We start from the raw sequence: 115,343 nt of genomic DNA, 5'->3' as shown, positions 1-115,343 counted from the left end.
TGCACTCGTTGTCTTCGCTGTGCGTGATGATGAGGACTGTCACGGGTTCTCCGTCGGAGCGAGCAGCGCCTCCGCCAGCGCATCGGCGATCGGCAGGCCGAGATCCCGCTCCAGCATGCCCCACTCGCCGGCGGGGTTGACCTCGAGAAAGACGTGCTCCCCGTCCGGCGTCCGGATGAGATCGACGGCCCCGAAGACCAGCCCGAGGGCGCGCAAGACCGCGCCGAGCTGCGCTTCGACGTCGCGCGGGAGAGCGTCCTGCTCCCACGCGATGCCGGTCTCGTTGACGTCCGGGTGGCGCCAGTCGACGGCGATCGACTCGTAGAGGGAGGCGTCGAGCGCGCCGGGGAAGCACCGGCCATCGACGCAGGCGACGCGCAGCTCGCGCGCCTTGGGGATGCGCTCCTGGAAGACCATGGGGCTCTGGCGCAGGCCGGAGAGGGCGTCGAGATCGGCCTCCGCGACGGCGTGCGTGAAGACGAAGGGCGCGCCGCCCGAGAGGCTCGTCGAGAAGGGCGTGAGCATCTTGGCGACGACGTTGCCGCCGAGGCGCGCGAAGAAGCCGCGGGCCTCGGCCGGGTCGTTCGTCACAAGCGTCTCGGGGATGCGCAGGCCGACCGACGCGGCCGCCGCGAGCTGGCGCAGCTTGTCCTGGGCGCGCTCCTCGGCCGCCGGCTCGTTGATCCAACGCCGCGCGGGGAGCCCGCGCAGCCAGCCGGTCAGCGCCGCCATCGACTCGCGCACGCAGGCGGCGCGGTACGCCTCGGGGATGCCCTCGCCGAGGCTGGGCGCCCAGAGGCGCCGGAGCCAGACGGCGGAGATCTCGTCTCCGCCGATCGCGACCCCGGCGTCCTCCAGGCGGCGGCGCGCGCCGCCGGCCCCGAGCGCCGTCGAGAGGGTGATGCTGCGAGGAAACCGGTCGACGTTCAGGCGAACGGGGCGAGCGCCGCGCCGTCGCAGCGCGTCCGCCACGCGCTCGATCCCGAAGTCGTCCTGCGCATGCGAGACCAGGAGGACATTTGCGCCCGCGGTGGTCACGTCAGGAGGCCTCTCTCGCACGGCGCCGGCGGCTCATGCGACGCTCAGGCCTCGTCGCCGTCCGACGGGTACTTCAGCGTGGTGAAGATGGGGCCATCCTCTTGGTCGGACGGGTACTTCAGCGTCTGGGCGGTGGGCTTGCCGGCTTTGACGCCGGTCCGGACGCGCTTCTGATCCTCCAGGAAGCGAGCGAAGAAGGGCACCGCCTCGGCGTCATTCTTCTGCTCTTGCTGCTCGGGCTCACGGAAATCGGTATCAGCCATGGGAAACCTCCAGGTTGCTGTGGCGGCGACGCCGCCGAGGACAAGAGAGCCAATTTAAAGAGCAACCAGGCGGGGAGGCAAGCCCGCGGATACCCTGGGCACGATTTGGGCACGATTGCGGCGATCTGATTCCGCTGCTGCGGTTGTCTTGCAGCCGAGAGCGCTCAGTTGTGTTGAATAGTGTTAAGATTGGTTGCGTTTGGTTACGCGTGACCAAGCGCCGCTCTGAGCCGGCGACTCCAGCGACGCCTCGCGCGTCGCTCGCGGCCTACTTCGAGGGCAAGTCGTCGTCGCCGTCCGACGGGTACTTCATCGTGGTGACTTCATCGCTGTCCGAGGGGTACTTCTTCGTCGCGAAGCCACCGCCGGCCTTGACGCCGGTGCGGATGCGCTTCTGATCTTCCAGGAAACGAGCGAAGAAGGGCACCTGCTCGGATTGCTCGGTCTGCTCGGGATCACGATCGATATCAGCCATGGGAAACCTCCAATAAGGATGTACTGCCTTGCGGCGGAGCCGCCGAGGACAGGATTCACCCGATCGACCCGTCGCGCACGTTAAGTTTTTGCTATGTTCATCGCCTCACCCGGGCGATGGGCGTGACTTCCTGAGCCTGCTCCGCTCGTGTATCTTTACGCAATCACCGATGCCCGCCGGGTTCTCACGCTCGATCCACGCGATCGCCACCGACGGCCACCGCGGCTCGATCGCCGGCGTCGCGATCGGCGCGCTCCTGCTCGGCGCCTGGCTCGCGTGGTTCTTCCTCGCGCGCGTCGGACGGTACGAGGCGAGCGTGAGCGCGCGCCTCGAGGTGGGGCAGGCGGCGCACCGCGTCGAGGCGCCGCTCGACGGGAAGGTCGCCGCGGTCCACCTCGACCTCGGGGCCGAGGTCGCCGCGGGCGACGTCCTGATCGCGCTCGACGTGGAGCCGCTCCGCCGCGAGATCGACGACAAGCAGGCCCGGCTCGCGGCGATCGCAGGGCAGGTGGGGCCGCTCCGGGCCGAGATCGCGGCGCGGACGCGGGCGCTGCGCGACGGGGAGGAGGCGGCGCGCGCGCACGTCGGCGAGGCGAAGGCGCGCCTGCGGGAGTCCGAGGCGGGCGCGCGCTTCCAGGAGCTCGAGGCGGAGCGGGCCGTGCGCCTGCGCCAGGACGGGCTCGTGTCGGAGGCCGAAGCGGCGCGGCTCGCGGCCGACGCGCAGTCGAGGCGCTCGGCGACCGAGGCGCTGGACCGCGCCGCCGCGCGGGCCTACGTCGAGCGGCGCGCCGGGCAGAGCGAGCAGCAGGCTGAGCTCGCGCGGCTCGACCGCGAGGCGGCCACGCTCGAGGGGGAGCGGCTCGTGCTGGAGGCGACGATCAAGGCGCTGCTCGCCGAGATCGAGCGGCGCAAGATCCGCTCGCCGATCGCCGGGCGGGTCGGCGACATCGCGGTGCTGCGGGCCGGCTCCTTCGTGCGCGAAGGCGACGTCGTGGCCGCCGTCGTGCCGCCCGGCGAGCTCAGGGTGATCGCGGAGTTCCCGCCGTCGTCCGTCGGACGGATCCGCGCGGGGCAGGAGGGACGCCTGCGGCTCGATGCGTTCCCGTGGACCGAGTACGGCACCCTGTCCACCACCGTCGACCGCGTCGCCAGCGAGACGCAGGAGGGCCGCATCCGCGTGGAGCTCGGCGTGCGCCCCGATCCGGCGTCGCCGATCCCGATGCAGCACGGGCTCCCGGGCAGCGTCGTCATCGAGATGGAGCGCGTCTCGCCGGCCTCGCTCGTGCTGCGCGCCGCGGGTCAGATCGTGAGGGTCCGCGGCGGAGCGGGCGGGTGAAGGAGGGGACGACGAACGCCGATCCCCGATCCGCGCCGGACCGACAAGCGAACGCCGAGCTCCGTCGCCGAGCGTCGAGCCCGCGGCGGAGGCTCCTCGCCCCCGAGGTCGTGCAGACCTCGGCGATGGATTGCGGGCCGGCCACGCTCAAGTGCGTGCTCGAGGGCTTCGGCATCGGCGTGAGCTACGGGCGCCTGCGCGAGGCCTGCCAGACCGACGTGGACGGCACCTCCATCGACACGCTGGAGGACCTCGCCGGGCAGCTCGGGCTCGTGGCCCAGCAGATCCTCGTCCCGCTCGAGCACGTGCTGCTCGACGAGGCCCAGGCGCTGCCCGCCCTGGCGATCGTGCGGCAGTCGACCGGGCCGCTCCACATCGTCGTGCTCTGGCGCCGGCACGGCGGCCTCGTGCAGGTCATGGACCCGGGCACCGGGCGCCGCTGGGTCACGCGACGGCAGCTCGAGGGCGAGCTCTACCAGCACGAGCTGCCCCTCTCCGCGGCCGACTTCCGCGCCTGGGCGACGAGCGACGGGTTCACGCGGCCGCTCGGGCGCCGGCTCGCGTGGCTCGGCGCGGGGACGCAGCCGCTCGAGGCGGCGCTCTCGGATCCGGGGTGGCGCGCGATCGCGGCGCTCGACGCCGGCGCGCGCCTTGTCACGTCGCTCGTGCGCTCCGGCGGCCTCGGCCGCGGTCGCGAGGCCGCGCGCGTGCTGGGCGCGTTGCTCGAGCAGGGCCCCGAGGCCGCGCAGGAGGAGAGGATCCCGCCCACCTTCTGGACGGCGCGCCCCGAGCCGGCCGGCCCGCGCGGGGAGGGTCGGGTCGTCGCGCGGGGCGCCGTGCTCGTGCGGATCCGCGGGCGCCGTCCGCCGATTCACGCCCGCGCCCCGGCGGCTCGCGGCGGCGCGTCGCCGGCCGCCGCGTCCGCGTCCCAGGCCCCCGAGGAGGCGCCCCCTCCCGGCGAGGTGCGCCTCCCCCCGGACCTCGCCGCCGCCCTCGCGGAGCGAAAGGTCCGGCCCGGGCGCGAGCTCCTCCGGATGCTCCGCGAGGACGGGCTGCTGACGCCCGCCGTGCTCGCGGGCGCGCTCCTGCTCAGCGTCGCGACGGTGGTGCTGGAGAGCCTCCTCTTTCGTGGGTTGCTCCAGATCTCCAGCGATCTCGCGCTGTTCGAGCAGCGCCTCGCCGCCATCGGCGCCCTCGCCCTGTTCCTCGCGCTGGAGCTCGCCGTCGATCTCTCGCTGACCACGGGGGTGATCCGGCTCGGGCGCCACCTCGAGGTCCGGCTGCGGATGTCGTTCCTCGCGAAGATCCCGCGCATCGGCGATCGCTACTTCCAGAGCCGCCCGGCCTCGGACATGGCGCAGCGCGGCCACAGCCTGCACGTGCTCCGCACCCTGCCGGCGTTCGGCGGCCAGATCGCCCGCTCGACGCTCGACCTCGCGGTCACCACGGCCGCGATCGTCTGGGTCGATCCCGCGAGCGCGCGCCTCGCCGTGCCGTGCGCGCTGCTCGCGCTGGCGCTGCCGTTCGCCGGGAACCGCGTCCTCATCGAGCGGGATCTGCGCGTGCGCACCCACGCCGGCGCGCTCACGAGCTTCTACCTCGACGCCCTCCTCGGCCTCGTGCCGATCCGGGCGCACGCGGCGGAGCGGGCCGTGCGGCGCCAGCACGCGGGCCTGCTCGGGGAGTGGGCGCTCGCCGGCCGCGCGCTGCTCCGCGCGGCCCTCGCGGTCGACGGGGCGCAGGCGCTGCTCGGCTTCGCGCTCGCCGCGTGGATCCTCGGCGACTTCCTCGCCCGCGGGGGCGCCCTCTCGCGGGCGCTCCTGCTCTTCTACTGGGCGCTCGCGCTGCCGGCCATCGGGCAGGCGCTCGCGAGCGCGCTGCTCCAGTACCCGGCGCACCGCAACACGGCGCTGCGCCTGCTCGAGCCGCTCGGCGCGCCGGAGGAGACGCGCGCCGGCGACGCGTCCGCCGCGACCTCGGCGCCGCCGGCGCGGGCCGGAGCCGAGGGCGCGGGCTGCGCGATCGCCTTCGAGCGCGTGCGCATCCAGGCCGCCGGTCACGTGATCCTCGACGGGGTGGATCTCCGGATCGCGGCGGGCAGCCACGTGGCGATCGTGGGGGCCTCGGGCGCGGGGAAGTCGAGCCTCGTCGGGGTCCTGCTCGGGTGGCACCGGGCGAGCGAGGGCCGGGTGCTCGTCGACGGCCGCCCGCTCGACGGCGAGCGGGTGCGCGCCTTGCGCGAGGAGACCGCGTGGGTCGACCCGGCGGTCCAGATCTGGAACCGGTCGTTCCTCGACAACCTCCGCTACGGCGCGCCCGACGACGCGGCCGACTTCGGCGCCGTCGTCGACGAGGCCGAGCTGCGCGAGGTGCTGGAGCGGCTGCCCGAAGGGCAGAAGACCCTGCTCGGCGAGGGCGGAGGGCTCGTCTCGGGCGGCGAGGGGCAGCGCGTGCGCCTCGGCCGGGCGATGCTGCGGGGCGAGGCGCGGCTCGCGATCCTCGACGAGCCGTTCCGCGGCCTCGACCGGGAGCGCCGCCGGGCGCTGCTCGCCAGGGCGCGACGGCGCTTTCGTCGCGCGACGCTCCTGTGCGTCACCCACGACGTCGGCGAGACACGCTCGTTCGAGCGCGTGCTCGTCGTGGACGGCGGGCGCGTCGTCGAGGACGGGGCGCCCGCCGAGCTCGCGGCGCGCCCCGGCTCGCGCTACCGCGCGCTGCTGGAGGCCGAGGCGGCCGTGCAGCGAGGGCTCTGGTCGAGCGGCGGGTGGCGCCGGGTGACGGTCGCTCGCGGGCGGCTCGCCGGAGCGCCGGCCGAGGGCGCGGGAGCGCCGGCCGAGGGCGCGGGAGCGCCGATCGAAGGCGAGCGGAGGTGACGGCGGCGGCGGAACACGGGGGGGGAGCTCCGCCGGACGGAGCGGAGGCGCAACGTGGGTGGGGCGCGCGGCCGCGGCCGGGCGAGGCGGTCGACGCGCTCGCGGCCCTCGAGTGGCCGGCGGAACGACTCGGCGACGCGATCGAGGCGCTCGCGCTGCAGGGCGGCCTCAGCCCGCGCGCGGTCGCCGCGCCCATCCCGACCGCCGGACACCTCCGCAGCGCGGACGCGCTCGGCGCGTGGATCGATCAGGCCGCGGGCTACCTCGGCGTCGAGGCGGAGCCGATCGTGGCGCGCTACGACGAGGTCGACGCCGCGCTCCTGCGCGTCGCGCCCGCGCTCGTGTGGCTGCGCGGCGGTGAGACGCCCACTTTCCTCGCCGTCGTGGGGCGCAGGGGGCGGGACCTCTCGGTGCTCCGCGCCGACCGCTCCAGGGCGCGCGTGCCGGTCGAGGCGATCACCCGCCGCATCTCCCGCCCGCTCGAGGCGCAGGCGCTCCCGGAGGTCGATCGCGTCCTCGCGCGCGCAGGGGTGCGGCCGCGGCGGCGCGGCCGCGCGCGGCAGGCCCTGCTCCGCGAGCGCCTCGGGCCCGTGATCCTCGACGGCATCTGGAGCCTGCGCCTGCCGCCGGGCGCCTCGTTCCGGCGGCAGATCGCGGCCGCGCGGATCCCGCGCCGCCTGCTCGGCCTGCTGGCCGCCCACGCCTCGGCCTACGCGCTCTGGATCCTCGTGTGGATGACCGTGGGGCGCAGCATCCTCGACGACCACCTCGACGAGGGGTGGCTCCTCGCCGGCGCGCTGCTGCTCGCGACGGTGGTCCCGCTGCGCCAGCTCATGGCGTGGCTGTCCGGCGTGGTCGCGATCGACGCGAGCGCGCTGATCAAGCAGCGCCTGCTCTCGGGCGCGCTCGCGCTCGACGCCGAGGAGGTGCGCAGCGAGGGCGCAGGCCGCTTCCTCGGCCGCGTGATCGAGTCCGAGGCGATCGAGGCGCTCGCGATGGGCGGCGGCGTCGCGGCCGTCGCGTCGGCCTTCGAGCTCGTCGCGGCGGCGGCCGTGCTCGCCCAGGGCGCGGCGGGCGCGCTCCACGCGGTCCTGCTCGCCGCCTGGGCGGTCCTCGTCGTCGCGCTCTGCGCGCGGTTCTACCGGCGGCGCGCGCGCTGGACCTCCGCGCGGCTCGCGATGACCCACGACCTCATCGAGCGCCTCGTCGGCCACCGGACCCGCCTCGCCCAGGAGCGCCAAGGCCGCTGGCACCACGGCGAGGACGAGGCGCTCGCGCAGTACCTGCTGCGATCGCGCGAGCTCGACAGGAGCCAGATCGAGATCGGCGCGCTGATGCCGCGCGGCTGGCTCATCGCGGGCATCGCCGGCCTCCTGCCGCCGTTCCTCGCGGGCTCCGGCTCCGCCGCGGCGTACGCGGTGGCGCTGGGGGGCGTCCTGCTCGCGAGCCGCGCGCTCCAGGGCCTGTCGGCCGGCCTGTCGAGCCTCGCCAGCGCGGCGATCGCGTGGGAGCAGGTCTCCACGCTCTTCCAGGCGGCCGCCCGCGGCGGGGCACCGCCGCCGCCCTTGCCGCCCGACGCGGGGCGCACGCCGCCCCTCACGCCGGGGGCCGCGGGCCGCCCGGACGTGGAGAGCCGCGCGCCGGTCCTGGAGGCGCACGAGCTGTCCTTCCGTCACAAGGGCAGGGCTCGCCCGGCGGTGAGCGACGTCTCGCTGCGGATCGCGGCGGGCGACCGCATCCTGCTCGAGGGGCCCTCGGGGGGAGGGAAGTCGACGCTGAGCGCCCTGCTCTCGGGGCTGCGCGCGCCCGACGCAGGGCTGCTCCTGCTGAACGGGCTCGACCGCCACATCCTGGGCGCGGCCGCGTGGCGCCGTCGCGTGGCCGCGGCGCCGCAGTTCCACGAGAACTACGTGCTCTCCGGGACGTTCGCGTACAACCTGCTGATGGGCAGGCGCTGGCCGCCGAGGCCCGACGATCTCGCGGAGGCCGAGGCGATCTGCCACGAGCTCGGCCTCGGCGAGCTGCTCGGCCGGATGCCGGGAGGGCTGGAGCAGGTGGTGGGCGAGACGGGCTGGCAGCTCTCGCACGGCGAGCGGAGCCGGCTCTACATCGCGCGCGCGCTGCTCCAGGGCGCCGAGGTCGTCGTGCTCGACGAGAGCTTCGCGGCGCTCGACCCCGAGACGCTGGCGCAAGCGCTGCGCTGCGTGCTCGGGCGCGCGCGCACGCTCGTCGTCATCGCCCACCCCTGATCGCGGAAGCCTGTCAGTCCATTCCTCTCGGCTCCTCTCGGCGCTCGATCGATGAGGCGAATCGGACGCTCTCCTCGGCCCGGAGCCCGCCAGCAGGGGTGAGGCAGGCACGAGCTCCAGAACACATTGCGCTGTGCAAAGCAAAGCTGGCCATTTCGTCTGTGCCGTCTATCATCGTCCGTTGCTCCCCGATCCTCCTCAGGGGACTCCGTAAGGCGCGGTCGCGCTCGCCAGAGGAGCCCGGTGAGCAAGAGCCGCTGCAAAAGGAGGCCGTCGAGCTTATCGGTGCTGGACGTCACGTGTGTTGCGTCTAGAATGCATGTCGATGCCAAATAGGAAGTTGGAGAGACGGTTGCCCGTGGGCGCAGAGATGCTGGCCGGGAGAGAAGTGCACTTCCGGGTCTGGGCGCCGGCCCGGCGCAGGGTCGAGGTCGTCCTGGAGGCTGGGCCCGGGAGCGGCGCGACCGTCCCGCTGCGGCCCGAGGAGGGCGGTTACTTCGCGGCGATCGTCCCGGCCGCTGCGGCCGGGACCCGCTATCGGTTCCGGCTCGACGACGACGAGAAGCTCTATCCCGATCCCGCCTCGCGCTCGCAACCGGAGGGGCCGCACGGGCCCTCCGAGGTGATCGACCCCGCCGCGTTCACGTGGAGCGACGCGGCCTTCCGGGGCGCCCCGCTCAAGGGGCAAGTCGTCTACGAGATGCACATCGGCACCTTCACCCGGGAGGGCACCTGGGCGTCCGCCGCCCGCGAGCTGCCCGAGCTCGCCCGGATCGGCATCTCCTTGATCGAGCTGCTCCCGGTCGCCGAGGTCCCCGGCCGCTTCAACTGGGGGTACGACGGCGTGAACCTCTTCGCGCCGACGCGCCTCTACGGCAGCCCCGACGATTTTCGCCGCTTCGTCGACGCGGCGCACCGCGCCGGGATCGGGGTGATCCTCGATGTCGTCTACAACCACCTCGGCCCGGACGGCAACTACCTCGGCCAGTTCTCCAGGGACTACTTCACCGATCGTCACAAGACGGACTGGGGAGCGGCCATCAACTTCGACGGCCCGCGGTCCGAGGCGGTGAGGGAGTACTTCATCGCCAACGCCGGCTACTGGATCGAGGAGTTCCACCTCGACGGGCTCCGGATCGACGCGACGCAGAACATCTACGACAGCTCGAAGGACCCCATCGTCGCCGCGATCGCGCGCCGCGTCCGGGAGGCCGCGGGGGGCAAGGAGACGTTCATCGTGGCCGAGAACGAGTCCCAGGAAGAGTGGCTGATCCGCCCCGCCGCGCGGGGCGGCTACGGGCTCGACGCCATCTGGAACGACGACTTCCACCACAGCGCCAAGGTGGCGCTCACCGGCCGCAACGAGGCGTATTACACGGATCACGAGGGCTCGCCCCAGGAGCTCATCTCCGCCATCAAGTGGGGGTTTCTCTTCCAGGGGCAGGGCTATCAGTGGCAGAAGCAGCGGCGAGGGACCCCCGCGCTCGACGTGGATCCGGCCCGCTTCGTCCTCTTCCTGGAGAACCACGATCAGGTCGCCAACACCGCCAAGGGCGAGCGGCTCTTCCACATCGCGTCCCCGGGCAAGCTCCGGGCGTTGTCGGCGCTCCTGCTCCTCGCGCCCGGGACGCCCATGCTCTTTCAAGGGCAGGAGTTCGGGTCGTCGGCGCCGTTCCTCTTCTTCGCGGACCACAACCCCGAGCTCGCTCCGCTCGTGCGCAAGGGCAGGGTGAAGTTCCTGGAGCAGTTTCCATCTTACTCGGCGCCCGAGGTGCAAGCGCAGCTCGACCCTCCGGACGACCTGCGGACGTTCGAGCGCTGCAAGCTCGATTTCTCCGAGCGCGAGCGCAACGCCGGCATCTACGCCCTCCACGAGGACCTCATCGCGCTCCGCCGGCGCGATCCGGTGATCCGGGCCCAGCGCCCGCGCGGCGTCGACGGGGCCGTCCTCTCGGCCCAGGCGTTCCTCCTCCGCTACTTCGGCGACGACGGCGACGACCGGCTGCTCCTCGTCAACCTCGGGCGAGATATCCATCGAGGCGCCTTGCCGGAGCCGCTCTTCGCCCCACCTCTGGAGCGCCGCTGGGAGACGTTGTGGTCCAGCGAATCCCCTCGTTACGGGGGGCAAGGCAGTCCACGTGTCATCACCGAGGAGGGCGTGCACATCCCGGGCGACGCGGCGATCCTCCTGCACCCCGTGATCGGGGCGCCGCTGCCCGAGAAGACGAGCGCCACCCCGCGCCCCGAGGAGCCCAAGAAGCATGTACGCTGACGAGATCTGTCGGATGATGGTCTGGTCGCGGGGCACGGCCCCCGCCTCGCACGACGACGCCGAGCACGGCTCGAACCCGCTCGCGCGGGAATGGCTCGTCACGAACGGCCTCGGCGGCTACGCCTCGGGCACCATCTCGGGCGCGGTGACTCGTCGCTTCCATGGATTGCTGATCTCCGCGCTGCCGGCCCCCCTCGGCCGCACCATGATGCTCAGCGATCTGTCGACCCGGATCCGCACCTCGGACGGCAAGGCGTATCAGGTCGGCGGTCAGGAGCCCTGGCTCGACGACAGCGCCGCGCAGGTCATCGATCTCGCCGAGTTCCGCCTCGAGGCCGGGCTCCCGGTGTGGCGCTACGAGGGCGCGGGGATGATGTTCGAGCGGCGCCTGCTCCTTCCCCACGGGCAGAACACGGTCCACGTCACGTACACGCTCCTCAAGGGGGCAGGGCCGGTCCAGATCGAGCTCCAGCCGTGGGTGAACTTCCGCCCTCACGAGGGCGCGCTCGATCGGCCGGTGGCGGGCCCCTATGCGCTCACCGTGATCGAGGATCGCTACGAGCTCGCGTCGCCGAGCGACCTGCCGCCGCTCCGGCTCAAGGTCCAGGGCGCCCGGGCCGAGTTCAGGATCGACAGCGCCCGGCTGCGCAACGTGCGCTACCGGATCGAGCAAAGCCGCGGCTACGACGCCGTCGGCGAGTTCTACAGCCCTGGCCGCTTCAGCCTCGAGCTCCCGGTCTCCGGCAGCGTGACGCTCGTCGCGTCCACCGAGCCCTGGGAGATGATCAACGCCCTCACCACGGGCGAGGTGCAGCGCGCCGAGCGCAAGCGCCGGACCCGGCTCCTGCTCGCCGCGGCGCCCGAGCTGCGCTCCGGGACGCCGGCGGAGCTCATCCTCGGCGCCGATCAGTTCCTCATCACCCCCGCGGGCCGCGTCGAGGACGCCGCGCGCGCCCGGGCCGCCGGGGACGAGGTGCGCACCGTCATCGCGGGCTACCACTGGTTCACCGACTGGGGCCGCGACACCATGATCAGCCTGGAGGGGCTGACGCTCGTCACCGGGCGCCACATCGAGGCGGGCTACATCCTGCGCACGTTCGCCCATTACGTGAAGGACGGGCTCATCCCCAACATGTTCCCGGAGGGCAAGAACGACGGGCTCTACCACACCGCCGACGCCACCCTCTGGTTCTTCCACGCGCTCGATCGCTACCTGACGACCACCGGCGATCGCGAGACGCTTCGGCTCATCCTCCCCACGTTGATCGATATCGTCGAGCACCACACCCACGGGACGCGCTTCGGGATCCGCGTCGACCCGAAGGACGGCCTCGTCCGCCAGGGGGAAGAGGGCTATCAGCTGACCTGGATGGACGCCAAGGTCGGCGATGACGTGATCACGCCCCGCAGGGGGAAGGCCGTGGAGATCAACGCGCTCTGGTACAACGCCCTCCGCCTGATGGAGCGCTGGGTGCGCGAGTCCGAGGGCGACGGCGCGGCGGGGCGCTACGGCGCGGCCGCCGAGCAGGTCAACGCCTCGTTCAACCAGCGCTTCTGGTGCGAGGAGCAGGGCCATCTCTACGACCTCATCGACGGCGAGCAGGGCACCGACGACGCCTTCCGGCCGAACCAGATCTTCGCGATCTCGCTGCCGCACCCGGTCCTCGACCCCGGCCGCTGGAAGGGGATCGTCGATCAGGTCAAGGAGCGGCTCTGGACGCCCGTGGGCCTCCGGTCGCTCGCCCCGGGCCACCCGGACTACAAGCCGAAGTACTCCGGCGACCTCCGCGCGCGGGACATGGCCTATCACCAGGGCACCGTCTGGGGGTGGCTCATGGGCCCCTTCATCGACGCCTGGCTGAAGGTGTACCCCGCCGATCTCGCCGGCGCGCGGAGCCTCCTCGCGGGCTTCACGCCCCACCTCGACGAGGCCTGCGCCGGGTCGATCAGCGAGATCTTCGACGCCGAGCCGCCGTTCACGCCCCGCGGGTGCGTCGCCCAGGCGTGGAGCGTGGCCGAGGTGCTGCGCGCCTACGCCCGGACGGCCCGCTCGGCGGGCTGAGCGCCGGCCCCCGGGAGCGCGACCCCGGGGGCCGGTGGAGCGCTGTTCCTGTCTCCCTCCCTCAGAACACCACGGGCACCGCCGCCGGGCCGCGGAGCAAGGCCCACTCGCCCCAGTCGATCTCGTCCGGCGAGATGTCGAGCGCGAGCCGCGGGAGCCTCCGGAGGAGGGTCGAGAGGGCGATGGCCGCCTCGATGCGAGCGAGCGTGGCGCCCAGGCAGAAGTGGATCCCGCTCCCGAAGGCGATATGCCGGTTCGGCGAGCGGCCGACGTCGAAGCGGTCGGGATCCGGAAAGTGCTCCGGATCCCGGTTCGCCGCCAGGAGCCCCGCCACGATCCCTTCTCCCGCCGGCACGCGGGCGCCGAGCAGCTCGATGTCCTCGAGCGGCCAGCGGATCGACGAGAGCTCGGCCGGCCCCTCGCAGCGCAGCATCTCCTCGACCGCGGCGCCGATGAGCCCGGGATCCCCCTCTATCCGCCGCCGCTCCTCGGGGTGCAAGAACAGGAGCAGCGCGCCGCTCGCGATGAGGTGCACCGTGGTCTCGTGGCCCGCGACGAGCAGCAGGAACACCATGCTCGTGACCTCCGCCGGGCTCAGCTTGTGCTCCTGCTCCTCGGCGAGCAGGAGCGCGCCGATCAGGTCGTCGCGCGGGGCCTTGCGGCGCGCCGCGAGGAGCGCCGTGAGGTACGCCTCGAGCTCCTCCACGGCGGACATCGCGCGCTCCAGGAGGGCGAGATCGGTCGAGGCGGCGAGGATGATCTTGGTCCAGCGGCGGAACTGGCCGCGATCCTCGAGCGGGAGGCCGAGGAGCTCGGCGATCACCGCGATGGGGAGCGGGAACGCGAAGTCGGCCACGAGCTCCATGCGACGCCGGTCTGCCACGGCGTCGATGAGCTCGTCCGCGATCGCCTGGATGCGCGGGCGCAGCCCCTCCATCGTCTTCACGGAGAAGGCACGCTGGACGAGGCCCCGGAGCCGCGTGTGATCCGGCGGATCGGCCTCGAGCATGTGCTGATTCAGCAGCGTCGAGCGCTCGCCCAGCGGGCGGTAACGCGCGCGCACCTCGGCGGGGAGCTTGCGGGAATCCCGGATCAAGCGCGGATCCTTGAGGAGCTCCACGCAGTCGTCGTAGCGCGTGGCCGTCCAGACAGGCACGTTGAGGCGAGGCTGGACGAGGCGATGAATGCGCCCCGCGTCCCTCATGCGCGCGTAGATGGAGTGCGGCTCGGCGCGGCCCCTCGGACGGAACAGCTCCGGAAAAGCGACCTTGTCGACCATGGATCCCCCGTCTCGTCGCGTCCGGCCGTTCGAGACGATGCTCGCGTGCGCAGGCGCGTGTGTCAGCAGGAAGAGTGCATGGTGGAGATCGACGCGCCGTCAAGCCGCGCCGGCGCGGTCGCGCTCGCCCGGGCGGATCTGGCAACAAATAATTGAATTTATTGGGTATTTTCTTCCTGTCCTCTCGCCTTCAGGGTCGGATCCGACCCCGGTCGCCGCGCCGGCGATCACGGCGCGTCGCCGGCGCCGAGCAGCCGCGAGATCAGCGTGTGCTCCACGTCGTCGAGCGCCTCGCGCAGGGACGCCGGGTCGTCGAGGCGGATCGCGTCGTCGCCCTCGCGCGCCTCGGCGGGGAGCTTGTTCCTGAGGCTCGCGAACTCGCGCAGGAGCGAGGAGAGGCCCGCCTCGTCCTCGCGCAGCGCGCGCAGCGACCGCGAGAGCTGGCCGATCGCGTCGTCCCGCTCCTCGAGCGCGCCCACCTCGATCGGGGCCAGCGTCCGGGAGAGCACGCGCTCGATCCAGAGGCCGCCGCCGAGGTCGTTGGCGATCGCGCGGATCTGCCCGGTCCAGCGCTCGAAGTCGGCGCGGAGCGCGGCGTGGGCCGGCGTGGCGCCGCACAGGATCACCCGCGCGGCCAGCGTGCGCCCGTCCGCCTCGGCGAGGCGCTGCTCGAGCTGCTCCCGCGTCAGATCCACGATGTCGTCGGCGCTCGCCGCCGGGGAGAGATCGACCTCGCAGGCGCACCAGCGCACGACGTCGAGGGCGCGGTGGTCGACCGAGGCGATGCGGCCGTCGTCCACCGTGACGAGGAGGGCGCCCTTCGCGCCTGTCTCGCGGGCGTGGCGGCCCTGGAGGTTGCCGGGGAAGGCGATGTACGGATCCTCCGACAGCACCTCTCGCGTGTGCACGTGGCCGAGCGCCCAGTAGTCGTATCGCTTCCCGACGAGGGTGTTCAGGCTGCAAGGAGCGTAGTTGTCGTGGCCCTCGCGGCCGCCCAGGCAGGTGTGGAGCATGCCGATGTTGAAGAGGCCTGTCAGCGCGTCCGGGTAGCCCGCCGCGAGGTCGTCGGTGACCGCCTTTGTCGCGAAGCTCTGCCCGTGGACCACGACCCCGAGCCGCTCGAAGGCGACGGACTCGGGGCGGCGCGGATCCAGCCGGCGGGCGTTCTCGGGGAGCTCCAGGTGACGTGTGATGTTGCTCTCGGCGTCGTGGTTGCCGTAGAGGAGCACCACGTCCACCCGGGCGGCGCGCAGCCGGGAGAGCTGCGCGGCGAAGAACAGGCCTGTGCTGTAGTCCTTCCAGTCGCCGTCGTAGATGTCGCCCGCGAGGAGCAGGAGGTCGACCTCCTCGGTGAGACAGAGGCTCACGAGGTTCTCGAGCGCGCGGCGGGTGGCCCCGCGGATCTGCTCGACCGGGGCGCCCGGGTAGCGGTCGAGCCCGCGGAGCGGGCTGTCGATGTGGAGATCGGCGGCGTGGACGAACTTCATGGCCTGGAGCGGCCCGAGCTTAGCCGCTCCGCGCCGGGGGCGCTGCTCATCCGGTGGTCTCGAAGCTGAGCGGTGCTCTAGCGGACGCACGTGCAGGCGGAGTGCTCGTCGTCGGGCGCGTCCTTGCCCTGCTCGCCCGCCCTGTCGACGACCTTCGCGTCCATGCCGAGCTGCTGCAAGAGCTCGGTCACGAGCGCGATGGCCTCCTGCTTGTCCGCCAGCGTGCGCGGAGAAGACCACGCGCCGCTCTTCGCGACCAGCGTCCTCACCAGGGCGTCGATCGGCGCGCGGAGGGGCACGTCCGCCGGGTCGCCGCTCGCTTCAGGGTTGAAGCCGCTGGTGATGGCGCTCGCTGAGCTCCCTTCCTGGGGCTGCTGCCCGGCGCTCCGCGCGATGCTCTCGCGGATGCGTTGCCATGTCTCGTGCCCCGTGGTGACCCGGTCCGGGAGCTCGTTCTCGAAGAAGTCGCGCACGTCCTGGGTCAGCCGCGTCTTCGGCGCGGGGTCGGGGTCGTAATACGACGCGTAGGCCTCGGCGAACCACTCGGCGGGCGTGGAGAACTGGTAGTTGGAGACGGCGTTGTCGCGGGCGTCGGCGCGGTAGCTGACCCATTGGTTGTAATGGTCGACGTGGTAGATGCGGTCTTCGACCTGCAGCTCCGAGGCGCCGCCGTCGACAAGGGTCCAGGGCTGGGCCATGGCGATCTTGACGGTGCGGACGGCCTTTTCAAGCTTCTTCCTTAGGTCTGCATCCAGGGGGGCAGCGCTCGCGGGAAACTCGACCAGGGGAGCCATGTCCTTGCGTCGCGAGGGCGGATGGAGGACGGAGGCGAAGCGCTGGAGCAGGGAGAAACCGTCGGTCTCGGTGTTCGCCTCGTCGTCGGTGATGCCCGCCTTGGCGAAGATGGCGCGAGCGACGTCCTCGATGTCCCGCGTGTCGGAGTGGACCTTCCAGCCGCCGAACTTGTCGTCCTCGGCGAGGCTCTTCCAGTCGATGAGCTTGTCGATGGAGTGGCCGATCTCGTGGCGCAGGGTCCACTTGACCAGGTTGCCGTTGGCGAGGACGTCGGACACGCCGGCCATGACCTGGCGGCGTCCGGTGATGCCGAGCGCCTTGTCCTGCTCCTTGCTGATGCCTTCGTAGTCCCCCGTGGCGCCGCGATCCATGAGGTATCGCTGCCAGCTGACGCCGCGGTTGAGCCGGCTGTACAGCCAGGAGGGCATGTCCTTGGGATTGACGACGTTGATGGTGTCGGTGAGCTCGTCGTAGGCGCTCGCCGATTGCTCCGAGGAGATGTCGCGGATGATGGTCCGCAGCGTCGGATTGCCGGTGACGTGGTCGGGCGGCAGCTCAGCGAGCACCTTCTCGATGCGGTCGAGCATCTTGTGCGAGAAGTGCTTGCCACCGGCGTCGTTGCCCGGGCCGATCTGCAGGTTGTACTGCTGCGCCAGCGCCTGCTCGCGTGCCGGAGCCCCCTTGTTGGAGACGAGGCCGGCGATTCCGTGTCCTCCGGTGCCGAGCTTGTCGTCGCCTCCCGTGGTGAGCTGGGTCCACGGGTTGTTTTCCGGCGCCTGGCTCTGGGTGGCGTCGTTCGCGCCTGGCGCTCCCGACGGGAGATAATTTCCGTACGTGAAGACCGGGAAGAGCGAGGGCAGGGCGTCCTTCTTCACCTTGATGGAGAAGCTCTGCTGCCAGGTGTGCAGCGGCACGACGTAGTGATCGCCGTCCTCGGTGATCTTGCCGTTGATGACGACCTGGTGCGCGCTCGACGTGCCGATGTTTCCCACCGTGTCGAACGGCCTGGCCTTTGTGGGATCTTTGGCGAACGCGTCGGCGCGCTCGACGAGGCCGTTTCCGTCGAGGAACGTGGCCAGGACGAACGGCGCCTGCTCGGGCCGCGCGAGCACGTCGTTGATGCGGCCCACGTCGTAATTGTCCCCGGCGACCAGGGTCTGGGCGTTGCCGCCGAGGATGTCGGTGAAGAGCGTCACCAGCGAATCGGCCGAAAGCAGCAGATCGCCGAGCTTCTTGGACGGGCCCTTGGCGTCCTTGGCCCGTGTGGCCGTGTTGTCGAGGTAGCCGGGGATGACGCCTGCGGTGTACTTGGCGTCGGCCTGGTACTGCTCGGGGGCGAGCTTGCTCAGCATCTTGCCCAGGCCCCGGGCGAGCAGGTAATCGAGGACGTGCGCGTCGGAGAAGGCGCTCCCCTTGCGCTCCAGGTCGGCGCGCTTTGCCGCGGCCTTCTTGACGCCGTTCTGGAGCAGCTTGTTGCCGATGGGGGCGTCCTGTAGCGGGAGCTCGCCGCGGATGACGCGGTGAATGGGATCGGTCGGCAGGGCGGTCGCCGTCGCGTTGTTTTCGCCCTGCGTGTCGAGCGAGAAGTCGGCGAGCAGCTTGCCATCGCGATCGAAGAGCTTGCCGGTGAACTCCGCCGCGACCACGCGCGCGAAGCCGGCCAGGTCGGACGTGAGCTGCGTGTGGAGCACGCTGTTCAGCGCGCAGATGGCGAACTGGTGCTGGGAGATGGAGTCGGGGTCGTCGATGAGCTCCGCGAGCCTGTCGACGAGCGATCTGTCCACGCCCTGAGAGCGCATGAGATCGCCGAGGAGCCTCTTGGCGTCCTGCTTGTCCGCGTCGGTGGCCGGATGAGACCAGGTGTTGCTGGCGTCGATGAGCGCCTGCAAGGCGGCCTGGGGGTCGCCGAGGTTCTCGTGGGCGTCGTCGGCCTGCTGGGCCGCGCTGTCCTTGGGGGCGCTCGAGGTGTTGTGAGGCGGGCTCGCTGCGGGCGAGCCGCTGGACGGGACCACGGTCGGCGTGTTCTTGGAGAAGCCCACGGTGACCGCGCTCGGGCCCGCTGCGCTCGAGCCCGCAGCGGGCGGCTGCGGCGGCTGGTTCCCGGCGCGCTGCGCGATCCTGTCGCGGCTGCGTTGCCATCGCTCCCGGCCCGTGGTGATCAGGCCCGGGAGCTCGTTCTGGAAGAAGTCGCGCACGTCCTGGGTCAGCTGCGCCCTCGGCCTGGGGTCGGGGTCGTTATAGGAAGCGTAGGTCTCGGCGAACCACTCTTTGGGCGTGGAGAACTGGTAGTTGGAGACGGCGTTGTTGCGGGCGTCGGCGCGGTAGCTGACCCATTTGTCGTAATGGTCGACGTGGTAGATGCGGTCGCCAACCTGCAGCTCCCGGGCCCCGCCGTCGGCCAGCGTCCAGGGCTGGGCCATGGCGATCTTGACGGTGCGGACGACCCGGTCGAGCCTGTCCTTCAGGTCGGGGTCCGTGGCGGTGAATTTCGCGGGAAAGTCCTCCAGGAGAGTCATGTCCTCGCGCCGCTGTTCCGGATCGAGGAGGGAGGCGAAGCGGTCGAGCAGGGGGGCACCGTCGGGATCGCTCTGCCCCTCGTCGTCGATCTTCTGCTGGGCCTTGTCGTCGCTGATACCCGCCTTGGCAAAGAGAGCGCGAGCGACGGCCTGGAGCTCCCGCGAGCTGGAGTGCTCCTTCCAGCCGCCGAACCGGTCCTCACCGGCGAGGCTGCTCCAGTCGACGAGCTTGTCGATGGAGTGGGCGACCTCGTGGCGTATCGTCCACTTGAGCAGGTTGCCGGTGGCGAGCGCGTCGGACACGCCGCCCATGACCTGGCGGCGTCCGGTGATGCCGAGCGCATCGTCCTGCTCCTTGCTGACGCCGGAGTAGCCCTTCATGGCGCCGCGATCCATCCGCTTTCGCTGCCAGTCCCAGCGCCGGTTGAGCCGGCTGTAGATGAAGGTGGGGACCTTCGGGGGATTGACGATGTTGATGGTGTCGGTGTCCTCGTCGTACTCGCTCGCCGCTTGCTCCGAGGAGAGGTTGCGGATGATCTTCCGCAGCGTCGGACTGCCCGTGATGTGCTCGGGGGGCAGCTCACCGAGGGCCTTCTCGATATGGTCGAGCATCTTGTGCGAGAAGTGCGTGTCTTTGGCGGTGTCGCCGTCGGCGGTGTCGCCGTCGGCGGGGTCACCGTCGGCGGTGTCGCCCGGTCCGACCTGCAGCTCGTACTTGTCCGCCAGCGTCTGCTCGCGCTCGGCGGCCCCCTCGTTCTGGCGCATCCCGGCGTAGCCGTGTCCCCCGGTGCCGAGCTTCTTGCCGAGCCACGACGGCGCCTGCATCCCTGTGGTGATGGCCGTGGCCGGGCTCCCGGGGCGCGGCGCGGGCGGCTGCGAGGTCGTCTCCGGCCGCGGCTGGCCGGGTCGCTCCGGCGCCTTCCCTCGAGCGTCCGTCGGTTCCCCGGGCGGATCTCGGCGCTCGTCGCCCGACCGTTGCTGGGCGTCCTGGAGCTCCTGGGGCGGCTGGGTGCGCGGTCCGACGAGCTCGTTGAGGGCGTCTTTGCCCTTCTGCTTCAGGTCTTGCTCGAACCTGTCGGCGCGGTCCCTGAGGGTCTTGGCCCAGTCGTCCCCGAGCTTGCTGAGGTCGACGGTGCGTGCGTTCTTGATCTGGTTGTCACCGATCTTGTCGACCTTGAGGGCACTGACGCTGGAGACGGGATTGGCGGTCTTCTCGGTGGAGCGCCAGTTGTGGATGTAGCCGTCGGTGCTGGGCGCCTTGGGCCCGGTGGTCTCGATGCCGATCTGGAGCGCGCCCTGCCTGCCCGGCCTGGGCGGTCGATAGCCGATGAACATGTGGCCGTGGGCGCCGTCGGGCAGGATGACGTCGCCGTTGTAGTCCTTGAGGCCGAGGCCGCCGACGGCGAGGTTGATGCCGTAGAGCTCTGTGTCGTCGAGCTTGGACTTGATGGCGGCGAGCGGCCCGCCCAGCTCCTTGAACTTGCCGTCTCTGAGCGCGACGTTATGCGTCCCGAAGGAGCGCTTGAACACGCCGGTCGTGGGTTTGCCATCCTTGTCGGTGATGCCGAGCAGCTCGGTCAGCTTGTAGGGAGGGCTGCCGGCGGGGATCTGGATGTTGACGCGGCCGCCGTGCGACAGGAGCTTGGCGACGGGCACGTCCTTTGGCGGGACATGGCTCTTGTCGGTGCCGTCGTAGATCTCGGCGCCTTCCTGGAGCAGGTGGAAGACGTTCTTGAGCACCTCGAGCGACTGCCGGTGCCGCTCGACGACCTCTCTCTTGGAGAGCGTCGTTTGCGGCCGCAAGAACTTCTTCTCCGGGTCGAGGACGGCGCCCTTGTCGATGGCCGTGCTCGCATCGTCGTTGGGCTCGGTGTGCTCGAGGGTCCTGGCCCATTCAGCCACGATACCTTGATTGATGAGCTGCTCGAGCTCGTCTCTCCTCGCCTTGTCGGGCGTGTGCCTCGCCTCCATGGAGATGGCGATCGCGGCTGGAGGGGTGCCCTCGAAGCGCTTGCCGCCTTCGCCGCCGTTCATCTGGCGCGAGATGTAGCTGGCGAGGACGATCTTGCTCGCCTTGTGGAGCTGGTGGAAGCCGCGGAACCTCTCGGGGTTGTCGCTGTCACGGCCTGACAGGTACTTCACGACATCGGCGTGCGTGAGCATGCCGGCGGCGTTGAGCCAGGTCCGTCCCTGCGGGGTCGAGGAGAGCTGCTCGAAGGCGCTCCACTCGGCGTCGCTGAACAGCCGTCCCTCGGGTAAGCGCCCTCCGATCTGCGCCTTGGCCTCCCCGGGATCGCGCGGGAAGCCGCCATTGCGCAGCGGGTCTCCGATCGTGGATAGACCGCGCTTCGCTTGCTCGCGGCTCAGGATGCCGGTGTCGGGCCGCCAGATGGTCTTCTTGACGGCCTTGTCGACGATCCAGGTCACCTCATCGACGGGGGTGGAAGTCGCCGGATCCGGCGCTCTCTCCGACGGCGGCTCTTCCTCGATCTCATCGGTTTGCGGCTGCGGGTCGGCCGCCGCATCACCGCTGCCCGAAGCGGGGTTGTACCCGGCCAGCATGTCCTCCGGCGCGTCCGGAGACGTGCGACCGTCGCCTCTGGAGGAGCCCTCGTTTACGGCGGGAGCGCGGGCGCTTCGTACCGTATCCGGCGGGGCATCACCGGGCGGATCACGACGCTCGTCGTCCCGCGACTCCTGCTCGGGCAGCTCCGATCGCTGCTCGGAGGCACGCTGCTGGGCGTCCAGGAGCTCTTGAGGCGGCTGGGTGCGGGGGCCGACGAGCTCGGTGAGGGCGTCTTTGCCCCGCTGCGCCAGGTCTTGCTCGAACCTCTCCGCGCGGTCCCTGAGGGTCTTGGCCCAGTTGCTGCCGAGCTTGCTCAGGTCGACGGTGCGAGCATTCTTGATCTGGTCGTCGCCGATCTTGTCCTGCTTGAGGCCTCCGACGCTGGAGATGGGGTTGGCGGTCTTCTCGGTGGAAAACAGGTTATGGACGTAGCCGACGGTGCTGGGCGCGCCGGGGCCGGTGGTCTCGATGCCGATCTGGAGCGCGCCCTGCCGCCCCGGCCTGGGCGGGCGGTAGCCGATGAACATGTGGCCGTGGGCGCCGTCGGGCACGATGACGTCGCCGTTGAAGTCCTTGAGGCCGAGTCCGCCGACGGCGAGGTTGATGCCGTAGAGCTCTGTGTCGTCGAGCTTGGACTTGACGGCGGCGAAGTGCCCGCCCTCCTCCTTGAACGTGCCATCGCTGAGCGCGACGTGGTGCGTCCCGAAGGAGCGCTTGAACACGCCGGCCGCGGGGTTACCGTTCTTGTCGGTGATGCCGAGCAGCTCGGTCAGCTCGTAGGGAGCGCCGCCGGCGGGGATCTGGACGTTGACGCGGCCGCCGTGCGAAAGGAGCTTGGCGACGGGCGCGTCCTTCAGCGGGACATGGCTCTTGGCGCTGTCGTCGTAGATCTCGGCGCCTTCCTGGAGCAGGTGGAAGACGTTCTTGAGCACGTCGAGCGACTGCCGGTGCCTGTCGACGACCTGTTCCTTGGAGAGCTTCTTTGGCTGCTGAAGGAGCTTCTTCATCGGGTCGAGCACGGCGCCCTTGTCGATGGCGGTGTTCGCATCGTCGTTGGGCTCTGTGTACTCGAGGGTCTTGGACCATTCTTCGACGATGCCCTTGTCGATGAGCCTCTTGAGCTCCGCTTTCCTGGTCGGGTCGGTGGTGTGCCTGGCCTCCATGGAGATGGCGACGGCGGCTGGAGGGGTGCCCTCGAAGCGTTTGCCGGACTCGCCGCCGTTCATCTGGCGCGAGACGTAGCTTGCGAGCACGACCTTGCTGGCCTTGTGGAGCTGGTGGAAGCCGCGGAACCGCTCGGGGTTTTCGTCGTCGTTACCCGACAGGTACTTCTTGACCTCGTCGAGGGTGAGCATGCCGGAGGCGTTGAGCCAGCTCTGCCCCGCGGGGGTGGAGGAGAGCTGCTCGAAGGCGCTCCACTCGGCGTCGCTGAGCAGCTGTCCCTTGGGGAAGCGCCCTCCGAGCTGCTCCTTCGCCGTGCCAGGATCTCTGGGGAAGCCGCCGCTGCTCAGCTGCGCGGCGATCGCGGGGAGACCGCGCTTCGCCTTCTCGCGGCTCAGGAAGCCCGTGTCGGTGCGCCAGAGGGTGTTCTTGACGGCCTTGTCGACGATCCAGGTCACCTCCTCGACCGGGGTGGAGGTCGCCGGATCCGGCGCTCTCTCCGACGGCGGCTCCGGCTCTTCCTCGATCTCGTCGGATCGCGATTGCGGAGCGGCTGCCTTATCCCCGCTGTCCGAGTCTGGGTTATGCCCTGCCTGCATATCCGCCAGAGTTTGCTCTTGAGCGGGGGCGGTCGGGGATGGCGCTCGCGGCGGGAGAGCGGTGCCGTAGGTGATTGCCGCGAAGACCTTCGGCATGTCCTCCTTGTTCACCCGCACGGGGAAGGTGCGGCCCCAGGACTGGAGCGGCACGAGGAAGGAGTCGCCCTGGTCCGTGATCGAGCCGTCGATCGTCGCATGGTGTGGCGCGGTCGTGGCGGTCCCGCCGAGCCGCGCGACGTTTTCGGAGGCGTCAGGAGTCGTGGAGCTGGCCTCATGCTCCTTCGCTGCGCTCCAGAGCGCCTTGCCGTCCATCACGGTGGCGATCGCAAATCCCGCCTGGTCTGTCTGCTGCAGCGCCCCATTGAGGCGCGCGACGTCGTAGCCCCCGGGGGAGCTGGGGGTCATGACGGTGGTGTTCGCTCCGAGCGCCGAGTTGAAGATGCTCGCGACCGAGTTCGCCGAGGCCAGCAGGTCGCCTTGCGCCGCGGCGACGCCGGGCTGATTGGCGTTGTCGGTCTGCTGCTCGAGGTTGACGAGGGCGTCGGGGCCGAGCAGCTCGACGAGGCCGCGGGCGAGCAGATGGTCGAGGAGGTGGCGATCCAGCTCCTTTCGATCCTTTTCCCTCTTCAGGCTGTCGCCCTTGGCCTTGGCGGTCCGGAGGCCGTTGACGAGGGGCCTGGTAGGAGCCGGGCCGAGCGATTGTGGCACCTCTCCCGTCATCACGCGCCGGACGAGGTCCAGGCTGTCGCTGAGCGCCCCCTTGCTCGAGCCCTGCGGTCGTGAGGAGTCGGCCCGGGGGGAATCCGCGAACTTGCCGAGCGGCTTGCCGGTGAAGATCGCCGCGACCAGGTGGGCGGTGGTGGCGAGATCATTCTTCAGCGTCGGGTAGAGGATGCTGGTGAGCGCGCAGTTGGTGAAGGCAGACTGCGAGAGCGAGGCTGGATTCTCGATGAGCTCGCGCAGCCTGTCGATGATCGAGGGGTTCACGTTCTGCCGCTGGAGCAGCCCGGTCAGGAGCTGGTTGGCATCCCTCTTGTTCTCGGCGGTGGCGGGGTGCGACCAGGCGCGGCTCTGCTCCTCGAGCGAGTCGAGCAGCTCGTCGAGCGTCTTCTCCTGATTGTGAGCGCTCGGCTCGACCTGGGCAGTTCCTCCGGCGGTGGTCGGAGCGGGGGAGGGGCTCGCGTCCGGCGCTGCGGCTCCGGCGAGCGTATCGCCCGAGCGTTGCTGGGCGTCCAGGAGCTCTTGAGGCGGCTGGGTGCGGGGGCCGACGAGCTCGGTGAGGGCGTCTTTGCCCCGCTGCGCCAGGTCTTGCTCGAACCTCTCCGCGCGGTCCCTGAGGGTCTTGGCCCAGTTGCTGCCGAGCTTGCTCAGGTCGACGGTGCGAGCATTCTTGATCTGGTCGTCGCCGATCTTGTCCTGCTTGAGGCCTCCGACGCTGGAGATGGGGTTGGCGGTCTTCTCGGTGGAAAACAGGTTATGGACGTAGCCGACGGTGCTGGGCGCGCCGGGGCCGGTGGTCTCGATGCCGATCTGGAGCGCGCCCTGCCGCCCCGGCCTGGGCGGGCGGTAGCCGATGAACATGTGGCCGTGGGCGCCGTCGGGCACGATGACGTCGCCGTTGAAGTCCTTGAGGCCGAGTCCGCCGACGGCGAGGTTGATGCCGTAGAGCTCTGTGTCGTCGAGCTTGGACTTGACGGCGGCGAAGTGCCCGCCCTCCTCCTTGAACGTGCCATCGCTGAGCGCGACGTGGTGCGTCCCGAAGGAGCGCTTGAACACGCCGGCCGCGGGGTTACCGTTCTTGTCGGTGATGCCGAGCAGCTCGGTCAGCTCGTAGGGAGCGCCGCCGGCGGGGATCTGGACGTTGACGCGGCCGCCGTGCGAAAGGAGCTTGGCGACGGGCGCGTCCTTCAGCGGGACATGGCTCTTGGCGCTGTCGTCGTAGATCTCTGCGCCTTCCTGGAGCAGGTGGAAGACGTTCTTGAGCACGTCGAGCGACTGCCGGTGCCTGTCGACGACCTGTTCCTTGGAGAGCTTCTTTGGCTGCTGAAGGAGCTTCTTCTTCGGGTCGAGCACGGCGCCCTTGTCGATGGCGGTGTTCGCATCGTCGTTGGGCTCTGTGTACTCGAGGGTCTTGGACCATTCTTCGACGATGCCCTTGTCGATGAGCCTCTTGAGCTCCGCTTTCCTGGTCGGGTCGGTCGTGTGCCTGGCCTCCATGGAGATGGCGACGGCGGCTGGAGGGGTGCCCTCGAAGCGTTTGCCGGACTCGCCGCCGTTCATCTGGCGCGAGACGTAGCTTGCGAGCACGACCTTGCTGGCCTTGTGGAGCTGGTGGAAGCCGCGGAACCGCTCGGGGTTTTCATCGTCGTTACCCGACAGGTACTTCTTGACCTCGTCGAGGGTGAGCATGCCGGAGGCGTTGAGCCAGCTCTGCCCCGCGGGGGTGGAGGAGAGCTGCTCGAAGGCGCTCCACTCGGCGTCGCTGAGCAGCTGTCCCTTGGGGAAGCGCCCTCCGAGCTGCTCCTTCGCCGTGCCAGGATCTCTGGGGAAGCCGCCGCTGCTCAGCTGGGCGGCGATCGCGGGGAGACCGCGCTTCGCCTTCTCGCGGCTCATGAGGCCCGTGTCGGTGCGCCAGAGGGTGTTCTTGACGGCCTTGTCGACGATCCAGGTCACCTCCTCGACCGGGGTGGAGGTCGCCGGATCCGGCGCTCTCTCCGACGGCGGCTCCGGCTCTTCCTCGATCTCGTCGGTCTGCGGCTGCGGGTCGGCTGCCTCGTCCCCGCCGTCAGAAGCGGGGTTGTACCCGGCCAGCGTGTCCACCGGCGCGTCACCGGGCGGATCGCGCCGCTCGTTGTCCCGGGGAGCTTGGTCTGGATCTGCCGAGCGCTGTTGGCTGTCCTGGAGCTCTTGCGGCGGCTGGGTGCGGGGGCCGAGGAGCTCGGTGAGGGCGTCTTTCCCTCGTTGTTTCAGCTCTTGCTCGAACCTGTCGGCGCGGTCCTTGAGTGTCTTGCGCCAGTCGCTCCCGAGCTTTCCGAGGTCGACGGTGCGGGCGTTCTTTGTGCTCTCGTCGCCGATCTTGTCCTGTTTGAGGCCGCCGACGCTGGAGATGGGGTTGGCTGTCTTCTCGGTGGAGCCCAAATTGTGGACGTAGCCGACGGTGCTTGGCGCGTTCGGGCCGGTGGTCTCCATGCCGAGCTGGAGCGCGCCGGGCCTGCCCGGCTTGGGCGGGCGGTAGCCGATGAACATGTGTCCGTGGGCGCCGTCGGGGAGGATGACGTCGCCGTTGAAGTCCTTGAGGCCGAGTCCGCCGACGGCGAGGTTGATGCCGTAAAGCTCTGTGTCGTCGAGCTTGGCCTTGATGAAGGCGTCACGGCCGCCCTCCTCCTTGAACTCGCCATCTGCGAACGAGACGTGGTGGGTGCCGGCGAAGCGCTTGAACACGCCGGGCTTTGGCTTGCCTTTGCTGTCGGTGATGCCGAGGTGCTCAGTGAGCGCGTACGGAGAGCTGCTGGGGGGTATCTGGACGTTGACGCGGCCGCCGTGCGACAGGAGCTTGGCGACGGGCACGTCCTGTAGGGGGACATGGCTCTTGGCGTCGGCGTCGTAGATCTCTGCGCCTTCCTGGAGGAGGTGGAAGACGTTCTTGAGCACCTTGAGCGACTGGCCGTGCCGCTTGATGACCTCGGCCTTGGAGAGCTCCTTGCCCTTGGTGAAGGTGAGGGTATTGAGGAGCGACTTGGGAGCGAGCACGGCGCCCTTGTTGATGGCCGTGGTGGCCGCTTCGTTGGGCTGTGTGTACTCGAAGGTCTTGGACCATTCCTCGATGATGCCCTGGTCGATGAGCCGCTTGAGCTCCGCTCTCCTGGCCGGGTCGGTCGTGTGCCTGGCCTCCATGGAGATGGCGACTGCGGCTGGAGGGGTGCCCTCGAAGCGTTTGCCGGACTCGCCGCCGTTCATCTGGCGCGAGACGTAGCTTGCGAGCACGACCTTGCTGGCCTTGTGGAGCTTGTCGAAGCCGCGGAATCGCTCCGGGTTGTCGTCGTCGTTACCCGACAGGTACTGCTCGACCTGGTCGTGGGTGAGCATGCCGGAGGCGTTGAGCCAGGTCTGCCCCTGAGGGGTGGAGGAGAGCTGCACGAAGGCGCTCCACTCGGCGTCGCTGAACAGCGGTCCCCCGGGGAAGCGTCCTCCGAGCTGCTCCTTGGCCGTCGTGGGGTCGGGGGGGAAGCCGCTGGCGCTCAGCGGGCCCTGGATCGCGGAGAGACCTTGCTTGGCCCTGTCGCGGCTGAGGGGGCCCGTGTCGGTGCGCCAGATGGTGTTCTTGACGGCCTTGTCGACGATCCAGGTCACCTCCTCGACCGGGGTGGAGGTCGCCGGATCCGGCGCTCTCTCCGACGGCGGTTCCGGCTCTTCCTCGATCTCGTCGGTCTGCGTCTGCGGGTCGGCTGCCTCGCCCTCGTTGTCCGAAGCGGGGTTGTACCCGGCGAGCAGGTCCGCCGGGTCGTCGCTCGCTTCAGGGTTGAAGCCGCTGGTGATGGCGCTCGCTGAGCTCCCTTCCGGGGGCTGCTGCCCGGCGCTCCGCGCGATGCTCTCGCGGATGCGTTGCCATGTCTCGTGGCCTGTGGTGACCCGGTCCGGGAGCTCGTTTTCGAAGAAGTCACGCACGTCCTGGGTCAGCCGCGTCTTCGGCGCGGGGTCGGGGTCGTAGTAGGACGCGTAGGTCTCGGCGAACCACTCGACGGGCGTGGAGAACTGGTAGTTGGAGACGGCGTTGTCGCGGGCGTCGGCGCGGTAGCTGACCCATTCGTTGTAATGGTCGACCTGGTAGATGCGGTCTTCGACCTGCAGCTCCGAGGCGCCGCCGTCGACCAGGGTCCAGGGCTGGGCCATGGCGATCTTGACGGTGCGGACGGCCTTTTCAAGCTTCTTCCTTAGGTCTGCATCCAGAGGGTCAGCGCTCGCGGGAAACTCCACCAGGGGAGCCATGTCCTTGCGCCGCGAGGGCGGATGGAGGACGGAGGCGAAGCGCTGGAGCAGGGAGAAGCCGTCGGTCTCGGTGTTCGCCTCGTCGTCGGTGATGCCCGCCTTGGCGAGGATGGCGCGAGCGACCTCCTCGAGCTCCCTGCCGTCGGAATGCACCCTCCAGCCGCCGAAGCGGTCCTGCCCGGCGAGGTCGTCCTTCCAGCTGACGAGCTTGTCGATGGAGTGGCCGATCTCGTGGCGCAGGGTCCACTTGACCAGGTTGCCGTTGGCGAGGACGTCGGACACGCCGCCCATGACCTGGCGGCGGGCGGCGATGCCGAGGGCCTTGTCCTGCTTCGTGTCGATGCCCTCGTAGCCGGCCTTGGCGCCGAGGTCCATCAAGTACCGCTGCCAGCCCACGCCCCGGTTGAGCCGGCTGTACAGCCAGGAAGGCATGCCCATCGGATTGACGACGTTGATCGTGTCGGTTGCCTCGTCGTACGCGCTGGCCGCTCCCGCGCGGGCCGCTCCCATCTTGGAGATGTACTGTTTGACCGCCCGCATGACGGGATTGTCGGTGAGCTGCTCCTGCGACGCCTCGTCGAGCTGCTCCGTTTCGATGTCCTCCTTGGGGATGTCCCGGATGATCTTCTGCAGCGTGGGATTGCCGGTGACGTGCTCCAGCGGCAGCTCGCCGAGCACCTTCTCGATGCGGTCGAGCATCTTGTGCGAGAAGTGCTTGCCACCGGCGTCGTTGCCCGGGCCGATCTGCAGGTTGTACTTCGCGGCCAGCGCCTGCTCGCGCGCCGCGACGCCCTTGTTGGCGACGGCGCCGGCGATTCCGTGTCCTCCGGTGCCGAGCTTGTCGTCGCCCCCCGTGGTGAGCTGGGTCCACGGGTTGTTTTCCGGCGCCTGGCTCTGGGTGGCGTCGTTCGCGCCCGGCGCTCCCGACGGGAGATAATTTCCGTACGTGAAGACCGGGAAGAGGGAGGGCAGGGCGTCCTTCTTCACCTTGATGGAGAAGCTCTGCTGCCAGGTGTGCAGCGGCACGACGTAGTGATCGCCGTCCTCGGTGATCTTGCCGTTGATGACGACCTGGTGCGCGCTCGACGTGCCGATGTTTCCCACCGTGTCGAACGGCCTGGCCTTGGCGGGATCCTTGGCGAACGCGTCGGCGCGCTCGACGAGGCCGTTGCCGTCGAGGAACGTAGCCAGGACGAACGGCGCCTGCTCGGGCCGCGCGAGCACGTCGTTGATGCGGCCCACGTCGTAATTGTCCCCGGCGACCAGGGTCTGGGCGTTGCCGCCGAGGATGTCGGTGAAGAGCGTCACCAGGGAATCGGCCGAAAGCAGCAGATCGCCGAGCTTCTTGGACGGGCCCTTGGCGTCCTTGGCCCGTGTGGCCGTGTTGTCGAGGTAGCCGGGGATGACGCCTGCGGTGTACTTGGCGTCGGCCTGGTACTGCTCGGGGGCGAGCTTGCTCAGCATCTTGCCCAGGCCCCGGGCGAGCAGGTAATCGAGGACGTGCGCGTCGGAGAAGGCGCTCCCCTTGCGCTCCAGGTCGGCGCGCTTTGCCGCGGCCTTCTTGACGCCGTTCTGGAGCAGCTTGTTGCCGATGGGGGCGTCCTGTAGCGGGAGCTCGCCGCGGATGACGCGGTGAATGGGATCGGTCGGCAGGGCGGTCGCCGTCGCGTTGTTTTCGCCCTGCGCGTCGAGCGAGAAGTCGGCGAGCAGCTTGCCATCGCGATCGAAGAGCTTGCCGGTGAACTCCGCCGCGACCACGCGCGCGAAGCCGGCCAGGTCGGACGTGAGCTGCGTGTGGAGCACGCTGTTCAGCGCGCAGATGGCGAACTGGTGCTGGGAGATGGAGTCGGGGTCGTCGATGAGCTCCGCGAGCCTGTCGACGAGCGATCTATCCACGCCCTGAGAGCGCATGAGATCGCCGAGGAGCCTCTTGGCGTCCTGCTTGTCCGCGTTCGTGGCCGGATGAGACCAGGTGTTGCTGGCCTCGAGGAGCGCCTGCAAGGCGGCCTGGGGGTCGCCGAGGTTCTCGTGGGCGTCGTCAGCCTGCTGGGCCGCGCTGTCCTTGGGGGCGCTCGAGGCGTCGTGAGGCGGACTGTCCTTGGGGGCGCCCGAGGCGTCGTGAGGCGGGCTCGCTGCGGGCGAGCCGCTGGACGGGGCCACGGTCGGCGTGTTCTTGGAGAAGCCCACGGTGACCGCGCTCGGGCCCGCTGCGCTCGAGCCCGCAGCGGGCGGCTGCGGCGGCTGGTTCCCGGCGCGCTGCGCGATCCTGTCGCGGCTGCGTTGCCATCGCTCCCGACCCGTGGTGATCAGGCCCGGGAGCTCGTTCTGGAAGAAGTCGCGCACGTCCTGGGTCAGCTGCGCCCTCGGCCTGGGGTCGGGGTCGTTATAGGAAGCGTAGGTCTCGGCGAACCACTCTTTGGGCGTGGAGAACTGGTAGTTGGAGACGGCGTTGTTGCGGGCGTCGGCGCGGTAGCTGACCCATTTGTCGTAATGGTCGACGTGATAGATGCGGTCGCCAACCTGCAGCTCCCGGGCCCCGCCGTCGGCCAGCGTCCAGGGCTGGGCCATGGCGATCTTGACGGTGCGGACGACCCGGTCGAGCCTGTCCTTCAGGTCGGGGTCCGTGGCGGTGAATTTCGCGGGAAAGTCCTCCAGGAGAGCCATGTCCTCGCGCCGCTGTTCCGGATCGAGGAGGGAGGCGAAGCGGTCGAGCAGGGGGGCACCGTCGGGATCGCGCTGCCCCTCGTCGTCGATCTTCTGCTGGGCCTTGTCGTCGCTGATACCCGCCTTGGCAAAGAGGGCGCGAGCGACGGCCTGGAGCTCCCGCGAGCTGGAGTGCTCCTTCCAGCCGCCGAACCGGTCCTCGCCGGCGAGGCTGCTCCAGTCGACGAGCTTGTCGATGGAGTGGGCGACCTCGTGGCGTATCGTCCACTTGAGCAGGTTGCCGGTGGCGAGCGCGTCGGACACGCCGCCCATGACCTGGCGGCGTCCGGTGATGCCGAGCGCATCGTCCTGCTCCTTGCTGACGCCGGAGTAGCCCTTCATGGCGCCGCGATCCATCCGCTTTCGCTGCCAGTCCCAGCGCCGGTTGAGCCGGCTGTAGATGAAGGTGGGGACCTTCGGGGGATTGACGATGTTGATGGTGTCGGTGTCCTCGTCGTACTCGCTCGCCGCTTGCTCCGAGGAGAGGTTGCGGATGATCTTCCGCAGCGTCGGACTGCCCGTGATGTGCTCGGGGGGCAGCTCACCGAGGGCCTTCTCGATATGGTCGAGCATCTTGTGCGAGAAGTGCGTGTCTTTGGCGGTGTCGCCGTCGGCGGTGTCGCCGTCGGCGGTGTCGCCGTCGGCGGGGTCACCGTCGGCGGTGTCGCCCGGTCCGACCTGCAGCTCGTACTTGTCCGCCAGCGTCTGCTCGCGCTCGGCGGCCCCCTCGTTCTGGCGCATCCCGGCGTAGCCGTGTCCCCCGGTGCCGAGCTTCTTGCCGAGCCACGACGGCGCCTGCATCCCTGTGGTGATGGCCGTGGCCGGGCTCCCGGGGCGCGGCGCGAGCGGCTGCGAGATCGCCTGCGGCCGGGGCGGGCCGGGTTGCTCCGGCGCCTTCCCTTGAGCTCCCGACGTCTGGCTCGTCGCGGGGGACTCGCCGTGAGGCGCGCGAGCGTGTTGTCCGCCTTCAGGCGTCGACGGTGCTAGAGACGGGGCCTCGCGGCCGGACTGGGGCCTTTGGGATGGCCCGAAGCGATCTCCGTCGTCGTCGTCGTCGGAGTCTTCGTCTTCGTCTTCGTCGCCGTCGTCTTCGTCGCCGTCGCCGTCGTCTTCGTCGCCGTCGTCGTCGTCGTCGTCGTCGTCGTCGCCTTCGTCGTCGTCGCCTTCGTCGTCGTCGCCTTCGTCGCCTTCGTCGTCGTCTTCGGAGTCTTCGTCGCCTTCGTCGTCGTCTTCGGAGTCTTCGTCGCCTTCGTCGCCTTCGTCGTCGTCTTCGGAGTCTTCGTCTTCGGAGTCGTCGCTATCCTCGTCCTCGTCCTCGTCGTCGTCGTCTTCGGAGTCGTCGCTATCCTCGTCCTCGTCGTCTTCGGAGTCTTCGTCTTCGGAGTCGTCGCTATCCTCGTCCTCGTCCTCGGAGTCTTCGTCCTCGGAGTCTTCGTCTTCGGAGTCGTCCTCTAGCTCCTGAGGCGGCTGGGAGCGTGGGCCGACTAGCTCGTTGAGGGCGTCTTTGCCTTTTGCCGCCAGCTCTTGTTCGAACCTGTCGGCGCGGTCCCTGAGGGTCTGTGCCCAGTCCTCGCCGAGCTTGCCGAGGTCGACGGTGCGGGCGTTCTTTGTGCTCTCGTCGCCGATCTTGTCCGATTTGAGGCCGCCGACGCTGGAGATGGGGTTTGCGGTCTTCTCGGTGGAGCGCCAGTTGTGGACGTAGCCGACGGTGCTGGGCGCGCCAGGGCCCGTGGTCTCCATGCCGATCTGGAGCGCGCCGGGCCTGTCCGGCTTGGGCGGGCGGTAGCCGATGAACATGTGTCCGTGGGCGCCGTCGGGGAGGATGACGTCGCCGTTGAAGTCCTTGAGGCCGAGGCCGCCGACGGCGAGGTTGATGCCGTAGAGCTCTGTGTCGTCGAGCTTGGACTTGATGGCGGCGACGTGGCCGCCCTGTTCCTTGAACTTCCCGTCGTCGAGCGCGATGTGGTGGGTGCCGAAGGCGCGCTTGAACACGCCGGGCCTGGGCTTGCCGTTGCTGTCGGTGATGCCGAGGTGCTCTGTGAGCGCGTACGGCTCGCTGCTGGGGGGTATCTGGATATTGACGCGGCCGCCGTGCGACAGGAGCTTGGCGACGGGCACGTCCTGTAGCGGGACATGGCTCTTGGCGGTGCCGTCGTAGATCTCGGCGCCTTCCTGGAGCAGGTGGAAGACGTTCTTGAGCACGTCGAGCGACTGCCTGTGCCTGTCGACGACCTCTTCCTTGGAGAGCGTCGTTCGTGGCCGCAAGAACTTCTTCTGCGGGTCCGGGACGGCGCCCTTGTCGATGGCCGTGCTCGCGTCGTCGTTGGGGTCGGTGTACTCGAGGGTCTTGGACCACTCGTCGACGATGCTCTGGTCGATGCGCTGCTGGAGCGCAGCTCTCCTCGCGGAGTCGGGCGTGTGCTTCGCCTCCATGGAGAGGGCGAGGGCCGCCGGCGGGGTGCCCTCGAAGCGCTTGCCGGCCTCGCCGCTGTTCATCTGGCGCGAGACGTAGCTGGCGAGGACGACCTTGCTGGCCTTGTGGACCTGGTGGAAGCCGCGGAATCGCTCGGGGTTCTCGCTGTCGCGGCCCGACAGGTACCTCTCGACATCGGCGTGCGTGAGCATGCCGGAGGCGTTGAGCCAGGCCTGTCCCTGCGGGGTCGAGGAGAGCTGCTCGAAGGCGCTCCACTCGTCGTCGCTGAGCAGCTGCCCCTTGGGGAAGCGCCCTCCAATCTGCTCCTTCGCCTTGCCGGGATCGCTGGGGAAGCCGCCCTGGGTCAGCGGGGCGGTGATCACGGGGACACCGCCCCTGGCCCGCTCGCGGCTCCTGAAGCCCGTGTCGGTACGCCAGATGGTGTTCTTGACGGCCTTGTCGACGATCCAGGTCACCTCCTCGAGCGGGGTGGACGTCGCCGGATCCGGCGCTCTCTCCGACGGCGGCTCCGGCTCTTCCTCGATCTCGTCGGATTGCCGCGACCGGTCGCTTGCCGCATCCCCGCGGGCCAGAGCGGGGCTTTCCCCTGCGAGCGTGCCCGCCGGGGCATCACCGGGCGGAGCTCGGCGCGCGCTCTCCCGCGAAGCTTTTCCGAGCGGGCCTGCGTTCTTGGGATCGGCGCCAGGGTCGCTTGTCTTGCCGCCGTTGCCCGTGGGGCCTTTGGCGGCGGAGCTCCCGGCGGGCGCGTTCTCCGTGGTGGAGGTGGGTTTTGCCGTCGGGGCGCTTCGAGTGTCGGGCGTCGCGCCGGTCTTGGACGGCGTCTGGGGGGACGTGGTGTTCTTCGGCGTGGCCTCTTTCGTGGGCGCCTTGACGCTCGCTTCGTTCGCGCTCGGCGCAGGGCGTCCGGGCTCCGCCGAGCTGGTGTTTTGCTGGCCGGGAGCGGCGCGCGGGGTCGTGTTCTGGAGAGCGCCGGCGGTCGATCCGGTGGAGGGACGGCTTTCGCCCGGACCGGTCTGGATCGCGCCCGTCCTGGGGTTCGGGGAGACGGCGCCCTGGGGAGCGCTGTTGACCGGGGTCGTGGGGGCGACCTGCGGCCGGGCTGCGGGGAGCGACGGAGAGCCGCTGCCCGGGGTCGTGGGGGCGACCTGCGGCCGGGCTGCGGGGAGCGACGGCGCGTTCGTGACCGGGGTCGTGGGGGCGACCTGCGGCCGGGTTGCGGGGAGCGACGGAGAGCCGCTGCCCGGGGTCGTGGGGGCGACCTGCGGCCGGGCTGCGGGGAGCGACGGAGAGCCGCTGCCCGGGGTCGTGGGGGCGACCTGCGGCCGGGCTGCGGGGAGCGACGGCGCGTTCGTGACCGGGGTCGTGGGGGCGACCTGCGGCCGGGTTGCGGGGAGCGACGGAGAGCCGCTGCCCGGGGTCGTGGGGGCGACCTGCGGCCGGGCTGCGGGGAGCGACGGAGCGCCGCTGCCCGGGGTCGTGGGGGCGACCTGCGGCCGGGCTGTGGGGAGCGACGGCGCGTTCGTGACCGGGGTCGTGGGGGCGGCTTGCGGCCGGGCGGCGGGGAGCGACGGAGAGCCGCTGCCTGGGGTCGTGGGGGCGCTCTGCGGCCGAGCGGCGGGGAGCGACGGAGAGCCGCTGCCCGGGGTCGTGGGGGCGACCTGCGGCCGGGCTGCGGGGAGCGACGGCGCGTTCGTGACCGGGGTCGTGGGGGCGACCTGCGGCCGGGCTGCGGGGAGCGACGGAGCGCCGCTGCCCGGGGTCGTGGGGGCGCTCTGCGGCCGGGCGGCGGGGAGCGACGGCGCGTTCGTGACCGGGGTCGTCGTGTGGGCGCTCTGGGGCCGAGCGGCGGGGAGCGACGGCGCGTCGGTGACCGGGGTCGTGGGGGCGCTGCGCGGCAGGCCGGAGGGGGCCGATCCGGCAGGATTCCCCGGCGTGGTGCTCTGGCTGCGCGGGACGTCGATCGGGGACACGCGCGGTCCCGGCGCGGAAGGCTGCGACACCGGCGAGACCGGCGTGCTGGTCGGCGCTCGACCTGCGTTGTGCCCGCCGGCGGCGGCCGACGTGCTCCCGGAAGCATTCCCTGTCGTCGCCTGCGGCGCGGGGCTCGGCGTCGCGGCCGGAGAGCTCGGGGGCGTGGTGGCCTTGCGCGTGACCGGATCCCAGCCGGAGGTGGCCCTCGTCGTCTGGGTGGTGGCCTGGTTCGTGGCGCTGGGCGTGGACGATTCGCCGGGCGCCATGGCCTCGCTGGCCGTCGGATGTGCGAAGTTGCCTGCGCTTTTTGCCTGGCCACGCAGCGCTGACCGGATATCGCGGGACTGCGAGGACGAACGACGATGCGACGGCATGCCCAATGATTGACCGGAATCCGCGCCCCGCCAAGCGCCACCACCCCCGCACAGGGGCGGGGACCTGCCCCCGGGCCATGGCACCCTCCTCCCCCAGCGTCTGTTCGCTTCGGGCTCGGCTGCAGTCAGGGGCGATGATTGCACCTGCGGCCCGCGAAAGCGTGCGCATCGCGGCGCTGCGTCGGATGCCGCCGTGAACCTGCGCGAGCCGGCGCCACGGCGTGCCGGCGTGCATGTGCGACGGGCGCTGCGGCTGCGGCCGGCAGCCGCCGTCGTGGCGAGTTGTCTCGCGCGGCGCGTTCGTGTACGAGGTGCGAGAGGGCAGCGCTCGATCACGAAGCCGTCGCGCAGGGCCAGGAGAGCGAGGATCCATGAGCATCACGACGATCGCCGTTGCCGACTTCGAGCCTGCGACGGCGCCGCTGCCCGCGTTCGACGAGGAATCGGCGGTGCAGAGCCTGCTCGTCTCGCCCGTCGAGGCCGCCTATCGCCATCGCCTGCCCCTCGTCGGGCGCACGGACGTGCACCCGCTCGCCCAGGCGGCTTACATGGCGTTCACCCAGCGCTACCCCCTTGTGCTCTCGCCCGACGTGATCTGGTTCTGCCTGGCCCGTGGGTTCACGCTCCACGTCGCTGCGAACGAGGAGCAGCGGCGTCAGGTCCTCCTCGAGGACAGCGACTTCGAGCTGAGGATCGATCGGCCTGATTTCACGCTGGGTGAGGTGAACCCGTGGCCCGTCGCGTTTCCGGATTTCTCCAGCCAGATCGCCGCGCGGGTCGGCAAGCTGCGGGAGCTCGTGACCGCCAGTTTCTCGACCACGGGACCGGTGGAGCGCGTGGCGTCGGAGCTCACGGTGATGACGCCGTTCGTGCCGCACTTCGAGTGGCAGCCGCCCTTCCCCGCGGACATGAGCTTTCCGGACCGTGGAATCCCCCGCATTTACCTGCTCGGCACGGCGGACGACTGGCGCTGGGTGCGCCACCGCGCGGCGGCGTTCGGCCCGTTCGGGGCAGAGCGCTGGGCTCACGCTCTCCTGCCGGTGCTCGACCAGATCGTCGCCTCGGCGGAGGGCCGTCAAGATCCGGCGTTCTGGCGCGCTTTCTTCCGGTACGAGAACTCCGCGGATGAGCTCACCGGGTGGATCCACGTGCTCTTTCCGTACCTGCGCGCCTGGCCTGCCGACCACTTCGTTCCGAATACGTATCTCGACGGCTGGCTCGAACGGTGGCAGGCCGCGGAGGCCCGGCGCAACCCGCTCGCCGCGCTGGCGAAGCCGGAGGGGCCTGGGCTCGCTCGGCTCCCGCCCGGGCTGACCAGCGCGTCCTTGCGGTTCATCGATGAGCACCGCCGGGAGCACCCCTTGGAGTTCATCAGCGGTCTCATCGGCGTCATGCAGGACCAGCACTCGCTCGCGCTCATCCCGGAGTTCGTCTGGGCCGTCGTGCACGGAGAGCCCTGGCCCGCGGCCGAGCCGCCCGCCGACGCGCGCTGAGGTCGAAAGGTCGCCGGTTACCGCTGCCGGGCGTCGGGAGGGCTTCCCGGTACCGCCGTCAGCACCCGCCCCCGTCGTCTGCAAGGCAATCTCGCTGCTGGATAGGGCGGCATTCGCAGCGGGGAACCGGAATTCAACGCAAAGGCGCAAAGGCGCAAAGGCGCAAAGGCGCAAAGGCGCAAAGGCGCAAAGGGGCAAGAGAGAGTGGGGGTCCAGAGCGCCTTCGGACGCGCCGCAAAGCGCGTGAATCCGCGCATGGGCAAGCGCCTAGACTAGGCCTTCTCGTTCCTCCCCTCTCCGTCGTTTTGCGCCTTTGGTGCGCCAGGCAAGCCTGGGCGAGGAGGAAGCTCATGTAGAAAGCTGAAACCTTGCGATGGAACCCATGGAGGTCCTGCGGATCTCCCCGGCCAAGGCTAGCCCCCAGCCGGAAGCGAGTCTTGCGTGGTCCGGAGGGCAGACCCCGGGCTGCGAAGCGTAGACAGCGAGCGTGAAAGCCTTGTATTGAGCCTCGAAATGCAATGCTCGGCGGGTGCCCAAGCTGTCAAAGGAGCGGAAGGCAACACCGGCGCGCTGGAACGCCGCGCGCGGCGAAGGGCTCGGCGCGTTGGACCCCCCGGGGTCGGAGACCAGGGCGTGCACGCAAGGGTTCCCCAGGAACCTGGGAGGCCCCGTCGCCTCCGAGAAGAGCCCGCCGCAACGGCGGGTGCGGTACCGCCGAGCGAAGGGAACGAAGCGAGGCGGGAAGGGTGACGAGGCGTCCGAGCACCTCGTAGTACCGATGAAGCGGGGGAACCGTCCCGAGGGACCCCGTGGAGGGAAGGGGGTGCCGGGGCATGGGGCTGCTGGAGGGAAAGATGAAGGAGACACCGGGCTCCCAGAACATCTCCACGAAACTCGAGCAGATAGCGAAGCTGGCGAGGGAAGCGCCTGGTACGGCGTTCACGACGCTCGCGCACCACATCGATATCGAGTGGCTGCGCGAGGCGTACCGTCGCACGCGCAAGGACGGCGCTGTGGGCGTGGACGGGCAGACCGCGGACGAGTACGCGGCGCACCTGGAGGACAACCTCCGGTCGCTGCATGAACGCGCGAAGTCCGGCACGTACCGCGCGCCGCCCGTGAGGCGGGTCCTCATCCCGAAGGGGGACGGGTCGCAGACGCGGCCCATCGGCATCCCGACCTTCGAGGACAAGGTCCTGCAACGCGCGGTCGTCATGGTGCTGGAGGCGATCTACGAGCAGGACTTTCTACACGGCTCGTATGGCTTCCGGAGGGGGCGCTCGGCGCATCAAGCGCTGCACGCGCTCCGTGACCAGGTGATGCGCATGGGCGGCGGCTGGGTCCTGGAGGTCGACATCCGGAAGTTCTTCGACACCCTCGACCATGGCCACCTCCAGGAGATCCTTCGTCGAAGGGTGCGCGATGGGGTGCTGCTGCGGCTCATCGGCAAGTGGTTGCATGCGGGCGTGCTGGAATCCGGGGCCGTGTCCTTCCCGGAGTCTGGTTCGCCTCAAGGCGGCGTGATCTCGCCGCTGCTGTCGAACGTCTACCTGCACGAGGTGCTGGACGTGTGGTTCGAGCAGGAGGTGAAGCCGCGGCTGCAAGGCCGCGCGTTTCTCATCCGGTACGCGGACGATTGTGCGCCACGACGGCGCGGAAAGGAGGCCTTGATGGCCGCCTGAAGCAGCCTTGCTGCACGAGAGATGAGGGAGGACCCCTCGGGATCGGGTCGCAGGGCCAGGTCCCAAACCACCGGAAGCTGCTTGGGCCCAATGGCCCGGGTGGTGAGCGTTCACGGAAAAGGCGGGACAAACCCGTCAGGTGAGAGCCGGGAAGGCGAACGTGAGTGAACCGCTGACGACGTGTCGAAAGCGTAGGGACGTCATCGAAACCAGGCTCCAGTCGTTGGCCTGGGACAAAGCTCGGGGGATTCCTGCTTGCTGCCCGAGCGGTGACCGGCATGAAGGCGGCGCGAGCCCGGCTCAGGCTCTCGTGCGGAACGTGGGAACCTGTCGCTCCGATGCGAAGGGAGAACTCCGAGTGGTGGACCCACGAGGGGGAAGAGTACCGATGCGGGGCGCAGGGGCGGATGGGCTCGTAGTAGCGTTGAAGCCTGGTAACGCGGGCGGAGCGAAGGGGCCCAACGACCTGGCCGCGGGCATGGGTCAACCGGCAACGGGAGGAGCCCATGTCTGAGGCGAAGCCTTACGACATTCCGAAGCAGCTCGTCTGGGATGCGTACCAGCGGGTAAAGGCGAACCGAGGCGCAGCGGGCGTGGACGGCGAGTCGCTTGCGATGTTCGAGAAGGACCTGAAGGGCAACCTCTACAAGGTCTGGAACCGGATGTCGTCGGGCTCGTACTTTCCGCCGCCCGTGCGGCTCGTCGAGATTCCGAAGGGCAACGGAGGCACACGTCCCCTCGGCATCCCCACGGTGGGGGACCGCGTGGCGCAGACGGTCGTGAAGATGGTCCTCGATCCGGTCGTGGAGCCCATGTTCCATCCGGATTCGTACGGCTATCGGCCCGGTCGGTCGGCGCTCGACGCGGTGGCGGTGGCGAGGAGACGATGCTGGAGCGCCGACTGGATCATCGACCTTGACATCAAGGGCTTCTTTGATGCGCTGGTCCATGAGCTGGTCGAGCGCGCCGTGGCGCACCACACGGACAACCCCTGGATCCGGCTGTACATCGCCCGGTGGCTCCGCGCCCCCGTGCAGAAGCCGGATGGCACGGTGGAGCAGCGTACGAGGGGCACGCCGCAAGGCGGGGTCGTCAGTCCGCTGTTGGCCAATCTATTCCTGCATTATGCGTTCGATCACTGGATGCGGAGGACCTTCCCGAGCGTCCCGTTCGAGCGCTACGCGGACGATGCCATCGTCCACTGCAGGAGCGAGCGGCAGTCCCGCATGGTGCTGGAGGCCATCCGTCGTCGGTTCGAGCAGTGCGGTCTGGAGCTTCATCCGACGAAGACCCGGATCGTCTACTGCAAGGACGACGATCGGTGCGGGGAGTTCGAGCACGTCGCGTTCGACTTCCTGGGCTACACCTTCCAACCTCGACGGGCGAAGAATCGCTGGGGGAAGCACTTCGTGAGCTTCCTGCCAGCGATGAGCACCAAGGCAGCCAAGGCGGTCCGCGAGACCATCCGCAGATGGCGGATGGCGTCGACCAGGAACAACCAGCGCCTGGAAGATCTCGCGCAGCTCGTCAATCCGGTGGTGCGGGGTTGGATGAACTACTACGGGCGGTTCTACCGCTCGAAGTGCGTCCAGGTCCTTCGCCATCTCAACGAGGCCCTCGCAGCATGGGCGCGACGGAAGTACAAGCGGCTGCGACGTCGAGAGCGCGCGTCGATGCACTGGCTGGGGCGCATCGCGCAGCGGGATCCGAAGTTGTTCGTCCTGTGGCAGCTCGGCGTCCGGCCCGAGGCTGGGTCGTAGGAGCCGGATGAGGCGAGAGCTTCACGTCCGGTTCTGGGAGGGCCCGGGGGTGCGATTCCCCCGGGCTACTCGACTCGTCCTGGCGTTCTCGCACGAGGAAGACGCTCGTCGCGTTCTGGCCGTGCTCCCGAAGAGGTTCGGCAAGTACGGCCTTGCGCTCCACCCGGACAAGACCCGGCTCGTCGAATTCCGTCGGCCCGACCGTCGGCCTCCCCCGGAGGATCGATCGGATCGTGGACCCAACACGTTCGACCTGCTGGGCTTCACCCACTACTGGGGCTTGTCTCGTCGAGGCAGGTGGGTGGTCAAGCAGAAGACCGCCTCCGATCGCTTCCGCCGCGCGCTGAAGCGGATCGCGGAGTGGTGTCGGCAGCATCGGCACCAGGCGATCGGGGAGCAGCAGCGCTCGCTCTCGCAGAAGCTGCGAGGTCACTTCGGGTACTTCGGCATCACGGGGAACTCCGAGGCGATCAGCCGCTTCCGTGAGCGGGTCATCGGCATCTGGTGCAAGTGGCTCGGTCGTCGCTCCCAGAGAGCGCGGATCAACTGGGACCGCAGGCACATGCTGCTGGAACGCTACCCCCTCCCACTTGCCCGGGTCGCGAGGCCGTACTCACCCGCGTAGCGAATCCATGTCGCGAAGAGCCGGATGCGGTAGCCCCGCACGTCCGGATCTGTGGGGGCCCTGGGGGAGCAATCCCCCAGGGCTACCCGAGCGCCTTTGCGCCTTTGCGTTGAATTCTGGCTGCTCCGCAGGACCTGCGGGTTGGATTGAAGGGATCAGCCCATCGAACCGTCGCCGCGGTCTGCGCCCGCCCCTCGCGGCCGGGCTACTCGAACCGCACCGCGAGCCCCGCCCCGCCGCCCTCGACAACGATCTCCCTGTCCCGGCACCCCGGATCCTCCGCCATGCGCGCCGCGATCGGCGTGATCACCCGCTCCTCGATCACCCGCTTCAGCGGCCGCGCTCCCCGCCTCGGATCGAACCCCGCTTCGGCCAGCCAGGCCCGCGCCTCGGGCAGGACACGGAGCCGCAGGTTCCGCCGCACGAGCCCGGTGCGCGTCTCGGCCTTCTCGAGCTCCAGATCCACGATCCTGAGCACGCTGTCCCGCTCGAGGCTCCGGAACTGGACGACGTGATCGATGCGGTTCACGAGCTCCGGCCGGAAGTGCTCGCGCACGCCCGCCGGCGCCGCGCGCCTCGCCCACCGTGGCGCGCCCGCCGCGCCGCTCGCTCCGTCTCCGGCGCCGCCGAAGCCGACCGTCGCTCGATCGGCGACGCCGAGGTTCGAGGTCATCACGATCAGCACCATCCGGAAATCGACGTGCCGCCCGTCCTCGTCCGTCAGCCGGCCCTCGCCCAGGATCCCGAGCAGCAGGTCGAACACCTCGCGGTGGGCCTTCTCGATCTCGTCGAGGAGCACGAGCGACAGCGGCTCCTGCCGCACGCGCTGCGCGAGCGTCGTGGCGCCCGGCCGCCCCGCCTGGAGCAGCCGCGCCGACGAGCCCGGCAGCCGGTACTCGCTCATGTCGAGCCGGATCATCCGCCCCTCGTCGCCGAACATCGACCGCGTGAGCTCCTTCGCGAGCTCCGTCTTGCCCACGCCCGTCGGGCCGACGAAGAGCAGCGTGCCGCACGGGCGCTCGGGGTCGTTCATCCCCGCCTTGAAGCGCGCGAGCACCCGCGCCGCGGTGTCGCACGCCTCGTCCTGCCCGATCACGCGCCGCTTCAGCCCGCGCGCGATCGTCTCGGCGCTCGCGGGGATCTCGTCGGCGATCAGCTCGATCGGCAGCCCCGAGTGGCGCGCATAGGCCTCCGACACGTCCCGCGGGTAGAGCACGCGGCCGCCGTCCGCGCCCGCCCTGGCGCCGCCGTCCGCGCCCGCCCGGGCGCCGGCGTCCTGCGTCAGCCAGTCGATGAAGCGGAACGCCTTGCCAGGGAAGAGCACGTCGCGCCGGAACATCGCGAGGTGCTGGACCAGCCGCTTCTTGCCCGCCGGGTGCAGCCGGACGCGCGCGTCCTTCCGCGCCTCGTACTCCGCGAGCAGCGCCGGCACCGCGGCCGGATCGGGCTCGCGCAGCCGCACGACCTGAAAGCACGCCACGAGCGAGGCCGCGCGGCGCTGGCACGCCTCGAGCTCCGGCTCGGTGCACTCCGCGATGAGGCTCACCTCGCCCGTCCGGAGCGCCGGCAAGAACAGCTCGCCGATCGACGAGCCGTCCGGCTGCGGCCGGAGCAGCGGCAAGAGCGCGCCGACGTGCAGGAGATCCCCCTCGTGCGACAGCTCGCCCACGAGCTTCAGACACCGCGCCTGCCACATGCCGAGATACGTCATCCCGGCGAGCAGCCGGTCGGCCGAGGTGCTGAACAGGCCCGGCGAGAGCGCGCGCGCCTTGTCCCTCCGCCACGCCGCGAACCGCCGCGCCAGCCGGTAAACCCAGGTCGTCTTGCCGACGCCCGGGCCGCCCACCAGCAGGATCGACGGCAGCGGCGCGCCCTGCGCGGCGCGCGCGGCGTCGAACACCGGGAGCGCCTGCTCCAGCTCCTCCGACTCGCCCACGGCGAGCGGGAGCCGCTGGCGCGCGGCCTTCTCGACGAGATCCTCGGCGACCGCGCGCAGCGTGGGGCGCTCGTCCGCCGCGCGCCGGGCCGAGCCCTCGGCGCGCGACGGCAAGCGAGGCGACCACGGGCGCACGTACTCGTCCCCCTCGCTGCGGAAATCGAAGAGCGACCGCGGCGACTCGCCGAGCAGCGCGCTCGTGACGAGCTGGCGGAGCACGTCGGGCGCAATCGAGAGATCCTCCAGGACCACGGACCAGCCGAAGCGCGGGAGCATCACCCGGGTTCCGCCCTCGGCGAGCTTGCTCGCGAGGTAGGTGAGCCGCAGCGGGATGCGGCGCCGGCCGACGACCGCCGCGCGCTTGACCGTGGTCTGCGGGTGAACATCGACGCCGAGCGTGCGCACCTCGAACGACTCGTCCCACAGATAGCGATCGAGATCGTCCTCGCCCGTCGCCACCCGCGCGTGGAGCTCCACCTCGATCTTGCGCAGCACGTCCTCCTCGGAGGCGCCATAAGCGGACGGCGCCGGCCGGTCGAAGACGAATGCCCACGTGCGCAGGAGGATGCCGGTGACGCGGCCGTCGTGGTGGGCGATGAGATAGACGCGGAGCGATTTCTTCGTCATACGGCGGCATCGGCCAGGCGCAGCCGGAGCCCTCGAGCCTACCACACCCGGCCCGGACCCCCGCCGGGCGCCGGCGAAACGTCGGGCGACGCTGTCCCCGCTCCGCCGCAACGACCCCCCGCCGCGCCGCGGGGGAGCGTCAAGACGCCTTTTGCCTCCGCGCCCCGGAGCGGCGCCGGAACACCCCTGACGGCCACGTCAATTCCGTGCTCCGCGGTGACAGCCTGCGTCAAAACAGGCGCGCGCGGCGACGCAGGAACAACCATGCTGCAACATTGTGCTGGCGCGGAGCTGTGGAATCTTATACCCCCTGAGCTCACCAGCAGGTGTAGAGTGGACTACATGCCGCACACGCCTTATTCCTTGGTACCTCGCCGTCGCGCGGTTCGAGCCGCGCTTTCTTTGTTCCTCTCGCTCGCGGCGCTCGCGGGGGTCACGCCCGCCAGCGCCGCGGTCGAGCAGCTGGACGACGGCACCCCTCTGCCTCAACGGGTCAGCAACGACGAGCGCGGCCTCGTGACGAGCCGCGGGTTCCCGGTGGACGCCGTCACGCTCGATGGGCTCTTCATGTACCGGGGGGAGGACATCGATCCCGTGGCCGACGCGAGCACGGAGCCGGGCGTCTTCTCGCCGCTTTGCGGGTTCACCGGGGAGCTCGTGCTGCGCGGGGGCGGGTGCAAGGTCGCGTTCGGCTGGTACAACGCGACAGCGACCGGCACGCGCCCGCCGGACAACCAGATCTACGAGCTGATTCCCGCGGACACGTCCGTGGCGTTCCAGTGCGAGGACAACGACTTCTGCCCGCTGGCCACGATGGAGACCACCCAGGCGGGGCAGCACGACTGGACGCCGAGGCAGTTCTCGGCGGCGGACATCCGCGAAGATCCGCGGTACCAGGGCGGCCTGGTCGGCTTCGCGCTGATCGGCAAGACGGGCACCTTCTGCACCCAGACGAAGTTCTCGCAGCGCGAGCTGAACACCGTCTGCACGGACTGCACGCCGAACGCGCCGTGGGTGACCACGCTGATCTACACGTCGACCGCCAGCCCGGACGCCTTCTATGTCGCCTTCGAGGACCTGCCCGTGACCGCGACGGATTGGCGCGCGAATGTGGGCGGGTATGCGAACGACGGCGATTTCAACGATTTCGTCTATTACATCACGGGAGTGACCTGCCAGGGCGGCGGCCAGGTCTGCGACACGGGCCTGCAGGGCGCGTGCGCCATCGGGAGGACGGGCTGCGCGACCGACGGCGATCCCGAGTGCCTGCCCGTCCTCGAGCCCAACGAGCAGATGGAGCGCTGCGACAACATCGACAACGACTGCGACGGCGAGGTCGACAACGGCGAGGGGCTCTGCAAGGAGGACCTCGTCTGCAACCGCGGGGCGTGCGTGCCGTACTGCGGCCGCGGCGAGGTCGTCTGCAACGCCGGCCAGGTCTGCGAGGAAGGCCTCTGCGTGGAGGAGGCGTGCGTGGGCGTGGCGTGCGAAGGCGGCCAGGTCTGCATCGGCGGCAACTGCGTGGGCGGGTGTGACGGCGTCACCTGCCCCGCGAACCAGGAGTGCCAGCTCGGGCGGTGCGTGGATCTCTGCGCCCAGATCGCCTGCGAGGACGGCGCGGTCTGCGAGCGCGGCATCTGCCAGTCGAACTGCGGCTGCCGCACCTGCCCCGCCGGCAAGACGTGCGCGGGCGACGGCCGCTGCGTCGACGAGGGTTGCCAGGACAAGACCTGTCCTGAGGGGCAGCTCTGCGTCGGCGGGAGCTGCGCCGACGCGTGCGCGGGCGCCGTCTGCCCTGGCAACGCGCCGTGCGTCAACGGGGTCTGCGGTGAGCCGCCGATCCGCGGCGGCGTCACGGCCTCGAGCGGGGGCCAGGACGGAGGCGGCCTGTTCCTGGACGATCCGTCGGATCCGACCAGCGGCGCCGGCGCGGGCGTGGGCGCGGGCGCGGGCGGCGCGGATGGCGGCGGGCCCGGCAAGCCTGACTCTTCCTGCGCCTGCCGCGCGGGCGCGACGTCGGAGGGCTCGCCGGCCAAGGTCGGCCTGCTCGGCCTCGGTCTCCTGCTCCTCGCCGGCCGCCGGCGCCGCACGCGCGCAGCCCTCTAGTCACCCGGCGGCGCGGGCCGCCATCGCGGCCGCGAGGGCCGCCACGAGGGCCGCCAGGAACCACGCGAGGCGCGCGCCGGGGGGCTCGCGCGCCCCGGCTCCGGCGGGCAGCGGGAACACCACCGATCGCACCCGCCGCGAATCCGCGTCGACGAGGAGCACGCCGTCGACGTCGAACGCGAGGCGGTATTCGAGCAGCTGCCGCCGCGTCGCGGGCGTATCGATGCGCGGCGCGAGCCGGCCTGTCTTCACCTCGGCGACATACCGACTCCGGCCGTGCGCCACGAGGTAGTCGGCGCGGAGCCCGACGGTGATCGGCTCGCCGTCGATCTGGACTCCATAGGAGACCGCGACCTGCCGGCCGACGATGGTGTACCCGAGCTCGCGGAGGAGCGCCTCGGCGCGGGCCTCTCCCGCCGCGCCCTGCTCCCGGCATCGCTCGATCCGGCGCCGCTGCCGGGCGCTCCGCCACGCGAGCCGGAGCGTCTGGACCAGCCCGAAGAAGAGCGCCGCGCCGGCCACGGCCAGGAGGAGCTCGGGCGGTATGTCGCGGAAATCCACGCAGCGTGCGTTTACGCAGGAACCTGGAGCCCGGGCCAAGTTTTGTGCGACCGGTTGTCAGCGGCCCGGCTGGCGCGCATGTCCACGCGCCTCTATTACAGTCTGGCAAGAGGCACACCGCCCGCTCGCGCGCTGGCGTGATCGCGCCGCCCGCCTGAGCGTGCCCGGCTGGTTGGTCAGGGATGCACATCCATCGTTCGCGAGAGTCCCCTCATTTTCTGGCCGAGGCCCGTCCCTCCGTGGTTGATCCCGAGAGCAGGCGTTGCTTGCAGATCCGCCTGCTCACCGAGGTCGGCCGCGCGCTCGCGGCGGCGTGCTCCGCGCGCGAGATTCACGAGGCCGTCCTCTCGGCGGCGAGGCAGCTGAGCGGCGCCGATAAGGCCGTCTTGATCCTGAGCGACGACCAGGAGCGGCCGGTCGTGCGATCCTCGCTGGGGCTCGAGCCGGCGCTGCTCGCCGAGCTCCGCGGCTGCCCCCTGCCGAGCTTCGACGAGGGGATCGCGCGTGCGCTGCACGGGTCGGCCCACGTCATCGCCGCCCCCCTGGTCGTCCGCGACCGCGTCTCCGGCGTGCTCGCGGTCGAGCGCTTCCGCCCGGGCTCGGACGAGGATGCCTGGCTGCTCGCGGCGCTCGCCGATCAGGCCGCGGTCGCGCTCGCCAGCGCGGACGGCGAGGCGTCTCCGGGGCCCTCGGCCGTCGCGCCGGGCGCGGCGGGGCAGCGCGCTGACGAGACCGCCGCGCGCGACGGCAGCCGAGAGCAGGACGCGAGCCTGGAGGTGGACGTGCAGCGCGAGCGTTATCGCCTCCTCTCTCGAGCGATCAAGGACCCGATCTGGGACTGGGACCTGCGGACAGACCACGTCGAGCGCAACGACACGTTTTACGCCGTCTTCCGCTACGCTCGCGACGATGCGATGTCCACGGGCTCCTGGTGGCTCGGCCGCTTGCTGCCCGAGGATCGCGACCGCGTGCTGCGCGGCTTCGAGGAGAGCGTCTACGGCAGCGCCGACAGCTGGTCGGAGCACTACCGCATGTACCGCGGCGACGGCTCGGTCGCCCGCGTGTTCGATCGCGGCTCGGTGCTCCGAGACGCGCGCGGCAAGGCGATCCGCATGGTCGGCGCGGTGGTCGACCTGAGCGAGCAGTTCCGGATCGAGAGCGCGCTCCAGGATCGAGAGGACCGGCTCCGGCTCGCCACGTGGGCGGCGGACGTGGGCACGTGGAGGGTCGATCTCGCGACCCACCTCGATACGAGGGACGCGAGCCTGAACCGCATCCTGGGCCTGGAAGAGCGCGAGACGACGCAGCCCAACGACGACTGGCTGAGCCGCATCCACCCGGACGATCGCGACGCGGTGAGGTCCAACTTCGAGCGGACCGTGCGCGATCGGCACGTCTACGACCTCGTCCATCGCGTCGTCCGCCCCGACGGGGCGATCCGGTGGGTCCACGACCGCGGGCGGCTCATCTGCGATCAGGACGGCTCGCCGCTGTTCTTGACGGGCGCTGTCGTCGACATCACCGAGTTGAAGCAGCTCGAGGGCGAGCGCGCGGAGCTGCTCCGCCGCGAGCAGCAGGCGCTCGCCCGGTCGGAGCAGGACCGCCTCCGCGCCGAGGACGCGAACCGCATGAAGGACGAGTTCCTCGCGACGGTCTCTCACGAGCTGCGGACGCCGCTCACCGCGATCCTGGGCTGGGCGCGGCTGATCAAGGACAGGGACATCGGGTCGGAGCGCGTCAAGCAGGGCATGGCGGCGATCGAGCGCAACGCCCACGCGCAGGCGCAGATCGTCGACGACGTCCTCACGGTCTCCCGGATCATCACCGGCAAGCTGCGGTTGAACACGGTCGCGGTCGACCTCGCCGGCGTCGTCGAGGCCGCCGTGGACACCATCACGCCGACGGCGAGGGCCAAGGACATCGAGATCGGCGTCGAGCTCGGCGAGGCGCTGGGCCACATGAGCGGCGACCCGGATCGCCTCCAGCAGGTCATGTGGAATCTGCTCTCCAACGCGGTGAAGTTCACCCCGAAGGGAGGTCGGGTGACGGTCCGCGTGGGGCGGAGCGACTCGCAGGTCATCATCGCGGTCACCGACAACGGCAAGGGCATTGTCGGGTCGCTCCTGCCTTATGTCTTCGACCGCTTCCGCCAGGGCGACTCCTCGCCCACGAGGGCCCACGGCGGGCTCGGCCTGGGGCTCGCGATCGTCCGCCACCTCGTCGAGCTGCACGGGGGCACGGTGGACGCGGAGAGCCGGGGCGAGGGGCGCGGCGCCACGTTCACGGTGACGCTCCCCCTGCATGCGGCGCCATCCAGCGTGCGCGAGGGGCCGCCGCATGCGCCCTGGCGCGTCGCGCTCGAAGATGGGGAGTCGACGCCGCTGAGCGGCATTCACGTCCTCCTCGTCGAGGATGAGCCGGACGCCCGCGAGATGATCGCGTTCCTGCTGGAGGGAGCGGGCGCGCACGTCACCACCGCTGGCTCGATGAGCGACGCCATGAGCGTCCTGGAGCGGCTGAGGCCCGATGTCCTGGTGAGCGACATCGGCATGCCGGGGGAGAGCGGCTACACGCTGATAGGGCAGGTGCGCGCGGCGGGCCGGGACGAGATCCGGGCGATCCCCGCGGTGGCCCTGACCGCCTATGCCCGGATCGAGGACCAGAGGAGGGCGCTCGCGGCCGGCTTTCAGAAGCACGTCGCGAAGCCGATCGACCCTGCCGCCCTGGTGAAGGTGGTCGCGGACCTCGCGGGCCGCCCGTGAGCCGCGCCGGGGAGGGCTGGATCCTCGCGCCCGCGCTCTCCCCCGCTGCGCCTCAGGCCAGCTCGACCTCGAGCAGCCACAGCATCAGCGCCTTCTGCACGTGCAGCCGGTTCTCGGCCTGGTCCCACACGCGCGAGCGCGGCCCTTCCAGCGTCTCGTCGTCGATCTCCTCGCCCCGGTGCGCCGGCAGGCAGTGGAGCACGAGCGCGTGCGGCGCGGCCTTCGCCATCACCCCCGCGTCGACCGTCCAGCCGGCGAACGCGGCGCGGCGCCGCTCCGCCTCGCCCTCCTGCCCCATGCTCGCCCACACGTCGGTGTTCACCACGTCCGCGCCCGCCGCGCCCTCGCGCGGGTCGTTCACGATCGTGACGTGGCCTGTCGCCCGCGCCCGCTCGACCTCGTCCGCGGGCGGCAGGTACCCCTCGGGCCCCGCGAGCACGAGGTGGAAGTCGAAGAGCGGCGCCGCCTCGAGCCACGAGCGCGCCATGTTGCTCGCGCAGTCGCCCAGGAAGGCGATGCGCCGGCCGGCGATGCCGCGCCTGTCCCCGCCCGCCGCGAGCGCCTCCTCGATCGTGAAGATGTCGCTGAGCACCTGCACCGGGTGGCCGTCGTCCGAGAGCGCGTTGATCACCGGCACGCCCGCCTCCGCCATCTCGAGCAGGCGCGCGGTCGACGACGTGCGAAACGCGATCGCGTCGCAGTACCGGGCGAGCACGCGCGCCGTGTCGCGGATCGGCTCGCCGCGCGCGATCTGGCTGCCCTGGGTGCTCAGCACGACCGGCTGCGCGCCGAGCTGCGCGATCCCGACCTCGAACGACACGCGCGTGCGCGTGCTCGCCTTCTCCAGGACCACCGCGACGGAGCGGCCGGCGAGCAGCGTCGCGCGCCGCCCCTTCGGCTCCTCCTTCAGGCGAGCGGCGAGCCTGAGCACGCGGTGCGCTTCGGCCAGGGTCATGTCCGTGATCTTGAGGTAGTCGCGCTTCGCCATTGTCCCGCCTTCCGCGTCGCTGCCGTGTGCGCTGCCGTCCAGAGAGGCGCGCTTCTCCGCCGCGGAGGAGCCCGCGCTGAGCGCGCCGTGCGCCGCCGTGATGTGGCACAACCGGGACGCCGCCGTCAATCCGCCGCTCGCCACCGCGGCGAGCGCGAGCAGCGGAGTCCGCGAGGCGCCGTGTCGGACTGCGGCCGTCTCCTCCGCCCCCGACGCGAGGCGCCGCGCGACTCGCGCCCTCGGCCGGGCGGCCCGGCGCTCAGCGCCCGATCTCGATGTGCCACGCCCCCTCCGAGATCGGCTCCACCGACGCGCGGATCCCGAGCAGATCGCGGAGCAGCTGCAGGTGGGTCGTCGTGTGCGACGACGGGCGCACCGTCCGGAACGCGCCGCGCCCCGCGAGGGCGATCGGCAACAGCAGCTGATCGGCCAGGTGCTCGCCGACCGGCACGCCCGCCGCGAGGTAGTCGCGCGCCTCCTCCGCGGCCTTCGCGCCGACCGACTCCGCGCGCACGCCCCTCTCGCCGAACCCGGTGAACACCTCGGTCACGTGCTCGCTCTCGACGACGATCGTGATCACGTTGCCCGGGCCGTGCCCGCCCCTCAGCACGCTCGGCCTGAAGCAGGCCGGCTCCCAGCCGAGCACCGCGGCCGCCGCGTCGAGCTCTCGCAGCGCGACGGCGCTCGGGAGGTTCGACACCGTCGCCACCGCCCGCCGGCCGCGGAGCTCCCCGCGCGAGAGCAGCTCGAGCGGCGCGAGCGCGGGCACCGGCGCGATCGAGACGCGGGCCAGCCCGCCGCCGGCCGGATAGAAGCCGGGCGTCACGAGCGTGGCGGTGATCTCCGGCCCCATCCGCCGCACGAGCGGCAGGTAGGCGAGGTCCAGGAAATCGAACGGCGGCGCCATGGGGTTGTGCGTGCCGCCCTCGAGCGTGAGCGTCGACGGCGCGGGCGCGCGGAGCAGCGCCGGGAGGACGGTCTGCAGCACGAGCGTCGTGCTCCCCGCGCTGCCGACCCGGAACGTGTGCTCGCCGGCCACGATCGCCGTCGGCCGGAACACGACCTCCTGCGACCCGAGGGCGGCGCCCGACACCTCGGCGCGGCCGACCTGGGCGGCGGCCTGGACCGAGGTGAGGTGCTGCCGCATCAGCCCCGGGCGCGCGCGGCCCTTGCGGATCGAGGTGATCCGCACGGGCGTCTGCGTGATCAGCGAGAGGCTGAGCGTCGTGCGGAGGATCTGGCCCCCTCCCTCTCCCGTGGATCCATCGATGGTCAGCATGGCAGTCGACTCTCCCTCGATGAGCGATACCACGATCCCCGGCCGCGGCTCACCCCGATCGCAGGGCGCTGGCCACGGCGCTTATCCGTGTGTATAACCGACTAGAGAACTTTCTATGACCCGCAAATCCACGGTGGTCCTCGGCATGCTCGGCCCGACGCTGGACACCGGCAAGACGCCGGAGCGCTGGTCGCGGTGGCGCCCGAGCGTGGCGCTCTGCCAGCACGAGGACCTGATCGTCGACCGGTTCGAGCTGCTCTACCAGCGCCGGTTCGAGGCGCTGGCCGGGACGGTGATGGGCGATGTGCGGCACGCCTCGCCGGAGACGGACATCCGCGGTCACGTGATCGAGGTGGACGACCCGTGGGACTTCGAGGCGGTGTATGGCGCGCTGCACGACTTCGCGAGGGCGTACCCGTTCGCGCCGGACCGGGAGGATTACCTCATCCACATCACGACGGGCACGCACGTCGCGCAGATCTGCCTGTTCTTGCTCACGGAGTCGCGTTACTTCCCCGGGCGGCTCATCCAGACGTCGCCGCCGAAGCGCGACCGGACGGAGCTCGCGGCCGGGTCGTTCACGATCATCGATCTCGATCTCTCGAAGTACGACCGCATCGCGTCGCGCTTCCAGAAGGAGCAGCGCGAGGGGGTGTCGTTCTTGAAGAGCGGCATCGACACGCGCAACGCGGGGTACAACCGGCTGATCGAGCGGATCGAGCACGTGGCGATCGCGTCGCGCGCGCCGATCCTGCTCATGGGCCCGACGGGGGCGGGGAAGTCGCAGCTCGCGCGGAAGATCTACGATCTCAAGAAGGGTCGCCGGCAGGTGAGCGGCGATTTCGTGGACCTGAACTGCGCGACGATCCGCGGCGACGGGGCGATGTCGTCGCTGTTCGGGCACACGAAGGGCTCGTTCACGGGCGCGCTCAAGGACCGTCCGGGTCTGCTCCGCAAGGCGCACGAGGGGGTGCTCTTCCTCGACGAGATCGGCGAGCTCGGCGCGGACGAGCAGGCGATGCTGCTGCGCGCCATCGAGGAGAAGGCGTTCTTGCCTGTCGGCTCGGACAGGGAGGTGCGGAGCGAGTTCCAGCTCCTGGCCGGCACGAACCGCGATCTGTCGCAGGAGGTCGCGGCGGGGCGCTTCCGGGAGGATCTCCTGGCGAGGATCAACCTGTGGACGTTCCGGCTGCCGGGCTTGCGGGAGCGGGTCGAGGACATCGAGCCGAACCTCGACTACGAGCTCGACGCCTCGGCGCGGCTGCTCGGCGTGCGGATCACGATGAGCCGCGACGCGCGCGAGCGGTTCCTCCGGTTCTCGACGTCGCGAGAGGCGCTGTGGCTTGGCAACTTCCGCGACCTCAACGCCGCCGTGACGCGGATGGCGACGCTCGCGCCCGGGGGCCGCATCGGGCCGCCGATCGTCGAGGAGGAGATCGCGCGGCTCTCGGAGGCCTGGCGGCGGGCGCCGGCGGCCGGCGGCGCGGGCGGGGGAGAGGACGGCGAGGACCTCGTTGTCGCGGCGCTCGGCGCGAGGCGGGCGGCGGCGCTCGACCCGTTCGACCGGGCGCAGCTCGCCGAGGTGCTGCGGGTGCTGAAGGGCGCGCGGTCGCTGTCGGAGGCGGGACGGGTGCTGTTCGCGGCGTCGCGGGCGAAGAAGAAGAGCGTCAACGACGCGGACCGGCTGCGGAAGTACCTGGCGCGGTTCGAGATCGAGTGGAGCGAGGTGGCGGGGGGAGGGTAGGGAAGAGCAGGGAACGGAGATCTCGGTTCCGATGGCCGCGTCAGCGCCGGCCTGCCGTGAGCTGGCGCGCAAGCGTACGGTGGCACGCTTCCTTCGGGCTTCTCCTTAGGGGCGTATCGGGGGTCACGGCGGTGGCGGACGGCGCTCCGACGCACGACAGAGCATGCCTGGCCAAGACAAAAGCCCAAAGGAGCGCATGTGTCTCAGCCGTTGTCGCGCGTCACGGTCCTGCTCCGCGAGCGGAAGGACGAGCTCCTGCGTGAGTGGACATCCCGTCTGCGGAACGATCCGAAGATCCCCCAGGCCCGCGAGCTCAACGAAGAGGACCTGAGAAACTCCACCCCGAAGCTCCTCGACGACCTCATCGACTCGCTCACGCAGAGCGCGCAAGCAGGCACGGCAGGCGGGGCCAGCGGCCAGGAGATCGGCAGCTCGGACTCCGCGAAGTTGCACGTGTCTCATCGTCTGGCCCAGCGCTACACGCTCGCGGAGGAGCTGCGCGAGCTCGGCACCCTTCGCTCCGTGATCATCGAGCTCTGCGCGCAGGAGCGGGTGATCCTCGGCGGCGAGGAGGCCCAGCTCGTGCATTCGACGCTCGACGAGGTGATGATCACCACGGCCGTCGAGCTGGAGAGGGCGAGCTCCGCCGAGCTCCGTCGTGACGTCGTGCTCCGCGAGCTGTTCATTGCGGTCCTCGGGCATGACCTGCGCAATCCGCTCGCTGCCATCCAGTTCGCCACCGCCTCGCTGCTCAAGCGCGAGGACGTCACGGCCGCCGTGACGCGGCTCGTCCAGCGGATCGCCGCGAGCAACGACAGGGCGGCGCGGATGGTCGAGGACATGCTCGACATGACGCGCATCCGCGCCCACGACGGTCTTCCTGTCGATCCGAAGCCGGTCGATCTAGGCTCGATTTGTGAGCAAGTGGTGATGGAGCTCGAGTCCAGTCACCCGGAGCATACCCTCCGCTTCAATGCCCGAGGCGACGCGCACGGCACGTGGGATCCGGGCCGGATGGGGCAGCTCCTGTCGAACCTGATCGGCAACGCCGTCGACTACAGCGCGCCTGAGGAGCCGGTGCAGGTCGAGCTGCGCGGGGAGAAGAAGGCCGTCGTGCTCGAGGTGAACAATCGCGGGATCCCGATCCCGCCCGAGCTGTTGCCGGTGATCTTCGATCCGTTTCGTCGGGGCGAGCAGAGGCAAGAGGACCTGCGACGGACGAAGGGGCTCGGGCTGGGTCTCTTCATCGCCAAGGCGATCGTCGACGCCCACGGGGGCTCGATCCAGGTCACCAGCACGCAGGAGGAGGGCACCACGTTCCGCGTCTCGCTCCCTCGCTCATCGTAGCGCGGTCGCTTCGCCCGCGTACGGCCTCGAGCGACTCATCCTTCCGGGGCCTCGCCGAGCGCGCGCATTGCGCGCACAACTCTGATCCAGGCGGCGAGCGCCGGCGCCGCTCGGTCGCGGCGGAGCGCGTGAGGCTCCGCAAGAGCCGCAGAGATGTCACTGCCCGTGTTTGGCGTACGTGCCCATGAGGGTCGCTTGTGCGAGGACGTGGCCCTTCATCGCGGCTTCGAGCTCGCGCCGGGTCGGCGTGCCGAGGTCCGGCAGCTCGGTGTCGAGCGCGAACAGATCGAAGAAGTAGCGGTGGCGCCCGATCGGCGGGCTCGGGCCGCGCCAGCCGGTCTCCCCCCAATCGTTCAGGCCCTCGCGCGTCCCCGGCGGCAGCGTCTGGCGCGTCGCGCCTTCAGGGAGCGACCGGGCGTCGGCGGGCAGACCGTGGAGCACCCAGTGGACCCAATCGCGCTTCGGAGCCTTCGGATCGGGCGCGTCGGGGTCGTGGACGACGAGGGCGAAGCTCTTCGTGCCCGGCGGCGGGTCCGACCACGGGAGCGGAGGGGACACGTCCTCGCCGTCGCTGGTGTAGCGCGCCGGGATCGGCTGCCCGTTCGCGAAGCTCGGAGAGGTGAGTTGGAACGTCATGCTCACCGGAGAGGCACGGGCCATACCCGGAGTGAACGCGCACGGCGGGTGAGCTCGGGCGGTCGATCGCTCGTGGTACGGCGCTGTGCAGCCCGGCGGCCGCGAGGCCCGCCGCACAAGCGAGCGGGGCCGAGGGCGCTTGTCGAGGAGGCCGCGTTCGAGTCGCCCGTGTGGCGTCCCTGGCGGCGGCTGCCGGCCTCGACGCGGAGCGCCGCGCTGTCGATGGAGATCTGGTGGTATCACCACCTCTGTATATTTACCGCTTCAGTCAACGGTCGCACCCCGCTCGGTGACATCGGCATGGTCCGCTGCTGTCTACGCCATAGTGCGCTTGACTTTACCGGTTCATATCAACGGCGCCGATCGATGACGGACGTCGCCTCCGCTGTTGATCGTGGCGCCCCGATGCCCCAGAGTGCCCGGCTCTGGAGGTCAGTTTCGATGGCTTTGCGTTCATTTCACCAGTCAGGTCTCCTGGTTCTTCTTGCGCTTGGGACGGTCGCGCTCCTGCCGGCCTGCTCGGACGACGACGGCGGCTCGTCCGGCAGCCCCGGGGGTACGGGTGGCGCGTCGGCGAGCTCCGGGAGCACCGCGGCTCAGGGCAGCGGGGGCGCGGGCGGCGGCACCGGCGGCGGCACCGGCGGGGCCGGCGGGTCCGGGAACACGGGCGGCGCCGGGAACACGGGCGGCGGTGGCAGCGGCGGCGGTCCGGACGCGCCGGGGCTCACGCCCAATCCCCTCGTCTCCCGCGGCAAGCCCGCCTTCGCCTCGAGGGGGACGGCGTCGGTCATCAACGACGGCAAATACAGGTCGGCGGGGACCTGGATCGCGGGCAAACCCATCGCAGGCGAGCCGGCCTGGGTCGCCATCCAGGTCGGCGGCGGGTACGAGCGGCTGCTCCTCAGCTGGTCGGCCTCGTACAACTACAACTACACGGACGTGCAATACGGGGCGCCGAGCGCCTACCGCGTGGAGACGTCGAGCGACTCCACGAACGGCTCGGACGGCACCTGGAAGGGCGTCGCCGAGGTGACCGACAACCCGGTCCGCACGCGCGCCCACAGCTTCGACTTCGGCGGTCAGAGCTGGGTCCGGCTCGTCGTGACCGAGGCGCCCGCGGCGTCCGACGAGTCCGGCGTCCAGCTCGACGAGATCGACGTGCACGACATCTCGAACGGCGCGGAGGACACGTGGTTCTTCTTCGGAGACAGCATCACGGCGTTCGCCTACGACCGCGACACCCCGGCCACGCAGCCGAGCTTCGCGGAGAACGTGCACGCGGCGCACGAGGCCCACTACCCCGCGATGATCAACGGCGGCATCGGGAGCGAGCTCACAGACGACGCGCTCGACCGCCTCGATGAGGCCCTGGAGCTGAACCCCGATTACCGCTTCTTCGCCATCGGCTACGGCACCAACGATTCGTGGGGCAACCACACCGACGCGAGCACCTTCAAGTCGAACCTGCAGGAGCTCATCGACAGGATCGAGGCCGCGGGCCGCGTCCCGGTGCTCGCGCGCATCCCGTTCTCGCCCGACGGCAACCACGACACGCTCGATGTGTTCAACAAGGCGATCGACGAGCTCACGCTGGAGAACGCCCTCGTCGCAGGGCCGGATCTGTATGCGTGGTTCGAGGGGCACCCCGAGCAGCTCCAGCCGGCTCCCGACCTGGTGCACCCGCTGCCCGCGGGCCGGATCGCCATGAACAAGCTCTGGGCCGAGGCCGTGGACGCCCTCTACTCCGGCCAGCAGTAGCGCGCGACGGCGCGAGGCGACCCGCGCGCGACGGCGCGCGGCGACCCGAGGCGACGCCGGCGCGGCGCCGCCGGCCGGCGCGCGTGCGGCTCTGAGCGGCCTCGCCACGCTGCGCGGCGTGCGGCCCTGAGCGGCCTTGCCACGCTGCGCGGGAAGCGACACGATGCGCCTCGCGACCGGGCCGCGCGCCACGTGACGCGGCGGCTCGCGGTCGCCGGAGCGGAGCCGTGATGGACGACGATCGGGAAGAGGAGGACACGAAGAGGGACATCGCTCCCTACGTGCCGCGCCGCCCCGTGATGGCGGTGATCGGCAACGGCCTCGCGCTGGACGCGGAGACCGAGGCCCTGTGCGTCGAGCTCGGGCGGCGCGCCGTCGAGGCGGGGTTCCGGCTCGTCACCGGCGGGCTCGGGGGCGTCATGGCCGCCGTCTCGCGCGGCGGGCGCGAGGCGGCGACCTGGCGAGACGGCGATATCGTCGGGCTCCTGCCCGGGTACGAGGCCTCCGCGGCCAACCCGTACGTGGACATCGTCGTCCCCACCGGCCTGCAGATCGGGCGCAACATCCTTGTCGTCGCGGCGGCCGACGTCGTCGTGGTCGTCGGCGGGGGCGCGGGCACGCTGAGCGAGATCGCCGTCGCCTGGCAGCTCGGCAAGCCGCTGCTCGCGCTCGCGGCGAGCGGGGGCTGGGCGAGGCAGCTCGCCGGAGGGCGCGTGGACGACCGGCGCTCGGATCACATCGCGTCGGCCGCGAGCGCGGAAGAGGCCGTCGCGGCGGCGTGGGACCTCGCCGGCCGCGGCCGCGCCGGCCGGGCTTGAGCCGCCTCCGCCGGCACGACGAAGACTGGCGCTCTGGCGGCAGCGCGCGTGACGTGGCCTGTCGGGAGATCGCGGCACGCCACTCCTGACCTCGGATCGCGGGCCGTTGTGCCCGAGCGTCGATGAGCGAAGAGGGCCAGTGTCCCCGGGCCACCTCCACGTGGGCCGTCGAGCCGGCCGCGAGGCAGCCCGTGCTAGGCTCGGCGCCGATGTCCGGAGCGGAAGAGGAAGAGGTCCGTCGGCTGAAGGCCCGCGTCGGGACGATCTTCCACGGGAAATGGCGGCTCGACGCGCTGATCGGGGCGGGGGGAATGGCGGCCGTCTACGCGGCCACCCATCACGTGGGGCACCGCGTGGCCATCAAGGTCCTGCACCCGGAGAGCGCCGTGTCGCGCGAGCTCCGCGCCCGCTTCGAGCAGGAGGCGCTCGCCGCCACGCGGCTCGGCCACCCGGCCGCGGTGCAGGTCCTCGACATCGACGTGACCGAGCAGGGAGAGCCGTTCCTTGTCATGGAGCTGCTCGACGGGGAGAGCCTCCGCGAGCGCGCTTTGCGGCTCGGCAGCGTCCCCTTGCCCGAGATCCTCGCCCACGTGGACACGCTCCTCGAGGTGCTCCGGGCCGCGCACGACGCCGGGATCGTCCATCGGGACATCAAGCCGGACAACCTCTTCGTGACGCGCGACGGGCGGCTCAAGGTGCTCGATTTCGGGATCGCGCGCATGAAGCAGGGCGGCGCCGGGCTGAAGACGCGGACGGGCGCGATGCTGGGCACGACGAGCTACATGGCGCCGGAGCAGATCCTCGGGAGGAACGTGGACGGGCGGGCCGACCTCTATGCGGTGGGCGCGACGATGTTCACCCTGCTCGCGAACCGGCGGCTCCACGACGCGGACGCGCTCACCGAGGGAGAGCTCCTCGTGAAGATGAGCACGACGCCGGCCCCCCCGCTCGCGACCGCCGCGCCCGGGGTGGATCCGCGGGTCGCGCGCGTCGTGGACCGCGCGCTCGCCTTCCAGGTCGAGCGGCGCTACCCGGACGCGCAAACGATGCTCGCCGACGTGCGCGCGGTGCGCCGGGGCGAGGAGCCCCCGTTCGCGACGGCGGTGCCGGCCGCGTCGGCTGTCTCGACGGCGCCTCCGCCGGCTCGAGCCCATCCGGGCGCGAGCGCCGCGCCTCTACCGCGCGCGCCGGGACCGCCGCAGCTCGCCGTCGTCGGCGGGGTGGCGGTGCTCCTCTTCTGCGTGGGCCTCGGGGCGGTCCTGCTGCTCTGGCCCTCCCGCGATCGGGGCGCTCGCGAGGGCGGCGCGCCGACCCCGGTGTCCCTCGAGGACATCGCGCAGGCCCAGAGCTCCCTGGCGCCCGCGGCCAGCGCCGCCGGCTGCGCGCCGGGCGTGCCTTGCTCCTGCGGGGTCGGCAGCCCGGGAAACGCGCCGAAGAGCTGCCTGCTCACGTGCGGCGAGGCGTCCGGCTGCAGGCCGAGCTGCGCCGATCGCGAGGTCTGCGAGAGCCGCTGCGCCGGCGACTGCCAGTCCTCCTGCGCGAGGAGCACGTCGTGCGACACGAGGTGCACGGACAACTGCTCTGTCGAGTGCCGCAACGCGGAGACGTGCCAGGCCACCTGCGGCGCCGGCTGCTCGGCCACCTGCGAGGACGTGGGCCAATGCCGCTCCGTCGTGGGCGACGGCAGCATCGTGCGGTGCAACCGGGTTGGAGGGTGTGAGGTGACCTGCACGGGCTCGTGCGCGGTGTCGTGCTCGAATACCGGAGGGGGATGCCCGGTGACGTGCCAGGGGCGGGGCCCCGCGGTGAAGTGCCGCGACGGTCACAAGGCGTGCGGGGACGGCTGCTCGCTGCCGCGGTGAGGCGGCCCTGGCCGGGCATCTTCATCTGAACAGGCGCGGATCGAACCGAAACGGAACGGGCGCTGATATCCGCAGCGTCCCGAAGGCGGGATGCTTCGGATTCAGAAGGATATTGTTCTCGGCTGGGAGGATCGCGCTCGGAACCCGCAGCAGCAGACCGGCAGTACCGGCCACCCAGCCATCGCCGATTTGCTGCACCTCGGCGGGCGGAGGAGAGTCCGCCCACCCTGGCGGGAGCGTCCCTTGGTCGACGTCCGTCAGATACGAGGAATCGAAGTCGACCCGAATGAGCGAATACGCGTCCAGCGGCGCTGTCGCCTGGAGATGCACCAGCACTTCCAGCGCACACAGGGAGAGCGACTCGCCAAGGTAGACCATCGCCGTGCCGGGGCTGTTCCAGCGGCCACCGTACAGGCGAGCACCTTCGCCGCTGAATGCGTCGTGAGCGAACTTGGTCTTGAGCAAACGCCACGCTGTCGACATCAGACGGCGACGCCGTGCTCCAGGCGTCCTATGAGGTTCTCGACCTCGCGGGCGCCCACGTCGGTCGAGGCGAACTCGAGCGGCGTGGATCCTCCGAGCGCTCTCTGCGGCGTCTCCAGCCACCGCTTGGCCGCGTCCCGGTCACCTTCGAACAGGTCGATGGTCAGCGCGAACACGCGGGAGGCGCGGAGCAGCCGGTCGGATTCTTCAGGCTGAAGCTGGCCCGCTGTCTTGCGGCGCACGAGCGTGCGATCCGTGATCTGGATCATGTGACCCAGCTCGGTGAGCGACAGATTGGTTTCTCTGGAGAACCTGTCCAAGGCCCTGTAGGCGAAGCCTGCGCGCACGGCAGCCGTGAGCGACACCGGATCCGTCTTGGGGAGGCCAAGCAGGACCGTCGCGTACCGGTTCGAGGCCGCCAGGCGTTGGGGGCTCGAGGAGGGGCCTTTGGGTGCCATTTGGCGTAAATGTACCCGCCATGTGGCGCGAGGTCAAGCGCCCCTCTCTCCCGGCACAGCTCTCCTGGCCGACCGCGCCTCACAGCCGCGCCTTGCGCAGCGCGAGCAGCCAGTCGTTGAGCTCGCCCTGGTTCGGGGGCTCCTCCGGCAGCGCGGCGTGATCGTGGGCCGCCTCCAGGGTCGTGAAGGCCCGGGAGATCTGCTCTGTCCAGCGCGCGGTGATGTCGGGGGCGAGCGCCGACTTCTCTCCGGCGCGCTTGGCCTCGATCAGCTCGCGCGCGGCGCTGAAGCCGTAGAGGTCGAGGAGCGCGGTCACGTCGGTGACGAGCTCGCCTGTCCGGAGCGCGTGGGCGCCGGTCAACGTGGTCCTGAGGACGTAAAGGAGCTTCTTCGCCGACGCGCGGCCGCCCGCCTCCCAGGCGCGGAGCTGGCTCGTGGCGAAGCCGACGTAATGGCGGAAGATCCGGCGCGACAGCGCGGCGGCGACGAGCGGGCGGAGCGAGGCGAGGTCGGGATCGACGTGGAGCTGGAGAGGGCCGAGGATCCGCTCGATGTAGTTGCCGTTGCCCTGGAGGACGCCGAGCAGGACGGGGTGGATCTCGTTCGACGTGTAGTCGATCTCGACGCCGTCGATGACCTCCATCCGCTCGGGGCTCGCGTTGCTGCGGAGCAGGCCGAGCAGCTTCTCGGTGGGCTCGACGTGCACCGCCTTGAGATCGAGGTCGCTGTCGGGCGAGGGGAAGCCGTAGGCGTGCGCGCCGCTCAGGGCGATGACGAGGTGCGGCCGCCTGGCCTCCTCCTCGGCGATGACGCGCGCCGCGACCTCCTGCTGCTTTGCATCGAGCACCTGAGTGTTCATCCCTCGTCCCTTCTTTCATCGTCGCCGCGCGCGCGCCCGGCGTCTCCCTCGTCCCAGACCGCGACCGGCGCGGGGGGAGCGTCCTTGCCGAGCGGGCCCGGCGCCGCGGCGACGTGCCGCCGGGCGATCTCCTCGCGGACGCGCCGGAGGAGCGCGTCGGCGCGGGGCACGTCGGGGTGCGGCGGCAGCTTCGTCGCGAGCCGCGCGGCCTCCAGCTCGGGCGTCATCGACTCGGCGAGCTCGATCGTCCGGTCGAGCGGCCAGGCGCCGGTCTTGATGGCGAGGAGCGTCTCGCGGAGATCGCCCTGCACGACCAGATCGACCTCGCCGTCGCGCAGCCAGCGGATCGCGGTCGCGATGAGGCGCACAAGGTTGTAGGCGTTCTTGGGGCGGAGGTCGCGGGCGGGGTCGAGCGGGGCACGGCCCTCTCGCGCGAAGGCGGCGAGCGAGGCGAAGTCGCGCGCGGGCAAGAGGCCCTGATCGTGGAGCGAGCGGTAGAGCTGCTTGATGTACTCCTTCGCCTGGAGCTCCCGGTCGGCCTCGGTCGGCGCGGCGCGCGGGCTGATGGCGGCGAGCTTGCGGGCGACGTCGTCGAGCGACAGCGCCGGGTCGTCCGAGAGCCAGTCGAGCACGCGCTCGCGGTGCTCGGCGAGCCGGTGCGCCTGCGAGAGCCGCTTGAGCTGCGAGAGCGCGTAGCGGCCGAAGCTGCCGTAGATGGCCGACGAGACGAACGCGGCGCGCGCCTCGAGGATCCACGCGCCGATCTCGTCGCGCGCCTCGGCGGTGCGGACGAAGAGCAGCTCGAGGGTGTTCGGATCGGCGCGCAGGGCCTGTCGGATGGCCTTCTCGACCTCCCAGTACGAGGCGCTGCCGTCGGTGCTCACGAGGTCCCGCGGCGGCTCGGCGAGGCCTGTGGTCCAGGGGAAGGGGAGGGCGAAGACGCCGCGCCGGTCGGTGTCGGACCCCTCGTGCGCGAGCCCCCACGCGCGCGACCCCACGACGGCCTCGAGGACGACGGCGGGCAGGAGCGCGTCCCAGGCGGCGCTGCGCCGCTCCGCGTGCCGCACCTGGCCGGTCTTGCGCGGGACGAGCTCGTCGCGGCGGTAGCGGACGACGCCGACGCCGACGAGCATCACGTCGAGCTCGGCGCCGGCCGAGCCGACGACGCGCCCGACGGCGCCCTGGGGGACGCGGCGCTCGCCGAGGACGCGGTCGACCCGGGTGGTCACCTCGGTGCCGTGGGGAAGGGGGACGGCGAGCGGATCGAGGTGGGTGAGGCCGCGCAGGCGGAGCTCCATGAGAGGACGCTACCATGCGGGAGGGCGTGGCCGAGCGGGCTCGTGCGGGACGTACGCCGCGGCTTTCCTGGCCTTGCGGAGGTCGTCCGAGAGGGATCGAGCGTGGTGGGGCGGGGCCCTGACGCGCGGCGAGTCCTGCTGGGGGCCAGTGCGCCGGAGGGTCGGCTGCGGTACGGTGGCCGGCGATGATCACGCGGATCGAGGTCGATGGGTTCAAGTCGCTCCGCGGCTTCGCGCTGGACCTGGAGCCGCTGACGGCGATCGTGGGCGCCAACGGCGCGGGCAAGTCGAATCTGCTCGACGCGCTGCACCTCCTGTCGCGGCTCGCCCAGACCAGCGTCATCGAGGCGCTGAAGAGCGGTCGCGGTGCGATCCGGGATCAGTTCTCGCGGCTGCGGGATGGAGCGGCGGAGAGGATCAGCATCTCGGTGGAGATGCTTCTTGATACAACCAGGGATCCTCCTTGGGAGGAGCCGTCCGTAACGAGGGTGCTCCACAGGACCGAGATCGGGCGCACCGTCCTTTCTTCAGGGCTCGAGGATATCACCATCGACGAACAGCGCTTCGTCATCCTCGATGGTCCGGCGGCGGATACGTGGATCGCGCGGCATCCTGCGCTGGTGCCGTTGGCTCGTTACAATGTCCCGTTTGGCGGGCATAGGGAAAGCGTTTTTAAGCTGGAGGGCACACGACCGGTCGCCGGGCCGGACACTCGGGCCGTTCGTTGGAGTCACTTCGGACTGGAGTGGGACCCTGGCTCCCTCGGAGCCCTTTCGGGTCGTGGCGTTATGGCGGGAGCACGCCCCGCGAGCCTGCTCGGCAAAGTTGCGAGAGAGCTCAGCGCGATCCGCATGATCCATTTCGAGCCTTCCAAGCTTCGCCTCTCCAGCGATCGCGCTGCAGGACCTACGCTCGCGGCCGACGGCTCCAACCTACCTACGGCGCTCGCCGCGCTGGCCCCCGAAGCGCGAGCTCAGATCCGGGCGGATCTCGCGGAGCTCATCTCGGGTTTTCGATCGTTCGAGGTTGTTCCGGCCGACGAAGAACTCCGGCTGGAAATGGAGTTCACGGACGGCGCCCGCGTGCCCGCCCGCGTGCTCTCGGACGGCACATTGCGCCTCATTGCGCTGCTCACGCTTCTGCGTGGCTCGCCGCCCGGTGTGCTGATCGCCGTCGAGGAGCCGGAAAATGGTATTTATCCCGGTCGCCTGCGCGCGCTCATGGACAAGCTTATCGACGCGACCACGCCCAAGGGCGACGTTCTCCCGCCGCAGGTGCTGCTCACGAGCCACTCGCCGGCGATCCTCGCCGCGCTCCACGGAAGGCCCGAGTCGCTCGTCTTCGCGGATCTCGTCCGGCGGGGTGACGACCTCCGCTCCACGCGGATGCGCCACGTGCGCGCTGCCGACGGCCCGGAGCGCGACCCGAGCACCGTCTCCCGGCGGGAGATCGAGCGCATCCTGGACGCCGCGCGCCCGGAGGACGAGGCGTGAACTGGCTGTGCGCAGGAGTTTACGCCGAGGGCCCCACCGATGACCGGTTCCTCTGCAATCTGCTCAACCGGATCTTGCCGCCTCTCGCCGCCGAGATCTGCAAGAGCGTCCCCTATATAGATGACGCCCGGCGCATCAGTGAACCGCGACAATCGCGAGGCGCGAGCCGGGAAGAGCGGATCGCCGCCGCGATCGAGGAGAGCTGGAGCGAGTGCAACCTGTTCGTCGTGCACAGCGACGGCGAGGGCGCGCCCGATGAGGTGCGGCGCGAGCGGATCGAGCCGGGCCTCGCCCGCGCGCGGCGCGCGCGCCCCGATCTCGCCGCGGCCGCCTGCGTCCCCGTGCGGGAGACCGAGGCGTGGATGCTGGCCGACCCCGAGGCGTTCTGCAGGATCTTCGAGACCGACCGGATGCCGCCGCTGCCCTCCAACCCAGAAGCGGAGTCCGATCCGAAAAAGGTCCTGGAGACGGCGCTTTGTGCCCTGGGCGCGCGGATGGGTCGAGGCGTGGAGGATTACTACGCCCTGCTCGGGGCCGAGGTGCGCCTCGATTCCCTGCGACGCCTTCCGGCGTTCCAGCAGTTCGAAGAGGAGCTGCGGAAGGCGATCGCCGCCATCGCGGCCCCGGCCGGCGCATGATCAACCTGGATGATGGCCCCCGGCGGTCATCGCTCGACAAGCAGCGCCGGGCTGCCCGAGAGGGCGAGCGTCACCTTGCCGCCGCTCGCGTCGGCGGAGGTCTTCGCGCCGTCCCACGCGTGGACATCGAACCCCGTGCGCGTCGCGAGCTCGACGTTCGCGGACGCGTCCTCCGTGTCGCTCGGCGTCACGGCCCAGAGGGCGATGCGGCGTTTGCCGTCCTTCTCGAACACGGCGCCTCGCGCGTCCCGCGGCAGCGCGAGCTCCCTCGTCGCGCCGTCATCGTAGGACGCGCCGAAGAGCACCTCGTTGAGGGTGGTGTACGCCTTGCCGAGGTCGGTCTTTGTCGCCTGATCCACGCTGTCGAGGGCGCCGACGTCGTTGTAGAGCCCCATGTGCGCGAACACATCGTCGCTCCCCTCCTCGCCGTTCGATAGAATGAACCAGTCGACGCCCCCGATGCCGTGTGCCTGCGCCATGGTCATCATCTTGATGAGATAGTTGCGCGCGTACTCCGGGCTCCCCACCTCCGGGTACTCCGGCGTCGGCGCGAGCGGCGCGCCGTTCTCCGAGACGTTCCACCCCTGCACCTGCGCGCCGGCGTCGGCGAGCGCCGCGGCGAGAGCGTCCTTCGATGCGAGGAAATCGTCGACGGACGCGTCCGAGCTCTTCGGACTGAAGATCGGGTAATAGTGGAAGTCGAGGACGTCGACGTAGGCGCCGCCCTTCTCCGGGTAATCCGGCGTGACCGCCCCGCCCTCCGGGTTGTCGGTGTAGCGCAGGATCGCCGAGAGGAACGCCGGGTATCCGATGCCCCCCGTCGCGATCAGCGCGTCCGGGTCCGCCTTGCGCGCGGCCTCCTTCGTGACGCGCAGCATTCTTATGTAGTCGAATATCGATCCGTTGAACCGGGGGAGATCGGCGGCCCTGGGCGGCTCGGTGACCCACGTCTCGGTGACGCGCCAGTCGGCCACCCAGTCGGGCTCGTTCCACACGTGCCACACCTGGATCCAGTCCTTGTAGGTGTCCACCGTCCGGTACACGTAAGAGGCCCACGCGTTGCCCGGGTTCACCGTTCCGTCGGCCGAGAAGATCGGCTCGTAAAGGCTCTTCGGGATGTAGTGCTCGTTCTGCCAGTCGGCCGCGCCGGGCGGCGCCGTCGTCAGCTCCACCGACTCGGATCCGATGAGAAACCCGATGTGCTCGGCCATGCCCAGGGCCGCATACGACCGGATATCCCCGAGCTCGATATCGTATCCCCACGCCGCGAAATGGGCCGCTGGGAGCTTGACGCGGAGGCTGCGGACGCCCGCTCGGGCCGCGAGCGTCCCCTCCTTGTCGTCGCCCCAGGCCGCATTGCGGTGGCCGAGGTTGGCGCCGTAACGAAACGCGCGAGGGAGCCCGGCGTTTCCTCCTCCGCCGGAGCCGGCGCTCGCACCTCCGCCGGAGCCGGCGCTCGCACCTCCGCCGGAGCCGGCGCTCGCACCTCCGCCGGAGCCGGCGCTCCCTCCTCCCCCGGAGCCGGCATCGCTGCTGCCCGGCGACTCGTCCCCCGAACCACACGCAACGATCGCTGAAGCGCACAGCAGAACGGACCATCGACGCATGAACATGCCTCCTCCCGGCGGATGCCGGGAGGTCAGCGTAGGGGATCCGGCGCCAGCGAGCCCGTCCGGTCTCCGGCCTCCGAGCGCGCGCCTGCGGGCCACGCGGCGGTCTCGGCCCAACCTGGGCGACCCTGCCCGGCTCCTGCATCACCCCGAGTGAGGAGCGGGGGCTGTCCACTGGCACAAATCATTTGAGCCAAGATGAGCCATGTCGGCTGGCTACCGTCGAACGGAGCGCGTAAAAAGCCGATCAGTCGAGTTGGCTCGCGAATTGCTCTTCGGTGGGCTCGTGCTCGGGATCGGCGGCAGCTCGTGACACACGGAGCCGCCAGTCCCGACCCGTAGCTTGGGAGGAGAGACGAATGAACAAGATGTTCAGGGGTTTTGGGTCGCTCGCGGCAGCCGGCGTGGCATTCGTGGCTGGGCTCAGCGGTTGCGCTTCGCAACCTGATGACGAGGCGGCGCTCGGATCAATCAGCTTGCCGCTCGCGGCGGAGGCGCAGTCCGGAGCGCGATATCGGCTCCGTAACGCCACGTTCGAGATCCGGAGCGGATACTACTGGTACGACGGGGCGGGCGGAGCCGTCACCACCGGCGGCGGGGAGGGCGGCAGCGGGAGCAGCAACCCTCTGTTGACGATCAGTAGCGAGGACGAAGATCCTGACGCGACGTCCATCCTCGTCGATCTGGAGCAGGGCTCGTACAACGTCAGCCTGCTTCCAGGGTGGAACTTCGAGAAGGTCGAGGGCGGCACGGCGACGGAGGTCGAGGCCACGCTGCTATCGTCGCAGACGGTCTACGTCTACGTCTCGCCGCATTCGACGACCTGGGCTCAGTATCGGTTCGGTATCGGGGACAGCGCGCTGTGGCTCAACGGCAAGCTGAACGTCAGCATCGACGTCTACGAACACCCGGACGAGTACTACGGCAACGGGGGAGCGGGCGGCGGGTACGGCGAGGGCGGGTACGGCGAGGGCGGGTACGGAGCCAACACGAGCGTCGGCGTCGGCGGCGCCGGCGCTTACGGCAGCTCGGGCGGCGCCGGCGGCGGCTCGCCGTAACTCGACAGCTCGACCAGCGGCGCCGGCGGTCAGCGCCGGCGCCGGGAGGTGATCTGGCCTTCGCGCCCGCGTAGCCGCTGATAGGAACTTGATCTGCGGACGGGGCTCAGGGTTACGCTGGCGCGCAGCGAGACCCCCGGCAGCCGGCGGGCGGCGCGCCTGAAGATGAGGGACCACGTGCACACTCTTGCCCGATCGCCGCTCGCGGTGGTCGAATACGGCCTGGATCTCGCGATCGCGGAGTGGAACGAGAGCGCCGCGCGACAGCTCGGCATCTCGAGACAGGACGCGATCGGCCGGCCGATCGCCGAGCTGCTGCCCACGCCCGAGGACGATGGATTATGGCGGCGCCTGCTCGACGAGGACAGCGGGGAACGGCGCCTGCGCCACGCCCGGCGCGACGGGGGCCACGTGGCGTGCGCGTGGGCTCACCACCGCGTGCTCGATCCCCGGGGCGAGGCGGCCGGCGTGCTGTGCATCGGCCGCGACGTGACGGTCGAGATCGAGGCGTCCCGGCGCCAGGCGGAGCAGCAGGCGATCCTCCGCGCCCTCGTCGACAACCTGGATGTCGTCGTCTGGGCCTCCGACGGCCGCGGCGTGTTCACCTACTATGACGGCAAGGCGCTCGCGTCGGCCGGCATGAAGCCAGGGCAGCTCGTCGGGCTGAACAATTTCGACCTCTACAAGGAGCACGAGACCGTGGGGTTGCGCACTGCCCTTCGAGGGGAGCCGATCCACAACGTCATGGAAGCGAACGGAAAGCCCATCGAGAACTGGTTCGTCCCGGTCCGAGGCGAGGGGGGCGAGGTGGACGGGGTGGTCGGCATCACCCTCGATCTCACCGAGTCGCGGCGCGCGGAGCAGGAGCTCCGGGAGCGGCTCTCGCTCATCGAGCGGCAGCAGCAGGTCATCCGCCAGCTCTCGACGCCCATCCTCCAGGTCTGGAGCGGCGTGCTGGCGCTCCCGATGATCGGCGTGGTCGACAGCGCGAGGACCGCGGAGGTGATGGACAGCCTGCTCCAGGCGGTCGTGCGCACCCAGGCCCGCTTCGCGCTCCTGGACCTGACCGGGGTCGAGGCGGTCGACACGAAGACCGCGAGCTACCTCGTCGAGCTGGTCCGCGCGATCCGGCTCCTCGGCGCCGAGGGGATCATCACCGGGATCCGGCCGAGCGTCGCCCAGACGGTCGTCTCGCTCGGGCTCGACCTCTCCGAGATCACGACGCTCTCCGACCTCCAGGCGGGCCTCAGGCACTGCATCGGGCGCACGCTGGGCGGACGCACGTAGACTCCCGCGGCGCGTTGACATCGGCCCTGGTCCGGCGAATACTGCGCCTATCGGGCTGCTCCGAGCCCGGCTCCTCGCCTGCCGCCGGCACGGCTCGCGTGAGGGGCGAAGAGGGCGCTGCCCTTCGGCGGTCGTGGCTCGTGATGCTGCCGCTCTCCCGTCGGTGCCGGCCGACAAGGATCGATCTCGGCAGATCACCTGGACAGGCCCGATGGGGAACCGTCACCACCACAAGAAGCTGCGCGCGGACGTTCGGGCCAGGATGGCCAGGACCGGCGAGAGCTACCAGAGGGCCCTCGCGCGGATCCTCGACGAGCGCTCCGCGCCGGCGCCCGCGCGCGGCGTCGATCTCGTGCCGATCGCGTACTTCGGCGCGCCGGCCGCGCTCGCGACGTTCGAGATCGCGGGGCGGCTCGCATGCGTCATCGTATCGAGTCCGCTTCGTCAGCGACCGTTTCCCCACGATCCCCTCGTCGCGCTGGCGATGCGTGGGCCTCGGACCGTCCATTGAGTGATCTTCGCGAGCTCGACTGCCGCGAGGTCATGATGAGCATTTCAACGAGAGATCGAATGGACGCCTTCCGCGCGCGAGGCTTCTTCGTCGTGCGCGATTTCCTCGACGCCGAGGGGCGCGCCGAGCTCCGTCGCGCGTGCGACGTCGCGCTCCTGCACACACGAGCGCTCTCCCGGGAGACGGGTCACTCGACCCCGAGGATCTCGCTCCTCACCGACGGCGTGGCCTGCCTTCAGGACGACCCAGGTGCGCTGGAGCGCATCGCTGCGTTGATCGGCTCCCCACGCGTCTGCGCGCTGCTCTCCGGCCTGGCGTGTCCGGGGGAGGAGGACACGCCGCGCCTAAAGGACGCGCACTATTACCACGAGCCGACCAGGCGGGACTGGGACGGGGACTGGCATCGAGACAGCCAGCTCGGCCAGGCCGATCCCGAGGTCGAGCGCGCCATCGTCGCGACGACGACGTCGGTGCACTTCCGGTTGGCGCTCGAGGACGACGACCGGCTCGAGATCGTGCCCGGATCCCACGCCCGCTGGGACACTCCGGATGAGCTCCGGATCCGCCGAGGCGCCGATCGGACCACGCCGGACATGCCGAACGCCGCGCGCGTCGCCCTGCGAGCCGGGGATGCATGCGTCTTTCACGCGTGGTCCATTCACCGCGCGACCTACCTCCGGGCGCCTCCTCGTCGCACGCTCGACGCGCTCTACGCGTTTGCGCGTCCGACCGTGCGCCGGTGGACTTCGCCGGGGGTATGAGGCGCGACCGGCCGCGCTGTCACGACGCGACAGGTGGGCGATGTCGGCGGAGACGAGGGGCAGGCCGAAGCCGGAGCGCATCGTGGGGCATCGCTCCGGGGCGCCGAGCCCTCCTCCGGCGCGCGGCCGCAACGACTCGTAGCCTGTCTGCACGGTCGAACCACCCTCTCTCAGGGGCAAGGCGCAGATCCTGAGCAACGCTGCCTGACCAGGCACGGTGCAGCGCGCCAGTCACCTCCGTCGTCCGTGCGAGGTCGTCCGCATGGGTCTGAATGGCATGGTCGCCCCACCCTCGCTGCGCCCGCGAGCGCTCCGGGCGCACGGCACGGCCGCGCAGCACGGACATCCTTCAGGATCCGCTCTTGTGCCCACCGCAGATCTCCCAAAAGGAGCTCGTGATTCGAGATGCGGCGGCGGTTGCGCGCAGCGGGCCCGGCTGATAGTGTAGAATTCAATACAACGCGTGCCTTCTTGGAGAGTGGCCAAAACGAAGCGTGACGCCCGGTAGACGGCATGTGTGCTCGATCGCTGGCGTCATGCAGAGATGCACCTCCCGCCGAGGAGTGACCGGCGGCCGATGGCGCACGCCCCAGACGGCCACGCTCACCTGCGTCCGGCGTCGAACGGACAAAGGCTGATTGCGCGCTTGGTTGCTCGCTTAGCTTGGTTCACCACGCCTCTCGATCCTTGTGTGGTCCTTCATCCCGATGACCATCACGACGGCATTGCCGGCGATGATCGTCCTCGAGGACTCGATCAAAGGAGCCTTTCATGAATTGCTCAATCGCGAGATGGATGCCCATCTCATTCGCTGTCGCAGCCACCTGTCTGCTCGGAGGTCGAGCGTCCGCGCGCGCGCCGGAGGGGCACGGAGATCCGCTGAACAGAGACGCGGTCCTCGACTGGAACGCTGTCGCGCTGGACGCAGTTGCAGAGGATTACAGCGGCGACGCCGGGCCGACGGACCAGCCCGGGGCGACGCGCGTCTCACGAGCCCTCGCGATCGTCCACGCGGCGATCTTCGACGCCGTGAACTCGATCGTCAGGAGATATGAGCCGTACTCCGTCCGTCGCCGCGCGCCGGGTGCATCCATCGACGCGGCGGTGGCCACGGCAGCCCACCGCACGCTGACCGCGCTGTATCCGAGTCAGGCGTGGATGATCGACGACAGGCTCGACGAGTACCTGGCGGAGATCCCCGAGAGCCATGCCAAGGAGGACGGTCGTGCGCTGGGCAGCACCGTCGCCAGCAAGATCCTCGCCGAGCGGGAATACGACGGGGCCGAGGAGCCCATGGATTACACCCCACGCCTGGCGCCCGGCCGGCATCGCGTCGATCCTCTCTATCCCGATCAGGGGTACTTGACCCCCGAATGGGGGGACGTGAAGCCCTTCGCCATCGCCAGCGGAGACGAGTTCCGGTCGCCGCCGCCGCCGCCGCTGTGGAGCCTGGCGTATGCGTTGAGCTTCTATGAGCTCTTCGCGCTGGGGGGCGACGGCGCGATCACTCCGACCTTGCGCACTCCGGAGCAGACCGTCGTCGGGATCTTCTGGTCGTACGACGACGCCCCGCGCATCGGGGTGCCGCCGCGGTTCTACAACCAGATCGCGCGGGTCCTCGCGGTCCAGGAGGGCAACTCGGAGATCGACAACGCCCGTTACTTCGCGCTGGTCAACATCGCGCTGGCCGACGCCGGCATCGCCACATGGGAGACGAAATACCATTACGACTTCTGGAGGCCCATCGTCGGGATCCGTCATGCCGACAGGGATGGGAACCCGTTCACGATAGCTGACCGGAGGTGGACGCCCGTCGGAAGCCCCGGCAGCAACCAGGGCCCGGTGCGCATGACGCCATCGTTCCCGGCGTACGTCTCCGGGCACTCGAGCTTCGGGACTGCCATGTTCCAGGTGTTGACCCGCTACTATGGTACAGATCGCATGAATTTCTGCATCATCTCGGACGAGTTCAACGGGATCACGACGGACGCGCAGGGCAATGTCCGCCCCGAGATCGACCGCTGCTATTCCAGCTTCAGCCAGGCGTCTCAGGAGAACGCGTCGAGCCGCATCTACCTGGGCGTCCACTGGAGGTTCGATGCAGTGGCCGGGATCCGTCTGGGCAAAGAGGTCGGAAACGCGGCCTTTGACAGGATCGTCCGGCCACTCCCTTGACGGCCCGCTGAGCGGGGCGCGCCGAGGCGCCTCCCGGACCGCCCGGAGACGGCCGCGCGCGCGGTCGCCTTTCCTCTATCCTCGCGCCCATGGCGCCCCGCCTGCCTCTGCTCCTCCGCCTCGCCGCCGGGCTGGAGGCCCGTCCCGTCAAGGCCGCGCTCTCGCTCCTCATCCTCGTCTCGGTGCTGCCCATCCAGGGCCTCGAAGACGAGCTCCGCCCGTACTTCCTCGGGATCTTCGGCGTGGAGCTCCTGCTCCGGGCCGCCCTCCTGCGCCAGCGCGGGCGCGAGCGGTCGCGCCTCGACGTCCTCCTCTTCGTCTTCGACGTCCTCGCCTGGGTCAGCTTCCTGCCGCTCGAGCAGCTCCTCGACGCGCACGCCGCCCACGCCCTGCCGGTGCTGCGGCTCTCGCGGCTCTTCCTGCTCCTGCGCTTCACGCGCGAGATCGCGGTCGACCTCTACGCGATCCTGACGCGGCGCGAGCTGCTCGAGCAGTTCGGGCTCGTCACGCTGGCCGTCTGGGGGCTCGCGTTCGGCGCGTCGGTGCTGCTCAGCCACCTCGCTGTCGCGCACGACTACGACGGCCGCGGCCCGGTCCCTGACACCACGTTCATCGACCGGATCTGGTGGTCCTTCCGGCAGCTCGAGAGCGCCGACAACCTCGTCGCGAACCTCCGGGTGCACCCCCTCGTCGCCGTCATCTCGCTCGGCCTCACGATGGTGGGCGTCTTCATCACGTCGTTCATCATCGGCATCGGCGCCAACGTGGTCGACCAGGTCGTGCGCGCGGCGCGGCGGCGGCCGGTCGGCTACGCGGGGCACACGCTCGTGATCGGTCCGGTGCACGAGGCGGAGATGCTGGTGCAGGAGTTCGTCCGGCTGTACGAGCGCCACCGGGCGCTCCGGAGCCTCCGGCTCTCGGAGCTCTGGGTGTGGCTCGTCCGCCGCGGGCCCCCGCCGACCCGGCACGCGTTCCCGCGGATGGCGCTCCTCGGCACCGAGAACGACCCGCCCGCGTACCTCTACGCGCCGAGGATGCGCTGGGTGGCCTACCGCAAGGGGGACAGCGCGCAGCCGGAGGCGCTCGGGCTCGTGGGCGCCGCCGGGGTGAAGCGGGCGCTGATCCTCGCGCGGCCCGACGCGGGGCCCGACGCCGACGCCGTGACGGCCATGACCCTGTCCTCGTTCCGGACGCAGAACCGGCGCGGCCACGTGTTCGTCGAGGTGCAGGAGAGCAAGAACCGCGAGCTCCTCCAGGCGGTGGGCGGGCCGGGGACGTATCCGCTCGATATGCAGCGGTTCCTCGGCTTCTTCCTGTGCCAGCACCTGATCACGCCGGGCGTGGAGTCGCTCTACACCGACCTCATGACCGCCGACGGGTCGGAGTTCTACACGCACATCTTCCTGGGCGAGCAAGCGGCGCGGACGGTCGCCGCGCTCGGCGAGGGGCCGGGCGGCGAGATCTCGTTCTCGCGCATGGCGCGCGCGGCCTGCCAGAACAACGTGGTCCTCGCGGGCGTCTTCCTCGGCGAGGCGGTGCCGGAGCGCCGGGAGGGCGAGCTCGTGCCGGCCGAGGGGCTCGTGCAGTGGCTGAACCCGCTGCTCGATCCGGTCGAGGGATCCCCGGCGTGGGCGCTCGGCGCGCGGGCGGGCCGGGTGCCCGCGCGGCGGCTCCGGGGGCTCATCGGCGTGTCGGCCACCTACGCGCCCCTCCGGCGCTACGGGCGAGAGCTCCTCATGGGCCGCGGGATCGCGCCCGCCGCGGGCGCGGATGGCGCGGGGGTGGGCGCGGATGGCGCGGGGGCGGCGCGGACGTGGGCGGCGACGCTCTCGCTGCGCCGCAGCCGCCTCAAGCGGGTGCTGATCGTCGGGTACAGCCCCGCGCTGCCCTCGTTGCTGCACGCGCTCGCGCAGTTCGTCCCGGGGATCGAGGTGACGCTCGTCCTCGGGGAGCGCGGCGACGAGCGGATGCCGCTCGCCGATCGGCTCGCCTCGCTCGGCGTGACGCTCGCGCCGGAGGGCGCGCCGCCGGGATCGAACGGGGCGCCGCTCCCGCTCCCGCGCGGCGGCAGCGCGACGGTGTACACGCAGCACGGGCACGACCTCGCCTCGCTCGCGGTGCGCTGCGCGGCGCGCGGGACGCCGGCCTCCGCGGCGGTGTTCCTGAGCGAGCCCGAGGGGCTCGATCGCGACGCGCGCACGGCGATGCGGCTCATCCGCTTCGCGCGGGCGCTGGAGAGCGGCGAGCTCGCGCGCGGCGCGCGGCTGCACGTGCTCGCGGAGTTCTCCTCGGTGGCCAAGGGCGAGCAGGTCCGGTGCCTGCTCGACGCCGGCAGGTGCGGCTTCGCCGGGCCGGATCGGCTGCGGCTCAGCCTCGTCAGCACCGAGCGCATCAAGAACTATTTCATGGTCCACAGCGCCTTCGTGCCGGGAATAACGACTCTCTACGATGAGATCCTCGACGAGGGCGGGCAGGACCTCGTGCGCGTCGAGGCGCCGCCGCTCGGCCGGACGGAGCGCGCGGACGGCGCGATCGACTTCGAGGATCTCCGGGCGGCGCTCGAGCCCCGGGGCGTGATCCCGGTGGCGGTGGAGCTCGACGACGGCGCCGTGCTCCTGAACCCCGAGCCGGGGCCGGCCCTCGCGCCGGCGCGGATCCGCGCCGTGTACGCGCTCGCGCGCAGCCAGGATCTCGTGGCCGAGGGCGATCGGCAGCCGGAGGAGCGCGACGGCGAGGAGGTCGCGCACGGCGCGGAAGCTCCGCAGATCAGCGCCTGAGCCGCGCGCCGCAGATTTCTTTTCTGCCCGATCGGAGGTCGTACGCGACCTCCGCGGGGAGATCGGTATCCTGGGGTCGTGCCGGAGCGCCCCGACCTGGAGTACGTCGTCCCGATCCTCGCGCGCGAGCTCGCCGGCGCGGTCGTGGCGGCGGCCCGGGTCGACAGCCCGGTGGTGCTGCGCGTCCTGCTCCCGGAGCGCCTCGACGCCCTCCTTTCGGGCGTGGAGATCCGGCGCGTGACGCGCCGTGCGCACGCCGTGGTGCTCGAGCTCGCCGGGGCGCGCGCGCTCGATCTCGTGATCGCCCCGATGCTGGCGGGGCGGTTCTCGATCACGCTGCCGGGGGAGACGCGGATCCCGACCGATCTCGCCTTCTCGCTGGCCCTGAAGGACGGGCGCGAGCTGCGGTATCGCGACGAGGTGCAGATGGGCAAGGTCTACGTGCTCGCGCGGGGCGATTACGACAAGATCCCCGGGCTCGAGCGGGTGGGCCTCGACGTCCTCGATCCGCGGGTGTTCACGCCGGAGGCGTTCCGCGCTGCCGCGAGCGGGCGGCCCGGCCTCGTCAAGGACTTCCTGATGGACAAGGCGGCGCTCGACTCCATGGGAAACGCGTATGCCGACGAGGTGCTCTTCGAGGCGCAGATCCACCCGAAGGCCACGGTCAAGAGCCTCTCCGAGGGGGAGCTCGACGGCCTCCACGCGGCGGTCGCCCGCGTCCTCGGCGACGCGACCCGGACGATCGCCCGGCGGGCGCCGGCGCTCGACGAGAAGCTGCGCGACTTCCTCAAGGTCCGCGGGCGCCCGGGCCAGCCGTGCCCGCGCTGCGGCGACAAGCTCCGTCGCTCGAGCATCCACGGGTACGACGCGATCTTCTGCCCGACGTGCCAGCCGGAGGAGCGGAAGGGCGCGGCCGCGGAGCTCCGCCGCGGCAAGCGCGCGCCGGGGTGAGGCGCGGGAGACGGCGACCCGGGAGAGCGCGCTCGGCTCGCGCGCCTTCACGCGCTCGACGCTCCATGATCCCCCCGGTGATCACGGGAGCTTCCCAGGGGCTCGGTGACGAGGCGGTCCGCTACAGCGTCTCGGGCAGCGGCTTCGGCGGCGCGAGCCCCTCGCTCTTGGCCCTGCACGGGATGCTCGCGCCCTGACAGCCGCACTGGTTCAGGCCGCCGTCGGTGATCTCCCCCGCCGTGCCGAGCTCCGTCTCGACGTTGAGATCGATGAAGTTGCACTCGAGCGTGGTGCGCTCGAGCGCCACCGAGGCGCCGAAGCTCGCGACGGCCGCGCCGTCGTTCCCCTCGATGCGCACGCCGGTCAACGTCGCCTCGGCGTCGCCGAGGTCCTTGGTGATCGTGACACCGTTTCCCAGGAACCCATCGGATGAGCTCCGGGTGCCGCGGACGGTCGTGTCTTCCACGGTGGCTGTCGACCCGAAGATCACGAGGCCCGACTCGACGCTCTCCTCGACGAGCGACGACCGGAGCGCGAGGTGGCCCCGCCCGGCCTGCGCTCCGAGCGAGTGGACCTCGATGCCCCGGCCGAAGCGATCGTCCGAGGCGCGCGGGAGCGTGCGGCGGACCACGACCCCTTCCAGCGTCGCGTCGGCTCCATCGATGAAGACACCCACGGTGCGGCTCCCCTCGATGACGGCGCCGCGCGCCGTGATGTCGCCGTGCAGCGCGCCGCGGGACGCCACCGCGAGCCCGATGCCGTTCCCCCCGTCGCTGTCGCGCGGGAGGGTGTCGCGCACGAGCAAGCCGTCGAGCGCGGCGCCGGAGCCGAGGATCGCGACGCCCGCGTCGCGGCTTCGCTCGACGACGACGCGCTTCAGGGTCGCCTCGGAGCGCAGGCCGTCCGCTACGTCGGCGACGATGTAGATACCCCATCCTGTCTCCAGCTTGCCCGGGTAAGGCCGCGTGTCGCGTACGACCGTGTCCTCGACGATGGCAGACGAGCCCTGGACGAAGATCCCCGCCTCCTCGTTGCCCTCGATGACGCTGCGCTGGATGGCCACCTCGCCCGGCTGGCCCCGGCTGTTCAGGCTCACGAGCACGCCCATCCCTGCGGCGTTTGTGTCGATCCCGGTGCTGTCGCGGATCACGCTGTCCTCGACGGTCGCCTCGGAGGCGATGATGTAGACGCCGGTTCCGCGGCTCTGCTCGACCACGGAGGCGCGCACCGTGATCGAGGCCGGCGCATCGCCTTCTCCCCTGTTGGCGCCGACGCCCGTCCCCCGCGACTCGCCGGACTCGAGGGTGCCTCGCACGACCGACGACTCGAGGACGAGCTCGGCTCCCGCGCTGTGCGCGCCGACCGTATGGGCCTCTTCGATCAGCGAGCCACGGACGGTGAGCTGCGCCGGGCCGTGCTCGTTGTACACCTTGACGCCCTGGGCGCCCGTTTCGTGCACCCAGACCTGCTCGACCACGACACCGCTGGATCCCGAGACCACGATGCCCACGCCCGCGCTGCGGACCGCGACCCCCCGTACCTCGGTCGCGTCGGCGCCCGCGCCCACGGAGATGGCTGCGCCCGTGTCCGGCCCGGCCCCGGCGATCTCGACCCTCGCCGGGCACCTCCCCCACAGCCGTACCGGCTTGTCGATGATCACGTCTTCTACATAGGTCCCCGCCGCGACCGCGACGATCGCGCCGGGCGCGGCCGCGACGAGGCCGTCACCGACGGTCGTCCAGGGCCTCGCCTCCGTGCCGTCGGAGTCGGTCCCTGCATAGGCGGCGTCGACGAACTGGGTCTGCTCGTCCACCGGGAGGTCGCCCCACGCCCCCTCGCCGCACGGCGCGACCTCGCGACAGGCGATCTCCCCCGGCACGGCCATCGTCCCGGCCGGGCAGGGCGCGGGCGGCAGGACGGGCGCGCACGCGCGGTCGCCCGGCGTGAAGCCGGCGCCGCAGGCCTCGGGCGGAATGCCCGCGGGCTCGCACCCCGCAGCCGTCGTGAGCTCGCCGGGCGCGCACCCCGGCGCGGCCGTCCCGCCGCCGCCGTCGCTGCCACCGCCGCCGTCCGGCGCCTCCGCAGGAGGCCCCCCGGGAGCTCCCCTGTCGCAGCCCCCCGGAAGCCACGTTGCCGTGAGCAGCAGGAGGGGCCCCAGGGCCATGGTGCGCCGGCGAGGCGCGCGTCCCGGTCGCCGGTCGGCATCGAGCGCAGCAGTCCTGGTGTTCATGAGGTGCCTTTGCACGAAAGGCCTGGGAAGTCGATCCGCGCTCCGAGCCCCGGCGCCCGCCCCCGGACCCTGCTCGACGGGCGCCGGCTCCACCCGGACGCAATGAGTCAAGAGCCCTCCCGGAGTGGCCATGAAAAGTTATGCTCTCGATGTTCCGGAGAGCGAGGCTGCAGAGCGGCTGGAGTGGTCCCTCGTGCGACTCTCGGTGACACGGCGCGGTCTTTAGGTCTATGCTGCCGGGCGCAGGAAACGCAGTATGATTTACTCCTCCCGTCGTTCACCCCATTGCCTGGCCGGTATGGCCGTTGTGCTGCTGTCGCTGCCGGGCTGTGCCCTCGACACGAGGGGCACCGGCCAGCCAGAACGATCCGAGCCTCGACCGGAACAACCCGCGGAGGGGGATACGCCTGGAGACCTCGGTGAAGCGCCCGCCGAGGCGCCGGGGAACGCACCCCCGGAAGAACCCGCCGAGGTCCCCGCCGAGGAGCCCGCGAAAGAGCCCGTGGAGGAGCCCGCGGCGCTGTGCGACGCGTCAGATCCGTCGCTGATCGCGTGCTTCGCGTTCGAGGGGGACCCCAACGACGGCTCCCGGCACAAGTTCAAGCCCGAGCGGGCGCAGAACCTGAGATACGAGCCCGGCAAGGACGGCCAGGCGCTCAGGGTGACGCGGGGGAGCAGCCTCGAATTCCGCCACGACGCCGCGTGGACCGCCCCTGCGATGACCATCGATGTCTGGATCAACCCGGCCACCCTGCCGGAGAGCGGGCGATATGCCGTGATCGACAGCGGCGGGAAGCCCTCGATCTTCCTGATGGCGGGCGGGGAGATCCGCTGCACGATGGGGGTCGAGCGGAACGTGCCTCACTCCCTCGTTCCAGGCGAGTGGACGCACATCGCGTGTCTCTCGGACGGCCAGACGCAGAGCCTCTACGTGAACGGCGTCGAGATCGACCGGAGCTCCTCCGGGGCGGTGATCGCCTCGGGCGAACAGCCCATCTTCATCGGCTCGGAAGAGCCCTCGGGCAAGGACGAGCTCGACGGCCTGCTCGGCAGCCTCCGCGTCTTCGGCCGGACGCTCTCGCCCCAGGAGATCTGCGCGGCCGCCGGCAACGACGCCTGCTGAGCGGCGCGGGCCGCGCGCCTGCCCCAGCGGGGAGCAGCGGCAACCGAGGCGGGACGGCGACGGGGAGCGGCCGCCCGTGGAGCGAGCCCCGGCGGGTGTGGCCAGGGCCGCGCGAGCGGCTTTTCGGGTGACAGCGGCGAGCCCCGGCGGGTACGGCCAGGGCTGCCAGGAGAGCGCGCGTCCGGCGCGACAGGGGGAGGAGAGGGAAGAGAGAGACGCCTCAGAAGGCGGCGTCGCGGAGCTTGGCCTTGTACTCCGCCTTGTACAGATCGTGGCAGGTCTTGCAGCTCGCCTTGGCGCCGTCGATGTCGCCCTTCTTGGCCTTCTCCACGCCGTCCTTCGAGATCGCGACCCACTTGGGCATCCCGGGCGGCGGCTTCGCCGCCACGTACTCCAGCGCCGACGCGATCTTCGCGCCGTCGCCGCTCGTGGTCGCCGACTGCATCACCGTCTTCATCCAGCCCTGCATCGGACAGGGCTTCTGTCCTTTTGCACCACAGCCGAAATCTTTGCCCTCGGCAACAGAAGCGGGGACGTCCGCCGTCCCGCCCGCGGCCCACGCCGCGCCCGCAAAGGCAATGCCGACGCTCATCAACACGGCACTCATCAAGCTCTTGCTCATCGACATCCGACGTCTCCTGTCAGGTAAGGGCAAGCTCAGCCAATTCATCGCAGCTCCGTGGCTGGATGTCAACACACCTTGACCGCCGGGCGAGCCTGCGAACACCACCGGGGCGCAGACGAGGTCCGGGGGGAAAATCTTCAACCGCCGAGCAAGGCCGCGAGCACCACCGGGCGCAGATAACGTCTGGAGAGAAAAATTTCATTCATGATGTCCGCGCCGAGGCGGTCCTGGCGCCCTCCGCGTCGCCTTGGGAAAAATCCGCTGAAAATGGATCTCGTGATCGCCGTGCGCGATGAGCGCGGACGACGATGGCGGGCGGCAAGAGCGCGTGTCTGCGATGTCGACCGAGAAGATCGAGGCGCTGACGCTCATTCGATAGCTGATCGAGGCGGGTGAGCTGAAGCCGGTCATCGATAGTCGCTATCCACTGGAAGCGATGGAACCGATGGAACCGATGACCGCGGCTCACCGGTAGATCGGCACGGGACGCAAGAAGGGGAGCGTGGTCATCACGGCGGCGCATGACGCGTCCAGCGGGACAGCGCGGTCGCCCGCTGTGCGTATCGGACTACACAGGAGGCGGCTCGCCCGCATGCTCCGAAGCGGTCCGCCCATCACAGAAACCCTCCTCGTGGGTGGCGCACCCACGCTCGACGCGTCGTCTGGTGATCTTGCGCACCAAGCGGTCAGACGCGATACCGTCGTTTCCCGGTCATGCCGCAAGTGCGGAGCACCGTTCCTCCCCGGGCGCGCGTTCTTCGAGCGGCTTCACCCGCGACGCATCGCATCGCGTCGCGCGACCGACCCGGACGCGCACGCCACGAGGGGAGTCCGCGCGCCCATCCAGGCGTGGATCCGGCCCAGGGGGGGCCGCGCGCGTGATATCGCTGGATCCACGGCCGTTGATGCAGGTGGGAGAGATCGTCGACGCGCGGTTCGAGATCGAGGCCCTCGCGGGCTCGGGTGGGATGGGCCACGTCTACCGATCGCGCGATCTGTGCAGCGGCGACACGGTGGCTCTCAAGGTGCTTCGCCGCGCCGGCAAGAGTGAGCTCCGCCGCTTCTCCTGCGAGGTGCAGACGCTCTCGGCGCTGCGCATCCCCGGTGTGGTCCGGTACATCGCTCACGGCCTCACGGCGGACGGCAAGCCGTATCTGGTGATGGAGTGGCTCTCCGGCGAGACGCTCGCCGAGCGCATGGTCCAGAGGGGGCTCACCCCGGCCGAGAGCGTCGATGTCGTCGCGCGCGTGGCGGAGACGGTCGGCGCCCTCCACCGCCAGGGCGTCGTGCACCGCGACCTCAAGCCGAGCAACCTGCTCCTCGCCGAGGGGCGGCTCGACCGGGTGATGGTGCTCGACTTCGGGATCGCGCGCTTCCGGATCGATCAGCAGCTCACGATGCCGGGCACCGTCCTCGGGACCCCGGAGTACATGGCGCCCGAGCAGGCGCGCGGCGAGCGGAGCGTCGACGCCCGCGCCGACGTGTTCGCGCTCGGCTGCGTGCTCTTCAAGTGCCTCACCGGGCGCGCCGCGTTCCAGGGCGTCGGGGTCCTCGCGGTGCTGGTCAAGGTGCTCCTCGACGAGCCGCCGCGCGTCCGCGAGCTCCGCCCCGAGCTGCCGGAGCAACTCGACGCGCTGGTCGCCAGCCTGCTCGCGAAGCAGCCCGACGAGCGGCCCCGCGACGGCGCGGCCGTGGCCGAGGCGCTCGGCGCGGTCGACCTCCGCAGCCTGTGCGCGGCGGCCGGGAGCGAGCCCGCCGCGCCGGTGCGCGTCCTGGAGCTCACGAGCAGCGAGCGGCGCGTCACGTGCCTCGTGCTCGCGCACGAGCGCTCGGAGCCCGACGAGGAGACGCGCTCGCACGAGGAGGAGCAGGCGCGGGCGCTGGAGCGCGCCGAGGAGCTGCGCGCGCTCGCGGCGCGCTACCAGGGCCAGATGGAGCTCATCGACGCGCGCTCGCCGCTCGTGGTGCTGACGAGCGCCGAGGCGGCCACGGATCTCGCGGCGCAGGCGGCGCGCTGCGCGCTGGCGCTGCGCGCGCTGCTCGGGGGGGCGACGGTCTCGCTCGTCACGGGGCGGGCGGAGCTCACGTCGCGCATCCCGATGGGCGAGCTCATCGACCGGGCGGTGCAGCTGTTGCCGGCGCGAGGTGAGCCGGCGCCCGCGGCCGCGGTGCGCATCGACGAGGTGACGGCGGGGCTGCTGGGCGGCCGGTTCGAGACGAGCAGCGAGGGCGGCGCGCGCTTCCTGCACGGGGCGCGCGACGACCTCAGGGTGGCGACCGCGCCGGCGCTCCTGGGCAAGCCGGTGGCGTGCGTCGGGCGGGAGCGGGAGCTCGCGGTGCTGACCGCGGAGCTCGCGCGAAGCGTCGAGGAGTCGACCTCGGGCGCGCTGCTGGTGGTCGCGGCCGCGGGGATGGGCAAGTCGCGGCTGCGGCAGGAGTTCCTCGAGAAAATGTCGGCGCGCGGGGCGCGACGGGACCTCGGCGGGCGCGGGGACCACGGCGTCAACGGAGCTCACGGCGAAAGCGGAGCTCACGGCGAAAGCGGCGCCAGCGGCTCCCATGGCGAAAGCGTGGAGGTGTGGTTCGGCCAGGGCGACCCGATGAGCTCGGGCTCGGCGTTCGGGCTGCTGTCGCGCGCGCTGCGGGGCGTGATGGGCATCGTCGACGGCGAGCCGCTCGAGGAGCGGCGGCGCAAGGTGAGGGCGCGGGTCGAGCGCCACCCGGAGCTCGACGTGGGGCGGGTCAGCGCCTTCCTCGGCGAGCTGGTGGGCGCGCCGTTCCCGGACGACGACATCCAGGTCGGCGCCGCGCGGCGCAACCGGCAGCTGATGGGCGATCAGCTGCGGCTGTCGTGGGAGGAGTTCATCCGGGCCGAGTGCGCGAAGCAGCCGGTGGTGCTGATCCTCGAGGACCTCCAGTGGGGCGACCTCCCCACGGTGACGATGGTGGAGGCGGCGCTCCGGAGCCTGAAGGACCTGCCGTTCCTCGTGCTCGGGCTGGGCCGGCCCGAGGTGCACGAGATCTTCCCCGGGCTGTCGAAGGGCCGCTTCGGCAACCAGATGATGCTGCCGCCGCTCACGCGACGAGCGAGCGAGCGGCTCGTGCGCGCGGCGCTGGGCGACGAGGTGAGCGCGGACGTCGTGGCCACGCTTGTGGACCGGGCCGACGGCAACCCGTTCTACCTCGAAGAGCAGGTCCGGGCGGTGGCGGCCGGCCACGGCGCGGACCTGCCCGAGACGGTGCTGGCGATGGTGCAGGCGCGCATCGAGGCGCTCGACGCCGAGGCGCGGCGCGTGCTGCGGGCGGCGAGCGTGTTCGGCCAGGCGTTCTGGCCGAGCGGGGTGAGCGCGCTGCTCGGGGGCGCCGGGGTCACGCGCTGGCTCGCGGAGCTGGAGCGGCGCGAGGTGATCCACCGGCGCGGGCCCGGGCGGCTGCGGGGCGAGGTCGAGTACCGCTTCCGCCACGCGCTGGTGCGCGAGGCGGCGTACGGCATGCTGACCGAGGCCGACCGGCGGCTGGGCCACGCGCTGGCGGGCGACTGGCTGGAGCGCGCGGGCGAGCCCGACGCGATGGCGCTCGCCGAGCACTTCGAGCGCGGCGCCGTGCCCCCGCGCGCCGCGGCGGCCTACCTGCGCGCGGCGCAGCACGCCCTGGAGGGCAACGACCTCGGCGCCGCGATCGCGCGGGGCGAGCGCGGGCTCGCGTGCGCACCGGAGCCCGCGGTGGTGGGGGCGCTCCGGCTGGTCCAGGCCGAGGCGCACGTGTGGCGGGGCGACCTCGCGCTCGCCGAGGAGCGGGGGACGGAGGCGGTGGAGCACCTCACGCCCGGCTCGGCGCCGTGGTTCACGGCCATCGCGCAGGTCGTCGCCGCGGCGAGCAAGCTGGGCGGCTTCGACCGCGTGGAGCGGCGGGTGGGCGCGGCGATCGGCGCGCCCGCGCTGGAGGGCGCGGAGAGCGCGAGGAGCACGTGCCTCTGCGCGGGCGCCTCGACGCTGGCCTTCGCCGGGCGGCCTGCGGTCGTCGACGCGCTCATCGCGGAGGTGGAGCGCGCCCTCAGCGACGGGGCGTCGACCGGCGCCGGCGCGGGCGCCGAGGTGGTCGCGGGGCTCCACCAGGCGCGGGCCTTCCGCGCCATGAGCGGGGGCGATCCCGGCGCGTGCGTCACCGGCCTGGAGGCCGCGCTCGCGGCGTTCGAGCAGGTCGGCGACCGGCGCAACGCGTGCATCACCCGCGCGAACCTTGGCTACTCCTACGGCGAGCTCGGCGACTTCGGCGGCGCCGAGGCGGCGCTGCGCTCCGTGCTGGAGGCCGCCGACCGGATGGGCCTCCACGAGGCGGCGGCGGCGGCGCAGGCCAGCCTGGGGCAGGTCCTCGCCTACCGCGGCAGGCTCGCCGAGGCGCGGGCCGTCGAGGAGGCGGCCCTCGCGTCGAGCCAGCGGCTCGGCGACCCGCGCGCCGAGGTGGTGTCGCGCTCTTACCTGGCGAAGATCGCCCTGCTCGCCGGCGATTTCGGGGTCGCGGAGCGCGAGGCGCGCCTCGCCGAGGCGCTGGAGAGCGCGTCGCCGTTTCGCGTCGCGGCCACGGCGCTCCGCGCCCGGGCGCTCATCGGGCTGGGGCGCGCCGCCGAGGCGCTCGCGGCCGCCGGCGAGGCCCTGGCCGCGCTCGAGTCGCTCGGCGGGCTCGAAGAGGGCGAGTCGATGATCCGGCTGGTCCACGCCGAGGCGTTCTCCGCGGTCGGCGACGCGACGCGGGCCGCCGCCGCCATCTCCTCGGCGCGCGACAAGCTGCTCGACCGGGCCGCCAGCGTCTGTGACCCCGAGTGGCGCAGGCGCTTTCTCTCCCACGTCCCGGACAACGCCCGCACACTGGAGCTCGCGGCGCAGTGGGTCGGAACGGGTCGGAATTGAACGTGGCTGAACGCAATTGAGCGCGGTTGAGCGCGGCTGAACGCAGCTGAACGCAATTGAGCGCAGCTGAACGGAACTACGCGGAACTACGCGGGCCTACGCGCCGCGTTCCCACGGGAGAATCCGCACGGAACGTCGATTTATGAGCTGACAGACGAAGTGAATCGACGTACGATGTTCATAGACGTGGAGAGTTCCCGGCTGTCGTTGTGTTGAGCGACGTGCCGGAGGGCGTGCTGTGATCGGGGAGCGCGAGCGCTCTCCTTGGCTCGCTACCGAGGTCTCATCACGTGAAAACCAAGGCTGTACTTGGATGCATTGGCATCCTTCTCGTGGCTACCGGCTGCATCGCGCCCGAGCTGGCGCTCGAAGCGGAGGGCGAAGCAGAGAATATCGACTCGAGCGCTGACGCGCTCGTGAGCGGCAATGCGCTGAGCTACAACGCGCTCAGCTACAATGCGTTGAGCTACAATGCGCTCAGCTACAATGCGCTCAGCTACAATGCATTGAGCCCGGCGGCAGCCTCCGCGCTGCAGGATTCCGGCGCGGGCGGCGCTCTCTTCCGGATGCTCGTGAACTACACGGTCAGCTGCGCACTCGACGCGTCCCAGGCTTTCAGCTTCTCCTGGACCGACGCGGCGGGCGCGACCCACAACGAGGTCTATCACGGGGAGCTCGGCCTCGCCGACACGTGGAGTGACGGCCCGCTCGGCGCGGCCGGCAAGCAGGTCGTCTCCGCCTGTCTGGCGGCCCGCACGAACCGCTATGGCGTGTCGGTCGTCATCTCGATGCGATCGCACGAGAAACCGCTGCGCCACGAGGTCGACCGGGACGAGCGCGAGGCGTATCCTCATGTCGAGGGCGCCTTCTGGGGAGATCTCTTCGCGGAGACGCCGTACCTGCGCGCCTGCTACAACGAGGCGAACGCCGAGGCGTCGCGCGCGGCGCAGCGCGACTGCGCCGCGGGGAGCGTGGACGAGCCGGGGGACGACGTCGAGCCCTGCGGGATGATCGAGATCGTCGGCAGCTGCCAGGACCATTGCAGCAAGCTCCACCCGCCCGGGCAGTATCACAAGGACTGCGAAGATCCGGACTCGGGCAAGACGCGCTATGTCATCACCACGGCGTTGCGCTGATCCCGTCCTTGACTCGTCACGCGGAGCCAACGCCTCATCGGCGGCGACGGCGGCGCCGGCCTCGATCTGACCGCGCGCTGGAGCAGAGAACCCCGGCCCGAGCGACCGGGACAGCTCCAGCGCGCTCCGGCGCGTGGGCCGTCAGAACTGGTAGATGCCGCCCGTCTCGACGCCCCAGCCCAGGCGGTCGGCGTCCGTCAGCGCGGCGGCGTCAGGATCGAGCTTGTGGCGCGTGAGCATCACCGAGGGCTCGAGCACGATCGAGAGCCCCTTCATGGGCGCGAAGGCGTAGCCCCCGCGCACGGTCACGTTGCGCTCGAAGCCGGGACCATTGCCGCCCACGCGCGCGAGAGGGGTGGCCGGCGCTTCGGCCGTCGCCGCTCTTGCGGGCGTGTAGCCGAGCCGCATGTCGTCGGTGTTGAGCACCATCGCGGCCCCCGCGACGAGGTGCACAGAGTGGAGGTCGAGGAACGTGAGCTTCCCCGACACCCAGCCGCCTACCTCGGTGACGTCGTTCGTGCTGTAGCCCTGCCCGAGCGTCAGGAGGCCCAGGTTGGCGAGGTTCTGACCGCCGTACGCCTCGGCCCGCACGTTCAGCGAACCGGACGTGACCTCGGCGAACACGTTGCCGCCCACCGCCAGCCGCCCCTCTTCGGTCGGCAGGTTCGCGTCGAAAGCCAGCTGCGTGCCGATCAGCGAGGCGCCCACCCATGCGGCCTTCTCGGCGCGGTAGCTCGCGCGCAGCGCGAAGGTGGGCGTGCGCGAGTACTCGACGTTGTTGAGGATGGCCGTGGCGTTCTGGCTGACCAGACCGAGCGCGGCGCCCACCTCGACCCTGCCGAGGTTCGCGAGGTAGATGAACTGGTGACGTACGAAGCCCGAGTTTCCGGACTGAAAGAGCCCACCCACGATGTTGTACGTGTGCGTGTTCAGCGGCGAGAACAGATCCCAGGCCTGACCGAGCGTGAGTTTGTGCCCGTCGGCAGGAGACCACTCCACGTACGCCTGACGCAGGCGAATGGTCGCCGCCTGAGCCGGCGAGGACTTGGCGAAATCCACGAAATCGACCTCGACCTGCGCCTTCACGGGCGTGCCCTCCCCGACGGCCACGCCGAGGCGCGTCTGCTGCGCCTGAAAGCTCAGGCCGACGGCATCTGGATGGGAGAGGAACAGCGGGTTCGCCGCGGCCGTGGGGGCGACGTAGTTCGGGTTGCCGAAGGACTCGAGGCCGTTCCCCACGACGATCGTGGGCTTGACGATGCCGTAGACACGCACGAGAGGCTTGTCTTCGGGCTTCTTCGGCTCGACCGGAGGAGGAGCAGAAGGAGGCTCCACCACGGGGGGCAGCGCGGTCGCGGGCTCGGCTGGCGCAGCCTGCTGAGGCGGATCCGCCGTTTGCGCGTTGCTCGTGGCCGGCGCAGCAACTCCGGCCAGCGCGAGCGAGACGACGAGAGTTGCGCTAGGCGTCTTCCAGGTGCTCATGAAAAATCTCCTCTGGCGATGAATCTGGCGATGAATCTGGCGATGAATCTGGCGATGAATTGGGTACGCGGGTTCAGTCCTGATCACGTCTCGTGGAGGCCGGCGTCGACGCGGTGATCCCCGGTCTCGTGGAGGAAACAACCGCCGCGATCAACGTGACCACGAAGACTAAGATGGGATAAATAAGGCCCGTGTAGATGGTGCCAGTCCCGAACGTGGTCGTGGCCCAGGTCGACGCGGTGATGGCGATCAGAGGCAAGGAGCCGCCGAACCAGCCAGTGCCCAGGGGGAGGGGATGGACATGGAGGCGCGGCGGATCTTCGTGGGGAAGCGCTCCACGAGGAACGCATGGGGGGCTCCCGAGAGCAGGGGCCGCGCAATGCAATTCCAGCATACCAAGAATTTCAGCGGGGGCTCGAGGTATGACCCAAGCCCATACTACCGAATTCCTCGGATTGCCAACAAATGCCGCGGCTTGTCGCTCTAGGAAGACTGGTCGATTTCCCGCAGCGTGTCGCGGAGCGCCCGGGCCTCGGCCCCCTCGAGGAGCATGGACGTTGACAGGTACGTGGGCACGTGTTCGCGAAACTCCACGGGCTGGAAGGCGGCGAAGGCACCGGACGCTGTGTAGGCGAGATCCAGGCGCACGGCGGAGGTGTCCGGCTCGCCCTCATCGTCGAGGGCGAAGGGGAGCTTCGCGATGGCGGCGAAGTCCCGCCTCTCCAGGGCGGCGGTGAGGGCATCGGCGGAGCAGGTGAAATAGCGGAAGCCCTCCTCCACCTTCTCACCCGTGGGGGTGTAGACAAGCTCGCTCAGGATCAGCCACTTGCGACGGGTGGTGAAGCGAGGATCGGCGCGCAGGAAGTCGGACAGGTCTTTGATCTCCATGGTCCGTTCATACCGCAACCGGGCCCAGAAGTCTCCTATCATTCACCTCCGGTGGGGTCTCCCGAAACCACGTTTCGCGCCTGGGACAAGCCCCCCATCGTCTCCGGTCCCTTGCGTCCCCCGCGCCCCTGCGGTCCTCTTTTGTCCCGTCATCTCCCGTCATCTCAATGCCCCACGCTCCTCGAACGTTGGGGAGCGGAGCGCCGTCGCGTGCTCACCCTCGGTTCACCCGGACCGGGGGCAGTGGGTTAGCTGCCAAACAGGTGACGCGCGTAGCCGTACACATAGGCCGTGATGAGCACGGCGGCGGCGACGTTGAGGACGAAGCCCGTCTTGATCATGACGGGGAGCCGCACGTAGCCGCTGCCGAACACGATGGCGTTGGGCGGCGTGCCGGTGGGCAGCATGAAGTCGCAGGACGCGGCGATCGTGGCCGCGAACAGCACCCCGAGATCCCGAGGGAGCACGTTGAGGGCGACGTTCACGGTCGCGGTGTTGGAGGCCAGCGCCGACAGCGCGACCGTGGCGGCGCTGGCGAGCCCGATCTGCGCGAGCAGCGGCGCCTCCGCGACGACCGCGAGCTTCGCGGCCATCCACGCGGAGAGCCCGCCCCCCTCGATGCCGGCCGCCATCGCGAAGCTGCCGCCGAGCAGGACGAGCGTGCCCCACGGCATCCGCCGCACCGAGGCGAACGAGAGGGCGCGCAGCGCGAGCAGGCTGAACGCCGCCAGGAGCGCCACGCCCGCCTCGTAGTGCTTGCCCTGCACCCTGAAGCCGGCCGCGGCGCCCGACCCGAGCGCCGCGCCGAGGTCCTGCAGCGCAGCCTGGAGCGGCGGGGTGAGCACGGCGCGCAGCGGGTCGCCGAGGATCCAGAGCGCGCTCGCGGCCGCGAAGACGACGGCGACCTTCTTCTCCCCGCGGCTCATCGGGCCCATCGCCGCGAGCTCGCGATCGAGCACGTCCCGCGCGTGGCCGGCGCCGAGCCCGTCCCGCTTGCCCACGCGCCAGAGGGCGAGCCAGAGCAGCGGGACGAAGAGGACCACGAACGGCAAGGCGAGCGTCATGTACTCGAGGAAGCCGATGTCGCGGTGCAGCTTGTCGGCGAGGAAGCCGCAGAAGATGGAGTTCACGCCGGTGCCGATCTTCGTGCCGATGCCCCCGACGTTGGAGGCGTAGGCCACCCCCAGCATGATCGCCGTCCCGAAGTGCGAGAGGCGGCGCCCTCCAGCGGCGGACTCCAGCTGCGCGAGCAGGGCGAGGCCGATCGGGACCATCATCACGGCGGTCGCGGTGTTGGAGATCCAGAGGGAGATGCCGCTCGTCGCGACGAGCATGCCGAGCAGGAGCCGCTTCGGTTCGGTGCCGATGGCCCGCATGATGTGGAGCGCCACCCGCCGGTGCAGGCTCCACTGCTCCATGGCAGCGCCGATCGCCAGGCCGCCGAGGAACAGGAAGATATAGGCATCGAGGAACGGCGCGACGGCGCGGGCCGCGTCGCCGGCGGGCCCGCGGCCGAAGACGCCGAGCAGCGGGAAGAGCACGAGCGGCAAGCACGCGGTGTACGCGATGGGGAGCACCTCGAAGAGCCACCACAGCGCCATCCACGCCGCGACCGCGGCCGCGTACGCAGGGCGGTGGCCATAGCCGGGGAGGGCGTGGAGCCCGCTCGGGAGGAGCGCGATCGCGAGGGCGGCGGCCGGGCCCGACGCGACGCCGAGCCAGCGCAGCGGGCTGAGCCGCAGGGCGGGCGTGCGGCCTCGGCGTGGCGCTCCCGGCGGCGTGGCGGAGAGGTCGGACTGGCCCTGCATGCCGCGACTCTGGCACAGGCATCTCCCTTCCGCAGAGCTCGTCGCTGGAAGTCGTTGGAAGTCGTTGGAAGTCGCTGGAATCGTGGGAATCGTGCGAAGAGGAGATGACCCCCTGAAAACGACGGCGCCGCGCCACCTCGGGCGCCGGGGCGCCCGGCGCGTCGTGACCGCTCAGCTCAGATCACGTCGGCGCGCGCGAGCTGGTCGAAGGCGGTCTGCAGCCACACCTTCACGCGCTGGCGATCCATCCTCGTGAAGGTCTCACCCCCGATCGCCGGGTTGTTGACTGCGGCCCAGAAGCTCACGTCGAGGTGATCGATCTTCTGCATGGCGGCCGGGTGCAGCTCGGGCAGGTCGACGACCACGGCGCCTTGCGCCTCGGCCGCGGCCCGGATCGGCGAGCGGTCGAAGGGCGAGAAATCCTTGCCCCGGCCCTGGTTCCTCACGATGCAGTAGCGCGCCGCCGTCCCGCCGCGCTTGAGCAGCCGCTCCAGCGTGATCAACGAGTCTTTGCCGTCGTCCATCACGTGCCAGAACACGATCTTGACGCCGCACTCTCGCGCCAGGTCGAGGACCCCCGCCTCCGTGATCCAGGCGAAGAGGGGGCGCTCGCTCTGCGCCGGCAGGTCCACCACCACCCGTCGCTCGGTCTCGGTCGCCAGCGCCATGAGGTCGTCGGCGCTCTCGAAGCGGGTGAGGTCCACCGGCCGGCTGTGCTCGGCATAGTGCCGCAGCAGCGCCCCGTGCGAGCCATCGGCGTCCAGGCCAATGAAGGGGAGCGCGCGATCGATGCAGTACTGGGCGACCAGACGCGCCACCACCGACTTGCCGACGCCGCCCTTTTCGCCCCCGATGAAATGAATCGTGCTCATCGGCGCACCCTAGTTGTCCGCGCTCGCGCACGCAACGCGGTTCTCGCGCGCGCAACGCGGTCCTCGCGCGCGCAACATGGTTTTCGGTCACGGCGCGGTGTCCAGGAGGTTTCGCCGGCGGCGACCGCGCCGTGGGCCTCGCCGTGCTGGGCCGCATCCGTCAACCGTCAGGAGAGCGCTCCCGTGGCGGTCTTCGCCCCAAGGACGTTATCGACCCAGCGGTCGAGGGTGGCAATGGCCGCGCATGCCTGGATGCGCGCGCTCTCGCTCTCAGTGAGCACGATCCCTGCACGGGCAAGCAGCTGCAGCAGCGTGCGATGAATGGGAGCGAATGGGTGACCCGCGCCCGCCCCGGGATGGTGGTCAAAAGCATCACGTCAACTGCTTCTCCGCTGCTCGTGACCGAGAGTCGGCCCGCCCGCTCGGCACAAGCGCGACGACAGGGGCGGATGGCGAGGCGTGGACTCCGTGCGCGGTCGGGCGTCATTCCGCACCCACCGCCGCCCGCCACCACCCGCCCTCGCCCCGCCCTGCCCGCCCCTCGCGCTCCAGCTTGATCAGGTGCGCCTCCAGGCTCAGCCGCGCGAGCGGCCAGAGCGCCGGCGCCGTGTCCGCGTAGGCGACCGGCAGGAGCGCATCGAGCGACGCGCCGCCCTCGCCGGCCGCCGCGAGCGCCCCGAGCACCCGCCGCTCGCGCATCCGCCGGTGCGCGACGTAGCGCCGGAACAGCGCCTCGGGCGCGTCGATCGGCTCGCCGTGCGCGGGCAGGACGACCCGGGCGCCGAGCGCCGCGAGCCGCTCGAGCTGCGCGAGGTACTCCGCCATGTCGCCCTCCCGGGGATCGATCAGGATCGTCCCCACGCCGGCCACCATGTCGCCGCAGACAAGGGCGCCCCGCGCCTCGTCGAGGAAGCAGAGGTGATCCGGCGCGTGCCCCGGGGTGTGGAGCACGCGGAGCGCCGTGGGCGCCGGCCCGTCGAGCCGCACCACCTCCCCGTCCGAGAGGTGGCGCGCGACAGGGACGTCGCGGAGGCGCGCGGCCGCCTCGGCGTGGGCCCAGACCGGCACGCCGAGCTCGGCCGCGAAGAACCGCGCGCCCCCCACGTGGTCGGCGTGGTGGTGGGTCACCGCGATCGCCACGATGACCCGCCCCCCGGAGGCGAGGCCGCGCGCCCACGCGAGCCACGCGCGGCGCTCGTCGTCGTACGGGGTGGCCGGCTCGACGAGCAGCACCTCGCGGCCGCCGAGCGCGTAGCTGTTCGTGTGGGTCGCCGGCGGCAGCGTCGGCGTGCGCGCGGCGAAGGCCTCCACGCCCGCCGCGATGGGCCGCGGCCGGATCACCGCTCCAGGACGACCGCGAGCGCCTCGCCGCCGCCGATGCAGAGCGTGGCGAGGCCGCGCTTCGCGTTGCGGTCTTTCATGGTGAAGAGCAGCGTCGTCAGGATGCGCGCCCCGCTCGCGCCGATCGGGTGGCCGAGCGCGACCGCGCCGCCGCGGAGGTTGACCTTCTGGGCGTCGATCCCGGCGAGCTTGTTCACGGCGAGCGCCACCACCGCGAACGCCTCGTTCACCTCGAACAGGTCGATCTGGTCCGTCGTCAGGCCGAGCTTCTTCGTTGTGTTCGCGATCGCCGCGGCCGGCGCCGTCGTGAACCACTCGGGCGCCTGCGCGGCGCCGCCGTAGCCGACGATCCGCGCGAGCGGCGTGAGCTTGTGCTCCTTCACGGCCCGCTCGCTCGCCAGGACGAGCGCGCTCGCGCCGTCGTTGATCGACGAGGCGTTGGCCGCGGTGATCGTCCCGTCCTTCTGGAAGGCGGGCTTCAGCGAGGCGAACTTCTCGGGCCTGCCGGCCGCCGGGCCCTCGTCGTCCTTCACGACCACGGCCTCGCCCTTCCTCTGCGGGACGGAGACGGGCGCGATCTCGGCGGCGAACAGCCCCTCGCGCTGGGCCGCGAGCGCCCGGCGGAAGCTCTCCCTCGCGTACTCGTCCTGCGCCTCGCGCGAGAAGCCGTGCTCCCTGGCGCACGCGTCGCCCGCCGTGCCCATGTGGAAGTTGCCGTACGGGTCCCAGAGGCCGTCATGGATCATGCCGTCCACGAGCTTGCCGTCGCCCATGCGGTAGCCGGAGCGCGCCTGCGGGAGGTAGTAGGGCACGTTGGACATCGACTCCATGCCGCCGGCGACCACGACGTCCGCGTCGCCGAGCGCGACCGTCTTGGCGCCGAAGATGACCGCCTGGAGGCCCGAGCCGCAGACCTTGCTCACCGTGGTGGCCGGCACCTTGCTCGGGATGCCGGCATAGATCGCGGCCTGCCGGGCCGGCGCCTGCCCGATGCCGGCGGACAGAACATTGCCGAGGAAGACCTCCTCGATGGCGTCCGGAGAGAGCCTCGCCCGCTCGAGGGCCGCCCGGATGGCGACCTCGCCCAGGCGCGGGGCGGGCAAGGGCGAGAGTGCACCCTGGAACGCGCCGATCGGCGTCCGGGCCGCTGCGACGATGTACACGGGGACGGGTAGGGTCATGATCTCCTCCAGCGGCGCTGGCGCCTTCTCATTCGCTGACGCCGTCGAGCGCGTCTTGCGAAGCTGCCTTGTGGGTACCTCGGTTGCCCTGTGGGGGCAAGCCGGCCCGGGACGCTGCTCTCCTGCCTGCCCGCGCGCAGCCCGACAGCGCTCGCCTCTCCACATCGGCTCGCTCGCCGCCGCCCCGGTCGGCCGAGCGGGCGCCCTGGGACGGGATCCACGCCCCACCCGGCCCGGCTCGCCCGCGCCCCCCGGGGCCGAGGCCTCGCCGCCCCGGGCGCGCGTCCGGGGCAGCCTTGTGGTACGCCGGCGACGTCGCGTGTATCGTGCGCGCCGCGGGGCCGGAGGGGGTCAGTCCTCCCTGCGCCCGCTCAGACAAGGAGCGAACGAGCGATGGTGAATGCAGGCGATCGTGCCCCGGACTTCTCTCTCGAGAGCGACGGCGGCAAGAGGGTGGGCCTCGCCGATTTTCAGGGCAAGACGGTCGTCCTCTACTTCTATCCGAAGGACGACACGCCGGGCTGCACGCGAGAGGCACAGGCCTTCTCCGCCGGCCTCGACGCGTTCGCCGAGGCCGGCGCCGTCGTGCTCGGCGTCTCCCGCGACTCCGTCGATCGTCACCGGAAATTCAGAGACAAGTACGATCTCGGGGTGACGCTCCTCAGCGATCCGGACCTCGTCGCGCACAACGCTTACGGCGCCTACGGCGAGAAGACGATGTACGGCAAGAAGGTGATGGGCACGATCCGGAGCACGTTCATCATCGGTCCCGACCGCGAGGTGAAGCACGCCTTCAGCGGCGTGAAGGTCGACGGACACGCCGACGCCGTGCTCGCGCTCGTGCGCGGCGGCGGCGCGCCCGAGGCGCCGCCCGCGCGCCGCGCGGTCACGACGAGCGCGGCCAAGGCGCCCGCGAAGAAGGCCGCCGGCAAGGCGCCCGCAAAGCCCGCTGCCAAGCCCCGATAAGGGGCTGCCTGACGGCCGGGCCCGGACCCGAAGGCGGGGAGGTGGGGGGAAACATCCATGATTCCGGCGCTTTGTCGCCTTCATGCGAGCTCCCTCCGGGCAGACCCGATCACGACCGGCGGACAACGACGTAGCCGACTCGCGCCGTGCGCGCCGGCGAACGCCTGATTGATGGCGTCGTGGGGGCCTCCCGCACGCCGGCGGCCGCGCTCGCCAGGCTGGACGGGTCCCGCGCTTCGTGAAAGAATCTTGCTCCGTTGCTTGCAGATCGATGAAAATACCACGACGCCAGGGCTCATCTCTCGATCCGCTTCACATCAGATGGAGCGATGAGCGCTGGAGCGAGGGAGCAGGAGAATGATTTTGAAGCATCCGATGCTACGGACTTTCACTTTGCTGAGTTGCCTCGGCGCAATCGTCGCCTGCGGCGGCGATGACCCTCCGCCGCCGCCGGTCAATAACGACGGGGGCAGCGGTGGCGAGGGCGGCGCGGGGGGCGAGGGCGGCTCCGGCGGCGTGCCGATCGAGACGTGGGACCTCGACCGCGGCAAGGCGCTGTCGACCGTCGAGCCGGAGTTCGAGCAGGCGGAGCACCCGCTCGCTCCGGGCGCCGCCCTGGCCGGCTCCAGGGCCCCGCGCGCCACGAACGCCACCTGGATGAACTTCGTGCTCGGCGACGGCGATCAGCGGATCAACGCCGCGCCGTACGACCTCAAGGCGCTCGGACAGGCGCTGTCGGTCGCCAGGCCGCCCGTCGTGGTGGAGAGCACGGCCGTCACGACGGCCGATGTGTCGCACCTCGGCCTCAGCGCGCGCGAGGCCTTCTCCAGCCATGCGGTCACGTCGCACGATCTCCTCTCGGTCACCGTGCAGTGGGAGGCGCAGGGCGGCACCATGACGGCGCCCATCGTCTACGGGATGCCGTACGTGACGACCACGTACGCCGGGCTCCGGCCCTCCGTGCGCGCCGGCGACGGCGTGGCGATCACCGCGGTCAACGGCGAGTCCACGAGCCCCACCGAGGTCACGGGCGATCGATTCGAGATCTCCCTCAACAACGGCCAGACGTGGGTCCTCTATGCGTTCCCCGAGATCACCCTCGAGTGGGACGCCCTCTCCATGGCGGCTGACGAGACGTACGAGGGCTCGCTCCGCCTCGCGCTGGCGCCCGGGCCGAACGCCGCGGCCGAGCTCGACGAGCACGCCGCCGTCATCCCTGTCGGCGGCGACATCGAGGCGTCGGTCACGGAGGACACCGCCTCGGTGCGCTTCGTCTGGAAGACGGAAGGGGAGGGCGATCTCCTGACCATGGCCCTGCCGCACCACATGAAGCACCTCGACAAGCTGCAGACCGCAGACATCTCGTATCCGACCGTGATCGGGCAGATGACGGGAGTCTCCGGCGCGACCTGGGAGCTCGTGTACCCGCTCAGCACGATCGGCTGGGACGCGCCGCGCCGCGCCTCGGACGAGTGGGGCGACGCCCTCGTGGACGCCCTCGAGGAGGACAGGACGTTCACGCCCACTCCGGAGACCGTCGGCGCGGACCCCTATTTCGGGGGCAAGCAGATCGCGAAGCTCGCGCGCCTCGCGCAGATCGCCGAGGTGGTCGGCAAGGCGGATCTCGCCGAGGAGCTCAGGGCGCGGCTCAAGTCGCACCTCAACCCGTGGCTCAACGGCGAGAACGAGAATCCCCTCGTCTATGACACGACCTGGGGCGGCCTCGTGACGACCAAGGGCCTGGCGGACGGGACCGCCGACTTTGGCCAGGGGTATTACAACGATCACCACTTCCACTACGGCTACTTCCTCTACGCCGCGGCCGTCCTGGCGAAGTACGACGCGGACTGGCGCGACGAGTACGGCGACAAGGCCCTCTGGCTCGTCCGCGACATCGCGAACCCGAGCACCAAGGACACGAGCTTCACGCCGTTCCGCAGCATGGATTGGTACAGGGGGCACTCCTGGGCTTCGGGGCTGTTCCCGTTCGCGGACGGCCGTAACCAGGAGTCGACGTCCGAGGCCGTCCACGCCTGGTACAGCATGCAGCTGCTCGGCGACGCGCTCGAGAACGACGACGTGAAGAACATCGGCCGGGTGCTCCTCGCCCTGGAGACGGCCTCTGCGCAGACGTACTGGCAGGTCACCTCGGACAGCACCGTCTACGATGTGCCGTTCAAGGACAACGGCGCCGTCGGCGTCCTCTGGTCGACGAAGGCCGACTTCGGGACGTGGTTCGGGAAGAACCCGGAGTACGTCTATGGCATCCAGATGCTCCCGATCACGCCCATCTCGGAGTCGCTCCTCTCCAAGACGTGGATCACGGACACCTGGCCGGCGATGGAAGCGGCCATGAGCGGACCGGAGGACGCCTGGAACGCCTTCCTGATCGCGGCGCACGCGACCGTCGACAAGGAGGCCGCCTGGGCCGAGGCACAGGAGCAGACCGTGCTCGACGACGGCCTCAGCCGGACCGCGCTCCTCTACTGGATCGCCACGCGGCCCTGAGCCGCCCTCTCCCTCAATCGATCGGCTCCACCCGCACGTCGACCTCGAGGCGCTCTGCGCCACCCCCCACGAAGATGGTGCCCGAGGTCGGCGTCGCGTCCACGTAGTTGCGCCCGACCGCGACGCGGATGTGGTCGGTCTGCGTCAGGATCCCGTTCGTCGGGTCGAACCCCTTCCACCCGATCTCGGGCAGATACACCTGCACCCAGGCGTGCGACGCCTCGCTCTGCCGGTGGTTCTCGTGCTTCGGCCCCGTGTAGATGTAGCCGCACACGTAGCGCGACGGCACGCCGAGCAGCCGCGTCAGGCAGATGAACAGGTTCGCGAAGTCCTGGCACACGCCGCGGCGGTTCGCGTAGACGTCGAACGCCGTCGTGGACAGGTTCGTCGCCCCCTGCTTGTACTCGTACTCCTCGTAGATCGACGCGTTCAGGTCGAGCAGCGTGTCGAGCAGGTCGTAGTCGTTCCGCTCGACGAAGGTCATCGCATACTCGCTGAGCTCGGCGAGCTCGCTCTCCGCCAGCTCCGGCGGCAGGAGGAACGGCTGCAGGATCTGCCGCTGCCACGGCATCCACACGAGCGGGATCGTCGACCGGGCGCGCAGCGGGCGGAAGCTCAGCGGATCTGTGTCGAGCAGCTCCACCCGCGACCTCGACTCGATGACGAGCTCCTTGAACGGCGTCTCGAGCAGCACCCGCCGCGCGCGGTTGCCGAAGACGTCGTCGTACTCGCGCTGCTTGCCCTCGACCGACAGGTTGATCTCGTTGTGGAGCAGCGACTGCAGCCGGTCGTGCGCCGGCGTCACCCGCAGGAGGTGCGTGCTGCGCTCCACCGCGGTCATGTAGTGGTACGCCGTGCGGTGCACGACCTGGAAGCGGCGGATCGAGGCGTGCTTGGGGCGCCGGACCGGCCGCGACGAGAGCGGCGGCGCGGACGGGGACGGCCGGCGCCGGTCGGTGCGCGGGGACGCCGTGGCCCGCAGCGCGCCCTGCCGCAGCACCACGAGGTGGCCCGGAGGGACGCGCGCCCAGACCGCCGGGTGCGCCCCGGCGTGGACCTTGAGCTCCTCCGACGAGACGATGACGCCCTTGCGGCTCTTGACCCCCCGGCGGGTGAGGTCGACCTCGAGGTCCTCGTCCCCGAACTCGAGGCGCTCGTACGGCGGCAGGACCTCCCACAGGAACGCGTCGCCCTCGCGATCGCGATCCGCGTAGACGACGAGGTCGCGGCCGTCGGCCAGCACCGACGTGAGCGGGCCGTGCTCGTTCATCTCGTCGAACCAGTCGCGCAGCACCGCAGGATCGATCTCGCCGAGGCTCCGCAGGCCCTCCGACGCCATCCAGCGCATGAGCTCGCACAGGATGAGCTCCGTGTCCGTCGAGCCGACCGGCTGGAAGAGCGACTTCGGATCGACCTCGATCCGGTCGACGAGGCTGCCGCTGTGCGCGAACAGCCAGTCGCGCCCGCCCCAGCTCCGGCTGAACGGCTGCGTGTTGGCGTCGTTGATGCTGCCCCACGTCGCCGTGCGGATGTGCAGCACGAGCAGCGACGACGCGAGGTGCTCCCACGCCTTCACGAGCTCGCTGCGGATGCTCCCCTGCGGGGGCGCCGGCTCCTTCAGCACCGTGGCGCTCGGCTCTCCGCCCGGATAGTACCCGATGCCCCAGCCGTCGGGCAGTCTGCCCCCGGGGCGCAGGCAGAGGAGATCGAAATACGGGGCGAGCTCGCCCTCGAACGACATCGCGAGGAGATTCGGCATGGATACGTCGGCGGGTCGGGTTACTGGCTCGTGAACGAGGGACTGCTGTCGGGCGGCCCGTAACCGAGCAGCTCGCGACCGATACCGTCGCAGATCGTGGCTGTCTCGTCGACCACATGGGTGAGCGCCGCGTGGACCGAGAGCGGGTCGAGCACCTCGCTCGCCCTGTCGGCGACCCACTGGTGCAAGAGGTGCAGCCGCTCCACGCTCTCGCCCCCGGGGAGCGTCGCGCTCTCCGGCGGGCGGATCTCGCAGAGCCGCACGAACGCCGCGTGCACGCAGTGCCGGATCGAGCGCGGGAAGCGGGGCTCGAAGAGGAGGAACTGTGCGACCGCCTGCGCGTTCACCTGACCCTGGTTCAGCTTCATGAACGGCTCGAACCCGGAGCAGGCGCGGAGGAGCGAGAGCCAGAGCGCCGTCTCCACCACCCGGTGCTGCCTGGACTCGCCGCCGCCCTGCGCCTGGCCGTTGCTGTCCGACGCAGGCCGCTCCCGGTTCGTCAGGGCGTGGTGGTGGACGTCGAGCGTGCGCGCGGTCTGCCCGACGCGCTCGAGCAGCACGCCGAGCCAGATGAAATCGAGCGGGCCGTCGTGGAGCATCGTGCTCTGGGTGAGCCCGAGGCAGAGCTGCGTGAGCTGCCGGACGCGCCGGTAGAAGGCGTAGCGGCTCGACCTGAACTCCTCCAGCGCCTGCTCGCTGTTCATCCAGAGGTGGAGCTCGTTGACGGTCTCCCACGCCTCGAGGCTGACGACCTCGCGGATCGACCGCGCGTTGACGCGCGCCGCGGAGCTCGACCTGCGGAGGCTCGTCGTGTTGTCCTCGTCGAAGCTCATGTAGCGCTGCACGAGCTCGCCGTCGGCCGCGGCGTCCTCGCCGTGCTCGGCGGCGAAGTGCTCCTTCTGGCCGGCCACGATGATGACCGGCAGCCAGCACTGCGGCTCCGAGAGCTCGGTGTCGAGCGCGAGGTTCTGCGTGACGGCGAGGATCCGGGCCACGCTCTCGGTCCGCTCGAGGTAGCGGCCGAACCAGAAACAGTGATCGGCGACGCGAGAGATCACAGGGCCTCCGGGGGTTCGGATGGCGGCGGCGCGGGCGGTGGCGGGGTGCTGGGCGGGCCGTTGCTCGCGGCCCCGGGGGCCGGGTCCGCGGCGCCCACCGACGGGACCCGCGAATCGACGTCCCACGGGCCCTTCAGCACCCACGTGTCCTTCGAGCCCCCGCCCTGGCTGGAGTTGACGACGTACGAGCCGGCCACGAGCGCGACGCGCGTGAGCCCGCCCGGCAGCACCCACGGGCCGTCGCGGCCCGTCAGCACGTACGGGCGGAGGTCGAGCCGGCGCGGGACCGCGACCCGGGAGGCCGGGTCCCAGGTGGGGCTCGTCGACAGCTCGATCCGGTGCTGCGCGATGTAGCGGCGCGGCGTCGCCTCGATGCGCGCGCGGAACTCCTCCCGCTGCGCGGCGGTCGACTGCGGCCCCATGAGCATGCCGTAGCCGCCGGCCTCGTCCACCGCCTTGACGACCAGCTCGTCGAGGTGCTCGAGCACGTAGCGGCGATCGCCGTCGCGCATGCACAGGTAGGTGGGGACCTGCTCGAGGATCGGCTCCTCGCCGAGGTAGTAGCGGATCATCTCCGGCACGAAGGGGTACACGGCCTTGTCGTCGGCCACGCCGTTGCCGGGCGCGTTCGCGAGCGCGACGTTGCCGGCGGCGTAGGCGCGCATCAGGCCGCGCACGCCGAGCAGGCTGTCGGGGCGGAAGGCCTCGGGGTCGAGGAACGCCTCGTCGATGCGGCGGTAGATGACGTGGACCCGGCGCGGGCCGCGCGTCGTGCGGGCGAAGACCTGATCCTGATCGACGAACAGGTCGGGGGCCTGCACGAGCTCCAGCCCCATCGTGCGCGCGAGGAAGCTGTGCTCGAAGTAGGCCGAGTTGTACGGCCCCGGCGTGAGCACGACCGCGCTCGTGCCGCTCGGGTCCACGGGCGAGACCGAGCGCAGCGTCTCGGCGAGGCGGGCCGGGTAATGGTCGACCCGCTGGACGCGCGCCTTGTCGAGCAGGTGCGGCAGCACGCGCTTGCTGATGAGCCGGTTCTCCAGGACGTAGGAGACGCCGGACGGGGTGCGGAGGTTGTCCTCGAGGACGCGGAAGGTCCCGGCCGGATCGCGGATGATGTCGACGCCCGCGATGTGGATGCGCACCCCGCCCGGGGGCCGCAGGCCGTGGACCTGCTTCAGGTACTGCCCCGAGCCGAGCACGAGGTCGCGGGGGATGCGCTCCTGCTGGAGGATGCGCTGGTCGCCGTAAATGTCGTCGAGGAACAGGCCGAGCGCGTGGACCCGCTGCTCGAGGCCGCGCTCCATGTGGGCCCAGTCCGCCGCGGAGAGCAGCCGGGGGATGAGGCAGAGCGGGAAGATCTTCTCCGCGCCGCGCTGGTCCGCGTAGACCGAGAAGGTGACGCCCTGGTTGAGCAGGGCGATCTCCGCGAGCTGCTGCGCGCGCGCGAACTCGTTCGGCGCGAGCGCGCCGAGGAGCGTGGCAGTGCGCAGGAACTCGGGTCGAGGGGCGCCGCCGGGACCAAACAGCTCGTCGTAGGCGCCGGGGAGAGGAGTGTAGCCGGCGAAGAGGCCGGCACCCGGGGTCTCTAACAACACTTGCGCGAAGCTACCGCTTTCGGGCCCTCGAGGTCCATGGGCCAGTTGCGGTTTCTGGAGCGCGCTTCGGCGAGCGACGGGGGGGCTACTCGGCGCCGAGGATCTGACGCTCTCTGCAATGCGTGAGCTCGTCGACCGCGGCCAAAAACGCGTCGTAGTCGATCGGCTTGGGGAGCACGCGAGCGACACCGAGGCTCGTCGCGTCATGTTTTGAAGACGCGGATGAAACAATGACTGGTATACGCGCGGTCTTCTCGTTGTGCCGGAGCGCCGTGAGCAGGCCCCAGCCGTCCATCACCGGCATCATGATGTCGACGACGAGCAGGTCCGGCGGCGCGATCTGGTCGAGCAGCGCCAGCGCCTCCTCGCCGTTCGAGGCGCAGCGCACCTCGTAGCCGCCCTCGCTCTCCAGGATCATGCTCACGACCTCCTGGATGCTTGGCTCATCGTCGACGACCACCACGAGCTTCGCGCGGCTGTTCGGCGCGCTCGAGCGTGTTCGTACCTCTGCGTTGCGCCGCACCGTCCGACCTCCGAGCGTATCGACAAGCATGCCCATCTCCCGTGCGCGCTCTCCGGATCGAATTCCAGGGATGAACCAGAGTATCCCCCACGCTTCTGGTTCCGTCGCTGCGTGGAATCCAAGATTGGTACCTCAGGAGACTCCCGAAACCCGGCGGAGGCCCTGCTCGTGGGCATTGCGCCTGACGCCGCTCGACACCGCGATCGGGCGCGCGGCGCGACCAGGACATCCGTGGCGTGCATTCGTGAAGCCCGGGCGTTCGCTGCGCGGCGGCGCGGACGCCGAAAAGTTGGCCTTCTTCGGGGGCGCGTGCCCCGGGCGACGCGCTCGGCCGGCGCCCGCGGCGCGCAGGGGGCCGTGCAGCTCCTGGTCGTGCTGCTCGCCACGCGGTCGTCGCTCCTACTGCGGCGACCCTTCCAGCTGCGCCGTGGCGTCGTGGTAGGCGCGCGTGATGTCGGATTCGTCCAGGATGCCGACGATCTTGCCGTCGAGGTCGGTGACCAGGAGCTCGCGCACGCGGAGCTCCAGCAGCACCTGGAGCGCGCGGTGCAGGTCCACGGTCTCGCTGACCGAGGCGGGGCTCGTCATCATGTCGTGCGCGATCGCGAGCCCCGACAGCTCGGGGCTCGTCGCGGTGGCGCGGAGGATCTCGGCGTCGATGGTGCCGATGACCTTGCCGTCCTCGGAGAGCACCGGGAAGGTGTCCTGCCACTCGCACGCCGCGATGCGCTCGACGACGACCGCGGCGGGCGACCGCGCCTCGAACGAGACGAAGGGACGGCTGCGGATGACGACGTCGGCGACGCGGATGCTGCGGAGCACGTCGACGATGAGCTCGTCCCGGTGCGCCGGCGACTCGCGCTTCGTCGCCATCTGCGCGCGGTACAGGGTGCTGTGCCGCAGCGCCACGAAGGCGATGCCCTCGCACAGCATGAGCGGCACCAGCAGGTCGTAGCTGCCGGCGAGCTCGCAGACCATGACGAGCGAGGCGATCGGCACGTGCGCGATGCCTCCGTAGAACGTGCCCATCCCGACGAGCGCGAACGCGCCGGGGTCGATGCGCGGATCGTTGAGGAGGAGCTCCGCCGCGCGCCCGAAGGCCCCGCCCGTGAGGGCGCCGAGCACGAGCGACGGGCCGAAGTCGCCCGCGCTGCCGCCCGAGCCCACGGTGAGCGAGGTCGCGACGATCTTTGTGGCGAGCAGCACGACAAGGAGCTGCACCGCCGTCCACCCGCTCGGCATCCAGGAGGCGCCCGTGATCGCGACCTGGGCCGCGCCGTACCCCGCGCCCAGCAGCCCGAAGCCCTGCCCCGGCCGGTCGAAGCGCGGACCGAGGAGCATGATCAGCGGGGTCACGAGCGCGCCGAGCGCGAGGCCGCCGAGCGCGGGCTTCGCCCAGATCGGCAGCCGGATCCGGTGCATCGTGTGCTCCACCGTGTGCAGCGTCCGGAGGAACAGCGTGGCCACGAGCGAGACGACGAGCGCGAGGGCGGCGTAGAGGGGGAGGTGCCCCGGGACGAACGGGTAGCGGGGGGCGTGCGCGAAGAGGGTCGACTCGCCGAAGAAGTAGATGAAGACCGAGTAGGAGACGACGCTCGCGAGGATGGAGGGCACGAGCGCGTCGGCCTCGAAGTCGTCGCGGTGCAGCACCTCGACGGCGAGGAGCGCGGCCCCGAGCGGCGTCCGGAACACGGCCGACATGCCGGCGGCGGCGCCCGCGATGAGCAGGATCCGCCGCTCGCGCGCGCCCACCCGGAGGGCGCGCCCGATGATCGAGCCGATCGCGCCGCCGATCTGCATGGTCGGCCCCTCGCGCCCGCCGGACCCGCCGCAGCCGAGCGTGAAGATCGAGGCGAGCGCCTTCACCACCGGGACGCGGCGGCGCATGTTGCCGCCCAGCTGATGGAACGCGTTGATGAAGGCGTCGCCGCCGCCGCCGCGGGTCTCGGGCGCGAGCTTCGCCGTGAGCAGCCCGCCGACGAGGGCGCCGAGGGCCGGCAGCACGAAGACGAGCCAGGGCCGGAACGGCCCGGTGAGCGCGCCCGAGAGCACCGACTCGCCCTTCGCGCGGAGCGGCGCGTAGCCGGTGAGCGTGACGAGCAGCTCGTGCTCGGCGAGCTCGAGGGCGGCGAAGAACAGCGAGCCGGCGATGCCGGCCGTCACGCCGACGAGGATCGCGTGCAGCAGCACCCGACCGACGAGCTGGAACGCGATCAGCCCCTGCGCCCTCGGGATGGGCGTGCGCATTGCCGCCATGCGGCTCGGGCGTGAAGGGGAGTCCTCGGGCGACGACATCATGACCTCGGGGCCCAGCGCTCCCCCGCCGATGGGCCTGGCCGGAGCGGTAGCTTCCCTGATCCTCCCGCGGGCTGCTGCCTGAAATCGTCGCCGGGATCAACTCCTCCGGCGCGGACGATTCGACATCGGCTTCCGGTCGGCGCTCCCCCGCTCCATAGCGTGGGGAGGAAGCCAGTGGGGGCGCGGTCTCCGGACCCGCCCGAGCGCGGACGAGGTGGAGCCATGACGACCGATCGGAGCACCGTCGAGTACGGCACCTTCATCACCGGGGACGACAGCGTCACGATGGGCAACGCGGCGGTCCAGACGACGGACGAGAGCGTCCGCACGACCGCCGAGACCGTGGTCACGCCCGTGGTGGCGCTCGACCTGGCGGCCGAGATCCTGACCGGCGCGCTGGGTCCGCTGATCGACGCCGACTACGTGCAGGGCAAGACGCAGTTCCGGGACGTGCTCTGCGACCGGATCGACATCTCGCAGCTCGAGGCGGAGGAGCTTGTCGACGACATGGAGCGGTCCGGGCGGATCCGCTTCATCGGCGTGGAGGAGGGCCGGGGGTGGCACGTGCAGCAAGGGATCGGCGCGCGTTGAGCGCGGGGGCAGCGCGCCGGGAGGCCGCGCGCGCCGTCGTGTCTGCTGGAACAATTCCCTTGCCGGCGTAGTCGAGTCATGGCCTACGTGGAGGCGCCTATGGAGGACGGTACGAAGCCACGCATGGCCGTGGTCCCGAGCGCTCCGCCCATTCCGCTCGTGATCGTTGCCGGCTGTCCTGCCGAGTTCGTCGCCGTGTGCCGGGAGGTGGGGGCGCGGCTCGGGGTCGCTGTGCGCGAATGCGATCTGCGCTCGCTCCGGCCGACGATCGCGGCGTCGCAGCCCTACGCGGTCCTCGTGACGGAGGACCTGTACCGGTTCGAGCCGGCGTCGTTCGATTCGATCATCCGCCAGGCGCCGGCCTCGCTGGTGCGCATCGATGCCCGGGAGGCGCACGATCCGCCGGTGCGGCGGCTCCTTATCGACGCGATCTTCGAGTCGGCGGCGGCCGAGCCGGGCAGCGGGATCCGGTCCATCCTCACCTGAAGCGGCGCCGCGCTGGGGCGCGGCGTGGCGGGGGGCGTCAGGGCTTGCGCTTCATGCCGGGGAGGGTGGCCTTCTCGGGCGGCGGCTCGAGGTACTCGATCTGCTCCGCCGACAGGATGCCGTACTTCGGGTTGGCCGCGGCGCCGCCGGTCGACTTCGTGAACGTCACGCCGTAGGTACCGGTGACCTTCACCTTCGCGCCGACCGCCGGGATCGGGTTCGGCATCTCCTGACCCCAGAACTCGTCGGTGAGCTTCGCCTCGGTCTCCTTGCCGCGCGGCGCCTTGTCGATCGCCTCGATCATGCTGTAGATCTGGGCGAAGTTCGAGGCCCAGCCCATCACCTCGATCATGTCCTTCGTCTCGCCCTTCTCGTCGGCGATCGCGAAGCTCGGGACCGGCGCCTTGCAGTCGGGCGGGTCGCCCTTGCCCGTCTTGTGGACGGCACAGGCCGGGGCGTCCTGGAGGTTCGTCTTGACGATGTAACCGATGATCGAGAGCTTCTTGCCGTTCACGTCCTCGAAGTGGACGCGGCTCCGGAGATCGTGCGTGACGCCCCACACCGTGTAGGCGTCGCCCTGCTTCTTGTTCTTCGCGGGGAGCGTCGGCACCGCGGGCAGGGTCGGCTTCCGGCCGCTGAATGCGGGCTTGGCCTGATAGGGCTGCTCGTCCGTTCCGCACCCTGAAGTGCCCGCGACGAGGACGAGGAGGATGGCAGCGGCGAGGGTTCGACCGAATCGGACGTTCATGGCATCTCCCAAGGTCAACGTGGCGGGCACATCCGGCAGGAAAGATCCAGCGCTGGAGTAGCCTCCGGACAGCGGTGCACCGCGTGCGGATCAGGCGCCTCTCGCATGCGCGCGCGGCGGCGGAAACGGCTAACACGGCCGCCAGCAGATCGTAAAGAGAAAGGGGAACGTCCCCCTCTCTTCATCGGGCGGCCATGCGGCGGCGCATCGCGGCGGCGGGCGATGTACCCCGGTCGACGCAGCCCGATCGCGAGGCCGGAAGGGGGAGCGCGCGGAGGCGCTCGGGGCCCGCCCGGGAGGCCGCCGCGCGCGCCCGCGAGGCGCCGCGCGCGCCCGCGAGGCGGTGCCCCGGGTCGCCTCGAAACCGCGAAGGACGCGTTTCCGCTCTTCGCGCTCGCAACATCGATCGAGTACCCTCTCCGTCCCATGCGCGAGACGACCCTGCGCGCCGCTTTCGAAGCGTCGAAGGTTTTGGTGATGATCCTCGCCGGCGGCGAAGGCCGGCGGCTCGGCCCGCTGACGCACGACCGGGCGAAGCCGGCCGTGCCGTTCGGCGGTCGCTACCGGATCATCGACATCGTCCTCTCGAACTTCGTCAACTCCGGCCTGCACCGAATCAAGATCCTCACGCAGTACAAGAGCGCGTCGCTAGACGAGCACATCGCCCGAGCCTGGCGCCTGTCGCCGATGCTCGACAGCTTCATCGAGACCGTCCCGGCGCAGCAGCGCACGGGCAAGAGCTGGTTCAAGGGGTCGGCCGACGCCGTCTACCAGACCCAGCACGTCATCACGGACGAGTCGCCCGAGCACCTCTGCATCTTCGGCGGCGACCACGTGTACAAGATGGACGTGCGCCAGATGCTGCACGATCACCTGGCGCGCGACGCCGAGGTGACGGTGGCCGCCATCCCGGTGACGAAGGAGGAGGCGCGGTCCTTCGGCGTCATCGAGTGCGACGAGGCGGGGCGCATCCTCGCCTTCCACGAGAAGGTGCAGGATCCGCCGAGCATGCCGGGCAGGCCGGGCATGTGCCTCGCGTCGATGGGCAACTACATCTTCAAGACGCCGGCGCTGCTCGACGTCCTCGAGCAGGACGCCGCGACCGAGGACAGCGCGCACGACTTCGGGCGCGACATCATCCCGCGGATGGTGCAGAGCGGCAGCCGCGTCTACGTCTACGATTTCCACGAGAACCGCGTCCCCGGCGAGGACGAGGGCGCGGGGTACTGGCGCGACATCGGGACGATCGACGCGTACTGGGCGGCCCAGATGGATCTCGTCAGCATCCAGCCGGCGTTCAACTTCTACAACCCGCGCTGGCCGATCCGGACGGGCATCAGCCACGATCCGCCCGCCAAGTTCGTCTTCCGCGATGAGGCGAACGCGCGCGTCGGCATCGCGACCGACAGCCTTGTCTCGCTCGGGTGCATCATCTCCGGCGGCCGGATCCATCGGAGCGTGCTCTCGAACCGGGTCCGCGTGAACTCCTTCAGCCACATCGAGGAGTGCGTGCTGTTCGAGGACGTGAAGATCGGGCGCCACGTCAAGCTCCGCCGCTGCATCATCGACAAGGACGTCGAGATCCCCGCCGGCGCCGAGATCGGCTTCAACCTCGAGGAGGACCGCAAGAAGTGGTTCGTCAGCGAGGGCGGGATCGTCGTCATCCCGAAGCGCGCAAAGATCGACTCTCCGTAACGCGCCTGACCGGGGCCGCCGGCGCGCCACGCCGCGCCGGGCCCAGCGCCCGACCCGCCCGCCCGCCCGGCAACGACGGTGGAGGCCGATGGGTCATTTCCAAATATCCGCAATTACAGGAAAAAATGCCGCTCGTGGCGCCCGGCTGCGGCAGGCGCCTCCGCTGGACGAGGGGCGCCGCGGCCCTGCCGAGCTCGGAGGGTTCGTGGGGCCTGGAGAGCCCCCTGAACCGGGCGTCCCTGCTACGTTGGGTGTGCGATGCCGCGCACGATCCTCATCGGTGACGTCCACGGCTGCCGGGATGAGCTGGCGCGGCTGATCGAGCACGTCGGCTTCGCGTCGGGCGATCGGGTGGTCATGGTCGGGGACATGATCGTGCGCGGTCCGGATCCGTGCGGAACGCTCGATCTGCTCCGGGAGATCGGCGCGATCTCGGTGCGGGGCAACCACGAGGATCGGCTGCTCCGGTGGCGCGCCGGGCGCAGCGATCCTCGCGGCGAGCCGCTGGGGGAGCTCTCGAAGGAGACCGCGCAGCAGCTGCGCAAGCGCGACTGGGCCTGGCTCGAGACGCTGCCGTACTGGCTGGATCTGCCGGAGCACGGGCTGCGCGTCGTCCATGCGGGGCTGATCCCCGGGCTGCCGATCGAGCGGCAAGATCCGCACACGTTGATGTACGTGCGCTGCCTCGGCCGCTACGGCGAGCCGGTCGAGCGTCGCGGGGGCAAGACGCTGTGGGGCCAGACCTACCAGGGGCCGCCGCACGTGGTGTTCGGCCACAACGCGCGCAACGAGCCGCAGATGCACGCGTGGGCGACAGGGATCGACACGGGCGCCGTCTACGGGGGGCGCCTCACCGCGATGGTGCTCCACGACGGCGAGCGCGTTCCGCCGCCGCCAGCGCGCTCCGAGGTGCTCGTCTCGGTCCCGGCGCGCCGCCGCTACGTGGGGCGGTGAGCGGCGGGCACCCGCTTCGGATACGGGCCCACCTCGGCGTCCTCGGTGCTCGGCGTACTGGAGTACGCCTCCGCGCCGAAGACGCCGATCTGGGCCCGTCTCCTGTGCGGGTGACCGCCGCTCTGGGGCGCATGAGGCGGAGATGGGGGATGTGATCGCGCGCGGAAATGCTCCGTGCGCTCCAGGACTTCCGCGCGATCGGCGGAGCGGAGGAGGGCGAATTTCGTTAGGCTCCCGGCCGCGCCGCCGCCGCTCTTCAGGCCGGCGGCACGTCACGGAGCAAGCCAGGTGGAGCCTCGATACCCGTTCGTTGCAGTCGATGTCCCCGAGCCGGAGGCCGAGGAGATCGGCGCCGCGCTCTTCGAGCTGGGCGCCACCGGCGTCGAGCAGCGCGACGAGCAGACGCTCGTGCGCGGCGCGCGCTCGGGTCAGGTGACGCTCGTCGCGAGCTTCGAGGAACACGGCGAGGCGGAGGCGGCGATCGCGGCGCTCGGGGAGCTCTCGCCGCCGCTCGCCGCGCGGCTCGAGGAGGTGGTGGGCGACGCCTGGCGCGACGCGTGGAAGGAGCACTTCGCGCCGTTCGCGCTGACGCCCACGATCACGGTCGTGCCGCCGTGGATCGAGCGCGGGGCGCCGCGCGAGGGCGAGCGGGTGCTCCTGCTGGAGCCGGGGAGGGCGTTCGGCACGGGCCTCCACGCGACGACCGCGCTCGTCGCGGAGCTGCTCGACGAGCACGCGGCCGAGCTCCGCGGCCGCGAGATCCTCGACGTGGGCACGGGCAGCGGCATCCTCGCGCTTGTCGCGCTGCTGCTCGGGGCGGAGCGGGCGGTCGCGATCGACAACGACGACGATGTGATCGAGGTGGTCCTCGAGAACGCGGCGCGCAACGGCCTCGAGGGCCGCATCGCGGCGAGCGCCGGCGTCGTCGAGCAGGTGACGCGGCAGTTCCCGTGGGTGGTCGCGAACATCGAGGCGCGGGTGCTCCGGCCGCTCGGGCCCGAGCTCGCGCGCGTGCTCGCGCCGGGGGGCTGGCTGATCCTGTCGGGCATCCTCGAGGGCGAGCGGGACGATCTCGTGGCGCGGTACACCTCGCTGCCGCGCCCGCTCGCGCACGTCGCGACCCGGCCGGATCCCGCGTCGCCGCGCGGCGATCGTGGGGCGACGCGGGGCGACGCGGGCGGCGAGGGCTGGGTGGCGCTCCTGTTCCGCGCGCCGGACGACGCGGCGTCCGCGTCGGGATGAGCGGCCCGGGGATCCTGCGGGTGCCGCTCGGGTCGATCGCGGCGGGCGTGATCGCGCTGCCGCCGGAGGCGGCGAGCTACGTCGTGCGGGTGCACCGCCTCCGCGAGGGAGATCGGTTCGTCGTGTTCGATCCGGAGCTCGGGGTCGAGGCGGACGCCACGCTCGAGTCGGTCGGCCGGCGGAGCGCGGAGGCGCGCATCGACGCGCCCCGCCCGGCCGCGGTGCGGGCTGGCCGGCGGGTGACGTGGATCCAGGCGGTCGGCAAGGGCGACAAGATGGATGCGGTGGTGCGCGACGCGACCGAGCTCGGGGCGACGCGGATCATCCCGGCGATCTCGGCGCGCAGCGTGGCGCGGCCGGGCGAGGACAGGAGCCAGCGCTGGCGCCGGATCGCGGTCGAGGCGGCGCGCCAGTGCGGCCGCGGGGACGCGCCGCGGGTGGACGCGCCGATGAGCCTCGCGGCGGCGCTCGCGGAGGCGCGGGCGGCGGAGGGGGGCGCGCTGGGGATGTGCCTGGATCCCTACGCGGAGACGCCGCTCGGCGCGCGGCTCGCCGCGCTTGTGCCGGGCGTGGAGGCGGCGTTCGCCGTCGGTCCGGAGGGCGGGTTCACGCCGGAGGAGCTCGTCGTGTGCGCGGCGCTCGGGTTCGAGCGCGTGCGCCTCGGCGCGCTGACGCTGCGCACCGAGACGGTGTGCGCGGCGGCGCTCGGGGCGCTGATCGCGGTGAGCGACGCGCGGGCGGGGTGATGGGCTGGCCTCCGGCGAGCGGCGCGCTGGGCGGCCCTGGCCTTCACGCTACGGGCCGGCTCGCTGGAACCGCCGCACCCGCCCGATCGAGTCGACGACAATGAGCTCGCCCTGCAGGTCGACGAGGTCTTTGGCCGCGAGGAGCGCGCAGAGCGCGGCTTCGATGTCGGCCACGGTCCCGCGGGGCGGGGTACGGAGCACCACGATGCCTGCGTAGCGATGCGGGGGATAGTGAAGCGGGTTCGCGAAATCGAGGTCCAGCGTGACGAGCGTGCGCTGCTCCGCCGCGCAGGCTGCGAGCACGGCTGCGTCCGATGCGAGCGACAGACCCTCCTCTTCCGTCGTCGCGACGTCGTGGCCCCGCGCGCGGAGCAGCGCCGCGCCACGCACGCCCAGGTTCGCGTCGAGCTTGAACCGCATGGCGCTACCCGGCGAGCAGGTCCACGAAGCCGCCCCGCGTCAGCTCGTTGGCGTAGGCGAGACAGGCGCGGATATCCTCGACCACGAGCTCCGGGTACTCGGCGAGGATCTCCTGCTCCGTCATGCCGCCCTCGAGCATGCCGAGGATGAGCGAGACCCAGATCCGTCGCCCTCGAATGCAAGGCTTCCCATGGCAAACGCCGGGGTCGATGGTGATGCGTGCGAGGAGCTCTTCGTGGGTCATGGGGACTCCGAAACACCGTACGGCGTCGGGTCGGTGGGAGCCAGCGCTGAGCTGACCCGCGCGGCGGGCCGTTCGGATGCTCAGCGCTCGGGCTCCGCTGTCCGCCACCGGGCCCACGGACGGAGCGCCGGATCGCGGGTGGACGAGGCGCTGCGGGACCTAGAGGAGTGCAAGAACGACTACCGTACGGCGCGTCGGGGGCTCAGAATCGAGGCGCCATGAACGGTGCTGTGCCGGGCAGGTGGATCACGCGGCTCTTCACCCTCATCATGGTCGTCCCGTGCGCGTGCAACACCGCGGCGGACGCGAGGAGCGGGCGCGCGCTGCCGAACGACGGCGCCGCGCTCGCTCCAGCGGAGCCCGGCCCGGCGCTGCCGCCGCCGATCCCGGCCACCGACGCGGCCGCGAGCGCGCAGCCCGAGCAGGCGCCGTGGCCTCGAGCGCGCCCGCCGCGCGTCGACACGGACTGGTGCATCGACGGCGTCGACGCGCTCGACGAGGAGACCTGTTACGTGCTGCCCGACGCGCCGACGCGCGTGCTGCTCATCTACCTCCACGGGATCGTCCCGCCGGGGAAGGAGAGCCAGCAGAAGACCAACTTCGAGACGGTCGTGTCGCGCGCGTCCCGGCGAGCGGGCGTCGCCGCCCTGATGCCGCGCGGCAAGGTCGGCCTCGCGCCGAAGGGGTACGCGAGCTGGTGGGGCTGGCCGACGGGCGGGCCAGCGTACGAGAAGCACGCCGCCGCGTTCGTGGCGGCGTTCGCCGAGAAGCGGCGCAAGCTCGAGGAGATCGCCGGCGTCTCGTTCTCGCGGGTGGTCGTCGCCGGCTCGTCGTCGGGCGCGTTCTTCGCCGCGGCGCTCGCGCTGCGCGGCGGCATCGACGCCGACGGCTTCGGCGCGATGTCCGGCGGCGGAGGCCAGGCGACGCCCGAGCTCGCGACGCTGGCGCCCAGGCCGTTCTACATCGGCTTCGGCGCCCACGACTCGGTGGGAAGATCGGCCCGCGCCCTCGCCGGCGTCCTGCGCGGCGCGGGCTGGCCCGTGCGCGTCGCCGAACACCCGGTCGGCCACGGGGCGAAGGAGATCTACCTGGACGAGGCGTTCGCCTTCTGGCGCGAGCACGAGGCGCGCTAGGCGATCGCAGAGCGCGGGGGAGAGGCTCGGCAGCGGAGCGACGTTGGGCGTTGGTCTATCGAGGAACTGCCGGCTACTCGCACGGATGGCAGCCGGGCCCCCCGCAGTCCCAGCCCTTCTCGGGGCCGTTCCAGATGCCGTCGCCGCACCTCGGCACCTGGCACACGCCCGCCAGGCAGACGGTGCTCCAACAGTCGGCGACGGATTGACAGCCGTCCCCTTCGTCGCACAGCGATTTGCAGGCGACCGCGCCGCAGTCGATGTCGGTTTCCTCCCCGTTCTTGACGCCGTCGTCGCAGCGCGCCTCGGAACACGTGTTGCCAGGGCCACATACGCCTTCGGCGCAATCCGCTCCGGAGCTGCACCGGCTTCCGGCGGGGCACGGATCGCAAGCGCCACCGCAGTCGATGTCGGTCTCCCCGCGATCCGTGTCCACAGCGCCGTTGACGCACGACGGCGCGACACACTTGCCTCCGGGCGAGCACGTCAGCGCCGTGTCCTCGCAGTCGGCCGTCGTGATGCACTCGATCTTGTGGAAGAGGCCATCGCAGAACCCGATCCCGTCGGGTGAAGGGCCTTTCGGTGCGGCAGGGAAGGACGGGACACCGTCCGTGCACTCATCCAGGATGCACGGGTTTCCATTTTCGGGCAGGTCCGCCGGATCTGGCCTCGTGGCATACGAGCCGTCGGTGAGGCACACATGCTTGGAACAGTCTCCGCGCCTTTGGTGCTTGAGTTTGCTGGTGATCACGAACCCACAGATGCCATCCTGGCACGCTGTCTTCTTGCAGTAATCGTAAGGATACGCGATACAGCACTCCTCGGTGCTGCTGCACGCCTCGCCTTCCTCGCGGCACTCCTCCTCCTCCGCCGGCGGAGGGACGTAGGGGTCGCTCGAAGCGCATGTGAATGCGCTGCCGACAGCGGCAACGGCCAGGATCGCGGCGCAGATATCTTTCATGGCGTCACCTTGCTCGCTACGGGTCTCGTTCTGGGTCGGTCCCGCAGGGGCAGGAGCCGCCGCAGTCGACCGAGTTTTCACCGCCGTTCATCACTCCATCATCGCACGATGCGGCGGCGCACGTGCCCAGCGAGCACACGCCGCTCGTGCAGTCGTTGTGTGCTGCGCACCCTTGCCCGGCCGTGCAGCGATCGCACGAAGGTCCGCCACAGTCGACGCCGGTCTCGGAGCCGTTCTGTACGCGGTCCCGGCACATCGCACGGGCGCACATGCCATCGCTGCACACGTGCTCCTTGCAGTCGGCGTCCGTCGTGCACGGCAGGCCCGACGGACATGGGTCACACTCTCCGCCGCAGTCCTGTGCGGTTTCTCCGAACAGGGACTCGAAGATTCCGTTCTCGCACCATGTCGGAACGCACGCTCCTGATTTTGAGCATGTCAGCGCCGGGTTCCGGCAGTCTTCCGGCAGCAGGCACGCGACCCAGTGCCCCTGGCCGTCGCAGTAGCCTGAGCTGGATGGGGACGGGCCCCTCTCGACAGGGGGGGTACGTGTCGTCTTGCTCGGCGTGTCGCAGGAGTCGATCGTACATTCGTTGCCGTCGTTGAACGCATCGGCCAGCGAGACCTCCTTGTAAAGCTCGCCCAGCGGACCGCACGTGAGCACGATGCAATCCCCTCGCGGCTGGTGCTCGATCTCGGGCATGATCTCGAGACCGCAGACGCCGTCGGTGCAGGTCGCGACGCCGCACCTCGGGTCGGCGGGTCCGGAGCAGTCCTTGGGTATGTCGCACTCCGTCGTGTCCGCAGGCGTCGTGCCGGCGTCAGGCTTCGCCCCGGTATCCTGCGGGTCGGCGCACTCGCTCGCGGGGCGGCACTCACGCCCGCAGGGCTCCTCATCCTGGAGGCAGCACAGCCTGTCCCCTGGGGTCGGGCACAGGCAGGCTCCACGGATGCAGTCGAGGCCGAGGTGCGTCGCGCACTCGTCCCGGGCGTCGCAGGGGCGCCCCTCGAGGTCGTCCACGCCCACGGACGCCTCACCGGCGCACGCGATCCACAGGGCCGCGCTCACGACGAGCACCCCGCCGGCACCGAGCTTCCTCGACATGGGGCGACAGATTACCAGAAAACCGGAGAAGCGATCTCCCGGAACCACTCAGCTGCGATCGATACGGCGGCGCAGCACGCATTGCGGACATCGCCTGTGGATTCTCATCGCAACGTCCGCTCTCTGAAAGAATTCGCGGCCCCGGCGCGGCTACCACGACGTGGCGAGTTGCACGCTGGTGCCCCCGGTCGTGACGCGAACCGGGCCGGCCGGCAGGAGCAGGTAGGCGGCGGCCGCGCCAGCGGCGCTCAGGCCAGCCCCGACGAACGCGCCGGCCGAGAGCGCCGTCCATGTCTTCGCGCGCCCGTCGGCATCCGTGAACTGGCCGCAGGCGGCGCCGCCGGGACAGCCGCTCACGCTGTCGGCTTGCACCCGTGCGAGGGCCACGTCCCGCTCCTCGGCCGCGCTGTTGGCCACGCCGGCCGCGACGCCTCCGAAGACCCCCAGAGCGGCCGAGGTGGCGGCCAGTCCTCCCACGGTGAGCCATCGACGCGCGGGACCCGGTCCCGGCGACGGCGGGGCAGAGGGGGGCGTCCCTGGTGCGCTGCGAAGGCCGCGGGCGCCGTCGAACTGCGCCTCGGCGGGCGATGCGGGCAACACGAGCCGCACCGTGTGCTCGCCGCCCGCCGTCGCGGAGACGGACTGCTCCTCTCGTGCGCCGCCGAGCTGCGCGCTCACCCGACGCTGTCCAGGCCACACGAACACCGGACTCTTGAGCGGCGACAGACCGACTCGCCGGCCGTCCACCAGGACCTCGGCGCCCGGATCGCTCACGTTGATCTCCAGCGCACCCACGTGCTTGCGCGCCGCCTGGAGGTCCACACGCGCTTGTGCGTGCTTCTGCCGGTCCTGCTCGGTCCAGGGCACGGGGCCTCTCGGCGCTTCCGGCGACCCGACCAGGCCGAGCCAGAGCGTCAGGTACTCGGCCGCCGTCGG

The 115,343-nt window shown here is 70.9% G+C and carries 74 protein-coding genes (2 of these 74 cut by a window edge); 38 read left to right on the top strand and 36 right to left on the bottom strand.

The annotated features are described in order from the left end of the window. The 4 genes from WME75_RS37075 to WME75_RS37060 form a co-directional block, all read right to left on the bottom strand. On the bottom strand, window positions 1-43 hold the 5' portion of the coding sequence (locus tag WME75_RS37075; RefSeq protein WP_437481078.1) for an MvdD family ATP-grasp ribosomal peptide maturase. It extends 983 nt beyond the left edge of the window; only the first 43 of its 1,026 coding nucleotides appear in the window; the start codon lies at window positions 41-43; the stop codon falls past the left edge of the window. After that, on the bottom strand, window positions 40-1,038 hold the full coding sequence (locus WME75_RS37070; protein ID WP_437481075.1) for an MvdC family ATP-grasp ribosomal peptide maturase: 999 nt from the start codon (window positions 1,036-1,038) through the stop codon (window positions 40-42). Before WME75_RS37070 ends, WME75_RS37075 begins: the two co-directional genes overlap by 4 nt. A gap of 44 nt (window positions 1,039-1,082) precedes the next feature. Next, on the bottom strand, window positions 1,083-1,301 hold the full coding sequence (locus tag WME75_RS37065) for a microviridin/marinostatin family tricyclic proteinase inhibitor (RefSeq protein WP_437481072.1): 219 nt from the start codon (window positions 1,299-1,301) through the stop codon (window positions 1,083-1,085). Window positions 1,302-1,569: 268 nt separating this feature from the next. Continuing rightward, complete coding sequence (locus WME75_RS37060) at window positions 1,570-1,776, bottom strand: microviridin/marinostatin family tricyclic proteinase inhibitor (RefSeq protein WP_437481070.1); 207 nt, start codon at window positions 1,774-1,776, stop codon at window positions 1,570-1,572. 169 nt (window positions 1,777-1,945) lie between these two features. On the opposite strand from WME75_RS37060, the gene WME75_RS37055 reads away from it, so the two are divergent. The 5 genes from WME75_RS37055 to WME75_RS37035 all read left to right on the top strand — a co-directional run bounded on the left by WME75_RS37055 (window position 1,946) and on the right by WME75_RS37035 (window position 12,568). Beyond that, window positions 1,946-3,112, top strand: a complete 1,167-nt coding sequence (locus WME75_RS37055) for an HlyD family secretion protein (RefSeq protein WP_437481067.1) — start codon at window positions 1,946-1,948, stop codon at window positions 3,110-3,112. Continuing rightward, complete coding sequence (locus tag WME75_RS37050) at window positions 3,109-5,985, top strand: ATP-binding cassette domain-containing protein (RefSeq protein WP_437481064.1); 2,877 nt, start codon at window positions 3,109-3,111, stop codon at window positions 5,983-5,985. The genes WME75_RS37055 and WME75_RS37050 overlap by 4 nt, the downstream gene beginning before the upstream one ends. Next, window positions 5,982-8,234 (top strand): ATP-binding cassette domain-containing protein, encoded by a 2,253-nt coding sequence (locus WME75_RS37045; RefSeq protein ID WP_437481062.1) that lies wholly within the window; start codon window positions 5,982-5,984, stop codon window positions 8,232-8,234. Before WME75_RS37050 ends, WME75_RS37045 begins: the two co-directional genes overlap by 4 nt. Before the next feature lie 370 nt (window positions 8,235-8,604). Further along, window positions 8,605-10,506, top strand: coding sequence for a malto-oligosyltrehalose trehalohydrolase (gene treZ, locus WME75_RS37040; protein ID WP_437495001.1), 1,902 nt, complete (start codon window positions 8,605-8,607; stop codon window positions 10,504-10,506). Continuing rightward, a complete protein-coding gene (locus WME75_RS37035; protein ID WP_437481059.1) occupies window positions 10,496-12,568 on the top strand; it encodes an amylo-alpha-1,6-glucosidase in 2,073 nt (690 codons plus the stop codon). The genes treZ and WME75_RS37035 overlap by 11 nt, the downstream gene beginning before the upstream one ends. Before the next feature lie 61 nt (window positions 12,569-12,629). Here WME75_RS37035 and WME75_RS37030 read toward each other — a convergent pair whose 3' ends face one another. The 3 genes from WME75_RS37030 to WME75_RS37020 all read right to left on the bottom strand — a co-directional run bounded on the left by WME75_RS37030 (window position 12,630) and on the right by WME75_RS37020 (window position 33,549). Then, a complete protein-coding gene (locus tag WME75_RS37030) occupies window positions 12,630-13,847 on the bottom strand; it encodes a cytochrome P450 family protein (RefSeq protein WP_437481056.1) in 1,218 nt (405 codons plus the stop codon). 227 nt (window positions 13,848-14,074) lie between these two features. Next, the gene (locus WME75_RS37025) at window positions 14,075-15,334 is read right to left on the bottom strand and encodes a metallophosphoesterase family protein (RefSeq protein WP_437481053.1); all 1,260 of its coding nucleotides are present in this window, start codon (window positions 15,332-15,334) and stop codon (window positions 14,075-14,077) included. A gap of 77 nt (window positions 15,335-15,411) precedes the next feature. After that, window positions 15,412-33,549 (bottom strand): hypothetical protein, encoded by an 18,138-nt coding sequence (locus tag WME75_RS37020; RefSeq protein WP_437481050.1) that lies wholly within the window; start codon window positions 33,547-33,549, stop codon window positions 15,412-15,414. A 241-nt stretch (window positions 33,550-33,790) separates the two neighbouring features. Between WME75_RS37020 and WME75_RS37015 the strand changes: the two genes are divergently transcribed. The 5 genes from WME75_RS37015 to WME75_RS36995 all read left to right on the top strand — a co-directional run bounded on the left by WME75_RS37015 (window position 33,791) and on the right by WME75_RS36995 (window position 40,999). Next, complete coding sequence (locus tag WME75_RS37015; RefSeq protein ID WP_437481047.1) at window positions 33,791-35,452, top strand: hypothetical protein; 1,662 nt, start codon at window positions 33,791-33,793, stop codon at window positions 35,450-35,452. Between the two features lie 358 nt (window positions 35,453-35,810). Then, window positions 35,811-36,932: a DUF4419 domain-containing protein gene (locus tag WME75_RS37010; RefSeq protein WP_437481045.1), complete on the top strand. Its 1,122-nt coding sequence runs from the start codon at window positions 35,811-35,813 to the stop codon at window positions 36,930-36,932. Window positions 36,933-37,786: 854 nt separating this feature from the next. After that, window positions 37,787-38,614: a reverse transcriptase domain-containing protein gene (locus WME75_RS37005; RefSeq protein WP_437475749.1), complete on the top strand. Its 828-nt coding sequence runs from the start codon at window positions 37,787-37,789 to the stop codon at window positions 38,612-38,614. 506 nt (window positions 38,615-39,120) lie between these two features. Next, window positions 39,121-40,374 (top strand): group II intron reverse transcriptase/maturase, encoded by a 1,254-nt coding sequence (ltrA, locus tag WME75_RS37000; RefSeq protein WP_437475748.1) that lies wholly within the window; start codon window positions 39,121-39,123, stop codon window positions 40,372-40,374. A gap of 7 nt (window positions 40,375-40,381) precedes the next feature. Beyond that, window positions 40,382-40,999, top strand: coding sequence for a group II intron maturase-specific domain-containing protein (locus tag WME75_RS36995; protein ID WP_437475747.1), 618 nt, complete (start codon window positions 40,382-40,384; stop codon window positions 40,997-40,999). A 205-nt stretch (window positions 41,000-41,204) separates the two neighbouring features. Here the strand turns inward: WME75_RS36995 and WME75_RS36990 are convergent, their stop codons facing one another. Next, window positions 41,205-43,562 (bottom strand): AAA family ATPase, encoded by a 2,358-nt coding sequence (locus WME75_RS36990; RefSeq protein ID WP_437481042.1) that lies wholly within the window; start codon window positions 43,560-43,562, stop codon window positions 41,205-41,207. A 402-nt stretch (window positions 43,563-43,964) separates the two neighbouring features. On the opposite strand from WME75_RS36990, the gene WME75_RS36985 reads away from it, so the two are divergent. Beyond that, window positions 43,965-45,668 (top strand): MYXO-CTERM sorting domain-containing protein, encoded by a 1,704-nt coding sequence (locus WME75_RS36985; protein WP_437481039.1) that lies wholly within the window; start codon window positions 43,965-43,967, stop codon window positions 45,666-45,668. On the opposite strand, the gene WME75_RS36980 is transcribed toward WME75_RS36985, so the two are convergent. After that, window positions 45,669-46,229 (bottom strand): hypothetical protein, encoded by a 561-nt coding sequence (locus WME75_RS36980; RefSeq protein ID WP_437481037.1) that lies wholly within the window; start codon window positions 46,227-46,229, stop codon window positions 45,669-45,671. Window positions 46,230-46,495: 266 nt separating this feature from the next. On the opposite strand from WME75_RS36980, the gene WME75_RS36975 reads away from it, so the two are divergent. Then, a complete protein-coding gene (locus WME75_RS36975; protein WP_437481034.1) occupies window positions 46,496-48,991 on the top strand; it encodes a PAS domain-containing protein in 2,496 nt (831 codons plus the stop codon). A 52-nt stretch (window positions 48,992-49,043) separates the two neighbouring features. Here WME75_RS36975 and argF read toward each other — a convergent pair whose 3' ends face one another. Together argF and rtcA are read right to left on the bottom strand one after the other, a co-directional pair. Beyond that, the gene (gene argF, locus WME75_RS36970) at window positions 49,044-49,979 is read right to left on the bottom strand and encodes an ornithine carbamoyltransferase (protein ID WP_437481032.1); all 936 of its coding nucleotides are present in this window, start codon (window positions 49,977-49,979) and stop codon (window positions 49,044-49,046) included. A gap of 259 nt (window positions 49,980-50,238) precedes the next feature. Then, a complete protein-coding gene (gene rtcA / locus WME75_RS36965; RefSeq protein WP_437481029.1) occupies window positions 50,239-51,258 on the bottom strand; it encodes an RNA 3'-terminal phosphate cyclase in 1,020 nt (339 codons plus the stop codon). A 115-nt stretch (window positions 51,259-51,373) separates the two neighbouring features. Between rtcA and rtcR the strand changes: the two genes are divergently transcribed. Continuing rightward, entirely contained in the window at window positions 51,374-53,002 is a 1,629-nt protein-coding gene (rtcR, locus tag WME75_RS36960) for an RNA repair transcriptional activator RtcR (protein WP_437481026.1), read from the top strand. A gap of 198 nt (window positions 53,003-53,200) precedes the next feature. Continuing rightward, entirely contained in the window at window positions 53,201-54,349 is a 1,149-nt protein-coding gene (locus tag WME75_RS36955; RefSeq protein ID WP_437481024.1) for an ATP-binding protein, read from the top strand. 156 nt (window positions 54,350-54,505) lie between these two features. On the opposite strand, the gene WME75_RS36950 is transcribed toward WME75_RS36955, so the two are convergent. Continuing rightward, window positions 54,506-54,985, bottom strand: coding sequence for a YbhB/YbcL family Raf kinase inhibitor-like protein (locus WME75_RS36950; RefSeq protein WP_437481021.1), 480 nt, complete (start codon window positions 54,983-54,985; stop codon window positions 54,506-54,508). Between the two features lie 441 nt (window positions 54,986-55,426). Between WME75_RS36950 and WME75_RS36945 the strand changes: the two genes are divergently transcribed. From WME75_RS36945 to WME75_RS36935, 3 genes are all read left to right on the top strand, one after another. Next, a complete protein-coding gene (locus WME75_RS36945) occupies window positions 55,427-56,743 on the top strand; it encodes an SGNH/GDSL hydrolase family protein (protein ID WP_437481018.1) in 1,317 nt (438 codons plus the stop codon). 230 nt (window positions 56,744-56,973) lie between these two features. Then, window positions 56,974-57,561 (top strand): TIGR00725 family protein, encoded by a 588-nt coding sequence (locus WME75_RS36940; RefSeq protein WP_437481015.1) that lies wholly within the window; start codon window positions 56,974-56,976, stop codon window positions 57,559-57,561. A gap of 209 nt (window positions 57,562-57,770) precedes the next feature. Continuing rightward, the gene (locus WME75_RS36935) at window positions 57,771-59,423 is read left to right on the top strand and encodes a serine/threonine protein kinase (protein ID WP_437481013.1); all 1,653 of its coding nucleotides are present in this window, start codon (window positions 57,771-57,773) and stop codon (window positions 59,421-59,423) included. Window positions 59,424-59,444: 21 nt separating this feature from the next. Here WME75_RS36935 and WME75_RS36930 read toward each other — a convergent pair whose 3' ends face one another. The 4 genes from WME75_RS36930 to WME75_RS36915 all read right to left on the bottom strand — a co-directional run bounded on the left by WME75_RS36930 (window position 59,445) and on the right by WME75_RS36915 (window position 62,521). Further along, entirely contained in the window at window positions 59,445-59,888 is a 444-nt protein-coding gene (locus WME75_RS36930) for an RES family NAD+ phosphorylase (protein WP_437481010.1), read from the bottom strand. A 17-nt stretch (window positions 59,889-59,905) separates the two neighbouring features. Continuing rightward, window positions 59,906-60,364 (bottom strand): type II RES/Xre toxin-antitoxin system antitoxin, encoded by a 459-nt coding sequence (parS, locus tag WME75_RS36925; protein ID WP_437481007.1) that lies wholly within the window; start codon window positions 60,362-60,364, stop codon window positions 59,906-59,908. A 79-nt stretch (window positions 60,365-60,443) separates the two neighbouring features. Then, window positions 60,444-61,223 carry a nucleotidyltransferase domain-containing protein gene (locus tag WME75_RS36920; RefSeq protein ID WP_437481004.1) on the bottom strand — a complete coding sequence of 260 codons (780 nt, stop codon included), beginning with the start codon at window positions 61,221-61,223 and terminating at the stop codon, window positions 60,444-60,446. After that, window positions 61,220-62,521 carry a DNA polymerase beta superfamily protein gene (locus WME75_RS36915; protein WP_437481001.1) on the bottom strand — a complete coding sequence of 434 codons (1,302 nt, stop codon included), beginning with the start codon at window positions 62,519-62,521 and terminating at the stop codon, window positions 61,220-61,222. The genes WME75_RS36920 and WME75_RS36915 overlap by 4 nt, the downstream gene beginning before the upstream one ends. A gap of 185 nt (window positions 62,522-62,706) precedes the next feature. Between WME75_RS36915 and WME75_RS36910 the strand changes: the two genes are divergently transcribed. After that, window positions 62,707-64,014 (top strand): AAA family ATPase, encoded by a 1,308-nt coding sequence (locus tag WME75_RS36910; protein ID WP_437480999.1) that lies wholly within the window; start codon window positions 62,707-62,709, stop codon window positions 64,012-64,014. Next, complete coding sequence (locus WME75_RS36905; RefSeq protein WP_437480996.1) at window positions 64,011-64,652, top strand: DUF4276 family protein; 642 nt, start codon at window positions 64,011-64,013, stop codon at window positions 64,650-64,652. The genes WME75_RS36910 and WME75_RS36905 overlap by 4 nt, the downstream gene beginning before the upstream one ends. A 26-nt stretch (window positions 64,653-64,678) precedes the next feature. On the opposite strand, the gene WME75_RS36900 is transcribed toward WME75_RS36905, so the two are convergent. Continuing rightward, the gene (locus tag WME75_RS36900; RefSeq protein WP_437480993.1) at window positions 64,679-66,259 is read right to left on the bottom strand and encodes a hypothetical protein; all 1,581 of its coding nucleotides are present in this window, start codon (window positions 66,257-66,259) and stop codon (window positions 64,679-64,681) included. 362 nt (window positions 66,260-66,621) lie between these two features. Here WME75_RS36900 and WME75_RS36895 point away from each other — a divergent pair, with 362 nt between their 5' ends. From WME75_RS36895 to WME75_RS36865, 7 genes are all read left to right on the top strand, one after another. After that, window positions 66,622-67,320, top strand: coding sequence for a hypothetical protein (locus WME75_RS36895; protein ID WP_437480991.1), 699 nt, complete (start codon window positions 66,622-66,624; stop codon window positions 67,318-67,320). A gap of 177 nt (window positions 67,321-67,497) precedes the next feature. Further along, a complete protein-coding gene (locus WME75_RS36890) occupies window positions 67,498-68,607 on the top strand; it encodes a PAS domain-containing protein (RefSeq protein ID WP_437480989.1) in 1,110 nt (369 codons plus the stop codon). Between the two features lie 211 nt (window positions 68,608-68,818). Continuing rightward, window positions 68,819-69,118, top strand: a complete 300-nt coding sequence (locus WME75_RS36885) for a hypothetical protein (RefSeq protein WP_437480986.1) — start codon at window positions 68,819-68,821, stop codon at window positions 69,116-69,118. A gap of 59 nt (window positions 69,119-69,177) precedes the next feature. Next, window positions 69,178-69,879, top strand: coding sequence for a phytanoyl-CoA dioxygenase family protein (locus WME75_RS36880; protein ID WP_437480983.1), 702 nt, complete (start codon window positions 69,178-69,180; stop codon window positions 69,877-69,879). Window positions 69,880-70,674: 795 nt separating this feature from the next. Continuing rightward, window positions 70,675-72,054: a phosphatase PAP2 family protein gene (locus tag WME75_RS36875; protein ID WP_437480980.1), complete on the top strand. Its 1,380-nt coding sequence runs from the start codon at window positions 70,675-70,677 to the stop codon at window positions 72,052-72,054. 89 nt (window positions 72,055-72,143) lie between these two features. Beyond that, window positions 72,144-74,831: a hypothetical protein gene (locus WME75_RS36870; RefSeq protein ID WP_437480977.1), complete on the top strand. Its 2,688-nt coding sequence runs from the start codon at window positions 72,144-72,146 to the stop codon at window positions 74,829-74,831. Window positions 74,832-74,909: 78 nt separating this feature from the next. Next, a complete protein-coding gene (locus WME75_RS36865; protein WP_437480974.1) occupies window positions 74,910-75,782 on the top strand; it encodes a DNA-formamidopyrimidine glycosylase family protein in 873 nt (290 codons plus the stop codon). A gap of 121 nt (window positions 75,783-75,903) precedes the next feature. On the opposite strand, the gene WME75_RS36860 is transcribed toward WME75_RS36865, so the two are convergent. Further along, on the bottom strand, window positions 75,904-77,946 hold the full coding sequence (locus WME75_RS36860; RefSeq protein WP_437480972.1) for a hypothetical protein: 2,043 nt from the start codon (window positions 77,944-77,946) through the stop codon (window positions 75,904-75,906). Window positions 77,947-78,310: 364 nt separating this feature from the next. On the opposite strand from WME75_RS36860, the gene WME75_RS36855 reads away from it, so the two are divergent. Next, on the top strand, window positions 78,311-79,135 hold the full coding sequence (locus tag WME75_RS36855; protein ID WP_437480969.1) for a LamG domain-containing protein: 825 nt from the start codon (window positions 78,311-78,313) through the stop codon (window positions 79,133-79,135). Window positions 79,136-79,355: 220 nt separating this feature from the next. On the opposite strand, the gene WME75_RS36850 is transcribed toward WME75_RS36855, so the two are convergent. Continuing rightward, the gene (locus WME75_RS36850; RefSeq protein WP_437480966.1) at window positions 79,356-79,727 is read right to left on the bottom strand and encodes a hypothetical protein; all 372 of its coding nucleotides are present in this window, start codon (window positions 79,725-79,727) and stop codon (window positions 79,356-79,358) included. 938 nt (window positions 79,728-80,665) lie between these two features. Between WME75_RS36850 and WME75_RS36845 the strand changes: the two genes are divergently transcribed. Beyond that, window positions 80,666-84,667: a serine/threonine-protein kinase gene (locus WME75_RS36845; RefSeq protein WP_437494999.1), complete on the top strand. Its 4,002-nt coding sequence runs from the start codon at window positions 80,666-80,668 to the stop codon at window positions 84,665-84,667. 332 nt (window positions 84,668-84,999) lie between these two features. Further along, window positions 85,000-85,803, top strand: a complete 804-nt coding sequence (locus WME75_RS36840; RefSeq protein WP_437480964.1) for a hypothetical protein — start codon at window positions 85,000-85,002, stop codon at window positions 85,801-85,803. Window positions 85,804-85,944: 141 nt separating this feature from the next. On the opposite strand, the gene WME75_RS36835 is transcribed toward WME75_RS36840, so the two are convergent. The 6 genes from WME75_RS36835 to WME75_RS36810 all read right to left on the bottom strand — a co-directional run bounded on the left by WME75_RS36835 (window position 85,945) and on the right by WME75_RS36810 (window position 93,375). Continuing rightward, window positions 85,945-87,285 (bottom strand): hypothetical protein, encoded by a 1,341-nt coding sequence (locus WME75_RS36835; protein WP_437480961.1) that lies wholly within the window; start codon window positions 87,283-87,285, stop codon window positions 85,945-85,947. A 483-nt stretch (window positions 87,286-87,768) separates the two neighbouring features. Then, entirely contained in the window at window positions 87,769-88,173 is a 405-nt protein-coding gene (locus tag WME75_RS36830) for a hypothetical protein (RefSeq protein WP_437480958.1), read from the bottom strand. Window positions 88,174-88,421: 248 nt separating this feature from the next. After that, a complete protein-coding gene (locus WME75_RS36825; protein ID WP_437480956.1) occupies window positions 88,422-89,981 on the bottom strand; it encodes an SLC13 family permease in 1,560 nt (519 codons plus the stop codon). A 176-nt stretch (window positions 89,982-90,157) separates the two neighbouring features. Beyond that, window positions 90,158-90,853: a mobilization protein gene (locus tag WME75_RS36820; protein ID WP_437480953.1), complete on the bottom strand. Its 696-nt coding sequence runs from the start codon at window positions 90,851-90,853 to the stop codon at window positions 90,158-90,160. 483 nt (window positions 90,854-91,336) lie between these two features. Further along, window positions 91,337-92,194, bottom strand: a complete 858-nt coding sequence (locus WME75_RS36815; RefSeq protein WP_437480951.1) for an MBL fold metallo-hydrolase — start codon at window positions 92,192-92,194, stop codon at window positions 91,337-91,339. Beyond that, window positions 92,191-93,375 (bottom strand): thiolase family protein, encoded by a 1,185-nt coding sequence (locus WME75_RS36810; RefSeq protein ID WP_437480948.1) that lies wholly within the window; start codon window positions 93,373-93,375, stop codon window positions 92,191-92,193. Before WME75_RS36810 ends, WME75_RS36815 begins: the two co-directional genes overlap by 4 nt. A gap of 393 nt (window positions 93,376-93,768) precedes the next feature. On the opposite strand from WME75_RS36810, the gene WME75_RS36805 reads away from it, so the two are divergent. Together WME75_RS36805 and WME75_RS36800 are read left to right on the top strand one after the other, a co-directional pair. Further along, window positions 93,769-94,341: a peroxiredoxin gene (locus WME75_RS36805; RefSeq protein ID WP_437480945.1), complete on the top strand. Its 573-nt coding sequence runs from the start codon at window positions 93,769-93,771 to the stop codon at window positions 94,339-94,341. Window positions 94,342-94,734: 393 nt separating this feature from the next. Next, the gene (locus tag WME75_RS36800) at window positions 94,735-96,849 is read left to right on the top strand and encodes a glycosyl hydrolase (RefSeq protein WP_437480942.1); all 2,115 of its coding nucleotides are present in this window, start codon (window positions 94,735-94,737) and stop codon (window positions 96,847-96,849) included. Window positions 96,850-96,862: 13 nt separating this feature from the next. Here WME75_RS36800 and WME75_RS36795 read toward each other — a convergent pair whose 3' ends face one another. From WME75_RS36795 to WME75_RS36775, 5 genes are all read right to left on the bottom strand, one after another. Next, complete coding sequence (locus WME75_RS36795) at window positions 96,863-98,608, bottom strand: class II glutamine amidotransferase (RefSeq protein ID WP_437480939.1); 1,746 nt, start codon at window positions 98,606-98,608, stop codon at window positions 96,863-96,865. Between the two features lie 20 nt (window positions 98,609-98,628). Then, window positions 98,629-99,666, bottom strand: coding sequence for an alpha-E domain-containing protein (locus WME75_RS36790; protein WP_437480936.1), 1,038 nt, complete (start codon window positions 99,664-99,666; stop codon window positions 98,629-98,631). Next, window positions 99,663-101,261, bottom strand: coding sequence for a circularly permuted type 2 ATP-grasp protein (locus WME75_RS36785; protein ID WP_437480934.1), 1,599 nt, complete (start codon window positions 101,259-101,261; stop codon window positions 99,663-99,665). Before WME75_RS36785 ends, WME75_RS36790 begins: the two co-directional genes overlap by 4 nt. Before the next feature lie 85 nt (window positions 101,262-101,346). Next, window positions 101,347-101,814 (bottom strand): response regulator, encoded by a 468-nt coding sequence (locus tag WME75_RS36780; protein WP_020740151.1) that lies wholly within the window; start codon window positions 101,812-101,814, stop codon window positions 101,347-101,349. A 369-nt stretch (window positions 101,815-102,183) separates the two neighbouring features. Further along, the gene (locus WME75_RS36775) at window positions 102,184-104,031 is read right to left on the bottom strand and encodes a chloride channel protein (protein WP_437480931.1); all 1,848 of its coding nucleotides are present in this window, start codon (window positions 104,029-104,031) and stop codon (window positions 102,184-102,186) included. 273 nt (window positions 104,032-104,304) lie between these two features. Between WME75_RS36775 and WME75_RS36770 the strand changes: the two genes are divergently transcribed. Continuing rightward, window positions 104,305-104,673 carry a hypothetical protein gene (locus tag WME75_RS36770; protein WP_437480928.1) on the top strand — a complete coding sequence of 123 codons (369 nt, stop codon included), beginning with the start codon at window positions 104,305-104,307 and terminating at the stop codon, window positions 104,671-104,673. A 99-nt stretch (window positions 104,674-104,772) separates the two neighbouring features. Continuing rightward, window positions 104,773-105,159 (top strand): hypothetical protein, encoded by a 387-nt coding sequence (locus WME75_RS36765; protein ID WP_437480926.1) that lies wholly within the window; start codon window positions 104,773-104,775, stop codon window positions 105,157-105,159. Window positions 105,160-105,196: 37 nt separating this feature from the next. Here WME75_RS36765 and WME75_RS36760 read toward each other — a convergent pair whose 3' ends face one another. Continuing rightward, window positions 105,197-105,907 (bottom strand): hypothetical protein, encoded by a 711-nt coding sequence (locus tag WME75_RS36760; protein ID WP_437480924.1) that lies wholly within the window; start codon window positions 105,905-105,907, stop codon window positions 105,197-105,199. A gap of 426 nt (window positions 105,908-106,333) precedes the next feature. Between WME75_RS36760 and glgC the strand changes: the two genes are divergently transcribed. From glgC to WME75_RS36740, 4 genes are all read left to right on the top strand, one after another. Further along, window positions 106,334-107,602, top strand: a complete 1,269-nt coding sequence (gene glgC, locus WME75_RS36755) for a glucose-1-phosphate adenylyltransferase (RefSeq protein WP_437480922.1) — start codon at window positions 106,334-106,336, stop codon at window positions 107,600-107,602. Window positions 107,603-107,860: 258 nt separating this feature from the next. Next, the gene (locus WME75_RS36750; protein ID WP_437480919.1) at window positions 107,861-108,556 is read left to right on the top strand and encodes a metallophosphoesterase; all 696 of its coding nucleotides are present in this window, start codon (window positions 107,861-107,863) and stop codon (window positions 108,554-108,556) included. 288 nt (window positions 108,557-108,844) lie between these two features. Beyond that, a complete protein-coding gene (locus WME75_RS36745) occupies window positions 108,845-109,798 on the top strand; it encodes a 50S ribosomal protein L11 methyltransferase (protein WP_437480917.1) in 954 nt (317 codons plus the stop codon). After that, the gene (locus WME75_RS36740) at window positions 109,795-110,544 is read left to right on the top strand and encodes an RsmE family RNA methyltransferase (protein WP_437480914.1); all 750 of its coding nucleotides are present in this window, start codon (window positions 109,795-109,797) and stop codon (window positions 110,542-110,544) included. The genes WME75_RS36745 and WME75_RS36740 overlap by 4 nt, the downstream gene beginning before the upstream one ends. Before the next feature lie 48 nt (window positions 110,545-110,592). On the opposite strand, the gene WME75_RS36735 is transcribed toward WME75_RS36740, so the two are convergent. After that, the gene (locus WME75_RS36735) at window positions 110,593-110,964 is read right to left on the bottom strand and encodes a DUF5615 family PIN-like protein (protein ID WP_437480912.1); all 372 of its coding nucleotides are present in this window, start codon (window positions 110,962-110,964) and stop codon (window positions 110,593-110,595) included. Between the two features lie 4 nt (window positions 110,965-110,968). Then, window positions 110,969-111,208, bottom strand: a complete 240-nt coding sequence (locus tag WME75_RS36730; RefSeq protein WP_437480909.1) for a DUF433 domain-containing protein — start codon at window positions 111,206-111,208, stop codon at window positions 110,969-110,971. A gap of 218 nt (window positions 111,209-111,426) precedes the next feature. Here WME75_RS36730 and WME75_RS36725 point away from each other — a divergent pair, with 218 nt between their 5' ends. Next, the gene (locus WME75_RS36725) at window positions 111,427-112,341 is read left to right on the top strand and encodes a hypothetical protein (RefSeq protein WP_437480906.1); all 915 of its coding nucleotides are present in this window, start codon (window positions 111,427-111,429) and stop codon (window positions 112,339-112,341) included. A 73-nt stretch (window positions 112,342-112,414) separates the two neighbouring features. Here the strand turns inward: WME75_RS36725 and WME75_RS36720 are convergent, their stop codons facing one another. The 3 genes from WME75_RS36720 to WME75_RS36710 all read right to left on the bottom strand — a co-directional run. Beyond that, window positions 112,415-113,302, bottom strand: coding sequence for a hypothetical protein (locus WME75_RS36720; protein WP_437480903.1), 888 nt, complete (start codon window positions 113,300-113,302; stop codon window positions 112,415-112,417). A gap of 16 nt (window positions 113,303-113,318) precedes the next feature. Beyond that, the gene (locus WME75_RS36715) at window positions 113,319-114,407 is read right to left on the bottom strand and encodes a hypothetical protein (RefSeq protein ID WP_437480900.1); all 1,089 of its coding nucleotides are present in this window, start codon (window positions 114,405-114,407) and stop codon (window positions 113,319-113,321) included. Window positions 114,408-114,557: 150 nt separating this feature from the next. After that, window positions 114,558-115,343: the 3' portion of a hypothetical protein gene (locus WME75_RS36710; protein WP_437480898.1), read on the bottom strand. 321 nt of this gene lie beyond the right edge of the window; only the last 786 of its 1,107 coding nucleotides appear in the window; the start codon falls outside the window, past its right edge — the gene reads right to left on this strand; it ends in the stop codon at window positions 114,558-114,560.

It is taken from the genome of Sorangium sp. So ce1014 (assembly GCF_051521505.1).
Lineage (GTDB): Bacteria > Myxococcota_A > Polyangia > Polyangiales > Polyangiaceae > Sorangium.
The sequence above is the reverse complement of the archived record's forward strand: the minus strand, read 5'-3'. Positions and strand labels throughout refer to the sequence as shown.

Coding starts and splice junctions, on each gene's coding strand:
- WME75_RS37065 (WP_437481072.1), bottom strand. CDS start 1,301: ATGGCTGATACCGATTTCCGTGAGCCCGAGCAGCAAGAGCAGAAGAAT.
- WME75_RS37060 (WP_437481070.1), bottom strand. CDS start 1,776: ATGGCTGATATCGATCGTGATCCCGAGCAGACCGAGCAATCCGAGCAG.
- WME75_RS37055 (WP_437481067.1), top strand. CDS start 1,946: ATGCCCGCCGGGTTCTCACGCTCGATCCACGCGATCGCCACCGACGGC.
- treZ (WP_437495001.1), top strand. CDS start 8,605: ATGCTGGCCGGGAGAGAAGTGCACTTCCGGGTCTGGGCGCCGGCCCGG.
- WME75_RS37035 (WP_437481059.1), top strand. CDS start 10,496: ATGTACGCTGACGAGATCTGTCGGATGATGGTCTGGTCGCGGGGCACG.
- WME75_RS37030 (WP_437481056.1), bottom strand. CDS start 13,847: ATGGTCGACAAGGTCGCTTTTCCGGAGCTGTTCCGTCCGAGGGGCCGC.
- WME75_RS37025 (WP_437481053.1), bottom strand. CDS start 15,334: ATGAAGTTCGTCCACGCCGCCGATCTCCACATCGACAGCCCGCTCCGC.
- WME75_RS37010 (WP_437481045.1), top strand. CDS start 35,811: ATGAGCATCACGACGATCGCCGTTGCCGACTTCGAGCCTGCGACGGCG.
- WME75_RS37005 (WP_437475749.1), top strand. CDS start 37,787: ATGAAGGAGACACCGGGCTCCCAGAACATCTCCACGAAACTCGAGCAG.
- ltrA (WP_437475748.1), top strand. CDS start 39,121: ATGTCTGAGGCGAAGCCTTACGACATTCCGAAGCAGCTCGTCTGGGAT.
- WME75_RS36995 (WP_437475747.1), top strand. CDS start 40,382: ATGAGGCGAGAGCTTCACGTCCGGTTCTGGGAGGGCCCGGGGGTGCGA.
- WME75_RS36990 (WP_437481042.1), bottom strand. CDS start 43,562: ATGACGAAGAAATCGCTCCGCGTCTATCTCATCGCCCACCACGACGGC.
- argF (WP_437481032.1), bottom strand. CDS start 49,979: ATGGCGAAGCGCGACTACCTCAAGATCACGGACATGACCCTGGCCGAA.
- rtcA (WP_437481029.1), bottom strand. CDS start 51,258: ATGCTGACCATCGATGGATCCACGGGAGAGGGAGGGGGCCAGATCCTC.
- rtcR (WP_437481026.1), top strand. CDS start 51,374: ATGACCCGCAAATCCACGGTGGTCCTCGGCATGCTCGGCCCGACGCTG.
- WME75_RS36950 (WP_437481021.1), bottom strand. CDS start 54,985: ATGACGTTCCAACTCACCTCTCCGAGCTTCGCGAACGGGCAGCCGATC.
- WME75_RS36945 (WP_437481018.1), top strand. CDS start 55,427: ATGGCTTTGCGTTCATTTCACCAGTCAGGTCTCCTGGTTCTTCTTGCG.
- WME75_RS36940 (WP_437481015.1), top strand. CDS start 56,974: ATGGACGACGATCGGGAAGAGGAGGACACGAAGAGGGACATCGCTCCC.
- WME75_RS36935 (WP_437481013.1), top strand. CDS start 57,771: ATGTCCGGAGCGGAAGAGGAAGAGGTCCGTCGGCTGAAGGCCCGCGTC.
- parS (WP_437481007.1), bottom strand. CDS start 60,364: ATGGCACCCAAAGGCCCCTCCTCGAGCCCCCAACGCCTGGCGGCCTCG.
- WME75_RS36920 (WP_437481004.1), bottom strand. CDS start 61,223: ATGAACACTCAGGTGCTCGATGCAAAGCAGCAGGAGGTCGCGGCGCGC.
- WME75_RS36915 (WP_437481001.1), bottom strand. CDS start 62,521: ATGGAGCTCCGCCTGCGCGGCCTCACCCACCTCGATCCGCTCGCCGTC.
- WME75_RS36910 (WP_437480999.1), top strand. CDS start 62,707: ATGATCACGCGGATCGAGGTCGATGGGTTCAAGTCGCTCCGCGGCTTC.
- WME75_RS36900 (WP_437480993.1), bottom strand. CDS start 66,259: ATGCGTCGATGGTCCGTTCTGCTGTGCGCTTCAGCGATCGTTGCGTGT.
- WME75_RS36895 (WP_437480991.1), top strand. CDS start 66,622: ATGAACAAGATGTTCAGGGGTTTTGGGTCGCTCGCGGCAGCCGGCGTG.
- WME75_RS36885 (WP_437480986.1), top strand. CDS start 68,819: ATGGGGAACCGTCACCACCACAAGAAGCTGCGCGCGGACGTTCGGGCC.
- WME75_RS36880 (WP_437480983.1), top strand. CDS start 69,178: ATGGACGCCTTCCGCGCGCGAGGCTTCTTCGTCGTGCGCGATTTCCTC.
- WME75_RS36875 (WP_437480980.1), top strand. CDS start 70,675: ATGCCCATCTCATTCGCTGTCGCAGCCACCTGTCTGCTCGGAGGTCGA.
- WME75_RS36870 (WP_437480977.1), top strand. CDS start 72,144: ATGGCGCCCCGCCTGCCTCTGCTCCTCCGCCTCGCCGCCGGGCTGGAG.
- WME75_RS36860 (WP_437480972.1), bottom strand. CDS start 77,946: ATGGCCCTGGGGCCCCTCCTGCTGCTCACGGCAACGTGGCTTCCGGGG.
- WME75_RS36855 (WP_437480969.1), top strand. CDS start 78,311: ATGGCCGTTGTGCTGCTGTCGCTGCCGGGCTGTGCCCTCGACACGAGG.
- WME75_RS36850 (WP_437480966.1), bottom strand. CDS start 79,727: ATGAGCGTCGGCATTGCCTTTGCGGGCGCGGCGTGGGCCGCGGGCGGG.
- WME75_RS36845 (WP_437494999.1), top strand. CDS start 80,666: ATGCAGGTGGGAGAGATCGTCGACGCGCGGTTCGAGATCGAGGCCCTC.
- WME75_RS36835 (WP_437480961.1), bottom strand. CDS start 87,285: ATGAGCACCTGGAAGACGCCTAGCGCAACTCTCGTCGTCTCGCTCGCG.
- WME75_RS36830 (WP_437480958.1), bottom strand. CDS start 88,173: ATGGAGATCAAAGACCTGTCCGACTTCCTGCGCGCCGATCCTCGCTTC.
- WME75_RS36825 (WP_437480956.1), bottom strand. CDS start 89,981: ATGCAGGGCCAGTCCGACCTCTCCGCCACGCCGCCGGGAGCGCCACGC.
- WME75_RS36820 (WP_437480953.1), bottom strand. CDS start 90,853: ATGAGCACGATTCATTTCATCGGGGGCGAAAAGGGCGGCGTCGGCAAG.
- WME75_RS36810 (WP_437480948.1), bottom strand. CDS start 93,375: ATGACCCTACCCGTCCCCGTGTACATCGTCGCAGCGGCCCGGACGCCG.
- WME75_RS36805 (WP_437480945.1), top strand. CDS start 93,769: ATGGTGAATGCAGGCGATCGTGCCCCGGACTTCTCTCTCGAGAGCGAC.
- WME75_RS36795 (WP_437480939.1), bottom strand. CDS start 98,608: ATGCCGAATCTCCTCGCGATGTCGTTCGAGGGCGAGCTCGCCCCGTAT.
- WME75_RS36780 (WP_020740151.1), bottom strand. CDS start 101,814: ATGCTTGTCGATACGCTCGGAGGTCGGACGGTGCGGCGCAACGCAGAG.
- WME75_RS36775 (WP_437480931.1), bottom strand. CDS start 104,031: ATGCGCACGCCCATCCCGAGGGCGCAGGGGCTGATCGCGTTCCAGCTC.
- WME75_RS36770 (WP_437480928.1), top strand. CDS start 104,305: ATGACGACCGATCGGAGCACCGTCGAGTACGGCACCTTCATCACCGGG.
- WME75_RS36765 (WP_437480926.1), top strand. CDS start 104,773: ATGGAGGACGGTACGAAGCCACGCATGGCCGTGGTCCCGAGCGCTCCG.
- WME75_RS36760 (WP_437480924.1), bottom strand. CDS start 105,907: ATGAACGTCCGATTCGGTCGAACCCTCGCCGCTGCCATCCTCCTCGTC.
- glgC (WP_437480922.1), top strand. CDS start 106,334: ATGCGCGAGACGACCCTGCGCGCCGCTTTCGAAGCGTCGAAGGTTTTG.
- WME75_RS36750 (WP_437480919.1), top strand. CDS start 107,861: ATGCCGCGCACGATCCTCATCGGTGACGTCCACGGCTGCCGGGATGAG.
- WME75_RS36740 (WP_437480914.1), top strand. CDS start 109,795: ATGAGCGGCCCGGGGATCCTGCGGGTGCCGCTCGGGTCGATCGCGGCG.
- WME75_RS36735 (WP_437480912.1), bottom strand. CDS start 110,964: ATGCGGTTCAAGCTCGACGCGAACCTGGGCGTGCGTGGCGCGGCGCTG.
- WME75_RS36730 (WP_437480909.1), bottom strand. CDS start 111,208: ATGACCCACGAAGAGCTCCTCGCACGCATCACCATCGACCCCGGCGTT.
- WME75_RS36725 (WP_437480906.1), top strand. CDS start 111,427: ATGAACGGTGCTGTGCCGGGCAGGTGGATCACGCGGCTCTTCACCCTC.
- WME75_RS36720 (WP_437480903.1), bottom strand. CDS start 113,302: ATGAAAGATATCTGCGCCGCGATCCTGGCCGTTGCCGCTGTCGGCAGC.
- WME75_RS36715 (WP_437480900.1), bottom strand. CDS start 114,407: ATGTCGAGGAAGCTCGGTGCCGGCGGGGTGCTCGTCGTGAGCGCGGCC.